104 protein-coding genes, 2 tRNA genes and 4 pseudogenes (2 of these 110 only partly in view) are annotated in these 115,343 nt (G+C 49.1%); 77 read left to right on the top strand and 33 right to left on the bottom strand.

Annotation, left to right across the window (positions count from 1 at the left end; genetic code table 11):
• The 5 genes from DSM2777_RS09390 to DSM2777_RS09410 form a co-directional block, all read left to right on the top strand.
• Positions 1-2,158 carry the 3' portion of a TcfC E-set like domain-containing protein gene (locus tag DSM2777_RS09390; RefSeq protein ID WP_061553802.1) on the top strand. 407 nt of this gene lie to the left of the window's left edge, so 2,158 of the gene's 2,565 nt are visible here — the last part of the coding sequence; the start codon falls outside the window, past its left edge; the stop codon is at positions 2,156-2,158.
• Positions 2,145-2,858, top strand: a complete 714-nt coding sequence (locus tag DSM2777_RS09395) for a hypothetical protein (RefSeq protein WP_061553803.1) — start codon at positions 2,145-2,147, stop codon at positions 2,856-2,858. The genes DSM2777_RS09390 and DSM2777_RS09395 overlap by 14 nt, the downstream gene beginning before the upstream one ends.
• A 3-nt stretch (positions 2,859-2,861) precedes the next feature.
• A complete protein-coding gene (locus tag DSM2777_RS09400; protein ID WP_061553804.1) occupies positions 2,862-3,755 on the top strand; it encodes a hypothetical protein in 894 nt (297 codons plus the stop codon).
• Between the two features lie 11 nt (positions 3,756-3,766).
• Positions 3,767-4,279, top strand: coding sequence for a hypothetical protein (locus DSM2777_RS09405; RefSeq protein WP_046457774.1), 513 nt, complete (start codon positions 3,767-3,769; stop codon positions 4,277-4,279).
• A gap of 144 nt (positions 4,280-4,423) precedes the next feature.
• A complete protein-coding gene (locus tag DSM2777_RS09410) occupies positions 4,424-5,059 on the top strand; it encodes a helix-turn-helix transcriptional regulator (RefSeq protein ID WP_046457773.1) in 636 nt (211 codons plus the stop codon).
• A gap of 66 nt (positions 5,060-5,125) precedes the next feature.
• On the opposite strand, the gene DSM2777_RS09415 is transcribed toward DSM2777_RS09410, so the two are convergent.
• Complete coding sequence (locus tag DSM2777_RS09415) at positions 5,126-6,460, bottom strand: AppA family phytase/histidine-type acid phosphatase (protein ID WP_061553805.1); 1,335 nt, start codon at positions 6,458-6,460, stop codon at positions 5,126-5,128.
• Positions 6,461-6,855: 395 nt separating this feature from the next.
• On the opposite strand from DSM2777_RS09415, the gene eutS reads away from it, so the two are divergent.
• The 19 genes from eutS (at position 6,856) to eutR (ending at position 23,919) form a co-directional block, all read left to right on the top strand.
• Positions 6,856-7,191 carry an ethanolamine utilization microcompartment protein EutS gene (gene eutS / locus DSM2777_RS09420; RefSeq protein ID WP_025801761.1) on the top strand — a complete coding sequence of 112 codons (336 nt, stop codon included), beginning with the start codon at positions 6,856-6,858 and terminating at the stop codon, positions 7,189-7,191.
• 2 nt (positions 7,192-7,193) lie between these two features.
• Positions 7,194-7,655 (top strand): EutP/PduV family microcompartment system protein, encoded by a 462-nt coding sequence (eutP, locus tag DSM2777_RS09425; RefSeq protein ID WP_046457771.1) that lies wholly within the window; start codon positions 7,194-7,196, stop codon positions 7,653-7,655.
• A complete protein-coding gene (gene eutQ / locus DSM2777_RS09430) occupies positions 7,655-8,392 on the top strand; it encodes an ethanolamine utilization acetate kinase EutQ (protein ID WP_061553806.1) in 738 nt (245 codons plus the stop codon). Before eutP ends, eutQ begins: the two co-directional genes overlap by 1 nt.
• Positions 8,393-8,430: 38 nt before the next feature.
• Positions 8,431-9,285 (top strand): ethanolamine utilization cob(I)yrinic acid a,c-diamide adenosyltransferase EutT, encoded by an 855-nt coding sequence (gene eutT / locus DSM2777_RS09435; protein ID WP_061553807.1) that lies wholly within the window; start codon positions 8,431-8,433, stop codon positions 9,283-9,285.
• Positions 9,275-10,330, top strand: coding sequence for a phosphate acetyltransferase (gene pta, locus DSM2777_RS09440; protein WP_061553808.1), 1,056 nt, complete (start codon positions 9,275-9,277; stop codon positions 10,328-10,330). The genes eutT and pta overlap by 11 nt, the downstream gene beginning before the upstream one ends.
• 74 nt (positions 10,331-10,404) lie before the next feature.
• Positions 10,405-10,698 (top strand): ethanolamine utilization microcompartment protein EutM, encoded by a 294-nt coding sequence (gene eutM / locus DSM2777_RS09445; RefSeq protein WP_061553809.1) that lies wholly within the window; start codon positions 10,405-10,407, stop codon positions 10,696-10,698.
• A gap of 141 nt (positions 10,699-10,839) precedes the next feature.
• Positions 10,840-11,127, top strand: a complete 288-nt coding sequence (gene eutN, locus DSM2777_RS09450; RefSeq protein WP_025801770.1) for an ethanolamine utilization microcompartment protein EutN — start codon at positions 10,840-10,842, stop codon at positions 11,125-11,127.
• A gap of 58 nt (positions 11,128-11,185) precedes the next feature.
• Positions 11,186-12,613, top strand: a complete 1,428-nt coding sequence (locus DSM2777_RS09455; RefSeq protein ID WP_061553810.1) for an aldehyde dehydrogenase family protein — start codon at positions 11,186-11,188, stop codon at positions 12,611-12,613.
• 11 nt (positions 12,614-12,624) lie between these two features.
• Positions 12,625-13,467, top strand: coding sequence for an ethanolamine utilization protein EutJ (gene eutJ / locus DSM2777_RS09460; RefSeq protein ID WP_046457766.1), 843 nt, complete (start codon positions 12,625-12,627; stop codon positions 13,465-13,467).
• Positions 13,460-14,674: an iron-containing alcohol dehydrogenase gene (locus DSM2777_RS09465; RefSeq protein WP_061553811.1), complete on the top strand. Its 1,215-nt coding sequence runs from the start codon at positions 13,460-13,462 to the stop codon at positions 14,672-14,674. Before eutJ ends, DSM2777_RS09465 begins: the two co-directional genes overlap by 8 nt.
• A gap of 34 nt (positions 14,675-14,708) precedes the next feature.
• A complete protein-coding gene (gene eutH, locus DSM2777_RS09470; protein WP_061553812.1) occupies positions 14,709-15,956 on the top strand; it encodes an ethanolamine utilization protein EutH in 1,248 nt (415 codons plus the stop codon).
• 1 nt (position 15,957) lies between these two features.
• On the top strand, positions 15,958-17,379 hold the full coding sequence (eutA, locus tag DSM2777_RS09475; RefSeq protein WP_061553813.1) for an ethanolamine ammonia-lyase reactivating factor EutA: 1,422 nt from the start codon (positions 15,958-15,960) through the stop codon (positions 17,377-17,379).
• Between the two features lie 12 nt (positions 17,380-17,391).
• Complete coding sequence (locus tag DSM2777_RS09480) at positions 17,392-18,753, top strand: ethanolamine ammonia-lyase subunit EutB (protein ID WP_025801782.1); 1,362 nt, start codon at positions 17,392-17,394, stop codon at positions 18,751-18,753.
• A gap of 18 nt (positions 18,754-18,771) precedes the next feature.
• Positions 18,772-19,653, top strand: coding sequence for an ethanolamine ammonia-lyase subunit EutC (gene eutC / locus DSM2777_RS09485; protein WP_061553814.1), 882 nt, complete (start codon positions 18,772-18,774; stop codon positions 19,651-19,653).
• 12 nt (positions 19,654-19,665) lie between these two features.
• Entirely contained in the window at positions 19,666-20,325 is a 660-nt protein-coding gene (gene eutL, locus DSM2777_RS09490; RefSeq protein WP_061553815.1) for an ethanolamine utilization microcompartment protein EutL, read from the top strand.
• Between the two features lie 12 nt (positions 20,326-20,337).
• Entirely contained in the window at positions 20,338-20,904 is a 567-nt protein-coding gene (locus DSM2777_RS09495; protein WP_061553816.1) for a BMC domain-containing protein, read from the top strand.
• Positions 20,897-22,249 (top strand): 4Fe-4S dicluster domain-containing protein, encoded by a 1,353-nt coding sequence (locus DSM2777_RS09500; RefSeq protein WP_061553817.1) that lies wholly within the window; start codon positions 20,897-20,899, stop codon positions 22,247-22,249. Before DSM2777_RS09495 ends, DSM2777_RS09500 begins: the two co-directional genes overlap by 8 nt.
• A 6-nt stretch (positions 22,250-22,255) precedes the next feature.
• Positions 22,256-22,843, top strand: a complete 588-nt coding sequence (locus tag DSM2777_RS09505; RefSeq protein WP_061553818.1) for a BMC domain-containing protein — start codon at positions 22,256-22,258, stop codon at positions 22,841-22,843.
• A gap of 26 nt (positions 22,844-22,869) precedes the next feature.
• A complete protein-coding gene (eutR, locus tag DSM2777_RS09510) occupies positions 22,870-23,919 on the top strand; it encodes an HTH-type transcriptional regulator EutR (protein WP_061553819.1) in 1,050 nt (349 codons plus the stop codon).
• A 186-nt stretch (positions 23,920-24,105) separates the two neighbouring features.
• On the opposite strand, the gene DSM2777_RS09515 is transcribed toward eutR, so the two are convergent.
• Positions 24,106-25,425 carry an HdeD family acid-resistance protein gene (locus tag DSM2777_RS09515; protein WP_061553820.1) on the bottom strand — a complete coding sequence of 440 codons (1,320 nt, stop codon included), beginning with the start codon at positions 25,423-25,425 and terminating at the stop codon, positions 24,106-24,108.
• A 24-nt stretch (positions 25,426-25,449) separates the two neighbouring features.
• Positions 25,450-26,733, bottom strand: a complete 1,284-nt coding sequence (locus tag DSM2777_RS09520; protein ID WP_061553821.1) for an MASE1 domain-containing protein — start codon at positions 26,731-26,733, stop codon at positions 25,450-25,452.
• Positions 26,734-26,967: 234 nt separating this feature from the next.
• Here DSM2777_RS09520 and DSM2777_RS09525 point away from each other — a divergent pair, with 234 nt between their 5' ends.
• The 9 genes and pseudogenes from DSM2777_RS09525 to DSM2777_RS09565 all read left to right on the top strand — a co-directional run bounded on the left by DSM2777_RS09525 (position 26,968) and on the right by DSM2777_RS09565 (position 40,794).
• On the top strand, positions 26,968-27,303 hold the full coding sequence (locus DSM2777_RS09525) for a DMT family transporter (RefSeq protein WP_046457755.1): 336 nt from the start codon (positions 26,968-26,970) through the stop codon (positions 27,301-27,303).
• A gap of 653 nt (positions 27,304-27,956) precedes the next feature.
• Positions 27,957-29,207, top strand: coding sequence for a formyl-CoA transferase (gene frc, locus DSM2777_RS09530; RefSeq protein WP_061553822.1), 1,251 nt, complete (start codon positions 27,957-27,959; stop codon positions 29,205-29,207).
• A 51-nt stretch (positions 29,208-29,258) separates the two neighbouring features.
• Complete coding sequence (gene oxc / locus DSM2777_RS09535; protein ID WP_061553823.1) at positions 29,259-30,953, top strand: oxalyl-CoA decarboxylase; 1,695 nt, start codon at positions 29,259-29,261, stop codon at positions 30,951-30,953.
• 66 nt (positions 30,954-31,019) lie between these two features.
• Positions 31,020-31,964, top strand: a complete 945-nt coding sequence (gene yfdV, locus DSM2777_RS09540; RefSeq protein ID WP_046457752.1) for a transporter YfdV — start codon at positions 31,020-31,022, stop codon at positions 31,962-31,964.
• A gap of 101 nt (positions 31,965-32,065) precedes the next feature.
• Positions 32,066-33,208 carry a CoA:oxalate CoA-transferase gene (yfdE, locus tag DSM2777_RS09545; protein WP_061553824.1) on the top strand — a complete coding sequence of 381 codons (1,143 nt, stop codon included), beginning with the start codon at positions 32,066-32,068 and terminating at the stop codon, positions 33,206-33,208.
• Positions 33,209-34,411: 1,203 nt separating this feature from the next.
• A pseudogene (locus DSM2777_RS09550) lies at positions 34,412-36,690 on the top strand (FdhF/YdeP family oxidoreductase).
• A gap of 419 nt (positions 36,691-37,109) precedes the next feature.
• On the top strand, positions 37,110-37,823 hold the full coding sequence (locus DSM2777_RS09555; protein WP_061553825.1) for a helix-turn-helix domain-containing protein: 714 nt from the start codon (positions 37,110-37,112) through the stop codon (positions 37,821-37,823).
• A gap of 273 nt (positions 37,824-38,096) precedes the next feature.
• Complete coding sequence (locus DSM2777_RS09560) at positions 38,097-39,275, top strand: HlyD/EmrA/EmrK family protein (RefSeq protein ID WP_082790872.1); 1,179 nt, start codon at positions 38,097-38,099, stop codon at positions 39,273-39,275.
• Positions 39,256-40,794 carry a DHA2 family efflux MFS transporter permease subunit gene (locus DSM2777_RS09565; RefSeq protein ID WP_061553826.1) on the top strand — a complete coding sequence of 513 codons (1,539 nt, stop codon included), beginning with the start codon at positions 39,256-39,258 and terminating at the stop codon, positions 40,792-40,794. Before DSM2777_RS09560 ends, DSM2777_RS09565 begins: the two co-directional genes overlap by 20 nt.
• Positions 40,795-40,987: 193 nt before the next feature.
• Here DSM2777_RS09565 and zinT read toward each other — a convergent pair whose 3' ends face one another.
• From zinT to pth, 3 genes are all read right to left on the bottom strand, one after another.
• Complete coding sequence (gene zinT, locus DSM2777_RS09570; RefSeq protein ID WP_061553827.1) at positions 40,988-41,638, bottom strand: metal-binding protein ZinT; 651 nt, start codon at positions 41,636-41,638, stop codon at positions 40,988-40,990.
• A gap of 379 nt (positions 41,639-42,017) precedes the next feature.
• Positions 42,018-43,109, bottom strand: coding sequence for a redox-regulated ATPase YchF (ychF, locus tag DSM2777_RS09575; protein ID WP_046457746.1), 1,092 nt, complete (start codon positions 43,107-43,109; stop codon positions 42,018-42,020).
• A gap of 135 nt (positions 43,110-43,244) precedes the next feature.
• A complete protein-coding gene (gene pth / locus DSM2777_RS09580; protein WP_025801839.1) occupies positions 43,245-43,835 on the bottom strand; it encodes an aminoacyl-tRNA hydrolase in 591 nt (196 codons plus the stop codon).
• Between the two features lie 314 nt (positions 43,836-44,149).
• Between pth and ychH the strand changes: the two genes are divergently transcribed.
• Positions 44,150-44,422: a stress-induced protein YchH gene (ychH, locus tag DSM2777_RS09585; RefSeq protein WP_025801841.1), complete on the top strand. Its 273-nt coding sequence runs from the start codon at positions 44,150-44,152 to the stop codon at positions 44,420-44,422.
• A 197-nt stretch (positions 44,423-44,619) separates the two neighbouring features.
• On the opposite strand, the gene prs is transcribed toward ychH, so the two are convergent.
• The 3 genes from prs to lolB all read right to left on the bottom strand — a co-directional run bounded on the left by prs (position 44,620) and on the right by lolB (position 47,349).
• Entirely contained in the window at positions 44,620-45,567 is a 948-nt protein-coding gene (prs, locus tag DSM2777_RS09590) for a ribose-phosphate diphosphokinase (protein WP_008813270.1), read from the bottom strand.
• Positions 45,568-45,859: 292 nt separating this feature from the next.
• A complete protein-coding gene (ispE, locus tag DSM2777_RS09595; RefSeq protein ID WP_061553828.1) occupies positions 45,860-46,732 on the bottom strand; it encodes a 4-(cytidine 5'-diphospho)-2-C-methyl-D-erythritol kinase in 873 nt (290 codons plus the stop codon).
• The gene (gene lolB, locus DSM2777_RS09600; protein ID WP_061553829.1) at positions 46,729-47,349 is read right to left on the bottom strand and encodes a lipoprotein insertase outer membrane protein LolB; all 621 of its coding nucleotides are present in this window, start codon (positions 47,347-47,349) and stop codon (positions 46,729-46,731) included. The genes ispE and lolB overlap by 4 nt, the downstream gene beginning before the upstream one ends.
• A gap of 370 nt (positions 47,350-47,719) precedes the next feature.
• On the opposite strand from lolB, the gene hemA reads away from it, so the two are divergent.
• The 6 genes and pseudogenes from hemA to kdsA all read left to right on the top strand — a co-directional run bounded on the left by hemA (position 47,720) and on the right by kdsA (position 53,228).
• Entirely contained in the window at positions 47,720-48,997 is a 1,278-nt protein-coding gene (gene hemA, locus DSM2777_RS09605) for a glutamyl-tRNA reductase (protein WP_025801847.1), read from the top strand.
• Positions 48,998-49,030: 33 nt separating this feature from the next.
• Positions 49,031-50,113: a peptide chain release factor 1 gene (gene prfA / locus DSM2777_RS09610; RefSeq protein WP_025801849.1), complete on the top strand. Its 1,083-nt coding sequence runs from the start codon at positions 49,031-49,033 to the stop codon at positions 50,111-50,113.
• Positions 50,113-50,949, top strand: a complete 837-nt coding sequence (prmC, locus tag DSM2777_RS09615; RefSeq protein WP_061553830.1) for a peptide chain release factor N(5)-glutamine methyltransferase — start codon at positions 50,113-50,115, stop codon at positions 50,947-50,949. The genes prfA and prmC overlap by 1 nt, the downstream gene beginning before the upstream one ends.
• Before the next feature lie 59 nt (positions 50,950-51,008).
• Positions 51,009-51,406 (top strand): annotated as a pseudogene (locus tag DSM2777_RS09620) (SirB2 family protein).
• A complete protein-coding gene (gene sirB1 / locus DSM2777_RS09625) occupies positions 51,403-52,212 on the top strand; it encodes an invasion regulator SirB1 (protein ID WP_046457742.1) in 810 nt (269 codons plus the stop codon). Before DSM2777_RS09620 ends, sirB1 begins: the two are co-directional and overlap by 4 nt.
• A 161-nt stretch (positions 52,213-52,373) precedes the next feature.
• Positions 52,374-53,228, top strand: coding sequence for a 3-deoxy-8-phosphooctulonate synthase (gene kdsA, locus DSM2777_RS09630; protein ID WP_004090343.1), 855 nt, complete (start codon positions 52,374-52,376; stop codon positions 53,226-53,228).
• Between the two features lie 77 nt (positions 53,229-53,305).
• Here the strand turns inward: kdsA and dauA are convergent, their stop codons facing one another.
• From dauA to DSM2777_RS09645, 3 genes are all read right to left on the bottom strand, one after another.
• Positions 53,306-55,012: a C4-dicarboxylic acid transporter DauA gene (dauA, locus tag DSM2777_RS09635; protein ID WP_061553831.1), complete on the bottom strand. Its 1,707-nt coding sequence runs from the start codon at positions 55,010-55,012 to the stop codon at positions 53,306-53,308.
• Between the two features lie 1,160 nt (positions 55,013-56,172).
• Positions 56,173-56,649, bottom strand: coding sequence for a heme-degrading domain-containing protein (locus tag DSM2777_RS09640; RefSeq protein WP_061553832.1), 477 nt, complete (start codon positions 56,647-56,649; stop codon positions 56,173-56,175).
• Positions 56,650-56,831: 182 nt separating this feature from the next.
• Entirely contained in the window at positions 56,832-57,197 is a 366-nt protein-coding gene (locus DSM2777_RS09645; RefSeq protein WP_046457739.1) for an HMA2 domain-containing protein, read from the bottom strand.
• A 249-nt stretch (positions 57,198-57,446) separates the two neighbouring features.
• Here DSM2777_RS09645 and DSM2777_RS09650 point away from each other — a divergent pair, with 249 nt between their 5' ends.
• From DSM2777_RS09650 to DSM2777_RS09670, 5 genes are read left to right on the top strand one after another with little or no spacing between them, the layout of a single operon-like run.
• Positions 57,447-57,779: an HMA2 domain-containing protein gene (locus tag DSM2777_RS09650; RefSeq protein WP_046457738.1), complete on the top strand. Its 333-nt coding sequence runs from the start codon at positions 57,447-57,449 to the stop codon at positions 57,777-57,779.
• Between the two features lie 11 nt (positions 57,780-57,790).
• A complete protein-coding gene (locus DSM2777_RS09655) occupies positions 57,791-58,513 on the top strand; it encodes a YtxH domain-containing protein (RefSeq protein ID WP_046457737.1) in 723 nt (240 codons plus the stop codon).
• Complete coding sequence (locus DSM2777_RS09660; protein ID WP_046457736.1) at positions 58,497-58,811, top strand: magnetosome protein MamC family protein; 315 nt, start codon at positions 58,497-58,499, stop codon at positions 58,809-58,811. Before DSM2777_RS09655 ends, DSM2777_RS09660 begins: the two co-directional genes overlap by 17 nt.
• On the top strand, positions 58,798-59,133 hold the full coding sequence (locus tag DSM2777_RS09665; protein ID WP_174521852.1) for a YtxH domain-containing protein: 336 nt from the start codon (positions 58,798-58,800) through the stop codon (positions 59,131-59,133). Before DSM2777_RS09660 ends, DSM2777_RS09665 begins: the two co-directional genes overlap by 14 nt.
• A complete protein-coding gene (locus DSM2777_RS09670) occupies positions 59,130-61,214 on the top strand; it encodes a heavy metal translocating P-type ATPase (RefSeq protein WP_234560050.1) in 2,085 nt (694 codons plus the stop codon). The genes DSM2777_RS09665 and DSM2777_RS09670 overlap by 4 nt, the downstream gene beginning before the upstream one ends.
• A 114-nt stretch (positions 61,215-61,328) precedes the next feature.
• On the opposite strand, the gene DSM2777_RS09675 is transcribed toward DSM2777_RS09670, so the two are convergent.
• A tRNA-Ser gene (locus DSM2777_RS09675) sits at positions 61,329-61,418 on the bottom strand.
• Between the two features lie 225 nt (positions 61,419-61,643).
• On the opposite strand from DSM2777_RS09675, the gene DSM2777_RS09680 reads away from it, so the two are divergent.
• Positions 61,644-62,069: an organic hydroperoxide resistance protein gene (locus tag DSM2777_RS09680; protein WP_025801873.1), complete on the top strand. Its 426-nt coding sequence runs from the start codon at positions 61,644-61,646 to the stop codon at positions 62,067-62,069.
• 82 nt (positions 62,070-62,151) lie between these two features.
• Here the strand turns inward: DSM2777_RS09680 and DSM2777_RS09685 are convergent.
• Together DSM2777_RS09685 and DSM2777_RS09690 are read right to left on the bottom strand one after the other, a co-directional pair.
• Positions 62,152-62,241 (bottom strand) — tRNA-Ser (locus DSM2777_RS09685).
• Between the two features lie 152 nt (positions 62,242-62,393).
• Positions 62,394-63,575 (bottom strand): ABC transporter substrate-binding protein, encoded by a 1,182-nt coding sequence (locus DSM2777_RS09690; protein WP_061555369.1) that lies wholly within the window; start codon positions 63,573-63,575, stop codon positions 62,394-62,396.
• 328 nt (positions 63,576-63,903) lie between these two features.
• Here DSM2777_RS09690 and DSM2777_RS09695 point away from each other — a divergent pair, with 328 nt between their 5' ends.
• From DSM2777_RS09695 to DSM2777_RS09710, 4 genes are all read left to right on the top strand, one after another.
• Positions 63,904-65,385, top strand: coding sequence for a peptide MFS transporter (locus tag DSM2777_RS09695; protein WP_061553834.1), 1,482 nt, complete (start codon positions 63,904-63,906; stop codon positions 65,383-65,385).
• Positions 65,386-65,435: 50 nt separating this feature from the next.
• Positions 65,436-66,377, top strand: coding sequence for a glyoxylate/hydroxypyruvate reductase GhrA (gene ghrA, locus DSM2777_RS09700; protein WP_061553835.1), 942 nt, complete (start codon positions 65,436-65,438; stop codon positions 66,375-66,377).
• Positions 66,378-66,604: 227 nt separating this feature from the next.
• Positions 66,605-67,342, top strand: coding sequence for a phosphatase (locus tag DSM2777_RS09705; RefSeq protein ID WP_025801880.1), 738 nt, complete (start codon positions 66,605-66,607; stop codon positions 67,340-67,342).
• Between the two features lie 75 nt (positions 67,343-67,417).
• The gene (locus DSM2777_RS09710; protein WP_061553836.1) at positions 67,418-67,990 is read left to right on the top strand and encodes a TorD/DmsD family molecular chaperone; all 573 of its coding nucleotides are present in this window, start codon (positions 67,418-67,420) and stop codon (positions 67,988-67,990) included.
• Positions 67,991-68,065: 75 nt separating this feature from the next.
• Here DSM2777_RS09710 and DSM2777_RS09715 read toward each other — a convergent pair.
• Positions 68,066-68,628: pseudogene (locus DSM2777_RS09715) on the bottom strand (lipoprotein).
• Positions 68,629-68,883: 255 nt separating this feature from the next.
• Positions 68,884-70,089 carry a multidrug efflux MFS transporter MdtH gene (mdtH, locus tag DSM2777_RS09720; protein WP_046457730.1) on the bottom strand — a complete coding sequence of 402 codons (1,206 nt, stop codon included), beginning with the start codon at positions 70,087-70,089 and terminating at the stop codon, positions 68,884-68,886.
• 294 nt (positions 70,090-70,383) lie between these two features.
• On the opposite strand from mdtH, the pseudogene rimJ reads away from it, so the two are divergent.
• From rimJ to murJ, 4 genes and pseudogenes are all read left to right on the top strand, one after another.
• A pseudogene (rimJ, locus tag DSM2777_RS09725) lies at positions 70,384-70,967 on the top strand (ribosomal protein S5-alanine N-acetyltransferase).
• Positions 70,968-70,996: 29 nt separating this feature from the next.
• Positions 70,997-71,653, top strand: coding sequence for a DUF480 domain-containing protein (locus tag DSM2777_RS09730; RefSeq protein ID WP_061553837.1), 657 nt, complete (start codon positions 70,997-70,999; stop codon positions 71,651-71,653).
• A gap of 10 nt (positions 71,654-71,663) precedes the next feature.
• Entirely contained in the window at positions 71,664-72,575 is a 912-nt protein-coding gene (locus DSM2777_RS09735; RefSeq protein ID WP_061553838.1) for a Gfo/Idh/MocA family protein, read from the top strand.
• 142 nt (positions 72,576-72,717) lie between these two features.
• Positions 72,718-74,256, top strand: a complete 1,539-nt coding sequence (gene murJ / locus DSM2777_RS09740; protein WP_046457727.1) for a murein biosynthesis integral membrane protein MurJ — start codon at positions 72,718-72,720, stop codon at positions 74,254-74,256.
• Positions 74,257-74,336: 80 nt separating this feature from the next.
• Here the strand turns inward: murJ and argS are convergent, their stop codons facing one another.
• Complete coding sequence (gene argS / locus DSM2777_RS09745; protein ID WP_061553839.1) at positions 74,337-76,067, bottom strand: arginine--tRNA ligase; 1,731 nt, start codon at positions 76,065-76,067, stop codon at positions 74,337-74,339.
• Positions 76,068-76,300: 233 nt separating this feature from the next.
• Here argS and DSM2777_RS09750 point away from each other — a divergent pair, with 233 nt between their 5' ends.
• Positions 76,301-76,864: a VOC family protein gene (locus DSM2777_RS09750; RefSeq protein ID WP_061553840.1), complete on the top strand. Its 564-nt coding sequence runs from the start codon at positions 76,301-76,303 to the stop codon at positions 76,862-76,864.
• 63 nt (positions 76,865-76,927) lie between these two features.
• Here DSM2777_RS09750 and DSM2777_RS09755 read toward each other — a convergent pair whose 3' ends face one another.
• Positions 76,928-78,070: a MalY/PatB family protein gene (locus DSM2777_RS09755; RefSeq protein ID WP_061553841.1), complete on the bottom strand. Its 1,143-nt coding sequence runs from the start codon at positions 78,068-78,070 to the stop codon at positions 76,928-76,930.
• A gap of 271 nt (positions 78,071-78,341) precedes the next feature.
• Here DSM2777_RS09755 and cutC point away from each other — a divergent pair, with 271 nt between their 5' ends.
• Positions 78,342-79,100, top strand: coding sequence for a copper homeostasis protein CutC (gene cutC, locus DSM2777_RS09760; RefSeq protein ID WP_061555370.1), 759 nt, complete (start codon positions 78,342-78,344; stop codon positions 79,098-79,100).
• A 109-nt stretch (positions 79,101-79,209) separates the two neighbouring features.
• On the opposite strand, the gene cmoB is transcribed toward cutC, so the two are convergent.
• Both cmoB and cmoA read right to left on the bottom strand, forming a co-directional pair.
• Complete coding sequence (cmoB, locus tag DSM2777_RS09765) at positions 79,210-80,181, bottom strand: tRNA 5-methoxyuridine(34)/uridine 5-oxyacetic acid(34) synthase CmoB (protein WP_061553842.1); 972 nt, start codon at positions 80,179-80,181, stop codon at positions 79,210-79,212.
• Positions 80,178-80,969: a carboxy-S-adenosyl-L-methionine synthase CmoA gene (cmoA, locus tag DSM2777_RS09770; protein WP_061555371.1), complete on the bottom strand. Its 792-nt coding sequence runs from the start codon at positions 80,967-80,969 to the stop codon at positions 80,178-80,180. Before cmoA ends, cmoB begins: the two co-directional genes overlap by 4 nt.
• Before the next feature lie 295 nt (positions 80,970-81,264).
• On the opposite strand from cmoA, the gene DSM2777_RS09775 reads away from it, so the two are divergent.
• On the top strand, positions 81,265-82,623 hold the full coding sequence (locus tag DSM2777_RS09775; RefSeq protein WP_025801910.1) for an amino acid permease: 1,359 nt from the start codon (positions 81,265-81,267) through the stop codon (positions 82,621-82,623).
• 395 nt (positions 82,624-83,018) lie between these two features.
• Here DSM2777_RS09775 and DSM2777_RS09780 read toward each other — a convergent pair whose 3' ends face one another.
• The 3 genes from DSM2777_RS09780 to DSM2777_RS09790 all read right to left on the bottom strand — a co-directional run bounded on the left by DSM2777_RS09780 (position 83,019) and on the right by DSM2777_RS09790 (position 85,611).
• Complete coding sequence (locus tag DSM2777_RS09780) at positions 83,019-83,414, bottom strand: MAPEG family protein (protein WP_025801912.1); 396 nt, start codon at positions 83,412-83,414, stop codon at positions 83,019-83,021.
• 156 nt (positions 83,415-83,570) lie between these two features.
• Positions 83,571-84,389: a DUF72 domain-containing protein gene (locus DSM2777_RS09785; RefSeq protein WP_046458147.1), complete on the bottom strand. Its 819-nt coding sequence runs from the start codon at positions 84,387-84,389 to the stop codon at positions 83,571-83,573.
• 115 nt (positions 84,390-84,504) lie between these two features.
• On the bottom strand, positions 84,505-85,611 hold the full coding sequence (locus tag DSM2777_RS09790) for an SDR family oxidoreductase (RefSeq protein WP_061553843.1): 1,107 nt from the start codon (positions 85,609-85,611) through the stop codon (positions 84,505-84,507).
• Positions 85,612-86,402: 791 nt separating this feature from the next.
• Between DSM2777_RS09790 and DSM2777_RS09795 the strand changes: the two genes are divergently transcribed.
• The 7 genes from DSM2777_RS09795 (at position 86,403) to ruvB (ending at position 92,063) form a co-directional block, all read left to right on the top strand.
• Positions 86,403-86,606, top strand: coding sequence for an FmdB family zinc ribbon protein (locus DSM2777_RS09795; protein ID WP_040045114.1), 204 nt, complete (start codon positions 86,403-86,405; stop codon positions 86,604-86,606).
• Between the two features lie 105 nt (positions 86,607-86,711).
• Positions 86,712-88,502 carry an aspartate--tRNA ligase gene (aspS, locus tag DSM2777_RS09800; protein ID WP_046457722.1) on the top strand — a complete coding sequence of 597 codons (1,791 nt, stop codon included), beginning with the start codon at positions 86,712-86,714 and terminating at the stop codon, positions 88,500-88,502.
• Complete coding sequence (gene nudB, locus DSM2777_RS09805; protein WP_025801922.1) at positions 88,502-88,936, top strand: dihydroneopterin triphosphate diphosphatase; 435 nt, start codon at positions 88,502-88,504, stop codon at positions 88,934-88,936. The genes aspS and nudB overlap by 1 nt, the downstream gene beginning before the upstream one ends.
• A gap of 119 nt (positions 88,937-89,055) precedes the next feature.
• The gene (locus DSM2777_RS09810) at positions 89,056-89,802 is read left to right on the top strand and encodes a YebC/PmpR family DNA-binding transcriptional regulator (protein WP_025801924.1); all 747 of its coding nucleotides are present in this window, start codon (positions 89,056-89,058) and stop codon (positions 89,800-89,802) included.
• Positions 89,799-90,320, top strand: coding sequence for a crossover junction endodeoxyribonuclease RuvC (ruvC, locus tag DSM2777_RS09815; RefSeq protein ID WP_025801926.1), 522 nt, complete (start codon positions 89,799-89,801; stop codon positions 90,318-90,320). The genes DSM2777_RS09810 and ruvC overlap by 4 nt, the downstream gene beginning before the upstream one ends.
• 101 nt (positions 90,321-90,421) lie before the next feature.
• Positions 90,422-91,036 (top strand): Holliday junction branch migration protein RuvA, encoded by a 615-nt coding sequence (gene ruvA / locus DSM2777_RS09820; protein ID WP_025801928.1) that lies wholly within the window; start codon positions 90,422-90,424, stop codon positions 91,034-91,036.
• Positions 91,037-91,058: 22 nt separating this feature from the next.
• A complete protein-coding gene (ruvB, locus tag DSM2777_RS09825) occupies positions 91,059-92,063 on the top strand; it encodes a Holliday junction branch migration DNA helicase RuvB (protein ID WP_061553844.1) in 1,005 nt (334 codons plus the stop codon).
• Between the two features lie 89 nt (positions 92,064-92,152).
• Here ruvB and znuB read toward each other — a convergent pair whose 3' ends face one another.
• Positions 92,153-92,938 carry a zinc ABC transporter permease subunit ZnuB gene (gene znuB, locus DSM2777_RS09830; RefSeq protein ID WP_046450198.1) on the bottom strand — a complete coding sequence of 262 codons (786 nt, stop codon included), beginning with the start codon at positions 92,936-92,938 and terminating at the stop codon, positions 92,153-92,155.
• Complete coding sequence (znuC, locus tag DSM2777_RS09835; RefSeq protein WP_061553845.1) at positions 92,935-93,720, bottom strand: zinc ABC transporter ATP-binding protein ZnuC; 786 nt, start codon at positions 93,718-93,720, stop codon at positions 92,935-92,937. The genes znuB and znuC overlap by 4 nt, the downstream gene beginning before the upstream one ends.
• Before the next feature lie 73 nt (positions 93,721-93,793).
• Between znuC and znuA the strand changes: the two genes are divergently transcribed.
• The 3 genes from znuA to lpxM all read left to right on the top strand — a co-directional run bounded on the left by znuA (position 93,794) and on the right by lpxM (position 97,271).
• Positions 93,794-94,804, top strand: coding sequence for a zinc ABC transporter substrate-binding protein ZnuA (gene znuA / locus DSM2777_RS09840; RefSeq protein ID WP_061555372.1), 1,011 nt, complete (start codon positions 93,794-93,796; stop codon positions 94,802-94,804).
• Between the two features lie 13 nt (positions 94,805-94,817).
• A complete protein-coding gene (mepM, locus tag DSM2777_RS09845; RefSeq protein WP_061553846.1) occupies positions 94,818-96,143 on the top strand; it encodes a murein DD-endopeptidase MepM in 1,326 nt (441 codons plus the stop codon).
• 165 nt (positions 96,144-96,308) lie between these two features.
• Positions 96,309-97,271 (top strand): lauroyl-Kdo(2)-lipid IV(A) myristoyltransferase, encoded by a 963-nt coding sequence (lpxM, locus tag DSM2777_RS09850; RefSeq protein WP_046457719.1) that lies wholly within the window; start codon positions 96,309-96,311, stop codon positions 97,269-97,271.
• An 83-nt stretch (positions 97,272-97,354) separates the two neighbouring features.
• On the opposite strand, the gene pyk is transcribed toward lpxM, so the two are convergent.
• The gene (gene pyk / locus DSM2777_RS09855) at positions 97,355-98,797 is read right to left on the bottom strand and encodes a pyruvate kinase (RefSeq protein WP_061553847.1); all 1,443 of its coding nucleotides are present in this window, start codon (positions 98,795-98,797) and stop codon (positions 97,355-97,357) included.
• Positions 98,798-99,109: 312 nt separating this feature from the next.
• Complete coding sequence (locus DSM2777_RS09860; RefSeq protein WP_025801944.1) at positions 99,110-99,979, bottom strand: MurR/RpiR family transcriptional regulator; 870 nt, start codon at positions 99,977-99,979, stop codon at positions 99,110-99,112.
• Positions 99,980-100,455: 476 nt separating this feature from the next.
• On the opposite strand from DSM2777_RS09860, the gene zwf reads away from it, so the two are divergent.
• From zwf to mdtI, 6 genes are all read left to right on the top strand, one after another.
• Positions 100,456-101,931: a glucose-6-phosphate dehydrogenase gene (gene zwf, locus DSM2777_RS09865; RefSeq protein ID WP_061553848.1), complete on the top strand. Its 1,476-nt coding sequence runs from the start codon at positions 100,456-100,458 to the stop codon at positions 101,929-101,931.
• Between the two features lie 210 nt (positions 101,932-102,141).
• Positions 102,142-102,837 carry a 6-phosphogluconolactonase gene (gene pgl, locus DSM2777_RS09870; RefSeq protein ID WP_061553849.1) on the top strand — a complete coding sequence of 232 codons (696 nt, stop codon included), beginning with the start codon at positions 102,142-102,144 and terminating at the stop codon, positions 102,835-102,837.
• Between the two features lie 7 nt (positions 102,838-102,844).
• Positions 102,845-104,659: a phosphogluconate dehydratase gene (edd, locus tag DSM2777_RS09875; RefSeq protein WP_061553850.1), complete on the top strand. Its 1,815-nt coding sequence runs from the start codon at positions 102,845-102,847 to the stop codon at positions 104,657-104,659.
• Between the two features lie 170 nt (positions 104,660-104,829).
• A complete protein-coding gene (locus DSM2777_RS09880; protein WP_025801952.1) occupies positions 104,830-105,471 on the top strand; it encodes a bifunctional 4-hydroxy-2-oxoglutarate aldolase/2-dehydro-3-deoxy-phosphogluconate aldolase in 642 nt (213 codons plus the stop codon).
• A 621-nt stretch (positions 105,472-106,092) separates the two neighbouring features.
• The gene (mdtJ, locus tag DSM2777_RS09885; RefSeq protein WP_046457714.1) at positions 106,093-106,521 is read left to right on the top strand and encodes a multidrug/spermidine efflux SMR transporter subunit MdtJ; all 429 of its coding nucleotides are present in this window, start codon (positions 106,093-106,095) and stop codon (positions 106,519-106,521) included.
• Entirely contained in the window at positions 106,508-106,837 is a 330-nt protein-coding gene (gene mdtI, locus DSM2777_RS09890) for a multidrug/spermidine efflux SMR transporter subunit MdtI (protein ID WP_025801956.1), read from the top strand. Before mdtJ ends, mdtI begins: the two co-directional genes overlap by 14 nt.
• 50 nt (positions 106,838-106,887) lie before the next feature.
• Here the strand turns inward: mdtI and DSM2777_RS09895 are convergent, their stop codons facing one another.
• The 4 genes from DSM2777_RS09895 to DSM2777_RS09910 form a co-directional block, all read right to left on the bottom strand.
• Positions 106,888-108,072, bottom strand: coding sequence for a MalY/PatB family protein (locus tag DSM2777_RS09895; RefSeq protein WP_061553851.1), 1,185 nt, complete (start codon positions 108,070-108,072; stop codon positions 106,888-106,890).
• Positions 108,073-108,092: 20 nt separating this feature from the next.
• The gene (nhaC, locus tag DSM2777_RS09900) at positions 108,093-109,529 is read right to left on the bottom strand and encodes a Na+/H+ antiporter NhaC (RefSeq protein WP_061553852.1); all 1,437 of its coding nucleotides are present in this window, start codon (positions 109,527-109,529) and stop codon (positions 108,093-108,095) included.
• A gap of 139 nt (positions 109,530-109,668) precedes the next feature.
• Positions 109,669-110,679, bottom strand: coding sequence for a LacI family DNA-binding transcriptional regulator (locus tag DSM2777_RS09905; RefSeq protein ID WP_061553853.1), 1,011 nt, complete (start codon positions 110,677-110,679; stop codon positions 109,669-109,671).
• 3 nt (positions 110,680-110,682) lie between these two features.
• Positions 110,683-111,027: a RidA family protein gene (locus DSM2777_RS09910; protein ID WP_025801958.1), complete on the bottom strand. Its 345-nt coding sequence runs from the start codon at positions 111,025-111,027 to the stop codon at positions 110,683-110,685.
• Positions 111,028-111,164: 137 nt separating this feature from the next.
• On the opposite strand from DSM2777_RS09910, the gene DSM2777_RS09915 reads away from it, so the two are divergent.
• The 4 genes from DSM2777_RS09915 to DSM2777_RS09930 all read left to right on the top strand — a co-directional run bounded on the left by DSM2777_RS09915 (position 111,165) and on the right by DSM2777_RS09930 (position 115,095).
• On the top strand, positions 111,165-111,482 hold the full coding sequence (locus DSM2777_RS09915) for a monooxygenase (protein ID WP_025801959.1): 318 nt from the start codon (positions 111,165-111,167) through the stop codon (positions 111,480-111,482).
• A gap of 136 nt (positions 111,483-111,618) precedes the next feature.
• The gene (locus DSM2777_RS09920) at positions 111,619-113,538 is read left to right on the top strand and encodes a DNA repair helicase YoaA (RefSeq protein WP_061553854.1); all 1,920 of its coding nucleotides are present in this window, start codon (positions 111,619-111,621) and stop codon (positions 113,536-113,538) included.
• A 177-nt stretch (positions 113,539-113,715) separates the two neighbouring features.
• Positions 113,716-114,417 carry a tRNA (adenosine(37)-N6)-threonylcarbamoyltransferase complex dimerization subunit type 1 TsaB gene (gene tsaB, locus DSM2777_RS09925; protein ID WP_046458145.1) on the top strand — a complete coding sequence of 234 codons (702 nt, stop codon included), beginning with the start codon at positions 113,716-113,718 and terminating at the stop codon, positions 114,415-114,417.
• 66 nt (positions 114,418-114,483) lie between these two features.
• Entirely contained in the window at positions 114,484-115,095 is a 612-nt protein-coding gene (locus tag DSM2777_RS09930) for a Slp family lipoprotein (RefSeq protein WP_061553855.1), read from the top strand.
• A gap of 79 nt (positions 115,096-115,174) precedes the next feature.
• On the opposite strand, the gene rluF is transcribed toward DSM2777_RS09930, so the two are convergent.
• Positions 115,175-115,343 carry the final stretch of a 23S rRNA pseudouridine(2604) synthase RluF gene (gene rluF / locus DSM2777_RS09935; RefSeq protein ID WP_061553856.1) on the bottom strand. It continues 710 nt past the right edge of the window, so only the last 169 of its 879 coding nucleotides appear in the window; its start codon lies beyond the right edge, outside the window; its stop codon occupies positions 115,175-115,177.

Genomic DNA, 115,343 nt, shown 5'->3' on the forward strand with positions numbered 1-115,343 from the left:
AGCAGGCGATAAAGCCTATGATAAGACCTATATTCCACACCGCAGTCTTGCCGGTTTTGTTCATAGCCATAATCTGAATTATCTCTCTGATACCTATGGCGATAGCCTAAGTTTATCTTCCAACGACACCTTAAACCTCACGGGGAACAGCTACGTGAAAGGTGCATGGAGTTATTCCAAAGAGATTGATTTTAATTTAGATGAATTGGCGCTGTATCTTGAACATGAAAATACCCGCTTTAAAGCTGGGCGTCAGCGGTTAAGCGATAATCTGGTGTCCAGTACGCCGTCGGTGACCTACAGTTTTTTTAATCCCGTCAGCTTCGACGGTATTTCGCTGGGGTACATGACGGATAACTACCTGAATCCCGGTGACGGTGCGGCCTCGCCGGTGACCGTTTATTTGCCACAGGCGGGTACGGTTGAGGTCTACCGCAATGGGCGTTTAATCGACCTACAGCAGTTTCCCGCCGGTTTGCAGCACTTAAAAACGGAAGGGTGGCCATCCGGCGGTTATGACGTTTTGCTGGTTTCTAAACTGGTGAACGGCAGCCGCGAAGAGAAGCTCCAGCCTTTTCTCAAACGTAATGGATCGTTTCGCTCGGGTGATTTGGAGTATGTGGTTCAGCTCGGGCGCTATGACGATCATCAGGGGCAGTTTTCGTCGAATCGCTATACCTGCCGTCGCTGTGATAAAGATGACACTGACCCTAATCAAAACGGCAGCCCGAGCCACTTTGCCGACATATCTCTGGGATATACCACCAATTCAGTGGTGTCTTTAGGCACTGGCTTTCTGCTCGATAATGAGGATGGCTATGCCAATGCCAGCCTAGATTTGCCTATTAATAGTTGGTTTGCCGAACGTCTTTACGCCGATGGTGTTATGGGGGGCGATGGCAGCACAGGCTATCAGGTTGGGTTGATGAAAAACCTGTATGCCTTAAGTATGAACTTGAGCTATCGCGATAACCGATTTAAAGGCGATGAGCAGGATTATCACCGTTATGGTTTGGTTCCCGCTTACGATTTTGAATATCTCCAATTCGGTGCTAACACGTTTCTCCCTTGGAATATCGGTCTAGGTGTTAACTTCGGCTTGAATACCCTCTATCAAGACTATGGGCGGCAAAATAAAACCGAATTTGAAAGCTGGGATGTGAATTTAAATCGCGACTTTACGCTGTCTGATTATCTTAACTTACGCGTCGATGTAGGTTATCACCGGGGTATGAATGAGCTGGTTAACCGTTACTCTCATAACAGCACTACGGAAGATAAGATTTTTGCTCAATTTACCTTAGGCATGCGCGAACGCAGCTATAACCATTACCAGTCGCTCTATTTACGCTCGCGGATGAGCGATGAGGGCGGCGACCAAAATATTTACAGCGCCGATTATTCACTTAATTTAGATAACCCAGAGTTTGACCGTGGGGGAAAATATGCAGTTAACGCCAGCGTCAATCATGGACCAAATAGTGAGAATAATAGCGGTGCAGGTATCGTTATGGATAACGATTATGGTTATACCTCGGTCGGCGTATCCAAATCATTTGGTAATAACAGCTATAGCCAACAATACCTTTCTCAACGTAGCGGATTCGCTATTGGTGACGGTGAGTTTGGATATGGCAAGGTCGACAATACCGCCGCGCTGATTGTTGATGCTAGCTCATTGCCTGAGGATCAATATTTTGAAGTGCGTAACCGCAGTAATGAACCGGTCGTGGTTGAGGGCGGTAAAAAAACGACGCTAACGATTCAGCCATACCAAAAAATATCACCAAAGGCGGAGCAGGTTTATACCACCGACACCAACGCATTTTATAACCTTTCGACCCAATCATCTTCAACCTGGGCCATGCCGGGGCAGGTTTATCACGTCAAAGTGAATGCCACGAAAAATCAGACGGTCACCGGGCGTTTATATCTCGACGGTGTGCCTTTAGACAATGCTCGCGTGGTGGGCGGTAATGCCATGACCGATGCCGAAGGTTTGTTTGTGGGTGACTTCACGTTAGATACCGATAGCCAGTTGGAGCAGTTGAAGGTGAGTAAAGAGGGGCAAAGCTACGTGTGCCCGCTAAATAGTTCAAACGTCAAAATGACTCAAGGCATTATGCAAATACGTGAGGTTAATTGTGAAACTGAGTAAATTGGCAATTCTGCCAGTGGGTATGGCTTTGCTCATGACTGCGGGAACATCGCAGGCCATTGAAGTTTTTCCTATCGTTAAAGAAATTAAACAAGAAACGCCGCGTGATAATTTTATTACCGTGAAATCAATGTATCGCGCGGTCGATAGCGTGGACGTTAATAAGTCAGAAAATAAAAGCTACGAATTTGTCACGCTGGAGCTATTCCATATAACTAACCCAGGCGACACCAAGGAAAATAAAGTGAAGGAACTCGGGGCTCAAGATCCGACGTTAGTTTTTTCACCCACCAAACTGATTATTCCCTTTGGCGAAGAGCGCAAAGTGAGAATTATGCCGCTGAAGCCGGTTGAGCGTGAAACCGTATATCGCCTGCGTATTCGACCAAGTTATCCAGAACAAGAAATGGATAAAGGTAAGGTGCGTTTCGCCATTGGCTATGACGTCTTGCTGCGCTATTTGCCGGAAGGCAAGCGGACTCAAGGATTGGCGGTGAGCTGCAACAGTAATGAGTGGTCGCTGACGGCTACGGGCAACGTGCGTAGCGAAATGCGTGACTTAATTATTGATGGGCGTAAGGACAAAGCCATATTCAATGTGTACCCAGAGCATTCGCGCACGCTGGCGGTACACAATGATTTGGCATTTAACATGGATGGCAAACTTTATACCTATGAAAAGTGCCAGCTTAAGGAGTAAATCATGAAATCTCCGGTGTTATTTGCTGCGTTGCTGCTACAGGCAAGTAGCGTGATGGCGGGCGCTTGGGTGATTCAGCCCCAGCCGAATGGCGCTATCCGTATGTTGCATGAGGGGATCAGCGATGCGAGTGGCGCTGATACGCTCACGATGCGTCAGCCCGCCAATAAATCTCTCACCTTGCTGGTGACTCCCGCGGGCGGTGGGCGCTGCGAGGGAGGCGATCTGGTGCTCGGTTCGCTCCGTTTTCCATTGCAGCTTTTTATGCAGGAGCGTCCCGTTGTGTGCGGCGATCTAGTGCAGTTTTCAGCGCAGCCAAATGAAACGCAGGTGGGGGTGCGGGCGGTAAATCGCAGCCTTAAAGGTGAACGTTCGTTCCGCGAGTTTGGTGCGTTTCCACGCGTGCAGGTGGGCAACGTCAGTTTTAACGTTGAGGGCGATAGCGGTAGCGAAAATTACCCTATCTATCTGGATCTCACCGCATTACAGACTGAGGCAGTCACGATTCAGGCCTCTTTTGATAAACCCGCACTGTCGATGGGCTTAGTGGGAGAACTCCACGACGCAACAGCTAACGCACGCTTAAAGATCTCGAAAACGTTGCAGTCTGGTGATGTGGCACTGCCTTACATTCTGACATTCGAATCTACGCAGCAGCGAGATAATCACTATCAGCTGAGGGCGTCGACAGGCGCTATGTCGATCCCGTATCGAATAAGCATTGACGGCAAGGAGATAGAGCCCGGCTTTCAATATCGAGGAACCATACCCAGCGGCACTGCAACGGTGGATTGGGTGGATATCCAATTTGCCCTGAGTGGTAAATCGACTCGTGGATTAGCCGCGGGAACACGGCTGATTGATACGTTGACGGCTGTTATTACGCCAAATAGTTAAAGGAGGGCAGCATGAAATATTATTTAGCGCTTAGCCTCGCGGCAATGTCATTGATGACGGTAAGCAGTTCACAAGCGGCGGTATCGGTGAGAACCAGCATCGATGTGCAGGCTGAAATTAGCACCAGCGTGCGGGTCTATGTTGCGGGCAATGACGTGACGAATGGCTCAATCAGCGTCAAACTCAATGACAAAAATGGTTATATGTATGGCACTACACCGGCATTTAACTTTGTGGGAAATGCCAGTGCGGTTTCTCTTTCGCTTAGTAAGCCAGCTGGAAATCTGCTTATTGGTGATAACGGAGAAACGATGTTGATTAATCCAGCTTGGGTCCGAGTAGACGGAGGAGAGGTTTCAGCGTCATATCCGCTGAATAATCAGGCTGTTTATCCTACGGTTCAGGATATTCCCGATCCTACTCAAGGCGTTAAAGTGCGCTTTGCATCGGCGAAGCGAAGTGAGACTTATCCATTAGGTACCTACAGCGGAACTTATGAAGTTATTGTAACGCCATCCGTGTAACCCTATTAGGGCATTTAACGATGATTAAATGCCCTAATAGCGGTAGTCAGATATTTATTATTGAATAGTAAAAACGATGATGCTCATTCGATGTAGGTGTTGATTGAGCGTGGATGTCGTTTTTATTTTATCGGGGCTTAATGAGTGATAAACGTATTTTTTGATGATAAGAATGAATATTATAAATTTGGGCTGTTAGGGCTATTGCATGAAATTATAGAACGCCATACCGATCAAAAAATACATCTCTTAGGCTCAGGGCAGAAATTATCGCGAGCTGATATTATTATTCGCGCCTATCCCGCAGGGGCAGAGACGCTATGTCACCCAGAGTTGATTGAACGTAAGTCTGGAAGCTTATTAGTGGGAATTTATGAAGGGGATATACAGACGTTAAACTCATCCTTAATGCCGCACTGTTTTGATAATGCGATTTTTATTCATCGAACAGAGCCAACAAAGCGTTTGGTGAATCGAATTCTGTTTGCATGGATGCGTGCTAAGGTGAAGATTGATGGAAAACTCGGCTGCCGGAAAGGGTGTCGTGATTGCAAATCGGTGGAGCTCTCGCTGCAAGAAATCAAGATTATTAGCTATATCTCTCAAGGCTTCACCATTGCGCGTATTGCGAATATTTTGGGCCTCAGCGTTAAAACGGTGAGTGCACATAAGCGTCGCGTGATGCGAAAATTTAATATTAAAAGCAACGTAGAATTAATTACGCTGTGCAAAGTAACGCTGCAAATAACTAATCAGTCTAAAGTGTGCTTTATTCCTTAGCATTCAGATAACGATATAAGATTCCCTTCCCCAAACAAACGGAGGAAGGGTTCCAGTTGATTATAACTACTGACACTCCGCCAGTTCGTTTTGTTTCGCCAAACGCGTGAAGGTATCTAGCGGGCAATATCCCTCCGCGGTTTGATCGTCACACCCCGGTATTTTTAACGCAACGCTGCCCGCAGGCTCATCCAGAGTGAGTGGGGTTTGATTGCGCAGCTGTGCCAGCGTTTGATACATCATCTGTGCGCTCACGTATTTTTTTCCCGTCTTATCGGACCAACGTTCAAAAACTAAGGCACCACCCGGAGGCGTGTTATCTGGCTGACCGGGTAGCGTCCACGACAGGCCGAGCATGCCTGCAATATTGGCGATATTGGTATCATGTCCCGCAAGAAACAGGATCTTGTTATCCGCTGATAACTCTGGCAATTCTCGTGGGCTAGTTTGTGAGTTGATGGCGCTAACGATGGTTTGTAATAGCGGGGTTCCATTATGTTTGGCGATGTAGGGCGTGCGTGACATCAAATCAAATTGCGCATTGTGTAGCGTTAGTAAAGTGTTCCAGTCTTGCTCCGAATGGATTTTTCCCCACGCAGCATTTGGCATGCCCTGAGCATGTTCAAGTAGGAAAATCTCGGCCAGCGTTGACGACAAACCGACGGCTCCGTCGAGCGCCACTTTATTGCCATCGTCTTTGATTGAGAGCTTGCTTGGCATTACCTCTGCAAAGTTGCAGGTTTGTTCTGCGCTGTGCTGCTGGCAATACGCTGACGTTGGGAAGTTAAGCACGTTGCTCATCAGCGCCAGTGCAGGGCGGTAGTGTTGGTTTAACTGAGCGATGGGCATACCGGCCTGCTGCTCGACGGCCTGCTGTACCTGCGCTTTTTCCATGGTGCAGACACCGGCTTTCACTGGATGAAATAGCGAATCGACCTGCTTGATGTCTTGCTGATGATGGATACTTAGATGGCATTCAGGTGCGAGACCCGCTAAAAACGCCTCGCCTGTTTTCCGGGTGCGCTGATCGACGTCTGCCCAAACATAGACATCATTTGCCGTTGGGCAGCGATCTTTAGACAGGATCCCCAACTGCTGAAATTTCTGTCGATAGAATCCCCCCATCAGGCTCACTAAATGTTCGCCTCTGGGTGTGATATACCCCAGCTTAACAGGCCATTCAGGCCAGGTATTAGGCGTAACATCACGCATGGTTTGCGTCATTTTGGTCGGCGCTCGAACGCCATGACGGCTGAGTATCACCACCTTTTCAAGCTGATAGCCTGAAGGCACGGTTTCACTGGCGTAGCTCGCCGTGGTTAGCATGCTGGCGGCGATCAGAGCCAGAGGCATGCGCTTTAGCAACCGAGCTGGGCTGTGTGTAAACAGATAAATTGTCATTTATCGCCTCTTGATTTTCGAATTGTCATATCCGTGATTGCGGCGTGAAAACACGTTTGTAGGGAGCCGATGCTGAGCATAGGCCGCATGCGAATCACTATACGCCAGAAGCGAAAACGGGCGGAGTATCTGCGCCCATTTTGCGTGTGTCGGTGAGGGAATATTTAACTCTGGCTCAAAACGCGCTGACTCAAAACCCTCCGGCTGTGACCCACTTCAACCTTTCTGTTTGTGTGCCGATTTTTGTTATTCCCTTTTCTTTATTGCTGCGAGGATGACCTCAGACGAGTGGGCGCTGCCGTTAGGTTAGTCGCCATAAGATGATATCAATCACTTTATGGGGCTGAACGTAACCGTTGTAGCAGCGGGGATTGAGCTGAAAAACAGGGGACACAATGGAAAAGGAACGGATTATTCAAGAGTTTGTTCCCGGTAAACAGGTGACTCTGGCTCATATCATTGCGCACCCCGGTGAAGATTTAGCCAAAAAGATAGGCGTCCCCGGTGCAGAAGCCATCGGCATTATGACGCTAACGCCGGGCGAAACCGCGATGATTGCCGGTGATTTGGCAACCAAAGCGGCGAACGTGCAAATCGGTTTTCTCGACCGCTTTACCGGTGCGTTAGTGGTTTATGGCTCGGTCGGTGCAGTGGAGGAGTCACTACAACAAACGGTCACGGGGCTGGGCAATTTGCTCAACTATGCCGTGTGTTCGTTAACGCGGAGCTAACGATGACGCGCGCTATTTTTGTGGGCGCGGTCGGCGCCGGGAAAACAACCTTATTTAATGCGCTACAGGGTGATTACTCGCTGGCCAGAAAAACGCAGGCCATTGAGTTTAATAACGAGGGCGATATTGATACCCCCGGAGAATATTTTAGTCACCCACGTCTCTATCACGCATTAATCAATACGTTAGTTGAGTGCGAATTGCTGATTTATGTTCACGCGGCCAACGATCCTGAATGTCGTATTCCAACAGGATTACTCGATATTTATCCGCGTTTACAGCGTGTTGCTGTGATCAGCAAAGCCGATTTACCCGACGCAGATGTGGCAGGCGTAAAACAGATGCTGGCAGAGGCCGGATTCAAGCCTCCGATGTTCGTGGTGAACAGCCACTCGAGCGACAGCCTAGACGAATTTAAGGCATTTTTGACCGCCCAATACGGTCAGGACAAAAGGGTTAAGTGATGAAAAAACTGATCACGGCGAATGACATTCGCACCGCACAGGTTCAAGGCCAAAAGAGCATCAATATCGTTTTAGCCGACTACATCGTAACGCCAGAGGCGCGCGTGGTTGCCGAGCAGCTTGGGGTTGAAATCATCGAGCAATTAACGGCGACACCTTCCACGCCTGCACCTTCTGCAAACACCGCCGCGCCGCAAGCGCAAGAGAGTAACTCAGCCGCGGAGCGCCAGCGTATTCGTGAACACATCTTAGCCCAGTTGCCGGAAGGCAGCGTGACCGAAACATTGCTCGCGCAGCTTATCGAAAAAGTGCAGCAAGAGCAGCGTGCCCAGAAGCAGCCGGCGGCTGCATCAGATAGCGCCCAGCCAAGCTTTCGTTCAGTGACGGGTAAAGGCGGGGTCAAGGTCGTGGATGGATCTTCCGTAACCTTTGGCCGTTTTGACGGGGCGAAAGAGCATCAGGTCGGGCTGACCGACCTGATCACGGCTCAGGACGGCAGCAGTATGGCGGCAGGTTTCATGCAGTGGGAAAACGGTTTTTTCCCATGGACACTGAACTACGACGAAGTTGACATGATTTTAGAAGGCGAATTGCATATCCGCCACCAAGGCGAAACGCTGGTGGGTAAAGCGGGCGACGTGATGTTTATCCCGCGCGGTTCGAGCATCGAATTTGGTACCACCAGCCATGTGCGTTTTCTTTACGTCGCTTGGCCCGCTAATTGGCAGGAATGCTAAGAGCCTACTGGGATAGGCCCTAAGCAGGGGGGACGATTATGACAACTTTTATCACTGAAGACTGGTTACGCGCCAATCATACCCTGAGCGAAGGGAGTGAGATTCGTTTGCCAGCAGATAGCCGCATGACGCCATCGGCACGTGAGCTGATAGAAGGGCGTCGTCTGTTGGTGAAATTTCAGGATGAGCAGGGACGGCTATTTGTTGCTGCGTCGCTGGATGAAGATAAAGCGCTGCCTGAGTTGCAGCCGGTGCATGGGCTGACCAGCCAAGATCGCGCTGCGGCGGCAAGCTGTGAGCTTTGCCATCAGGCCGTGGTGGATAAGCCCGATACGCTGACTCACCTTAATGCGCAGGTGATGGTCGCTAAAAACGATCCACGCTTGGCCTTTCGTGCCCGCTTGGATGCCAGCATCGCCACCGCCGTCTGGCTGCAAAGCGAACTGAGTGGGATGGCGTCGGCAGCACACTGGCTGGCTGATATCCGCTCGCTGCTAGGCAACATTATGCGGGCTGATGCCTTGGACATTCCGTTGGCGGCTCAGGAGATTGCAGGGCTGACGGCGGATGAGATCCATCGCTTATCGCATCAGCCGCTCAAATTCCTCGGACACGATCATATTGTTCCCGACGTGAATCAAGGACGCGACGTCGCGCTGCTGAATTTGCTGCGCGCTTCGGTGCGAGAAACAGAAATCACGGCGGCCAAGGTGTTTATCGGCGCGGATTATCATGTGCAGAAAGCCGATTTGCTACAGGCGCTTAATCGCTTATCCAGCGCCGTATATGTGCTGATGATTCTGTGCGTTCGGCAAAATAGGCACCAAGGCGAATGGCCAAGCGCAGAACAACTTAAACAATCGATCGCACGCGGAGGGGCTCATGCTCATTGATCGCTGCCGCCGCCTAGCGCAGAACCAGCCACGGCGGGTGGTGTTCCCCGATGCGTTGGATAAGCGTGTGCTTGAGGCCGCGCACTATTTATTGCACCACGGTTTGGCTCAGCCCATTTTGCTCGCCAATCCTTTTGCCCTGCGCCATTTCGCGCTGAGTCACCGTTTTACGCTGGACGGCATAACGGTGATTGATCCGCACAATGCCGACGATTGGCACCGCGAATTTTGCCAGCGTCTAACGCAGCGTTTGGGTGAGAAAACGCCCGCTGACTGCGATGAGAAAATGCGTCAGCCGCTGTGGTTTGCTGCGGCGATGGTGACCAGCGGCAAAGCTGATTTATGTATTGCCGGAAATCTCTCATCAACGGCTGCGGTATTACGTGCAGGACTACGGGTTATCGGACTTCAAGCGGGAACCCAAACGCTGTCCTCGCTCTTTTTAATGCTGTCGCCGCAGGGCGATCAAACGCTGGGATTTGCCGATTGCAGCGTGGTTCCTCAGCCTACGTCGGCGCAGTTGGCGGATATTGCCATCAGCAGCGCGGCCACCTATCACGCGATTACGGGCGATGAGCCTCGCGTGGCGATGCTGTCATTTTCGACCCGCGGCAGCGCCAAACATCCGGCGGTGGCTTCAGTGCAACAGGCGACGGAACTGGTTCGTCAGCGCGCACCGGCCTTAACGGTGGACGGTGAAATTCAGTTTGATGCGGCGTTTGTACCGGACGTTGCACGGCAAAAAGCGCCAGATAGCGTATTAGAAGGGCATGCCAATGTGATGGTGTTCCCTTCGCTTGAGGCGGGAAATATCGGCTACAAAATTGCCCAGCGTTTGGGCGGATATCGTGCTTTAGGGCCGTTGATTCAAGGGCTTAATGCACCTATGCATGACTTGTCTCGCGGGTGTAGCGCACGTGAAATTATTGAACTGGTGCTGGTGGCGCAAACGCAGTGCACGTCGCCAATCGCGCCAGTCACAGCGAATAAATCTGTAACGCAGCGCCAACCAGAAATGGCGGCATCTGCAAGTGAGTTGATGTAGCCCACGTTGCTGCATCAAATGAAAACGTGGTTAAAAAACCGGTCCCAACGGGATCTCATTGAGAGGTATATATCATGGAAGCATTAGGATTGATTGAAACCAAGGGTCTGGTCGCACTGATCGAAGCATCGGATGCCATGGTCAAGGCTGCTCGCGTTAAATTGGTAGGCGTGAAGCAAATTGGCGGCGGTTTAGTTACCGCGATGGTGCGTGGCGATGTGGCGGCGTGTAAAGCGGCCACAGATGCGGGCGCAGCCGCGGCGCAGTGTATCGGCGAGCTGGTTTCTGTGCACGTTATTCCACGCCCGCATGGCGATCTGGAAGAAATTTTCCCTATCAAAATGTCTGGCGACAACCCGCTGGATTAATCGATGTTCGCGTGACGTCGTTATCTGACGTCACGCTATTTTAGCAACACATCAACATCATTTTTTGCTGCCTGCGGGCGGTGCGGGACGCTTTTACCCTGCGTTTACCCAAAACGTTTTTAACAGAGTAAGGAGTTAAACGTGAAACTGGCCGTCGTGATAGGACAGATCGTATGTACCGTGCGGCATCCCGGGCTTGAGCACGACAAGCTGTTGTTGGTTGAAACCATCAACCGACAGGGTGAACCAAGCGGGGAGTGTAGCGTCGCCACTGACAGTATTGGTGCAGGCAACGGTGAATGGGTGCTGGTGGTGGGGGGAAGTTCCGCCCGTCGCGCGCAGCACAGCGAGGCGTCACCGGTCGATCTCAGCGTCATTGGCATCGTAGATGAAGCCGTGATGGAGAGTCAGGTGATTTTCCATAAGTAATTTCCCACAGCGAGCCGCTTAAATTCAAGCAGCTATCAATTCGGGGCGAACAGTGAACATGGATCAGAAAGAAATCGAACAAGTGGTGAAGGCGGTACTCGCTGGAATAGCGTCAGCTCCGGCGGTAACGGCTTCGGCACCTAACACAACCGATACGCACGTGTACGGCGCAGGCGTTTTCGCCTCGCTGGATGACGCGATTTCCGCTGCCAAAGCGGCCGTTGCGGGCCTTAAAACCGTGAGTATGCGCAAAATCGCGGTGGACGCTATTCGCCACGCGGCGGAAAAACACGCGCAGGTGTTGGCAGAAATGGCCGTGGCTGAAACAGGCATGGGACGCGTTGAAGATAAATTCGCTAAAAACGTGGCTCAGGCTCGCGGCACACCGGGCGTGGAATGCTTAGCGCCGCAGGTGCTGACCGGTGATAACGGTTTAACGCTGATTGAAAATGCGCCGTGGGGCGTGGTGGCCTCCGTTACGCCATCCACCAATCCGGCAGCAACGGTGATCAACAACGCGATCAGCATGATCTCTGCGGGCAACAGCGTGGTTTTCGCGCCGCATCCGGCGGCAAAAAAAGTCTCACAGAAAACCATCTCGCTATTAAATGAAGCGGTGGTGGCCGCAGGCGGTCCAGCCAACCTGATGGTGACCGTCGCCAATCCAGATATTGACACCGCGCAGCGCCTGTTTAAATACCCGGGCATCGGTTTGCTGGTGGTGACCGGCGGCGAAGCCGTGGTGGAGTCGGCGCGCAAACATACCAACAAACGTTTGATCGCCGCAGGTGCGGGTAATCCACCGGTCGTCGTAGACGAAACGGCTGATATTCCTCGTGCGGCACGCGCTATCGTGCACGGTGCTTCTTTTGATAACAACATCATCTGCGCCGATGAAAAAGTGCTGATCGTCGTCGACAGCGTGGCCGACCAACTGCTGGCCGAAATGAAGCTTCAACATGCGGTGTTACTCAGTTCGGCACAGGTGGAACAGCTAATGCCTCTGCTGCTGAAAAATATCGATGAGCATGGCAAAGGAACAGTTTGCCGTGACTGGGTTGGCCGCGACGCTGCCAAAATTGCCGCCGCGATTGGGCTGGAAGTGGATGCTAAAACGCGTCTGCTGCTTGCCGAAACCTCGTCTTCACATCCTTTTGCCGTCACAGAAATGATGATGCCGGTACTGCCTGTGATCCGCGTGGGCAACGTCGAACAGGCGATTGCGCTGGCGGTGAAATTGGAAGGCGGCTGTCACCACACGGCGGCGATGCATTCCCGTCACATTGAAAATCTCAACCAGATGGCCAATGCCATTGATACCAGCATTTTTGTCAAAAACGGGCCTTGCATCGCGGGGCTGGGGCTTGGCGGTGAAGGCTGGACGTCAATGACGATTACCACGCCAACCGGTGAGGGTGTGACTTCCGCCAGAACCTTTGTCCGTCTGCGCCGCTGCGTGCTGGTGGATACATTCCGCATCGTATAACGGAGGCGTCAATGACTCGAACCGCACAGGAATGGCTTCACCCGCGTTTGTTACGTGCCGCCGAATTGCAGCAAGGATCTGCCGCGCCCATTGAAACCCGCCAGCCGCTTTGGTTAGGGATTGATTTGGGCACCTGCGACGTGGTGTCGATGGTGGTTGATGCGGACGCTGTTCCCGTCGCGGTGTGTTTGGACTGGGCGGATGTGGTGAGAGATGGCGTGGTGTGGGACTTCTTTGGCGCCGTCAATATCGTGCGTCAGCACTTGAACACCTTAGAAGCGCAGTTTGGTCGGCGTTTTGAATGCGCGGCAACCTCATTTCCACCGGGCACCGATCCGCGTATTTCCATCAATGTGCTGGAGGCCGCAGGGCTCACCGTCACCCAAGTGCTGGATGAACCCACCGCCGTGGCGGACATGATGGGCTTAACCCGCGCGGCGGTGGTGGATATCGGTGGCGGAACCACCGGTATTGCCGTGGTGGCGCAGGGCAAGGTGGTTTACTCCGGTGATGAGGCTACCGGCGGCCATCACATTTCTCTCACGCTTGCGGGAAATCAACGGATTTCGTTAGAAGAGGCCGAGCAAATAAAACGTGAGCGCGGCGCTGAGATCTGGCCCGCGGTGCGTCCGGTTTACGAAAAAATGGCGGATATCGTCGAGCAACATCTGCAAGGGCACCGCGTGGATGAGCTCTGGCTCGCGGGTGGTTCTTGTATGCAGCCAGGGGTTAAGGCGCTATTTGAACAGCGTTTTCCTCAACACCAAATCCATCTGCCACCGCAGTCGATCTTTATGACGCCGCTGGCAATTGCCGCCTGTGGGATCAGCGAAGGGGAAGGGTGTCATGCATAACTCATCATCACATGAAGTGCCGCAGGGCGATTTAGTCCAGACCGCGCTTTATCAGGCCTTGGACATGATGAATGCGCGTCAGGTGCGTGAGTTTGCGGTGCCGCCTTCCACCCTGATGGGGCCGGGGGCGGTCAGCCGCTGCGGTCAATCTCTGGTGGATCGCGGCATTGAGCGCGTCTTTCTGATGGTTGATGGCGGTTTGCATCAGGCTGGCATGACGCAGGTTTTGCTGCGAAGCCTTGAGCAAAGCGGCGTGGCCTATGAGATCTGGGCGTGTCCTCCGGGTGAACCCATCGATACCGATGTTAACGCTGCGGTGACGCAGTTGCTACAGGTGCAGTGCGACGGTGTGATTGCGCTGGGCGGCGGTTCAGTGCTGGATGCGGCGAAGGCCACCGCGTTACAGGCGGCTAATCCAACGCTGAATTTTGCCGAGCTTACCCCGTCTTTACGCCTTAAGCGCCGCCTGCCACTGATTGCCATTCCAACCACCGCCGGAACGGGCTCAGAGGCGACTAACGTTTCGGTCATTATCGCGATGCCTCAGCACCGTAAGCAGGTTTTGGTTCACGCGCTGCTCATTCCTGATATGGCCATTATTGATGCCTGTTTAACGCTGGGCGTGCCGTCGCACGTGACGGCCGCAACCGGTATTGATGCGCTGACTCACGCCATCGAGGCCTATGTGGCCACCAATGTCACAGGGCTGACCCGAGCGCTGGCACATCGCGCCATTACGCTGATTGGTCAGGCATTACCGCAGGCGGTTGGGCAGGGGCAAGATTTGGCGGCGCGCGAGTCGCTGATGATGGCGTCTTACATGGCGGGAATGGCGTTCTCGAATGCGGGTTTGGGTCTGTGTCATGCCTGTGCGCATCAGATTGGCGCGGCGTATGGCATTCCGCACGGCGTGGCGAACGCCATCATGCTGCCACAGGTGATGGATTTTAATCGCTTGGTGTGCAAAAGAACGTTTGCCGAAATTGGTCATGCCCTGACGCGGGAAACCTGCGACGCGGCAGGCACCATTCGGGCAATTGCGCAGTTGATTGAAGATGTGGGATTGGGCGGCAATCTGGCGAGCTATGGCGGGCAGGAATCTGACTACGCCGAATTCGCCCGTGCAGCATTACAAGATGTGTGCATACAAAGTAATCCACGCACCGTCACTGAGGCTCAAATTGTGGCGCTGTATCGGGGCTCGTGAGCTGACTTAAACAGGCTTTGAAGGAGAACAGGCTATGGGCATTAACGAAATTATCATGTACATCATGATGATCTTCATGCTGATTGCGGCAGTGGATCGCATATTTACCCAGTTTGGCGGCTCGGAGCAGATTTTAGGCAAAATTGGCCTTGGCTCGGTGGGAAAGAGTATTTCTGGCTCGGGCGGTCAATTCGAAGAAGGCTTTATGGCGATGGGCGCCTTGGGCTTGGCGATGGTGGGGATGACCGCGCTGGCACCGGTGCTGGCGTATTTGCTCGGGCCAATCATTATTCCTCTGTATGAAATGTTGGGGGCGAACCCTTCCATGTTTGCAGGCACTTTGCTGGCCTGTGATATGGGCGGTTTCTTCCTCGCCAAAGAGCTGGCGGGTGGAGACATCGCCGCATGGCTTTACTCTGGCTTGATTCTCGGTTCCATGATGGGGCCAACCATCGTGTTCTCTATCCCTGTGGCATTGGGAATTATTGAAAAATCCGATCGTCGTTATTTGGCGCTAGGCGTATTGGCAGGCATTGTCACCATTCCGATTGGCTGTATTGCGGGCGGATTGGTGGCGATGTATTCCGGCGTGGAAGTGAACGGTCAGCCGGTGGTCTTCACGCTGAGCCTGATCTTGATGAACATGATCCCCGTTCTCATCGTGGCGGCGCTGGTTGCGTTGGGGCTGAAGCTGATCCCCGAAAAAATGATCAACGGCTTCCAGATTTTCGCCAAAATTTTGGTGGCAATCATCACCGTAGGTTTGGCCGCCGCGGTGGCTAAGTTTGCCGTGGGCTGGACGATCATTCCTGGCCTAGATCCTATTTTCATGACCGAAGGCGATAAGCCCGGTCAGGTAATGCGTGCGATTGAAGTTATCGGCTCAATCTCCTGTGTTCTGCTCGGTGCCTACCCGATGGTATTGCTGTTAACTCGCTGGTTTGAAAAGCCGTTAATGCGCGTTGGGGGTGTTTTGCGGATTAACAACATGGCCGCCGGTGGCATGGTTGCCACGCTGGCTAACAACATACCGATGTTTGGCATGATGAAACAAATGGATGCGCGCGGCAAAGTGATCAACTGTGCGTTTGCGGTGTCCGCCGCCTTTGCGCTGGGCGACCACCTCGGTTTTGCCGCAGCGAATATGCCGAGCATGATTTTCCCGATGATCGTCGGCAAGTTAGTCGGTGGGGTTACGGCCATCGGCGTTGCCATGATGCTGGTGCCGAAAGGGGAAGACATCGCCGTTAACGCTGAGCAACCTGTGTCTGAGGAGGCCTAGCGTGAAAACTCTCGAACTGCTTAGCGTCGGTATTGATATTGGCACCACCACCACACAGGTAATCTTCTCGTGCCTGTCGTTGGTGAACCGTGCGTCTATTTCTCAGGTGCCTCGCTATGAGTTCGTGAAGCGCGAGATTATCTGGCAAAGCCCGGTGTTGTTTACACCGGTCGATTTTGCCGGTTTTCTGCGGGAAGAAGAGCTGCTGGCTCTGGTGCTTGCCCAGTATCAGGCCGCAGGCATTGCGCCAGAAACCATAGACTCGGGCGCCATTATTATCACCGGTGAAACGGCCAAAACCCGTAATGCTCGTCCGGCGATTGTGTCGCTTTCTCAGCGGCTGGGTGATTTTGTGGTGGCCACCGCGGGGCCGCATTTAGAGTCGATTATTGCCGGTTTTGGCTCGGGGGCGCAGGCCTTATCCGAGCAAAAAATGGCGCGGGTTTTAAACATTGATATCGGCGGTGGCACGGCAAACTATGCGCTGTTCGAAGCGGGGCGGGTAGTCAGCTCCGCCTGCTTAAACGTGGGTGGGCGGTTGATTGAAACCAGCACCGACGGTCGCGTACTGCGTGCTCATCCCGCAGGGCAATGGATTGCGGATTCTGTGTTTGGCGAAGGGGTTAACGTAACGAGCCTGACGCGAGCACAGCTTGAACAGGTTGCCGCGCGCATGGCGCAACTGCTGTTAGAAGTCTTCAATGGCGCACCTTCTCCGTTAGCGCAACGCTTACTGATGACCGGTGCGCTCCCCGCCTGTGACTCGCTGTATGCCTTAACGCTGTCGGGCGGCGTGGGCGAGTGTTTTCGCACGAACGAAACCGACGACAATAGCAATCCATTCCGGTTTGGCGATATCGGCCCACTGCTGGCACAGGCTATTCATCTCGATCTGGGATTTGCCGCGCTGCCGGTGCAGGTACCGAATCAAACCGTGCGTGCCACCGTCATTGGCGCGGGCGCGCACACGCTTTCTCTTTCTGGCAGCACTATCTGGTTGGATGGCCTGTCTCTGCCTATTCGCAATATTCCGGTTGTTCATCCTGACGCCAGTCATGCGACCTCGCTGGTAGAAGCGTGGTTGCAGGCGCTAACCCAAATGGATTTGCAGCCGCAGCACGATCTCTATGCATTGGCGTTGCCTACCGAGCTGCCTGTGAACTACGCCTCGGTACAGCACTGTATCGACGCCTTGCAGGAATTCAGCACCCGCTTTTCGAATCCGCATCCGCTGCTGGTCGTTGCCTGTCAGGATTTTGGCAAGGCTTTGGGCATGCTGCTGCGGCCGATGATGGCACAACGTCAGCTGGCGGTGATCGATGAAGTGATCACTCGAACCGGCGATTACATCGATATCGGCACACCGCTTTTTGGCGGCGCAGTGGTGCCGGTCACCGTCAAGTCACTGGCTTTTCCTTCTTAAGGGAATTTGTTTATGAAACTAAAAACACAGCTATTCGGTAAGTCGTATCAGTTCAAGGATGTGAAGCAGGTCTTGGCGAAAGCCAACGAACTGCGTTCGGGGGATGTGTTAGCTGGCGTGGTGGCGGAGAGTTCGCAAGAGCGCGTCGCGGCTAAACAGGTGCTGTCAGAGATGACGATTGCGGATATTCGTATGAATCCGGTGATCCCGTATGAAGAAGACTGCGTCACGCGCATTATTCAAGATGACATCAATGAAACCGCCTATGCCCGCGTGAAAAACTGGAGCATTAGCGAGCTGCGCGAATACATTTTGGATGATGAAACCAGCGTGGATGACATCGCTTTTTTACGCAAAGGGATCAGCTCCGAAGTGGTTGCCGCCGTGGCTAAAATTTGCTCCAACGCCGATTTAATCTACGGTGCCAAAAAGATGCCGGTGATTAAGAAAGCCAATACCACCATCGGTATTCCCGGTACTTTTAGCGCGCGTTTACAACCGAACGATACGCGCGACGATGTGCAGAGCATTGTGGCGCAGATTTATGAAGGGCTCTCATTTGGGCTGGGCGATGCGGTGATCGGGGTGAACCCCGTGACCGACGACGTCGATAACCTGAGCCGCGTGCTAGACACCATTTACGGTGTCATCGATAAGTTTTCTATTCCAACCCAAGGCTGCGTGCTGGCGCATGTGACGACGCAAATCGAAGCGATCAAACGCGGTGCGCCGGGTGGGTTGATTTTCCAAAGTATCTGCGGCAGCGAAAAAGGGCTCAAAGAGTTTGGCGTTGAGCTGGCGATGCTCGATGAAGCGCGTGCGGTCGGCGCGGAATACAACCGGATTGCCGGTAGCAACTGTCTCTATTTTGAAACTGGACAAGGCTCAGCGCTGTCGGCGGGTGCTAACTTCGGTGCCGATCAGGTCACGATGGAAGCGCGTAACTACGGGTTAGCGCATCACTACGATCCGTTCATTGTGAATACCGTGGTGGGCTTTATCGGGCCTGAGTATTTGTACAACGATCGCCAGATTATCCGCGCCGGTTTGGAAGACCACTTTATGGGCAAACTGAGCGGAATTTCTATGGGCTGCGACTGCTGCTACACCAACCATGCGGATGCCGATCAGAACCTGAACGAAAACCTGATGATCCTGCTGGCGACCGCCGGATGTAACTACATCATGGGGATGCCGTTGGGTGATGACATCATGCTCAACTATCAAACCACGGCATTCCACGACACGGCGACGGTGCGTCAACTGTTGAACCTGCGTCCATCGCCGGAGTTTGAGCGTTGGCTCGAAACCATGGGGCTGATGGCGAATGGCCGTTTGACCGCCCGCGCCGGTGATCCGTCGCTCTTTTTCTGATTTCTGAGGTAAATCATCATGGATCAAAAGCAAATAGAAGAGATTGTGCGCAGCGTGATGTCGCGTATGGCGCAGCCAGAAGCCAGCGCGCAACCGGCTGCCACTGAGGTGATCACGGGCGCGGAGAGCGGCGAAAGTTGTTCTGTCGACCTCGGTTCTGACGAGGCCAAGCAGTGGATCGGGGTTAAAAACCCGCATCGCTTAGATGTGCTACAGGAGCTGCGGGCTAGCACCGCGGCGCGCGTATGCACCGGTCGTGCAGGCCCACGGCCACGTACTCAGGCGTTGTTACGTTTTTTGGCTGACCATTCGCGCTCCAAAGATACGGTACTCAAAGAGGTGCCGCCGGAGTGGGTACAAAAGCATGGTTTGCTGGAAGTGCAGTCTGAGATCAGCGACAAAAATCTGTATCTCACCCGTCCCGATATGGGGCGACGCCTTAGCGCTAATGCCATTGAAACATTGAAAACCCAGTGCAAAGCCAATCCAGATGTTCAGGTGGTGATTTCTGATGGTCTATCAACCGATGCGATTACCGCTAACTATGACGAGATCCTTCCGCCGTTGCTGAAAGGGCTGGAGCTGGCGGGGATGAACGTGGGTACGCCGTTCTTTGTGCGCTACGGGCGCGTGAAAATAGAAGATCAGATTGGCGAGCTATTGGGCGCAAAAGTGGTGATTTTGCTGGTGGGGGAACGTCCAGGTTTGGGGCAATCAGAAAGCCTGTCCTGCTATGCGGTCTATTCACCATGTATGGCCACCACGGTAGAAGCCGATCGTACCTGCATTTCAAATATCCATCGTGGCGGCACGCCTCCGGTTGAAGCGGCAGCGGTGATTGTGGATTTGGCCAAACGGATGCTGGAGCAGAAAGCCTCCGGTATTTCGATGACGCGTTAAGGAGTAAACACCATGCCAGCATTAGATTTGATTAAACCGAGCGTCAAAGCGATGAGGGTGATTGCTGCGTTGCAGGAAGATTTCCGCCGTGAGCTGAAGCTGCCGTCGCATATTCGCAGTCTTGGCCTGATTACCGTGGACTCTGACGATGTGGCCTATATTGCCGCCGATGAAGCCACCAAACAGGCTCAGGTTGAAGTTGTTTATGGCCGTTCTTTGTACGCGGGTGCCGCGAACTCGCCGTCACCGTCTTCGGGTGAGGTGATTATTATGCTCGGTGGGCCAAACCCCGCCGAAGTACGCGCTGGTTTAGATGCGATGTTTGCCATGATCGAACAAGGGCCTGCGTTTCAGTGGGCCAGCGATGCCGAAGATACGGCGTTTCTCGCGCACGTGGTTTCACGCACCGGCTCTTATCTGTCGGGTTCCTCCGGTATTCGGTTGGGCGATCCGTTGGCGTATCTGGTCGCACCGCCGCTAGAAGCCACCTTTGGTATCGATGCGGCGCTGAAAGCTGCCGATGTGCAACTGGTGACCTATGTTGCACCACCGTCAGAAACCAACTACTCCGCCGCGTTTTTAAGCGGCAGTCAGGCGGCGTGTAAAGCAGCGTGTAATGCGTTTAGCGAAGCGGTATTGGAGATAGCACGCTGTCCTATTCAGCGCGCTTAACGGAGGACGGCCATGATCAACGCGCTAGGGTTACTGGAAGTTTCAGGTTTGGTGGCGGGCATTGATGCCGCTGACGCCATGCTGAAAGCGGCTCAGGTTCGGGTTCTTAATCATGAAGTGGTTGATCCGGGGCTGGTGACGCTGGTTATTGAAGGCGATCTGGCGGCCTGCCGTGCGGCATTGGATGCTGGCGCGGCGGCAGCCAGCCGAACCGGTACGGTGATTAGTCGCAAAGAGATTGGCCGTCCCGATCCTGATACTGAATGGTTAATTTTAGGGCTAAGAGGCTTAGCGCCCACATCATCTCCGGCACCTGAAGCTGCGCCAGCAACGGAAATAGCGCCGCTAGCGCTGACTGAAACCGAGTCTTCTGACGATGAGAGTGTGGCTATAGAAGCATGGCTTGCGGAGATCGCCAGCCATGCCCAAGGCATGACGGCCGGTGAAATGGCCGCTCGCTTTCAACTGAGCTTGAAGCAGACAAGACATACGCTAGAAGCGCTACTGCGGGAAGGCAAACTGCGTAAGCGGGGCAGCCGCTATCGTATAAAAGTCGCGAAGGAGGAGGGGCATGAATAACCCGAGCCAAATACGCATGACGCTAACGCCCGAGGAGATCCGCGCTCGGGTGGCTGCGGCGGGTGTGGTGGGATCGGGCGGAGCTGGTTTTCCGACTCACGTTAAACTTCAGGCGCAGGCGGAGATTTATTTAGTTAACGCCGCGGAGTGTGAGCCGCTGTTACAGGTCGATCAGCAACTGGCCGCTCAGTCGGCGGCGCGTTTGCTGCGTGGTCTGCAATATGCCATGTGTGCCACGGGAGCCACCGAGGGCATCGTGGCGATTAAGCGTAAGTATCACGCTGCCATCGAGGCGTTAACGCCGCTGCTGCCAACCGGAATTCGTTTGCATATCTTGCCGGATGTCTACCCAGCGGGAGATGAAGTGATCTCCATTTGGCTGGCGACCGGACGGCGTGTTCCACCTGCGTCGCTGCCGCTGTCGGTTGGTGTGGTGGTGAATAATGTGCAAACGCTGCTGAACGTTGCCGCGGCGGTGGAAACACAAACGGCGGTGACTCAACGTACCTTAACCATCAACGGTGCGGTGGCCGAACCGATAACGCTCACGCTCCCGCTGGGAACCTCGCTGCGCGAGGCGCTGGCGTTGGCCGGTGGTGCAACCGTTGCCAATCCGGCCTTTATCAACGGCGGCCCGATGATGGGACGTTTGTTGGCATCGCTGGATGAGCCAATTACGAAAACCACCGGTGGGTTGCTGGTTCTACCGAGCGATCATCTGCTGATAGAACGCCGAATGCGCAGCGAGCGGACGGTGCTTAATCAAGCGAAAACGGTGCGTGAACAGTGTGGAATGTGCACCGAGCTGTGTCCTCGCCATCTGATTGGTCATGAACTGCCGCCGCATTTGATTGTGCGTTCGGTGAGCTATGGTCATATCGCTTCGCTGTCGTCCGTGACGGCGGCGTTAACCTGCTCGGAGTGTGGCGTTTGTGAGGCGTGGTCGTGTCCGGTAGAGATCTCCCCGATGCGAATTAATCAGCTGCTTAAGGCCGAGCTGCGCGCCAACGGCGTTCGCTACCAAGGCGAATTAGGTCCGGTTTCGCCGATGGCAGAATATCGACTGTTGCCGGTGAAGCGGCTGGTGGCGCGCTTAGGACTGTCGCCATTTATGCATAAAGCGCCGATGCAAGAGACGGCGTGGCAGCCTGAACAGGTCGAACTGATGCTTAATCAGCATATTGGCGCGCCAGCCTCGCCCTGTGTCGAGATCGGCCAGCGCGTTACGCAAGGTGAGTGTGTTGCGCAGATGCAGAACGGGGCGTTGGGCGCAGCGCTGCACGCCAGTATTTCCGGCGTGGTTAGCCAAGTGGGATCACGCAGTATCACGTTGGTGAGGGAGTAGCGAGAGATGGTGTCGCAGAGCAGGATTATCACAGGGATTAAAACCTATAACGCTATCGGAATGGTTGAGCTGTCGAGCATCGCAAAAGGGATGCAGGTGACGGACTTCATGCTGAAAAGTGCCAACGTCGGTTTGTTAATGGCGAAGACCGTTTGCCCAGGAAAATATGTGGTGATGGTGGGGGGCGATGTTGCCGCCGTGACGCAGGCGATCAACACCGGCGAGCAGCAGGGCGGAACGCTGTTGGTCGATAGTTTTTTGCTGGCCAACGTACATCCTGACGTGCTGCCTGCCATTAGCGGCGTGACCGATATGCCAGTCAAGCAGGCGGTGGGCGTGGTGGAAACCTTCAGCGTAGCGGCGTGCATTGAAGCCGCGGATTGTGCCGTTAAAACCGCAAGCGTCACACTAATTCGTTTGCATATGGCTTACGGTATTGGCGGGAAATGTTATGTGGTGATGAGTGGTGATGTGGCTGACGTTACCACGGCTACGCAGTCGGCAAGTGAATCAGCAGGAGAAAAAGGCGCGCTGGTATACAGCATGGTGGTGCCTAACCCTCATCCCGAATTCTGGCAGCAACTGATGAGTTAACGCGTGGTTGCCGTTGAGGAGCGCATATGAAAAAGAAGCCAGATCTTAATTTGCACCATCTTTTTTCTGGGGACATCGACCCTGTTAACTGTAAACCGCTGGTTGAGCATGACAATGTTCATCAGCGGGAGTCGCAAGATGTGTACGAACACGCCTGTACCATCACGGCATGGCAGCAACTTTATGATCAGCTCCGCCCCGGCAAGTTTAAAGGTGAACTCACCGAAATTCTGTTCGACGGCGTGCAGATTTTCCGTGAGTACACCAACCTGACGCTGCGTCAATCTTGCATGGTGTGGCCGAATGCGTTCTGGTTTGGCATTCCTGATGTGCGCGGTGAGCACGGTTTTATCGGCTCCCAACCGCTGGATTCGCAAGAGATTGCGGTTCGTCCCGGTGGCAAAGAGTTTGAACTCAGCACACCGGATGATTACACCATTCTCGGCGTAGTGGTTTCCTATGATGTGTTGTTTAGCCACGCGTCGTCGCTTATCGATCCCGACCGGCTATTGCAACTGCTCAACAACAATCCCGCACTTGAAGTGAACGCGTATCAAAAAGAAGCACTGTGGTATTTCATTCATCAGGCGCTCTCGCATGGCAGCGTTGATCCGCAATCGATGCAGCAGGCGAATGTGCGCAAAGTGCTATGCCATAACTTACTCACCGCGATGACCCATCTACTGGAAGGCGCGCAGCCTGTCTCAACCCGCCAAGTTTATAGCCGTATTAACTATCAGCACTTAGTGTCACAGGCGCGGGAATATTTACTGAGTCAAACGTCTGAACCCGTGACGGTGCTCGATTTATGCCGCGAGCTACACGTTAGCCGTAGAACGCTGCAAAATGGATTTCATCAGGTGTTGGGCATCGGGCCGAATGCGTGGCTAAAAGCACTGCGCCTGAATGCGGTACGTCGCGAACTGGTTAGCCCCTATTCCGAGTGCCATACCGTAAAGGATGCCGCCATGCAGTGGGGGTTTTGGCATTTAAGCCAGTTTGCCACCGACTATCAGCGCCTGTTTAACGAGAAGCCTTCGGCTTCGTTGGTGGCGCGTGGGGCGAGGTTTATTTAGACGTTACCTATACAGAGAGGCGTGATTGTATCGGCCTCTCTGTATCAACCGTACCGGTTAAACCTTAAAAAATTAGCACCGTGATAGGTAAAATAGAACCCATCATCAAGCCATGTGGCTAATTAAAAAACGAGAAATAGGAATGTGCGGTTCATCTGTCCTCAGAAATCGTGGGGGACTCCGCGGCTATTTTCTAATATTTGAACGTTCACGCCATCTAACTGAGAACCGTTGATACCAAGGTTCGGGAACAGGGTGAACTATACTACGCAGCGCGCGGGCGTAATCCATCACTAATCCCGGTGTCCAAGCCATTGAAAGTGCCCGTTTGCGCACCTGAGCCGCTATCCATAGTTCTGGCATGAACAGTGTTCGTAGCGTAGAACTCCAATTCTTGCTTTGCTCAGAAAGTACCCCTTCCAGCGACGCTTCTAATGCATATGCAACGCTGCTTGAGCAGTTTCGGTAAGTCAGGTTATAGGTTGTCGTCATCCGATAGCCTTTCCAATAACGTAACAACGCCATACCGTTGAACTGATTAAAGAGGATCTTACGGTCTGACTCGCACCAGTTTGCCGCCTCAGTAGCGTAATCGGGCTGGAAAACGCCGGGGACATTATTATCCTGAGTTGCTTTTAAAATATTCAGAAACTCAGACGGTGAGCGGTCAATATCCGATTCAGGGTAGAGGCTAATATAGACATCCGGTGAGAGTTCTAACGCAGCATGTCCGGTTGAAATTACGCCTTCTGTATCCACTGCCGCGATATAACGGTTAATAACAGGGCGCGGTATAGGAGATGTATTGGCTGTTCCTACCGGCGTCCAAATATGGACGGTGAGTGGCCCAATAAAATCGGCACTTGAACCGCCATTGAGCTGGGAAGTTGGGTGTTTCGTTAGGTCATTTTGTATGTTGGAGGGTGCCAGCAGATCAAAGATTGAAACGCCTTCACTTATCTGTCCAGCTCTACGGGCTAAACGCGCAGTATTGATACCGCTAATCAACATGAGTGTGCCAAGAAACACAGGAACGGTAGCTTTATAGTGCGTTGGGTAAGGGCTAAACATGAACAAGGCAAATATCATTTGCGCAATCCCGCTTAGCATCGCATTTTTCCAATGAGGATATCTCACCACCCAAGCTGAAGAAATAATGAACAGACCAATAACAAAAAAAGCAAACCCAAAAACGATGGCTAATAAGAGATTGCTATACGGCTTATTCGATAGGATAAGAATCGAAACTGAACAAAAAATAGCGCCTTTGAAATAAAGCACTGCTTTTTGTGTGCCTACGCCGCTGGATGCAATGCTCAATGTGACGAGGCTTTCGATAAGCAATAATGTGCCAAATACGCGTAACGGGAAATAGGTCACGCCATCGAGGCCATCGATGAAAATGCTAATTCCGATCACGCCCCACAATACACCGATTAACATCAGGTATTTTGCTTTCGTTCGCACGAACTCGACGCCGAACAATAAGAGAACAATTTGGATCACAGGTTTCAGACTCCTACATCTAGGTCATCGCACACGCGTGTAGAGAGCAAGGTGATAGCGGCTGGCCTGCCAGTTACCCACAATGATATCTTCACCATCCGACACCAAGCGCATGCTGCCTTTGTCGACTAAGGTAACCCATTGGCCATTCAAGGCCTGTATACGAAAAATCATTGAACCACGTTTATCTTGCGAGCAACTCAGCCAGTGAGTACGCAGTTTTTCTCTATCGCGAGGATGAACACGCTGTAACACATCGTCTACTAAGTCGAAAGCGCCAGGCTCCAAGTGGCCAAGCAATAGGGCAAGATCGTTTTCCCAAACAAACGCGCCGGAAGATGCATTAAGTCGATAAAACACGCCATTTCCCACAATACGTCCGGTTTCAGGGTCATGGTTTCTGGTTGAGCGCCTCACCACTCTGATGAATACCACTAATAACGTAGTCGCGGAGAGATAGCTCAAGGCTAAGAATAAAGATTCAGTATAGGTAAGGCTTTTCTGAAAGAAGGGGCCTTGGTGCTGATCGGTGAAGTAGATGACGATAGCGCCTAGCGTCAGAAGCGCAACAGAACCGCCAAGATTTCCCCAAAAAATACAAATCATCATCACGATGGCGATGGGAAGGCAGGCCAAACCAAAATAGAGCGCGGTGGCATGTTTGGCTACCCAAGGTAACTCGTGTCCGAAGACAACACCGGCGGTAGCGCAAAGTACCAGCCATAGGGTAAATCCAATCGTTTTAGATACACGATTGCTAGCAGAATAGGCCGCGTTTTTGTTGATAAACCCCATCACTATCGGTGTTGCAAAGAATATTCCCGTAATGTCTGCAACAAACCCTTGCCAGAAGAGTTCGATAAACGGCTCATCATGAACGAATGCAAATCCACCTCCTACCACAAAAGAATCCAATGCGCTAATGACAAGCGTTGCCATTATCCAGACAAGGATAATATGCAGATCGTCATTGAGTCGTGCAAAACGGCGAACGACCCAAGCGATTATCACCGTCGACGGAATCGACAAAAATGAATACAACACTGAGATTGCGAAAGTGAGCGGGCTTTTCCATTCCTCATCTAACAAGACATTCGCTAGGGTGAAAATGATAATTAGCGCGGGATAATCTCGCCAGCGCGCACTCAAGAAGGCGGCAACTGCAATCCCAGCGGGAAACCAAATAATAGCAATTGATGATTCAGGATCATCAAACCTGAGCGAGGTTAAACCAGCTAAATAGAAAATTAGCCCCCATAACAGGAGGATAAATGACTGCTGAAGCCACATGGGAAAATACGGTTTCATCGCGTCTCGATTTCTCCTGATTGTAGAATGCAACAAGCTATTTAAATATAGCGTCAACTGAGGTGAGATAATGATACTAATGCTAACAACCATCGAGTGAAAAACAAAGCAACAAGATCCCTAATATATAGGGAGTAGGTATCAGGTCTATGGCAAAGCTGTTGTATTTTGGTTGACACTTAGATTCTTAAGACTTGTATAATAGCCTACATATGTCAGCACCACGAGAAAACTATGCCAAACACCTATATCATCCTAATTATTTCCATTTGTGCCGAAACTCTTGCGACAACAATGATGAAAGCCACAGAGGGCTTTAGCCGTTTGATTCCGAGCGCTATTGTCATCATAGGCTACGCGATTTCATTTTATGGGCTTTCCCAGGTTGTGAAAACGATGAATATTGGCATCGCATATGCAATATGGGCGGGAATGGGGATCTTTTTGGTATCGATTATGTCGTTCCTTATTTATAAGCAAAAGCTCGATCTTCCGGCCATAGCTGGAATGGTGTTAATAGCGCTGGGCATTATGGTTATTCAGCTCTTTTCGAAGTCAGTAACGCATTAATTAAATTCATAAAAGAAGTAGGTAAAATAAAAAATATCGAATAATTAATCACTTACAGACCGCATGGCCAGTGGTTAAATTTTTAGTCTCTTTGCCTACATTCTTTTCACTATCCATTTTGAGCAAGACTGCGCTTTATTCTTTGTATTACTGCCCAGATTTAACGTGCTATTTTTGTCATTTAGGCGCGATTAGAATAAGTCTATGAATAATTTCACAAGGAAATTATTTAATATTTTAAATATTGACAGCCTTCCTATTTATCCCTCGATGTAAAAACTCCTGCTTTATATTTGTTGATGCGAATTCTTGCGCGCGAATTAATTTTATTAAACATAAACAATGCTAATCATTACTATTTGTACTTCGGGTTAATTTTTGAAAAATTCATCAAATCATTCTGAATTAAGTTTATTTTTATCGACCTTTTCCTACGTCTGTAGGAAATAAATTACAGCTATATGATTCTCATCTTATGTTTAAATTAAATATCTGTGAGTATAATTACTTCATTCTATAACGCTGTTCTCTATAAATTAATGAATTGATGTTTGGCTTATGGATGCATAATCCTGCCTCGCTGGTTGAGTATGAATACTGCACCAGCTGACAGTGAACGATAAAGCTTCTAATTAAATATAAGGTGATATTTTATGTCATATCCGCTTGCAGGAATAAAGGTTTTAGATTTTACTGGAGTCCAATCTGGACCAGCATGTACGCAAATGCTGGCATGGTTTGGTGCTGATGTTATTAAAATTGAACGTCCAGGTGTGGGCGATATTACGCGTAGCCAGCTGCGTGATATACCTGACATGGATGCGCTCTACTTTACAATGCTCAACAGTAATAAGCGCTCCATTGAATTAAATACTAAAACGCCGGAAGGCAAAGAAGTAATGGAAAAGCTGATCCGTGAAGCTGATATTTTGGTGGAAAACTTTCATCCTGGCGCGATGGACCATATGGGCTTCACTTGGGAATATATGCAAGAGATCAATCCTCGTTTGATTTTTGGCTCCATCAAGGGCTTTAACGATTGTTCACCTTATGTAAATGTTAAGGCCTACGAGAATGTTGCTCAAGCAGCTGGTGGCGCAGCTTCAACGACCGGCTTTTGGGACGGTCCACCATTGGTTAGCTCTGCAGCGCTGGGTGATAGTAACACCGGGATGCATCTGCTAATTGGCCTGCTTGCCGCACTGCTTCACCGTGAAAAGACAGGTCGTGGCCAGCGTGTCACTATGTCTATGCAGGATGCAGTGCTTAACTTGTGTCGAGTTAAACTGCGTGACCAGCAGCGCTTAGAAAAAGTGGGCTATTTGGAAGAATATCCACAGTATCCGAACGGTACTTTTGGTGATGCGGTTCCTCGCGGAGGTAATGCGGGTGGTGGTGGCCAGCCAGGTTGGATCTTAAAGTGCAAAGGTTGGGAAACCGATCCTAATGCTTATATTTACTTCACTATCCAAGAACAAAACTGGGAAAATACGTGTAAGGCAATTAACAAACCTGAGTGGATTGATGATTTAGCATTTAATACACCATCCGCTCGTCAGCCTCATATTTTTGATATTTTTGCTGAAATCGAAAAATTCTTATCAAATATGGATAAGCATGAGGCCGTCGCCTATTTAGGCAAGTACGGTGTACCTTGTGCCCCAGTATTAAGCATGAAGGAAATTGCGCGAGATAGCTCTTTACGTGAAAGCGGCAGTGTTGTTGAAGTAGAGCAACCGCTACGTGGTAAATATCTGACTGTTGGTTGCCCAATGAAGTTCTCTAGCTTCACACCAGATATTAAATCAGCGCCATTATTAGGCCAGCATACCAATGACATTCTGAAAGAGCTGGGTTATACCGAAGAACAAATTAACGATATGCGTACTCACCACGCTATTTGATTTTTAAGGAGCCGTAAGGCTCCTTCTACCTATTTTTAAATTGGGGCTCACATGTCTGAACAATCTCAGTTGACAGATGGTATGCATATCATCGTTGAAGCATTAAAGAAAAATAATATTGATACTATTTACGGAGTCGCAGGGATCCCGATAACCGATATGGCTCGCCACGCACAGGCCGAGGGAATTCGTTATATTGGTTTTCGCCATGAACAATCAGCGGGATATGCCGCAGCAATTAGTGGGTTTATCACCCAAAAGCCAGGTATTTGTCTTACCGTATCCGCGCCAGGTTTTCTAAACGGGTTAACGGCACTGGCGCATGCAACTGTAAACGGTTTTCCAATGATTCAAATTAGCGGTTCCAGCGACCGTGCCATTGTTGATCTTCAGCAAGGCGATTATGAAGAACTGGACCAGATGAATGCAGCAAAACCGTACGTTAAAGCCTCTTATCGTGTGAACCGGCCCGAGGATTTAGGCATTGCGTTGGCACGAGCGATACGTGCTGCAGTTTCTGGGCGCCCAGGAGGGGTATACCTTGATTTAACCGCGGAAGTTCTGGCTGCGACGATGGATAAAGACGCTGCTGCGGACACTATCTTTACTGTTCAAAATGCAGCACCGCACCAGCCGCCTTGTCCTACCGCGGTAAGTCAGGCCCTTACCTTATTAGAGGGGGCAAAGCGTCCCTTGATTATCCTCGGTAAAGGTGCTGCGTATTCGCAATCCGATGAATCCATTCGTGAATTTATTGAAGCAACCCAGATTCCCTATTTACCGATGTCAATGGCCAAAGGATTGCTGGAAGACACGCATCCACAGTCAGTTGCCACTGCGCGCTCATTCGCGCTCGCCAACGCAGATGTTGTGATGCTCGTTGGCGCTCGTCTGAATTGGCTATTAGCGCATGGTAAAAAAGGCTGGGCTAAGGATACTCAGTATATTCAGTTGGATATCGATCCACAGGAAATTGACAGCAATCGTCCGATTGTGGCACCGGTGATTGGTGATATCGCATCCAGCATGCAGGCAATGGCTAATGCCAACGGACAACATCATATTACTGCGCCTCGCGAATGGGTCGACGCGTTGAACCAGCATAAGCAGCAGAACGCGCTAAAAATGCACGATAAGCTCTATGCTGAAACCCCACAGTTGAATTATTTCAATGCATTGCGCGCTATACGAGATGTGGTCGATGAAAATCGAGATATATACGTAGTAAATGAAGGGGCGAATACTCTGGATAATGCACGCAATATCATCAATATGTATAAACCTCGTCAGCGTCTAGATTGTGGTACGTGGGGGGTAATGGGCATTGGAATGGGCTACGCGATTGGTGCTGCGGTGACATCAGGCAAACCCGTGCTCGCGATCGAAGGAGATAGCGCATTTGGCTTTAGTGGCATGGAAATAGAAACTATTTGTCGCTACAACCTACCTGTTACCGTGGTTATTTTTAATAATGGCGGAATCTATCGCGGCGATGGCGTCAATCTCAGTGGCAGTGCCGATCCTTCGCCGACGGATCTTTTGCATCATGCACGCTACGACAAATTAATCGAAGCCTTTGGCGGAATTGGTCACCATGTGACGACAACGGTTGAGCTGCAGGATGCCATCACAGCCAATCTAAAAGCGGGTACGCCTACAATTATTAATGTCGTTATCGATCCTGCCGCAGGTACGGAGAGTGGGCATATTACCCAGCTTAACCCGAAAAAAATCCAAGGAAATTAATTCCACTTCTTCATTAAACCGCATCATTTAACGCAGTTTAGGTGGTGCGATGTTATGGATACTGTCATGTTTAGTTTTTTTGTAAGTGATTTATTACCCATTATTGTGGTGATGCTATTAGGCTATGCCAGCGGCAAGCGCCATGCATTTTCAGAAGATCAAGCGCGTGCGCTGAATAAATTAGTACTGAATTTTGCTCTACCAGCTGCATTATTTGTCTCTATTGCGAGAGCTAATAGAGATATGATTTTTGCTGATACAAGATTGACAATTGTTTCCCTTATTGTTGTTCTTGGTTGTTTCTTTTTCTCTTGGTTTGGTTGTTATACTTTTTATAAACGTACTCGTGCAGAAGCCGCCGTATGTGCATTAATTGCGGGTTCCCCTACGATAGGTTTTTTAGGGTTCGCGGTATTGGATCCTATCTATGGAGACACTGTCAGTACGGGGCTCGTGGTCGCAATTATCTCAATTATTGTTAACGCGATTACTATTCCAATTGGACTCTATCTGCTGAACCCTTCCGCACGTGAAGGCGGCAAAGGTGTTGGACAAACTAATGCTCTTATTTCAGCATTTAAAGAACCTGTCGTCTGGGCACCAGTATTAGCCACATTGTTGGTGCTTATCGGGATCAAGATTCCTAATGAGTGGGATCCTTGCTTTAATTTAATCGCACAAACTAACTCCGGCGTCGCTGTTTTTGCAGCAGGTTTAACTTTAGCTGCACATAAATTTGAGTTTAGTCTTGAGATTATTTACAACACATTGTTGAAACTTATTTTGATGCCGCTGCTGATGCTGTTAGTTGGCATTCTGTTCCATGTTAACTCTGAGCAATTGCAGATGATGGTATTAGCAGGTGCATTACCGCCTGCATTCTCTGGAATTATCATTGCTAGCCGATTTAACATTTATACCCGAACAGGGACAGCTTCGCTAGCGGTCAGCGTATTAGGGTTTATCATTACGGCTCCAATGTGGATATATATCAGCCGTATGGTTGCTTAACACTTTTATTAAATATCAGATAACGCTGATATTGAGATAGGTTACCTCTAACTTTGCCGGAGCATGTGTTGCTCCGGGATTTCTCACAAGAATTGATTATTATGAATGAAATAACCCCAAAAGGCCCTTTTGATGGGCTATTAGTCATTGACCTAACACATGTTTTAAACGGACCTTTTGGCACGCAGATTTTGTGTGACTTAGGTTCTCGCGTTATAAAAGTCGAACAGCCTGGACACGGTGATGATACGCGTACCTATGGCCCGTATGTGAATGATCAATCGCTCTATTATAGTTTCGTGAATCGCGGTAAAGAGAGCGTGGTCTTAAATTTAAAAGAAGACAAAGACCGAGCCATTTTCATTAATATGCTTAAGCAGGCAGACGTGCTGGCGGAAAATTTCCGACCAGGAACGATGGAGAAGCTAGGCTTTTCTTGGGAATGCTTACAGCAAATCAATCCTCGACTGATCTATGCTTCTTCGTCAGGCTTTGGTCATACAGGGCCGATGAAGGATTCTCCTGCATATGACACCATTATTCAGGCGATGAGCGGAATTATGATGGAAACGGGTTTTCCTGATGGTCCACCAGTGCGAGTAGGAACCTCATTGTCCGATCTGTGCGCAGGTGTGTATATGTTTTGCGGTATCGCTAGCGCACTTTACGGGCGAGAAAAAAATGGTCGTGGCGCACACGTAGATATTGCGATGTTTGACTCCACGCTGTCATTTTTAGAGCATGGTCTTATGGCTTATATTGCGACAGGAAAATCACCAGATCGCATAGGTAATCGCCATCCTTATATGGCACCGTTTGACGTCTTTAATACGCAGGATAAACCTGTCACGATCTGTTGCGGTAATGATAATTTGTTTAATTCGTTATGTCGGGCGCTGAATCTGACAGAGGCTATGGCAGATCCACGCTACGCTAGCAATGTGCTGCGTGTGCAAAATCAGGCCAGTCTCAAAGCCGAGATCGAAAATGTGTTGAAAACCCAGACGGCCAAATTTTGGGTGGATCGGATCCATCAAGCAGGAGTGCCGGTTGCACCGCTATTGAGTGTATCTGAGGCAATGGAGTTGCCACAAACACAGGCTAGAAATATGTTGGTTGAAGCGGGTGGAATTCGAATGCCAGGAAACCCTATTAAAATAAGCGGCTATCCTGATCCGCATATTCGCCCTGGCGCAGCTACGCTTGATCAGCAGGGTGAGCAGCTACGGCTCGAGTTTAACTAGAACCTCAAGAACAATGCAGTGCCATCGGTATGGTATTGATAAAAGTGCCGCAGGAACTCACTATCTGAGCGCATCTACTGACAACACTCCCCGTATTCGCGCAGGTATGTGCTAGATATATTTAGCTGCGGTGCTTGCTCTTGTTTTCTGGTTAATCAGTAGGAGGGTTATGCTATTTACTCGGGTTTGATACTGGGGCAGCTTAAGCGCTATCTATGGGCACTATGATTTTAGGGCATACGACAGACAACTCAGATCTATCTGCTTAATGGTGGCCTGAAGCCAAATGGATCAGATTAATGGTTCTGGAAGCAGCTTAGTCATTGACTCTAAGGATAGGAGACAAACTGTTTTCTCATTCTATTAAGCTGTGAATATCTACTTGCAACAGGTGGTAAAAATACCTATCGCAAACGGATATTCAGAGGAGAGTAGGGCGTTTTGAAACGGAGGTAATCGTCACTACAAAATAGGGCCGGTCATCAAACAAAATAGATACCAACGCGGGCTTTTAAATCAGACTCTTGTCCATTTATATGATAATTGCCAGTATCTGATAAGCACACAAATTAAGATTCAATGCCCGTTATTTATTTTTTCTTGGCAAAATTTTATTGAATCTGCAGAATGAAATTAAAAACTTTATGCCCATGCCAAGCTTAACTGTATTTATACATAAAATTTTGAATAGTATACAAATCAGAATATTCGCAGCCTAAGAATATTTTCTCTTCATTTTTTATATCATCTGATTTCACTAATTCATTCTCATTTGTGTTTGACATTTCAACTAATTGATTAACTGTTAGTTTTATTTTATGGCTTAGTACAACCAATTCGTCATAAGGTGATGATTTTAAATATGAAATTTCTGTTTCACTATGTGCTGGGGATACCACTAATACAGATATAAATAACAAGTAAAATAGGTTAGTTGGCAATTTAATGATTTCCATGTTGTGTGTGAATAATATTATATAAGTTAAAGGTCATAACCTAAATAATGATTAAATAAAAATTTAAAAATTGCCAGTGAGATAGAACGTGCGGCTAGGTTGTTTTATATTATAACTAATAAAGCATGTTATTAAATTATTGGGAATATTAACTTCGTTTAGAATGCATTTAATCCTAGTAATATCAAAATAAACTGACTTATCTATTCTGAATAATAATTCATTTTCATCTTGAAGAGGACGCGTCATGACACCAAAGATCAAGCCATATACTGGGGCAGCTGCCGGTTGGGGAGCTGTTAGAGCAGTTGTAAATTCAATTCGGCATGAGATGAATGTTCAACATGGTCTGATTGCACTTTTTCATATGAATAAAGTCGATGGATTCGACTGTCCAGGGTGTGCATGGCCGGATCCTAAACATACATCATCCTTTGACGTATGTGAAAATGGCGCTAAGGCCGTTTCCTGGGAGGCGACAGAAAAGCGAGCGGACGCTGAGTTCTTTAAAACCCACACCGTAGATGAATTGCTTGGATGGGAACCTCGATTACTTGAGCAGTCTGGTAGGCTCACTACGCCTCTTAAATATGATCCTTCCGCTGATAAGTATTTACCCATTGAGTGGGAAATGGCATTTGCTGAAATTGCTCAAAAACTTCAGTCTTTCGACGATCCTAATGTTGTAGAGTTTTATACCTCAGGCAGGGCCTCCAATGAGGCTGCATTCCTGTATCAGCTCTTTGCAAGAGTGTATGGTACAAATAATTTTCCTGACTGCTCAAATATGTGTCATGAACCAACCAGTATTGGGCTAATGGAGAGTATTGGAGTGGGTAAGGGTACTGTAAAACTAGAGGATTTCGAGCACTGCGACCTCGTTATTTGTATTGGTCATAATCCTGGGACAAACCACCCGCGGATGCTTACTTCTCTACGAGAAGTCGCCTTGAGAGGCGCTAAGATTATTGCAATAAATCCGATGCAAGAGGTCGGTCTTACCAACTTTATCTCTCCCCAAAATCCTTATGAGATGCTAACCGACAAAGGTACTCCTTTAGTGAATGATTATTATCATGTCCGTGTTGGAGGAGATATTGCGCTGATGAAAGGGGTCATGAGATGTCTTATCGAGTTGCACGAAAAGACTTTATCTCAAGGTAGAGAGGGGATCTTAGACATTGAGTTTGTTCAAAATCATACCAATGGGTATAGGGAATTGCGTACTGATGTGCTTAATACCGATTGGCAGCATATTGTCGAGAGTTGTGGTCTTAGTGAAGAAGATATACAGCGCTTAGCCGCAAGCTATGCATCTTCCCAAAGCACCATAATCTGCTATGGCATGGGAATAACGCAGCACGAGCATGGAACTCGTAATGTACAGCAATTAGTCAACTTGCTGCTCTTAAAAGGAAATATAGGAAAGAAAGGTGCAGGCATTTGCCCTCTACGCGGCCATTCTAATGTCCAAGGCGATAGAACCGTTGGAATTACGGAAAAACCGAGCAGTGAATTACTTCATAATCTGAATAAGCGATTCGGATTTATACCACCCAGTCAATTTGGGCATTCGGCTATCGAAAGTATGAAAGCTATCTGCAATGGAAAATCCAAGGCGCTGATTTGCCTTGGAGGAAATTTTGCAGCAGCAATGCCAGATTATGCAGTTACATATCCTAAGCTTAAAGAGTTGGAGCTAACGGTACACTTAGCAACTAAACTGAATACCTCTCATTTATTAGTCTCTAAAATAGCTATGTTTTCCCCGTATTGGGAAGAACAGAAAAAGATTTGCAGAAGGGTACTTATCAGTTTGTTAGCGTTGAAGACTCAATGTCTGTTGTTCATTCCTCCTGTGGAGTCCTAACACCAGCGAGTGAGGATCTGAAATCGGAGTGTGAAATTATTGCTGGAATAGCTAAAGCAACGTTAGGGCAGGAAAAGGTGAACTGGGATGAACTAAAGAGTAACTACGATAAAATTCGAGATCATATAGAGGAAGTCTTCCCAGATTTTAGCAATTATAATGAACGTGTGAGAAAACCGGGAGGCTTCACATTAACAAACTCCGCTGCAGAAAGGCGCTGGTCTACAGCATCAGGACGAGCAAATTTTGTAGTTGCTTCTAACCTACTTGAAGATCCCATGATCGCAAATAAAAAAGGTATCGTATTGGCGACCGTACGTAGTCACGATCAATACAATACAACCATTTATGGGATGGATGACCGTTATCGAGGTGTATATGGGCAAAGAGATGTGTTGTTTCTTAGCAAAGAAACAGCTCGTAGCATGTCGATTAATGAAGGTGAACGAGTAAATATAATAGCCTTAGAATCTGATGGAACTCGTAGTGATAGAAGGATGAATAAGCTTAAAGTTGTCATTTATAAAATGGCAGATAAAACAGCTGCTACCTATTTCCCAGAGTCAAATCATATGCTTACTTTAGATCATTTTGATGAGAAAAGTGGTATTCCAGCTTATAAAAGCATTCCGGTAGAAATAGAAATTTTCGACTAATGGTTGTGTTTAGTTTATATTTATATATTCGTTAATATTAAAGTGTAGACTATTCCTGTTGAGTGATTTTTTTGAATTAAATTCAACTTTATCTAACCAAATGGATTACAAAAAACCTATTTTTCTGAGGCCGAAAGTACAGTCTTCTGGAGTGTTATTAATGTCAGATATCAAAAGTTTTTGTAAGTTTTGCAGCTTTGTTATTTAAATAAAAACCGCAAGACTTTCAGCATGGTTAATTCTTTAGCAAAAAGAATAATTATGTATCATGCTGTGTGAGTTGTAGATGACTTGATAGGGCTAATTTCAATTAAAAATCTAGGTGGAATATTGATGTTTTAATGGATTTTTATATTTCATTAAATAAAAATCTAACTTTTATAAAGTGTTTGGATTTATTTTAAATAGGTCAGATAGCGATGAATATACATAATTTAAAAGATACCAATACCTGTTATCTTCTTCTTAGTTGTGAAGAGAGTTTTTCATTTGAATCTGAAGATAAATATGAGTTGATTGGTTCTGATACTATAATCCTAACTAATAACGAGAATAGGAAATACTTCCCAAGTAGTAATATACATGAAATACCCATTAAGCAAAGTTTAATGCATGACTTGATTGGTTTTCTATCTGGTAGAAATTTAAAGTTAGTGAGCAGGAATAAAATAGCTGACTATCATAGCGCTGATTTTTGTGTACATGATATTTTTTTTAGAACGATTGATTTATCACATTCGCAAGATCAATCTGATCAAGAAGAATCTAAGTTCGTAACACATATATTGATGCTTTTGTCTTATTTTTTTGACCAGTCTCAATTATTAAGCTATCTGTTACGCGCAGTTAGACATATTACGTGTCTACAGGTGGAAGCTATTATTGAAAGTTGCCCATCCAAGAATTGGAAACTCACGGATATAGCTAATGAATTGTATATGAGTGCAAGTGGATTAAAAAGAAAACTACGAGAAGAAGGCACCTGCTATAAGCAGATTTTAATAAAGAGTCGCTTGGAGCTAGCAAAAAAACTACTTGAATCAAAAAATATTTCTATATTTGATGTGGCCTGTAAATGTGGTTTTTCTAATACATCTTATTTTATTTCTGTATTCAAAAATATTATTCAATAACACCGTCTTGTTATTCAAAGGGAATATATCATTGCATATAAATATTGCGATGGCTTGAGTATACCTTGAGGGGTTACTGCCTGTTCATTTAATGAGGCTTTTTGTGAGGCGGATGACTTTTATGCTAGCAATGTCTGCGAGTTTTATTATTGGGGCATACATGCTAACAGTCTTGATGATCAAGATGTGGAGCCATATCTTTATAATATAATGTTACTTATTTATATTTATTTGGCTGTTTTGTACTATTTAGTATCATGTTTGGAAAGTAAAATGAGTATAAATGAAGTGTCAAAAGATAAAAAAAATATCACTAAGAAAAAACTAATATTATTAGTTTTATTTGGTTTTTTGTTTTGTGCTACTATTTTTTCAGTCTATTGGTACATAGATATCAGAGACTCACAGACAACTGATGATGCTTATGTATCTGGAAACAAAATCTCAATATCATCACAGGTAGCATCAAGCGTTGTAAGTATAAATTATACTAATACAGACCTAGTGAAAAAGGGAGATATACTTGTTCAATTGGATAGCACTGATACTGCTTTAGCGTATAATAAAGCTAAAGGCAATTTATCAGAAACAGTTCGAAAAGTTAGACAGTTATATATAAATAACGCACTTGATAAGGATAATATTGAGAAGGCGAGAATAGCATATGAACAATCACTTTCTGATTTGAATAGATATTCAAGACTTACTGGAGTTGCGGCTGTTCCACACGAAACTCTCCAGCATGCCAAAAATCTAGTTGCCAGCAATAAAGTCGGCCTTAATATCGCGTTGCAAGAATACAAAAGCAACCAAGCTTTATTACTTAATACAAACTTTGCAAGTCAGCCATCTATACAAAATGCGGCCGATGCCGTACGCGAGGCATGGATAACACTGCAAAGAACCAGTATTAAAAGCCCAGTCACGGGCTATGTCGCACAACGTAATGTGAATGTTGGAGAAAATGTAAGTGTAGGGCAGAGTCTTATGGCCATAGTTCCAATGGATCAGTTTTGGATAGATGCTAACTTTAAAGAAACTCAGTTGGGACAAGTTAAAATTGGGCAACAAGTTGATTTTACAACTGATATTTATGGAGATAGCGTTGTTTATACTGGGCATGTTATGGGGATTAACATGGGCACAGGCTCAGCATTTTCATTGCTTCCTGCCCAGAATGCGTCAGGGAATTGGATAAAAGTTGTCCAACGTGTCCCGGTAAGAATTAAGATCAATATTGATCAACTAGAAAATAACCCATTGAGAATTGGTTTATCCGCGAATGTGAAAATTAAAACAATAGGTGGTGAGAACTCTTCGCTTCCGAAAACGCAACGTGCAACACCAGTTTATAGCAGCAAGACGCTAGTTTTAGATACTGCCGATGTAGATCGGGAAATTGTAAAATTATTAATGCTAATTAAGATATTTTATGGCTACTCAAATGAATAAGATTTCTCCTCTCACAGGCGTGAATCTCGTGTTAGTCACTATTGCATTGTCGTTAGCGACTTTTATGCAAATGCTTGATTCAACTATATCAAACGTAGCTATACCGACAATTTCTGGGTTTTTGGGTTCATCTACAAATGAAGGTACCTGGGTTATTACGTCATTTGGGGTAGCTAACGCAATCTCTATTCCAATTACAGGGCGCTTAGCCCTACGGTTTGGTGAGTTAAAACTATTTATTGTATCGGTTTCATTGTTTTCGTTGGCATCTCTTTGTTGTGGTTTATCTAATAGCTTGGATCTGCTGATTTTCTTTAGAGTGATTCAAGGTTTAGTTGCAGGCCCATTAATTCCATTGTCTCAAAGCTTGCTGTTACGGAATTATGCCCCCGAAAAAAGAAATATCGCACTTGCCTTGTGGTCTATGACAGTCATTATAGCACCTATATTTGGTCCAATTTTAGGTGGGTATATTTGTGATAATTTCAGTTGGGGTTGGATATTCTTAATAAATGTTCCATTCGGGATCATTGTGGTTTTAACGACTACGTTTGTTTTGAAGGGGAGAGAGACAGAGATTATTCCTGTCAAGCTAAACTTGATTGGGTTGAGTTTATTGGTTTTAGGGGTTGGTTGCCTGCAAATAATGCTAGATAAAGGCAACGATCTAGACTGGTTTAGTTCTAACTGGATAGTCCTGCTCTGTATCGTATCGGTGCTGTCTATTATTCTTTTGATTATTTGGGAAGCGACTTCATCTAACCCATTGCTTGATCTAAGTCTATTTAAGTCTCGAAACTTCTGCATTGGTGTTTTAGCTATAAGCTGTGCTTACTTGATATATTCTGGTGCAATAGTTTTAATGCCTCAGTTATTGCAAGAGGTTTTTGGGTATACTTCGGTCTGGGCTGGACTAGCCTATTCTCCGATTGGTATTATTCCTCTTCTCATGGCGCCCATTATTGGTCATTACGGCAATAAAATTGATATGAGAATATTAGTAACGTTCAGCTTTATCGTCTATGCAGGATGTTATTATTGGAGAGCAGTAACTTTTAGTACCAATATTGATTTTACAGCAATCATTGTACCTCAATTTTTCCAGGGTTTTGCCGTTGCTTGCTTTTTTTTGCCGCTTACAACAATCACGTTATCAGGTCTTGCCCCTGACAAATTTGCAGCAGCAACGAGTATGAGTAATTTTTTCCGTACCTTAGCGGGCTCTATAGGTACTTCAATTACAATCACGTTATGGAGCCGAGGAGGATCTTTTCATCATAGCAACTTATCTGAGTCTATTTCCTCTTTTAACCAAGAAAGTGTAGATTTAATTAAAAAGCTTGGCAGTGAAGGGTTAGATCTCGCCCAGTCGTTGCAATATATCAACACGCAGGTTACACAACAAAGCTTGTTAGTTTCTGCAAATGATATATTTTATTACTCATCTGGTATTTTTCTAATGCTTACATTAATCGTTTGGTTCGCACGACCTCCATTTAATACTAAACCTGTTACATGAAATTACTTCAGGAATACTAGGAGAGAAATCTCTTAGTATTTAAATTATTCTGGAGAACGTAAAGGTGGTCGTTTTACTGATTATTGAAATACCCTACGAGAGTACGTAGGGTAGGGCTGAAATGAGTAACAGATAACCGATGATTTTTAAGAACATCAGTTTGTATTTTTACACCAAAACTAAAGTGAATAATTTAGTGATGTAGCATATCGTCAATGACTTGCTGCGTTGTCAGTTGATACGGATAGTATGTAGGCCAATTATTCATTTCTGTCAGTAGTGCTTCTTGTGAGGTATTTCCCATGAAGATATGGAAATGAGACGATTTGCGCGGGGCAATAATATGATCGCTAAATTGCACGTATTTAGGTGCTTGACTGCCAGCATCTTTACACTCAAATAGATAGCGCACTCCTTTCTTCCCTGATGTGTAGTTCAGGATTTTGTATCCGCTATAGTCATACTTGCAGGAACTTTCCTTGTTCCCGCGCTGGAACGACATTACGCCATTTTCAATGCCGATAATATCCACATCGCTGGTGTATCCCTTACGGTAATAGGATTTAATCTGCTCAAATGTTTGACTGGAGTCTTTTTTTGCTTTCATCTTGAACACCGGATCGAGCTCACCGCTTTGCAAGTATGGATAAACTGACTGCCATACACCGTCCCAATCCGTCAGTTCTCTGTCTTTAACATTCTTATCGCTGAAAACACCGACAGTTGCCTGCTGCTCAACTTCGCTCATTGGCTTACCATGCGAATGATGTCCATGAGATTGTACATAGCCGCTAACTAAAAGCGCAATCAGAGCCAATGAAAGCTTACCAATATAATTTGCCAAGATACTCTCTCCCTATGAGTCAAGATGAGTAATGATATATTATAACATATCATTACTCAATCGTGTTTTTATCAGATGTTGCATTACCGGGCATAATCGCTTGGTGGTCGCAAACGGGTTTATGGCAGAGTGAATCAAAATCCTCCTGTGAGTACTACAAACTAGCCTAAAGATTGAGGGGGTAGATTAGATAGCAGATGAAATGAAGAGGGTTTTTCTATGAATTTCGAATATTTTTCAGACCAATATTGTACTCAGCGTTGCGCTCAATTTTAGATGCGCCTCTGTAATATTATCTGAGGTGGCATAAAATGAAAAAATCCACGCAATTGCGTGGATTTTTGTCAGGCATAAGGGGAATTTTACCCCAAAGCAGAAGTTAGACGTTGAACAAGAAGTTCATCACGTCGCCATCTTTAACGATGTAGTCTTTACCTTCTGAACGCATTTTACCGGCTTCTTTCGCGCCTTGTTCACCCTTGTAGGTGATGAAGTCGTCGAACGCGATGGTTTGAGCGCGGATAAAGCCTTTTTCGAAGTCGGTGTGGATTTTACCAGCAGCCTGTGGTGCGGTAGCGCCAACAGGAATGGTCCACGCACGTACTTCTTTCACGCCAGCGGTGAAGTAGGTTTGCAGATTCAGCAGTTCGTAACCTGCGCGAATAACGCGGTTCAGGCCAGGCTCTTCCAGACCAAGTTCAGCCATGAATTCGTCACGGTCTGCATCGTCCAGTTCAGCGATATCAGATTCAACGGCGGCACACACGGCAACCACAACAGAACCTTCTTTCGCCGCGATTTCACGCACGGTGTCTAAATACGGGTTATTTTCAAATCCGTCTTCGTTAACGTTAGCGATGTACATGGTTGGCTTCAGCGTCAGGAAGCTCAGGTAGCGGATGGCAGCCTTGTCTTCATCGCTTAAATCCAGCGCGCGCAGCATGCCTGCGTTTTCCAACTGTGGTAGACATTTTTCCAGCGCAGCCAATTCAGCTTTTGCGTCTTTATCGCCGCCTTTGGCTTTCTTCTGCACACGGTGCATTGCACGTTCGCAGGTGTCTAAGTCAGACAGTGCCAGTTCAGTGTTGATAACGTCGATATCGTCAGCAGGATCAACTTTGTTGTTCACGTGAATGATGTTGTCGTTTTCGAAGCAACGAACAACGTGGCCGATCGCTTCCGTTTCACGGATGTTGGTCAGGAACTGGTTGCCCAGACCTTCGCCCTTAGAGGCGCCTTTTACCAAACCAGCGATATCAACGAATTCCATGGTGGTTGGCAGGATGCGCTGTGGTTTTACGATCTCAGCCAGTTTGTCCAGACGCGGATCAGGCATAGGAACGACGCCGGTGTTCGGTTCAATGGTACAGAACGGGAAGTTCGCTGCTTCGATACCCGCTTTGGTCAGCGCATTGAACAGAGTGGATTTACCAACGTTTGGCAGGCCCACAATACCGCATTTGAATCCCATGTGTTATCACCTTAACTTATTGAATATCAACAACTAAATTTTAGTATGTCGAAGAAATTGGAAATTATCCGCCAATTATACACGCAAAGTACCTTTTTCTCGAATCATCCATCGGGAAAGGACGCGCATATATGATCAGCGTGGTGTAGATTTGAAGCCGTTCATACGCGCCATTGCGCGATCGATGCCTTCTTTCAGCAGCACTTCGGTACAGCGCAGCGCTTCATCAATAGCGTCGTCAATCAATGGCTGTTCGCTGGCGAGTGGCTTGCCCAGCACAAAACCGACAACTTTGCTTTTATCGCCTGGGTGGCCAATGCCGATGCGTAGACGGTAAAAGTTAGGGTTATTACCCAGTTTGCTCTGAATATCTTTGAGGCCGTTATGACCGCCGTTTCCGCCGCCTAACTTTAATTTGGCCACGCCTGGTGGTAGGTCTAGCTCATCGTGTGCAACCAGAATCTCATCGGGCTGAATACGGTAAAAGGTGGCGAGGGCGGCAACGGCCTTACCGCTCAAGTTCATAAACGTGGTTGGCACCAATAAGCGTACATCGTTGCCAGCCAAATTTAGGCGCGCGGTATAGCCATAAAATTTGCTTTCTTCCTTCAGTGACTGACCGTTACGTTCAGCCAGTGCATCGACGAACCATGCCCCTGCGTTATGACGTGTTTGTGCGTATTCCGCTCCTGGATTGGCAAGGCCGACAATTAGTTTGATAGTCACGTTTTGTTCCACGTATCAGAGAAGAAATTCAGCCGCGCATTTTACCCCTATGCGGCGGGAATGCAAAAGCTTGGCTTAAAGGAGGGCGTTAAGTTAAAAAATAGTCATTAATTGGACAAATTATGATCGCGCTATAGAATCAGTAGTGTTAAGGGTAATGTAAAAATAACGTAAAGAAAGATAAGCGAAAAAGCACAAATTGTGATGTATAGCGCAATAACCATACGCCATATGAGTCTATACTTTAAGCATAAGGAAAGATTGAACGCCGGAAGGCGTAACACATTAAGTGTTCTAACTTGAGGAGGTGATTTATGAAACGTAAAACTGCCATGAGGCTCGGTAACGTTTTTATGGGGTTAGGCCTGATCACCATGGTTGGCGGCGTAGGTTACTCCGTTCTTGCCCAGCTGCCTCAGCTCAATTTACCTCAGTTTCTGTCACACGGCGCTGTTATGAGTATCTTCGTTGGGGCGCTGTTATGGTTGGCCGGTGCGCGTATCGGTGGTCATGAACGTGTTGCCGACCGTTACTGGTGGGTTCGCCACTTTGATAAACGCTGTAATCGTAATACTCGTCATTCTTAACCTTTCACAAACGGTTGTTTTGAGTAATAAGATTGTGTTTAAGAAGTTGTTAGTGAATAAGATTAAATGAATATTAGCCTGATAAATTAAAACGCCGCACTGCTTTCGCAACGCGGCGTTTTTTTGTTTGCGTCCTACCCAGTGCAAACAAAAAACGGCGGATTTCTCCGCCGTTTTGCTGCATGTTGAACGAGATCTTAGTGTTCGAACATCGCAGAGATAGATTCTTCATTGCTGATACGGCGGATAGCTTCAGCCAACATGCCAGACAGAGTCAGGGTGCGAACTTTCTTCAGCGCCTTGATTTCGTCAGACAGAGGGATGGTATCGCAGACGATGATTTCATCAATCACAGAGTTTTTGATGTTGTCGATCGCGTTGCCAGAGAAGATAGGGTGGGTTGCGTAAGCAAATACACGTTTAGCACCACGTTCTTTCAGTGCTTCAGCGGCTTTACACAGCGTACCACCGGTGTCGATCATGTCATCAACCAGCACGCAGTCACGGCCTGCAACGTCACCGATGATGTGCATCACCTGAGAAACGTTAGCGCGAGGGCGACGTTTGTCGATGATAGCCATATCAGTATCGTTAAGCAGTTTAGCGATAGCACGGGCGCGAACCACACCACCGATATCTGGAGAAACCACAATTGGGTTTTCCAGATTCTGTTGCAGCATATCTTCCAGCAGGATCGGGCTACCGAATACGTTGTCTACCGGCACGTCGAAGAAGCCTTGAATCTGTTCAGCATGCAGGTCCACGGTAAGAACGCGGTCAACACCTACGCTTGACAAAAAGTCAGCCACGACTTTCGCCGTGATTGGCACACGCGCAGAACGCACGCGGCGGTCCTGACGAGCATAGCCAAAGTAAGGGATAACTGCGGTAATGCGGCCGGCAGAAGCGCGGCGCAGCGCGTCAACCATAACAACCAGTTCCATTAGGTTATCGTTGGTTGGTGCACAGGTGGACTGGATGATGAAAATATCACCACCGCGTACATTTTCGTTGATTTGTACGCTCACTTCGCCGTCGCTAAAACGACCTACAGCGGCGTCACCAAGGCTGGTGTACAAACGGTTGGCAATACGTTGTGCTAGTTCCGGGGTAGCGTTACCAGCAAAAAGCTTCATATCAGGCACGAGAAGAACCTCAGGCTTGCGTCCAGAGAAGTTGGCAGTACAGACACGTTAAACAGGGGGTGGTGATAGCGTGCTGCAATACCCTACGGGTGTTTCAGAACTCAAATATTCAAAGCAGTGGCAGCGGATGCACATCACGTTGAATATGTCTAAGTTCTCTTCATTTGCCAAACAAGACAAATGGCCGAGTCAAAACGTGGCTACTTGCGCTAAATTGTGCTCATAGTTCGCGCTATTGATGCGTTGCTGATACTTAAAACGCGTATCAAGCAGGGCGCATCAAACGTAAAAATCATTTTACGGACTCAATAAGCTCTGAGCGGACAAGGTGTAACGGTGAGGTATTAACGCCACGCGCAACAAAACCCTTGATCCACTCGGGGGCTCTGCTAAGCACCTGACGGGCAGAAGACTCGGTGTCAAATTCAGCAAACACACAAGCACCTGTGCCAGTCAGACGCGACGGCGCGTATTGTAACAGCCATGAAATGACCTGTTCAACCTCACGGAAACGTTTTCTTGCGGTAAGTTCGCAATCATTTGCATACGGAATACGGAGAAGTTCCTGCAAAGACCGTACAGGAGTATCTCTTTTCAGCTCCGGATCGCCGAAGATCGCAGGGGTAGGAATATTTACACCGGGGTGTGCAACAAGGTACCATTTTTCTTCAGGATGTGCGGGATGTAACAATTCGCCAACACCTTCTGCAAAAGATGCAAAGCCATTAACAAAAATAGGTACATCCGCGCCGAGCGTTAAACCTAACTTTGCCAGCTCGCTGTCGCTGAGATTGGCTTGCCATAATGTATTGAGTGCCACGAGTACGGTTGCCGCATCGGACGAACCGCCACCAAGACCTCCTCCCATCGGAATGATCTTTTCTAGCGCAATATCCGCACCACAGTGCGAGAAGCGTTCAGGCAAATGATCACGCAGAAGCTTTGCTGCCCGAATAATCAGGTTTTGCTCATTTGGCACGCCGTCGATGGGCGTGAGCAAATTGATCTGACCGTCATTACGCGGTGTGATGGTGAGGCGATCGCCATAATCCAAAAACTGAAACAGCGTTTGTAGATTATGGTAGCCGTCTGGACGACGGCCCGTAATGTATAAAAATAAGTTTAGCTTGGCTGGCGCGGGCCAAACGCGGGTGGTAGACATCATTTTTGCAGCGTCCAATTATCCATTTTGAGCTTGATACGCTGTTCACCCTGCGTAATTTCTAACTGAGCAGGCAGAGAGGGCTTACTGTCAGGATCATATTTCAGGTAGTTCACTTTCCAGGTGAGGCCATCTTTGCTGTAAGTCAGATCTTGCAAACGATACTGGCTATCGAGGGTGAAATCTGTTGCGTCACCCGGCAGGCCCAGCATCCATAGACGCAGGCTTTGCAGTGGAATTTGCATGCCGGTCAGTTTTTGGATCATTTCATCAGCGTTATCGCTGACATAGCGCTTGCCTTTATTGTCTGTCAGTTGCACCACGCCCGGAATGACGTTTAATTCCATTTCAGTGCTGCCCAGCGGATTCGTCAGCAGCAGTCGATAACGCTCGGGTGCCGTCTGTTGCCAGAAGAAGCGGGCATATACTTTTTGCTTATCGGAAAGATAGGCAAAAGCACCGCGAGTTTGGTACTCGGCGATTTTCTGAACCTGAGACTCATGTTCGCGCCACTGTGGTGCGGTAGGGCTACCGGCAGGGCCTTTGTGTTGCGTGGTGCTACAGGCGGCCAATAAAACACAGCTAAGCGGCAGTAATTTAAGTAATTTTAGTTTTTGCATCGGGTTGTCCGTTCAGATTCTCGAGGGTGGAGCGGAGAATGATCATTGCGGTTAACGCTAGCGGTCTTATCTAGCAGCGTCAATGCTTTCTGCGTGTCGTGTAGCAAATATTAAGGGTAAAAGTCAGGGAAATTGATTCAATAAGATACATCCCTATTTCGTGTGGCTTTTATTGATCTCGCGCATCAAGTAGAATGCCCACATAAATAAACGAATATACCCGTCATACTTCAAGCTGCACGTGCGTTGGCTGCGTTCAATCACCCGAATCACTTACTTGATGTAAGCCCATCGGGATTCGTTCTCTCGCCGCCTGCCTGCAACGCGAATTATCTAGGGTATCTGAAGCGATACTATTCGACGATTTGTCATGAGCCTGCTTGCACTTGGAATCAATCACAAAACTGCACCGGTAGCACTCCGTGAGCGGGTGACGTTTTCACCTGAAACACTGAACCATGCTATTGAAAGCTTACGCCAGCAACCTCTGGTGCAGGCTGGCGTTGTGCTGTCTACGTGTAACCGCACCGAGCTGTATCTCAGCATGGAGCAACCGGAAGATGTGCCGCCGCAGGATCTGCATAAACAGATCGTTGATTGGCTGTGCGCTTACCACAAACTGTCCCCTGACGAAGTCAATAAGAGCCTCTATTGGTATCAAGATAACGATGCCGTGAACCATTTGATGCGTGTAGCAAGTGGATTGGACTCTTTGGTATTGGGCGAGCCGCAAATTTTAGGGCAGGTCAAAAAGGCCTATACGGAATCTCAACGTGAGCAGTCGATGTCTGCTGACCTTGAGCGTCTGTTCCAAAAAACGTTCTCGGTCGCCAAGCGTGTACGTACTGAAACAGATATCGGCGCGAGCGCCGTCTCAGTGGCTTTTGCCGCCTGTACGCTGGCGCGCCAGATCTTTGAATCGCTTTCTGAAGTCAATGTGCTGTTGGTTGGCGCGGGTGAAACCATCGAGCTGGTGGCGCGTCATCTGCGTGAACATAAAGTGCGGCATATGATGATTGCTAACCGCACCCGTGAGCGCGCTCAGGCGTTGGCGGATGAGGTTAACGCGGAAGTGATTACGTTACCCGAAATCGATGAGCGTTTGGCGCAGGCCGATATCATCATTAGTTCTACCGCAAGCCCGTTGCCGATCATCGGCAAAGGCATGGTTGAACGCGCGCTTAAAGCTCGCCGTAACCAGCCGATGCTGTTCGTTGATATCGCGGTTCCCCGTGATATTGAGCCGGAAGTCGGTAAATTAGCCAGCGCCTATTTGTATAGCGTCGATGATTTGCATTCGATCATTCAAAGCAATCTTGCCCAGCGCAAAGCCGCAGCCGTTCAGGCTGAGCATATTGTGCAGCAGGAAAGTGCCAATTTTATGGCCTGGCTACGAGCCCAAGGTGCGGTGGAAACTATCCGAGATTATCGTTCACAGGCCGATCAAATGCGCGCCGAAGCGGAAGCAGAAGCGCTGGCCGCGATTGCACAGGGTGCCGATGTTGAAACCGTCATCCATAAATTGGCGCATCGGCTAACCAATCGACTGATTCACGCACCAACCAAATCCCTCCAGCAGGCCGCGAGTAACGGCGACATCGAAAAATTACAGGTGTTGCGCGACAGTCTCGGGCTGGACCAAAATTAGTTCCTCTTATTACATACGGGTAAATAGCCACGCATGAAGCCTTCTATCGTTGCCAAACTAGAAGCATTACAAGAGCGTCACGAAGAGGTGCAGGCGCACCTCGGAGATGCCGGAGTGATTGCCGACCAAGACCGTTTCCGCGCGCTGTCACGCGAGTACGCGCAGTTGACCGACGTCACTCGTTGTTTCCAGACCTGGCAACAGGTACAGGAGGATCTCGCCACGGCTGAGCTGATGCTAGACGATCCTGAAATGCGTGAAATGGCGCAGGAAGAGATTTCCGAAGCAAAAAATCAGATCGCCGACTTAGAGCAACAGCTGCAAATTCTGCTGTTACCGAAAGACCCTGACGATGAGCGTAGCTGCTATTTAGAAATTCGCGCCGGAACCGGCGGGGATGAAGCCGCATTGTTTGCGGGCGATATGTTCCGCATGTACAGCCGCTATGCCGAGGCACGCCGCTGGAAAGTTGAAGTGATGAGCGCCAACGAAGGTGAACACGGCGGCTTCAAAGAAGTGATTGCCAAAGTCATTGGCGAAGGTGCTTATGGTCGCTTGAAGTTTGAATCTGGCGGCCACCGTGTACAGCGCGTACCGGCAACGGAATCGCAAGGCCGTATCCATACTTCTGCCTGTACCGTTGCGGTAATGCCAGAAATTCCAGAAGCTGAATTGCCGGATATTAACCCAGGCGATTTGCGTATTGATACCTTCCGCTCATCGGGCGCGGGTGGACAGCACGTTAACACCACGGACTCAGCGATTCGTATTACCCACTTACCAACCGGCATCGTGGTTGAGTGTCAGGACGAACGTTCTCAGCATAAGAACAAAGCGAAAGCGTTGTCGGTGTTAGGTGCGCGTATTCGTGCGGCTGAAATGGCTAAGCGCCAACAGGAAGAAGCGTCTACGCGTCGCAACCTGTTAGGCAGCGGCGATCGTTCTGACCGTAACCGCACCTACAACTTCCCGCAGGGGCGTGTGACCGACCACCGTATCAACCTGACAATTTATCGTCTGGATGAAGTGATGGAAGGAAAACTGGATTCGCTGATTGAACCAATTGTTCAAGAATACCAAGCGGATCAGCTGGCATCACTTTCTGAGCAAGACTGATGCGATTTGACCAGTGGCTAAAACAGGCGATTGACAGGCTGTCTACCGGTGAAAGCCCTAAGCGTGACGCTGAGATCCTGCTGGGTTTTGTCACTGGCAAAACACGTAGCTATATTTTAGCGTTCGGCGAAACCGCACTTTCGCCAGAGCAGGCACAACAGCTAGAGCAGCTACTGGCACGCCGCGAACGGGGTGAACCGGTGGCTTATCTGGTTGGCGAACGCGAGTTTTGGTCGCTTCCGCTAGAAGTGTCACCGGCGACGCTGATCCCGCGTCCAGATACCGAATGCTTGGTGGAAAAAGCGCTCTCGCTATTGCCCGCAACGGCCTGTCGAGTGCTGGATTTAGGGACGGGCACGGGCGCTATTGCCTTGGCACTCGCCAGTGAAAGACCCGATAGCCAGTTCATCGGCGTTGATTACTCAGCGGATGCCGCGGCACTTGCATTGCGTAACGCAACACGTCTAAACCTCACTAATGCTTCATTTGTCACAGGAAGCTGGTTTGAGCCGGTGGCAGGGCAGCAGTTTGCGCTCATTGCGAGTAATCCGCCCTATATTGATGAAGCCGATCCGCATCTTTCGCAGGGCGATGTTCGCTTTGAGCCTGCCAGCGCATTAGTGGCTCCTGAGCAGGGGCTGGCAGATTTACGCCATATTGTTGAATATGCTCCCGATCATCTTATCCATGAAGGGTGGCTGATTATGGAACATGGCTGGCAACAGGGCGAAGCCGTTCGTTACCTGCTTAGCGCGCGCGGATTTGTGCAGGTCGCCACGCAGAAAGATTATGGCAACAATGACCGGATTTCTTTCGGTCAGTGGATAGCCAAATAGCGGGAACTCACGTTTTTATCGTGCCCAATGTCGTTGACTATAGAAAGAGGAAATAACGTATGGAAGCTTATATTGGGATAAAACATCTGCATTTGCTGACGGTGGCAATAAGCGTTGTGCTATTCATTCTGCGTTTCTTCTGGAAATGGCGTAATTCAGCTATGATAGAGCGTCGTTGGGTGAAGATTGCGCCACATGTGAACGATACCTTGCTATTTGTAACCGGTATTGCCTTGGTCTTTATCACCCGATTTTATCCATTTACCCCTCAGGGGACTTGGCTGACGGAAAAACTGGTCGGTGTTATTATTTACGTTGTGCTTGGCTATGTTGCTTTAGGCAAACGACCACGTAGCCAAAAGTCAGATGTTTTGCTTTCGTGGCCGCACTCGTATGTTTGTACTTAATTATTAAACTGGCAATGACGAAAATGCCGTTGCTGATGGGGTATGTATGAGTTCCATAGCTGATTTTGAGTTTAACCGCTTCCCTCTGAGCGAAGGGGTTATTCTAGTTTCGCAAGCTATACGTCGTGATTTCCCTGCCGATACAGTGCGCGAAACATTGCAGCAGCTGTCTGAGCAGGCGTTGGCGCATATCGATGCGGAATTAGATCAGGATCAGAAACTTGAGCAGTTAATCGATCTGTTCTTCAATGAATGGGGATTTGGCGGCGTGGGCGGCGTATATCGTCTTTCTGACGCGCTCTGGCTGGATAAGGTTCTTAGCTCTCGTCAGGGAACGCCGGTTTCTTTAGGCATTGTTTTCCTGCATATTGCACACCAGCTTGATTTGCCTTTGCAGCCTGTCATTTTTCCCACTCAGCTGATTATGCGTGCAGATTGGCTCGATGAAGAAATGTGGCTGGTTAACCCACTCAATGGCGAGACGCTAAACGAGCATACGTTAGAAGTTTGGTTGAAGGGCAACCTTGGTTTAATGGCCAGCCTTGAAGATACCGACTTTGACGAAGCGGAAAACAGCATGGTGGTGCGCAAAATGTTGAGCACCCTGAAAGCCGCGCTGATGGAAGAAAAGCAGATTGAATCTGCACTGCGCGCCTGTGAAGCCTTGCTGGAGTTCGACCCCGAAGATCCGTATGAAATCCGCGACCGCGGCTTGATTTATGCGCAGCTGGATTGTAATCATATTGCGGTTTCTGACCTTAGCTACTTCGTTGAACAATGCCCAGAAGACCCGGTGTCCGAGGTCATTAAGGTGCAGATACACTCCATTGAGCAGAAAAATATTGTTCTGCACTGATTTATTTTCCCCCATGAGTGCCAGCCGCGCTGATGGGGTTTAAATTCGTTATTTTTGCCTCCATTTATTGATTCTTATGCCGGACGTTTTGTTATCGCTGTTGCAACAGCGACTTCAGAGCCACAAGGTATACACGGTTACTTGAACATTAAGGCGCAAGCATGAAACAGAAAGTTGTCAGCATTGGTGATATCAAAGTCGCGAACGATTTGCCGTTCGTTCTTTTCGGTGGCATGAACGTGCTGGAATCGCGTGATTTGGCGATGCGTATCTGTGAGCATTACGTTACCGTTACTCAAAAGCTGGGTATCCCTTACGTCTTCAAAGCTTCTTTTGATAAAGCCAACCGTTCTTCTATTCACTCTTACCGTGGCCCAGGTCTGGAAGAGGGTATGCGTATTTTCCAAGATATCAAACAGGCTTTCGGCGTTAAGATTATCACTGACGTTCATACGCCAGAACAGGCACAGCCTGTTGCCGACGTAGTTGACGTGATCCAATTGCCTGCATTCTTGGCCCGTCAAACTGACCTGGTTGAAGCTATGGCGAAAACCGGCGCGGTTATCAACGTGAAAAAACCACAGTTCCTGAGCCCTGGCCAGATGGGTAACATCGTTGATAAGTTTGAAGAAGGCGGCAACGATAAAATCATTCTGTGCGATCGTGGTGCAAACTTCGGCTACGACAATCTGGTTGTTGATATGCTGGGCTTCGGCGTGATGAAGAATGCCTCTAAAGGCAGCCCAGTGATCTTTGACGTGACACACTCACTGCAGTGCCGCGACCCGTTTGGCGCAGCATCTGGCGGACGTCGTGCGCAGGTAACCGAACTGGCTCGTTCAGGCATGGCGATTGGTTTGGCTGGCCTGTTTATCGAAGCTCATCCAGATCCAGCCAATGCACGTTGCGATGGTCCATCTGCATTGCCGCTTGATAAACTTGAGCCATTCTTGGTTCAGATGAAAGCAATTGACGATCTGGTGAAAAGCTTCCCAGAGCTAGATACATCTAACTAATTTTATTGAAATTTTAGTTAGGGTATAAAAAAGGCACGCATGAAAGCGTGCCTTTTTTGTCTCTAACGAACTCAATCCTAAGAGGCTACGCTCTCATTCAGATGCTTAACTGCGTCTGGCAGGGTAGAGAAGAAGGCGAGTTTGCCTGAGATTGGCGCAATTCGAGCGCGAGCAAAGGTTTTCAGCGGTTGGAAAGGAATATCGGTGATAATCAACTGTTTCCCTTCAGGCAACGCTTCAACGAAACGCTGGAATGCGTTCAACCCACCCGCATCAAGCACCGGAACCGCGTCCCACTGCATGACGATGGTATTGTAATCTTCGCTTTGTACCAACAGTTCAGAGAATATACGCTCGGCGGCAGCGAAGAACAGCGGCCCACTAACGCGAAGCATCAGCGTTGATGTTTCGGCTGATTCGCTCAGCACGCTTAAGCGCGTCATTCGTGCAATACGGCGCATAAACAGCAGCGATGCCAGCACAATCCCCACGGTGATAGCAATCGCCATGTCGAATAGCACCGTCAATGACATACACATCAGCATAACGATGATGTCGTCTTTGGGGGCGCGACGCAGCAGATAAACCACTTTATGCGCTTCGCTCATATTCCACGCCACCATCAACAGCAGTGAAGCCATTGCGGCCAGTGGCAGGAAGGAGAGCCACGGCGCGAGCACCAGCAGGGCGAGGATCACCAGCAGCGAGTGAATAACGGCTGAGATTGGCGAAGTTGCTCCCGCGCGCACGTTAGCCGCTGAACGCGCAATCGCCGCGGTCGCGGTGATACCGCCAAAGAAAGGCGCCGCAATATTACCTAACCCTTGACCGATAAGTTCGCCGTTAGAATTGTGTTTTTTCCCGGTCATACCATCGAGAACCACGGCGCACAGCAGGGATTCTATGGCACCCAACATTGCCATAGAGAAGGCCGCTGGCATCAACGCTGTTAGCGTATTCCAGCTTAAATCAATGGGCTGACCATTTCCCGATGGCAAATTCCACGGCAGCACAAACTGCGGCAGAATCGGCGGTATGCCTTGGCCTTGGGTGCCGTCGGCTAACAGGTAGCTAAAGCGAGAACCGATAGTGGCGACATGGGTGTCAAATAGCGCAAAAATCCCCATGACGGCAGCACCGGCTAGCAGAGCCGGTAAATGCCCCGGTAAACGCAGCCCTAATCGAGGCCAGAAAATTAATACTGCCAGCGTGGTTGCGCCAATCAGCGTGTCTGCCCAGCTAATCGTAGGCAGAGCCTGCGCCAAGGCGGCGACTTTCATGAGATAGCTTTCAGGCACGTGTTCGAGGTGCAAACCGAAGAAATCCTTGATTTGCATGGTACCAATGGTAATCGCAATACCAGAAGTAAAACCGAGAGTGACGGAAAGGGGAATATATTCAATCAGGCGGCCAAAACGAGCCAACCCCATCAGCAGTAAAAATACCCCAGACATCAACGTCGCCAGCAAAAGGCCGGATAGACCAAACTGCTGTGACACCGGATAGAGGATAACGACAAAAGCAGCCGTCGGGCCTGAAACGCTAAAACGTGAACCACCGCTTAATGCAATCACAATACCCGCAACGGCCGAGGTATATAAACCGTATTGAGGCGGTACGCCACTGCCGATGGCGAGGGCCATCGCCAAAGGAATAGCAATAATACCGACCGTAATGCCGGCAATAATATCTTTAACAAAGCGCTGTGCGTTATAAGGCTCACGCCAGCAGGCTTCTATTAGCGCGCTAAACGGCATGATGCCGCTAATTTTATGCGTTTTCATTATACGAATTGTTAGCTAGTGACCTAGCTCCCTAAGAGAGGTTCAAAGACTACACCATTGGCATCTTGCCAAATGGACTCCCGCTGGTGACAAAATGGGCACAATTTTGGTACACCCCAAGCTTGCTTCAACGCGATAACTCCTATGATTCACACAAAAGAATCACTCAAGCGACGAATCGCTTTTTAGCCGGAATACAACGGATGAAACAGAATCTCAAAGAAGGGCACAATTTCTAACCACTGTTTTCATCAGACCTAGAACTAGGTTACTGAATCAACCACCATCCATGACAGTTTACACCAAGTTGGCTGAGATTGCCTTGACTAAAGTCTATAACTCTTGCTCAAAGTCGAAAAAAATCAGGTTTATCAATCCTAAAGAGTCAATTAAACCTGACGCCAAGACGCCGCGCGATCTTTCTTAAAAGAGGCCGGGAAAGAATGAAATATGTTAGTGGTAATTAAAAGTGGAATAAAAATCCCATAATGCTTCTTATGATAATATTTATTTTTATCAGAAGATAAGTTCGCATGAATTCGACGATGGCTAAATGATTTGAATACTTTTAATCATGAGATATCTATCCGGTAATCTATTTCTCGTTGATGGCTATCGTGATTTTACTGTCGGCTATTTACCTTCAATCCAGTAAATATTAAGTGCCATTCATGATGTGCTATCCGATCTAGCAGCGGATTTATCAATTGTTTTAACTGTTTTTTGAAGGAAAGGAGTGTGTGGGTGAACTATACGTTATCGGCTAAGTTGTTTATTTTAATGATTTTTATTTTTATTTTACTAAGTGCCTCCGGGTTAACCTATCTGATGAGCCACTAATACGTGATTTGCGGACGTCGGTATTTGATTTTTCTTGCAATAAATATCAGGCCGAGACTGTTCGGTAAAATGGCGTATGCATATATCAACGGACAAAAGTTAATATATATCAGTGTGAATGGTTGACCGATACTATGGATATTAACGGCTAACCCGCTGAGAATTTGGTATCGACCGTGATGCTGCTGGTGAATAGCGTTATTTTTAGCGATGGCTATCGTTGTTTATTGCTACGCCATTGCTCAATATCGATAGACTATTACGCTATAGCAATGGCGAAGCTGAATGAGGCTAATCTCTGCTTTTAGTGAGCATGCTGGTTAACGAGCGGTTAACTTGAGAAAACGAGATATTACGGTTGTTACTATCTGGTGATCGTCGAGTTGCGGAGCACCGGAAACCGTGATTGTTCCTACACATCCAGTGTCCTTAATGATCAGCGGAAAACAGCCACCGTGCGCAGCATAGTCATTTAAACTTAAGCCGTAGCGCTCTTCTAACGTGGAGTTGCGTTGCTGTAGACGCAGGCCGATGGCATAAGAGCTTTTATGAAAGCGATTAACCACGTTGCGTTTTCTGCGGATCCATTCGGCGTTATCCGGTGATGTGCCACGCATGGCGTAATGAAACAGCGTGTGGCCAGCTAACTGAATATCAATACTCACGGCAACGCCACGTTGCTCTGCCTCGGCTTTCAGCGCGGAGCCAATTTTCCATGCGGTATCGGTATTAAATGAGGAAAACTGTAAGTTGGCTTCTTCTGCGGCAAGCAGGGCTAATTCGTCTTCAGTATTCATTAGGGTTTTCCTTCATCTAAAAATAGCAGCATAACGGTTGGTATAGCGTAGAGCTAGACCGGTTAGTTATAACTCAGCACGTTCAACGTTAATCCAGCAGCGGTGAGCATCGAAAATCTACTTCGCCAGATAGCAAAACGCCGTCTCTGCGGGCAGAAACGGCGTTTAAGAAAGAGTCTGAATTAGCGGGCGAGGGCGGTAACGGCACTCACCAGTGGGCCACCCACGGTACGCTTTAAGGTCAGAATGGCTATGCCTTTCACTAAAGAGACAGCGCTACGGCGGATGGTGCTATCAATGTAGTCTTTGTCTTTTTGCACAGACAACCACCCCATGGACTCAATCTGAGCGAGCAGAGCGGCTGCTTTTACTTGCTTGGAGTCAAAGCGGATCGCCACTGAGCCCGCATAAAGACGGTGAGTGATCTCTTCAATTCCATCTGTCGCTTGCAGCTGTTTGATCGCTTCTTTGACGAGCTTTGGATTGCGCTGAATAAAATCCGAACGCACACGGATGCGATTTTGAGTTTGGTGCAGGTAAGGTGACATGTGGACCTCATACATGATAACCGTAATGAGAATAATTTATATTAATGAAATCACTCTGTCTATCCCTTGCCGACTTTTTCCGCACTTTCCGAACGTATCAATTCTCACTTTCGATCATTAATTGATGGACCGCAAACATACCGCTAAAACCTTATTTTTAGTGTGAATACCTATGGCTTTATACGATAGATTAACCCTAGACATCCAGAGTGCTTTGCACTTGAACGCCAATGACGAACGGGATTTTTCATGCAGTTAGAAGATTTAAGCGGGCTCATGACGCTGCGTCGCTTTGTTGAGGTGGCTCATCATATTCCAGGGCGCATCCGTTTGCGCTTCACCAACCGCCTGATTTCAGGTTTGAGTAAGCACAAACTGTCTGCACTTGAAGAAATATGCCACCCAGAGGGCTATCTGCGTAGCTATTCACTGAATACCGCCACCGGAAGTCTGGTGCTGGAGTACAGCGCTGCGCACATCTCACCGGCAATGCTCAATCAGCTTTTCGGCGATGACGATGCGCTCGCTCATCAGGCTCTTGAGCAGATTTATTCCACTCTTTCACATTCAGAAAGCAAATAAGGGATCACACTATGAGTAACGACAACAATAACCCAATGAATCAGGGTGCACCTTATTATCCACCGTTTGGCTATCCGTATTACCCGCCAATGCCTGAAATGCCACAACAGCCTGCTCAGCAGATGCCTCCGCAGCCGCAACAGCCGCCGATGGGCTGGCCACAGCAGCCTGTTTGGTATCCGCACATGATGCCGGGATTCCCACCAATGGGTTACCCAATGCCGCAGCAGCCAATGATGCCACCGCAACAGGCGATGCCACACCCACATCATCCGCATCACCATCACCACGCTGCCGCCCCAGGATTTGACTGGAGCTCACAGGCGCAGGGTATGGTTGAAGGCATGATGGGCGAACAGGCTGGTTTGCTGAAAAACATCATCAGCACCATTGGTGCCGATGATAAAGAATTCTGGAAAGGCGCGATGATCGGCGCAGCTGCCACGCTGCTGTTGACCAACGAAAGTGTACGCAACATGTTGATGCAGACCGTCGCTAACGCAGGCGATTTGCTGAAAACCGGCGGCGCGAAAGTGAAAGATGGTGTGATGAGCGGAGCAGAAACGATTAAAGAAACCGCAACCACCAGCAGCACGATTTTCCGTGACACGCTGAAAGCCGGTAAAGAAGGTTTCACTGAGTCAGTAGAACGTCATCGCCAGCCTGCACCTGCTGCCGCAGCGATGGTAGAAGGGCAAGAGTCTGAAGGAACTTTGGATGAGCAACAATCGTGATGAATTAAGTTCCGTCAGCCGCGCATTGATTGCTGGCGCCTTGGTAGGAACGACGACGTCCTGTATTGAACAGTGGCGTAGCTATCAGAACGGCGAGAAAAGCCTGAATCAAACGGCGGCGAAAGTGGTGAGTGATGCCACCAAAGCGGGTTTGGTCAGCGGTGCCGTAATGGCGGTGGCTAGTGCAACGGCAGGCCGCCCACTCTTAACGATGTTGACCGTGATCAGTGCCGGTGCCGCCGGTCTTTATCTGATGGACGCAATGAAAAATAAGGAAAATGACGATGAATCAGCCTAACTATCCTTATGGTTATCCGTATTACTACTACAACAATACGCAAGGCTACGTTAATCCACAGCAGATGCCTGCGCAGCCCGCAGCGACTCAGCCTGCGAACTATCGTCAGGCGAACGGACGCACTCACTTGCTAACCGGCATGGTGGCAGGTGCAGCCATTGCGTATTTACTGACGAATCGTCAGGTTCAGCAGGGCATTACCACCACGGCGAGCAAAGCATGGGGAACCGTGCGGGGCGAAGTTGAGGAACTCAAAGAGCGTCTGGCAGATTTGCAGGCCGAGCTAGATTACTACCACAGCAAGGAACAGGACGCCGAGTGAAAGCTATCTCTCCTGACATGATTGTTGTTGTACACCGTCTGCCAGGGCGTATGCGCGTGCGCGTTCCTCAGCTCCGCACCATGCCAGATTGCGCGGCATGGCTGAAGCGTCAGCTGCTTTCATTCCCCGGTGTCACGGGGACACGCCTGCGGCCTGAGGCACGTTCGGCAGTCATCACCTATGACGTGGCGGCGACCAGCGATGAACAGCTGTTAGCCAAACTGCGCAGCCTCGACTGGACGCAGACAACCGAAGGCGAATACGAAACCGAATACTGTGGTGGGGATAACCTGCTTAATATCGGTGGGTTAGCGCTGTCTCAGCTGTTGCCAAAAAAATGGGCGGCGCTGCCAACCTTATTGCTGACGTCATCGACGTTGAGCGAAGGGGCACATCAGCTTGCCCAGCGTAAGCTGAAAGTCGAAGTGTTAGACGCGCTGGCGCTCGGCTTGTCGATGGCGCGCGGCGATTATCGTACCGCTATGCTGACCCAATCACTGCTGACGCTTGGCGAATATATGGAGCAGCAAACCAGCCGTCATTCTGACGCGTTGCTGGCGAGCCTCATGCAGCCGCGTGAGCATCCGGTGTGGGTGGAACGTGATGGGCAGAGCGTTGAAATTCAGTCTGAAGCCTTAGTGAACGGTGATGTGATGCTATTGGGGCCGGGCGATAATATCCCCGCCGATGGCACCGTTATTCGCGGCGTCGGTTTGATTAACCAAGCATCGATGACCGGTGAGGGCGTTCCCGTTCGCCGCGAGGTCGGTGCATGGATTTACGCCGGTACGCAGGTTCAAGATGGCAATATCGCCGTGCGAGCGGAGCGCGTTGGTGATGATTCTTCCACGGCCAATATTCGTCGCTTTATCACTGATTCGCTAAGTCAGCGTAGCGAGACGCAGAAGGTCACGCAGGAAATGGCCGATCGCCGCGTGGCGATCACCATGGGCGTGGGCGCGGCGGTATTTGCGATGACTCGCGACTGGCAGCGTTTGGCCTCGGTATTCTTGGTCGATTACTCGTGCGCGCTGAAGCTCAGTACGCCAATTGCGTTCAAGTCGATCATGTATCGTGCGGCGCGCAATGGCCTGCTGCTGAAAGGGGGTCGTGCAATCGAGCAATTGGCCGCGGTTGATACCGTCGTCTTTGACAAAACAGGTACGCTCACGCATGGCGACATGCTGGTGACCGATGTGGTGAGCTTCGATCCTGAGCGCACGTGGGCTGAGCGTTTGCTGGCCATTGCTGCTTCGGTTGAAGAGCACAGCAATCACCCATTGGCACGAGCGGTGGTAGCGGCGGCAGAACATCACGAATTGCCGCACATTAACCACGGCGAAGTGGAATACGTGATTGCCCATGGCTTGTTGAGCGAGTTGGACGATCACCAAATGGTCATTGGTAGCCGTCACTTCCTCAGTTGTCACTATGATATCGATTTCGCTCCGTATGCGGATGAAATCGCCGAGCTGGAACAACAAGGTCGTCATCTTCTGTTTATTGGTTTAGATAATCAGCTCGTCGGCATGATTGGTCTACAGGACAACGTGCGTGAAGAGGCTGCTCAGGTGATTGCACAGCTGCGCGAACATGGCATCAACAACGTTGTGTTGTTAACCGGTGATAAAGCGGAGAAAGCGGAGCAATTAGCCGCAGAATTGGGCATTGACAGCTTCTATGCGCAGGCAACGCCAGAAAGCAAAGTTGACGTTGTGCGTCAATTACAGGAGCAGGGACACCGAGTCTTGTTCGTCGGCGACGGTATCAACGATGCTCCGGTGCTAACGCAGGCAAACGTAGGCTTAGCCATGAACCAGAGCACGGAACTGGCTCAGCAGGCGGCAGACGCCGTGCTGTTGCAGGATCACCTGCACGGTATTGTGGCTGCGCGTGAGCTCTCTTTAGAAGCGATGAAGCTGGTCAACAGCAATATTCGTCTGACGGAGTGGGTGAACAGCTCCATTATGCTGGCTGCGGCACTGGGCTGGTTAACGCCAACCGCTAGTGCGTTGCTGCATAACGGTACTACGTTGGGAGTGCTATTGCGCTCTTTGGCAGCTAAAAACGCTGGAAAGTAGGTGGCTAACGATTCTCGGCCTGACACAATAGTGTGAGGCCGAGAGTAATACGCCGACTTAAATTTTGGATACAAAAAAGCCCCGAATTTTCATTCGGGGCTTTTTTATTGAATATGGCGGTGAGAGAGGGGTTCGAACCCTCGATACGCTTTCGCGTATACACACTTTCCAGGCGTGCTCCTTCAGCCACTCAGACACCTCACCGTTTTGTTGCCGTGCTATGCACTGCAACGGGGCGCTACTATAGGGATTCACCCTCACAGGGTCAAGAATAATTTCAGTAAAACCGTGCGTATGGCGAGGGAATAGCCAATCAGAGTGCTCTGACATCATCCTTGGTCGAGATGTACTACAGTTACCAAATGCAAGTGAGTGACCAAATGAAAGTTACCAAGCCACAATTCTCTAATCAGCCAAAAGGAAAACGTTATGTCGATTGAAAAAGTTGTCTATCGTGCAAAAGCGAAAGCCACCGGCGGCCGAGATGGTCGTGCTACCTCATCTGACGGCGTGTTAGATGTGAAGTTGGGCGTACCAAAGGAAATGGGCGGCGCAGGCGGGGCGGTGACCAATCCAGAGCAGCTCTTTGCCGCAGGGTATTCGGCCTGTTTCCTCGGTGCGCTGAAATTTGTAGCCTCAAAAGAGAAGGTCAAAGTTCCCGCCGATGCACAGATTGAAGGCACCGTGGGAATAGGTGAAATTCCAGGAGGTTTTGGGATTGAGGTTCAATTGGATATCAGTTTGCCAGGTGTTGAACGCAGCGTGGCCGAAGATCTGGTGAAAAAAGCCCATCAGGTCTGCCCATATTCCAACGCTACCCGCGGCAATATTGATGTGAAGCTGAACGTCATCTAACTATTCAGTACGTTAGTACGAGCGTCTAAATGACAAAAAGCAAAAAGCCCTGAATTTTCATTCAGGGCTTTTTGTTAGAAAATGGCGGTGAGAGAGGGGTTCGAACCCTCGATACGCTTTCGCGTATACACACTTTCCAGGCGTGCTCCTTCAGCCACTCAGACACCTCACCGTTTATCGCGACGTCGCCGTTGCGATGGGCGCTAATGTAGGGAAAACAGCGTGATGCGTCAACTTTATTTTTATCAAAACCAACTGTTTAGCTAAACAATCAGCAGATTGTTGTTTTCCTCAACGATAGCTGGCGTCTTTTACAACACCCTACTAGTGTCCGTAGCGTTTTTGCCATTCAGCGTCTAATGCCACCTGCCATGAAGGATGGGGCTCCGCGACGGCGTTAAACAGCGGTTTTTGCTCGGCAAAGAACGCACGCTGAGCCTGTGGTAAACGCTCAACGTCTAAAACGCTAGGATCTCCCCACTGTTTGCTATCGGCCTTGCGCGCCTGAGCTTCCGGCGACATCAGGAAGTTAATCACAACCTCGGCAGCGGGTTTAGCGCGTGCGTTGAAGGGGATCGCTAAAAAATGCACGTTGGTAAGCGCGCCCTGATTTAATGCATAAGTTTGCGTATCGGGCGGCAGGCTACCGGCGGCAATGGCCGCTGGCGCAATGCCAGGGTTAAACGTAATCGCCATATCAAGCTCATTATCGTTAAACATCTGGATCATCTGGGCATCGCTGGTCGGGAAGATTTTCCCTTGTCGCCACAGGAACGGATGCAGGGCGTCGAGATACGCCCACAGCGGTGCGGTATCTCGGGCAAATGTCTCTGGATTGACAGGTTTGTCTAGCGCAACGCCAGACGTTAATCCGATCAGCGCTGTTTTCAAGAAACTGGAACCGTGGAATTGAGGAGGGCGCGGATAGGTGATGCGTCCTGGGTGAACTTTCGCATAATTAAGCAATGCGGAAAGATCGGCAGGAGGATTCGGTGTGGCTTTTACATCATGGATAAAGACCAGTTGCCCGACGCCCCAGGGTGCTTCAAATCCGTCGGTAGGTACGGTGAAATCCTGCGTTACCGGTAGTTTTTTATCCACCCATTGCCAGTTGGGTAAACCCTGTGCGAACGGGCCATACAGTAAGCCATTTTGTTTTAAGGCATTGAAATTTTCGCCGTTAATCCACACTAAATCAGCGCTGCCATTTGCGGTATTACCCGCGGCTTTCTCTGCGCGAATGCGGTTGACCGTTTCGGCAATATCAGCCACTTTTACCTGTTTTAACGTAATGCCGTAGCGGGTTTGCAGCTCGGCTGTAGCCCAGTCGAGATAGCTATTCACCTGCGTGCTGCCTCCCCAAGCGTTGAAATAAACCGTTTGGCCTTTTGCCTGTTGCTGAGTTTGCGCCCATGCCGCGCTGGACTCTGTTGTATTGGCGTGTGCCGCAGGCGCGAGCAAACACAAACCGGTCAAAAGGGTAGGGAGTAGATTTCGCAGACGCATAATCAGCCTTATCAATAATGAAAACCAGATTGTAATGGCCTTTGTATATAAAAACATTAGCTTCACGCCATATACAAGCCATATAGATGAAGGTGTCGTAAGTTTTTAAAACCAGTAAACGTGAATAGTTACGCCAATAAACTGGATAAATAATGACTAAACAGACGAAATAACAACATTAATTCTGGTGTTTTGGATATTTATCCCGCTAAATGAGAACGAGGCTTGAACAAAAGATAACGGAATAATAGCCAACAAGCCCGCCGAGCCTAGGCTCTGGTAACTCTCAGGAAGAGTGTGTACAACATCATTTAGCAAGGGGAAAGCGGTGAGCTCGACGACACCCATTCAACCATCTTCACACCGCAGCGCCATTCCGGCTGGCTCTGGTGCTCTGTTCTTTATCCAAACCTTTTCAACGCTTGGCTTTGCCGTGCTTTATTCCACCTTGGTGCTGTATGCGACCAAGCGCTTAGGATTCAGTGAAAGCGACGCCAATGCCATGATGGGCGTATTTGGCGCCTTCAACTATGGTCTACACCTGTTTGGCGGCTATCTCGGCGGCCGTTGCCTGAGCAACCGTAACCTCTTTATTTTAGGTATGGTATTGCAGGTCATCGGTTGTTATATGATTGCTGAGATGGGCGTATCAGGCCTGTATTGGGGATTGGCGATGTTCCTCACCGGCAGCGGATTAAACGTCACCTGCCTGAATATGATGCTAACCCAACGCTTTGCGCCGGACGACGATCGCCGTGAGGGCGCATTCCTGTGGAACTATGCGGGCATGAACCTAGGCTTTTTTGCCGGTTTTGCCGTCGCGGGTTACTTCCAACTCAGTGAAAACTATCGCGCACTATTCTTATTTGCCACCATCGGTAACGCGGTAGCCATTCTGGTTACGCTGTCGCGCTGGCAAATTTTGGCGGACATCAACACGCCGCTCAAGCAGGCCTCGCGCAAATCGTTCTATTTGCGCATGTTGGCAGGCTTGGTTGTGCTGGTGGCATTGGTGCCGATTATCCGAGTTCTGCTGACCCACGCCGATTTCAGCAGCTATTTTGTGGTGGTGCTCGGCATTCTGATTTTCATCATGCTGTGCATTATGACGCTACGTCATCGTGAAGCCGACGAACGTCGTCGCATGGTCGCCTATCTGATTTTAGCCGCGGGTTCTCTGGTGTTCTGGTCGCTATACCAGCTGGCTCCAATGGGGCTGATGCTGTTCTCTGAGCATAATATCGATCTGAATGTGTATGGCCTGCGTGTAGCGCCTCAGTGGATTCAGAACATCAATACCGTCGTGATTGTGGTCGGCGGACCGCTGATGGCTTTACTGTTTAAACGCCTGCGTGAACGTGGCTTAAACATTGATATACCTTTGCAATTTTGTGCCTCACTGTTTTGCATGGGATTAGGTATGCTGGTTCTGCCGCTGGGGATCCAACTTGCAGGCGGTGATGGTTTAGTCGCATTCAAATGGATTGCGTTGAGCTATGTGCTGCAAAGCTTTGGTGAGCTGATGATTTCGCCGATTGGTTACGCGATGATCGGCAAACTGGCACCGGCACGCCATCAAGGTTTGATGATGGGCTGTTGGATGATGGTAACCGGCGTGGCCTCCGTGCTGGCCGGATATGTTTCGGGGCTGATGCCACAAAATAGCGGTAGCACGCCGTTGGAGACTAACCCAGGCTATAGCAGCGTATTCAACGCGTTGGGCTGGGGTTCTGTTGCCACGGGCGTGGTGTTGGTGTTGTTAATTCCGCTGCTGCGTCGATTAATTGCCCAACAACGTCAGACCTGCTAAGACCGCGACGAGCGAACAATACGACTAAAACAGAAAACTGGAGGCACGAAGTGGATATCATTTACTACCATCCGTTTTTTAATGCGCAGATTTGGCTGGATGGTATGCGCAAGCGTTTACCGGAAGCCAATATTCGCCAGTGGCAGTCTGGGGATGATAAGCCCGCAGACTACGCGCTGGTTTGGCAACCACCGTTTGAGATGCTGGCTAAGCGCCAAGATCTACGCGGCGTATTTGCGCTGGGCGCGGGCGTTGACGCGATTTTGGCTCAGGAAAGGGCGAATCCCGGTACGTTGCCGAAAGGTGTTCCGCTGGTGCGCTTAGAAGACACCGGAATGGCGTTGCAGATGGAAGAATATGCGGCGGCGACCGCGTTGCGCTATTTCCGTCGCTTCGATGAGTACGAACAGCAACAGCGTCAGGGCATATGGCAGTATCTGGCACCGCACGATGCCTCTCAGTTTGTGGTGGGTGTGTTGGGCGCGGGTGTTCTAGGCGGAAAAGTAGCAGAGCGTTTGGCTTCGTTTGGCCTACAGGTTCGCTGCTGGAGCCGCACGGAAAAACACTATAGCGGCGTTCAGAGCTACTTTGGACAAGAGCAGTTTGCGTCGTTCCTGCAAGGGACTCAGTTGCTGATAAACCTGTTGCCGAATACGCCAGAAACCGTGGGTATTCTCGACAAGTCTCTGTTTGCGCAGCTTAACGCCGGAGCCTATATCATCAACTTGGCGCGTGGTGCGCACATGAAAGAGGATGATTTGCTGGCGGCGCTGGAATCTGGACAGGTTGCGGCGGTAACGCTCGACGTGTTTGCCAAAGAGCCTTTGGCGATTGAGCATCCTTTCTGGAAACACCCGCGAGTGACGATTACGCCACATATTGCCGCTATCACGTTGCCCGAAGTCGCGATGGATTATGTCGCGCAGAACATCTTGGCGATTGAAGCTGGGAAAACGCCGGAAGGCGTAGTAAACATGGATTTAGGTTATTGATGATATCCCCGTCGTCCTTCAAGATGCAGGGGTGTTGGCTGCGTTTGCTTACCCTAGTCACATAGTTATCTATGCTCCTAGGGCTTCACAAACTTGCCGCCTACCTGCATCTCGAAGTAACTTGGGGATAGAAAATATTCATTGCTGTATGAATACGTTCTATTTGCTAACCTTATAGGGACACGCCTGCTGGTGCCAAAACCAGCGGGCCTTAGACAGGAGAAGCCATGTATCCCGTAGATTTACATATGCACACCGTGGCAAGTACCCACGCCTACAGCACCCTTCATGACTATATTGCCCAAGCAAAAAAGTGTGGTATCAAACTTTTCGCCATCACCGATCACGGTCCTGATATGGCCGATGCGCCGCATTATTGGCATTTCATGAATATGCGCGTATGGCCGCGAATTGTTGATGGCGTGGCTATTTTGCGTGGTATCGAATCTAATATTAAGAATACGCAGGGCGAAATTGACTGCACGGGTCGCATGTTAGACGAGATGGATCTGATTATTGCGGGATTCCACGAGCCGGTTTTTGCACCGCGCGACCGCGATAGCCATACTGAGGCCATGATCGCCACGATGGCCAACGGCGATGCTGATATTATTAGCCATCCAGGCAACCCGAAGTTTCCAATCGATATTCGCGCGGTTGCTGAGGCCGCAGCGCGTTATAACGTGGCGCTAGAGCTGAATAACTCCTCGTTTACACATTCTCGAATTGGCAGTGAAGCAAACTGCCGAGCCATTGCCGAAGCGGTGCGCGATGCCGGTGGCTATCTGTCGCTCGGGTCAGATTCGCATGTCGCATTTTCGCTGGGAAGTTTTGATCACTGTATCCGAATCATGAATGAGGTAAACTTCCCGCAGGATAGGGTGCTTAACGTAACGCCGCGCCGTCTGCTCGATTTTCTGGTTGAACGAGGGAAGGGCGCAATCCCCGAACTGGCCGATTGGTAATTAATTAGCAATTTGCGCGAAGTGACAATGTCACATTTTAGGCCGCTTTTACAGGCCATATTTTCAGGATTAGAAATGAACGATTTTTCTATCATCTGCCGTTTGTTGGGAAGCCTGTTTTCCCGCCAGCCGCAGGATGCTGTACTGACCCCCGTATTTGATTTGATGACGCAGGGTAAACTGCAACAGTTTTGGCCTATTGAGCAAGACGCGCTGCTGACCCGTTTGCAAACCGCCGCGAAAGATCGTGCCGCGTTAAGCGTTGATTATGACGCCATGTTTAGCGGTGCCGATGCGTCAGTCGATGTTCATCGTAGTGATTATCAAGAGAATGCTACCGAGCAGGAAGTTCGTGATTTTTTAACCCAGCGTGGAATGCCTTTAGGCGACCAGCCTGCTGATGCCTTTGGGCAGTTGTTGCTTGCCGCATCGTGGCTGGAAGATCAGTCTGCCGAAGACGAAGTTCAGGCACAAATCGCGCTGTTTGATGAGTATTTACTGCCATGGTGTGGGAAGTTCTTGGGCAAAGTCGAAGCGCATGCAACCACGGCGTTTTATCGCACGCTGGCTGAATTGACGCGTGAAGCGCTTCAGGCGATGTGGGATGAACTTTCTGAAGGCGAGAGCTCAGACGAAGACGCAGAATAAACGTTTGCGAACTGTTAAATAAAAAGCCGGTGTTCAATCGTAAACACCGGCTTTTTTATTATGAGATACCGAGTATTAGTCAGTGAAAGGAATAATAATTTCGCCCGGTTTAACTTCGATACCTTTAGCCAGTTTTTTCGCCAAGGCTTCTTTTTCGCTCTTATTCGGATCTAACGTATAAACGGCTTTTTCGTTGAAATAGGTTTTTAAGGATTGGTTCAAATACGGCACCACCGCTTTCATCACGCCAGACATTTTTCAGGCTTAACCGTGTAATCGGTTAATTCCATATCACGCAGGAAAATAGCACCTTGCTCGCTGTTATAAACCGGCTGAGCCTGTAGCGTGATCTGCATGTCGCTGGTCTGTGGGCCGAGAATAGAGCTGATATTGACTTTTGCATGGCCCGTGAGGGTAATTTTATTAGGGTCAGTACGCCCAATTTGGCTGTTAAGCTGGTCGACGGTAATGTCGGCGTCAACTAACCCAGAGATGCCAATTTGTTTCTGGAAATTATTATACTTTTGCAGATATTGGTTCATATCCTGCTCAGTAATTGTGTATTGGGTCAGTTTATTACAGGCCGCTAATACCAGCCCCGCAGCAACGATCCCTGCTATATAAATCGCCTTCTTCATATTATCTGACCTCTAAATACAGAATAAATAAGTGTGCTAATTAACATGTTAACGCTGTCGACCTGATTGTGTCATAGATCTACCAGAGAGAAAAATAACGTATGTTTCATCCTGTTAATACACATTGATCGTGGGATGAAAGGTGTCTTCTTTCACGATGATAGGCAACATGCTGGCATGAATTTAGAGAGAACGTACTGCGTTCTGAATCAGATAATGACGAAAATTCAGAACGCAGTACTTTAGAGGGGGGCTTTAGCTTCCGCCTAGCACGGCAGGAGCGATGCTGCGTTGATTGAATTGCCAGTACAGCAGAATCAGCGTAAGCACGCCGACCACGCCGAGTAAAAACCACGGCAGTTCAGGCGTTCCAAGCGCTTGGCCGGTGTCATACATCCAACCACCGCCGGTATACCCGATAGCCCCACCCAGCGCTAAGCCTAAACGGCTAAAGCCCATATAGCTGCCACGGGCACGCGGATCGGCTAACGAGGCGCTTAACGTCTCACGTGCTGGCTCGGCGATAATTGAACCGAAATAGAAACAGCAAATTAAAATAAATAGCGTGCGAAGCTCAGTCGCTAGACCGACAGGGAACATGCTAATCGTCATAATCAACAACCCAAACATCAGCCGTGTTTCGAGGCGGAAATGTTTTTCGCTCCAGCGCGCAATAGGATAGAGCAGCGTCAGAGACAGCGTGGCCTCGATGGCATACATCCATTTAACCGCCGTTGGGGTACCGGCAATTTCGTTGACCATAATGGGCAACATCAGCATCACCTGCACGGCCAGCATGTAGTAACCTGTCAGCGTCAGCACATAGAGCAGAAAACGGCGATCGCGAATAACGCGCATCATGCCTTCTTTGATTGGCGCCCGAACCGTCGAAATTCGATAGGCAGGCAGTAGCCACGCATTACAGGCTGCTGCCAGCACAAAAATGGCCGCACCGACCCAGCAGACATAGTGAAAATCGTATTGTAGCAGCCAGCTACCGATCAGCGCGCCCACCACGGCGCCCGCGCTATCTTGCATCATCAATAGTGAATAAAAGCGGCTGCGTTCATGCGGGCGGGTCAGCTTAATCACCAGTGCGGTACGCGGCGGATCAAACAGCGTCCCGCCTAGCGCAGACAGCGCGCACGAAAGCCACAGGATCCAAGGCTCGCTGGCAACGGCCATCGAGGCGAAACCCGCTGCGCGCAGCAACATGCCAATGACGATCATCGGTTTCGCACCAAAGCGGTCGGCGATGGCTCCGCCAAAGATCCCTAATCCTTGCTGGACTAATTGTCGCAATCCCAGTGCCGCCCCCACGACCACCGCCGCCCAACCAAGTTGGTCAACGAAGCGAATCGAAATAAGAGGGAAAACGACAAAGAAACCGAGTACAACCAGTAAATTGTCTAACAATAAAAAATACTTACCCAAGCTCCTAGCTTGCGACACCAGCGACATGTTTCACCATCAGCGAGAAAATAAAAAAGGAGGGATTGACTCGTTCATTTTCTACCCATTTTCAGCGTGGGTATAGGTCTGATTAATAATATTTTTCTGCAAATAGTCGGCCTCATAATACTTTTCATTATGAGCAGTGAGAAATTAACCGTTAACTAGGCAGCAGAAATAGAAGAAAAAGGCCTTAACCGCTGCTAAGTGCGCAATATTGCTACAGCTAAGGTATTACCCGCCATACAAAGAGCGGTTATAGTGATAAGTAATAAAATGTTTGCATGTGGTGCTGGAGGATTGATGTTTGGCTATCACAATAGCGGGCCAAAAGTCCGTTTAACCACCGACCGTTTGGTGGTGCGTTTGGTTCATGACCGCGATGCCTATCGTTTGGCTGACTATTACGCAGAAAACCGCGAATTCCTAAAACCATGGGAACCTGTACGCGATGAAAGCCATTGTTATCCTTCGGGCTGGCAGGCGCGATTAGGGCTTATCAATGAGCTACAGAAACAGGGCAGCGCCTACTATTTTCTGTTGCTCGATCCCGATGAGAATGAAGTTCGAGGCGTGGCTAATTTTAGTAACGTGCTGCGGGGTTCTTTCCATGCCTGCTATCTCGGTTATTCGCTCGGCGAGAAATGGCAGGGCAGGGGTTAATGTATGAAGGCGCGCAGGCGGCGATTCGTTATATGTTCCGTCAGCAGCGGCTGCATCGAATTATGGCTAACTATATGCCGCATAACCAACGCAGTGGGGATTTGCTCAAGCGTATGGGCTTTGAGAAAGAGGGTTATGCCAAAGATTATCTGCTGATAAACGGTAAATGGCAGGATCACGTTTTGACTGCGCTGGTTAATCGAGAATGGACTGCGCCGCGCTAACTGTTTGCGTTCACAAGGATCTAAGACCAATGAAAAACCCATTATCTCCACTTGAAGCTCGCGTGATTGGTTGTTTTCTGGAAAAACAGGTCACCACGCCCGATCAATATCCGCTTTCGCTCAATGGCTTAACCACCGCCTGCAATCAGAAAACCAATCGTGAACCGGTGATGGATCTCAGCGAGTCCGACGTGCAATCAACGTTGGATATGCTGATGAAAAAGCATCAGGTGCGCTCGTTAAGCATTCCTGGTAGCCGCGTGATGAAATACGAACATCGGTTCTGTAACTCAGAGTTCGGAAACCTGAAATTCTCTGATGCCGAAGTTGCGGTAGTGTGCTGCCTATTACTTCGTGGGCCGCAAACCCCCGGCGAGTTGCGCACGCGAACCAACCGCATGCATGAGTTTAGCGATGTGACGCAGGTTGAACAGGTGCTCAATGAGCTAGCTACGCGCGAGGATGGTCCTTTTGTCGTTCGTTTAGAACGTGAGGCGGGTAAACGTGAAAGTCGCTATGCGCATCTCTTTAGCGGCGAGGTTGAAAACGTTGCGACCTCTGCCATTGAAAGCACCTACAGCGCGCCGGTTGATAGTGGCTTAGCCGAGCGTGTCGAAGCGCTTGAAGCCGAAGTGGCAGAGTTAAAAGAGCGCGTACAAAGCCTGTTGGATCACCTTGCTGACTAAGAGAACAAGAATGACGAAATTACGTATTGGCGTTGTTGGGTTAGGTGGTATCGCGCAAAAAGCCTATTTGCCTATTTTGAGTCAGGCAGAGCGCTGGCAGTTAGTCGGTGGTTTTTCTCCCACGCTGGCTAAGGCGCAAGGCGTATGTGATAGCTATCGAATGACGGCCTTTTCTCGTTTAGATGAACTGGCCGAACAGTGCGATGCGCTGTTTGTGCACAGCAGCACCAATACGCATTTCGATGTCGTGCGTGAGCTTTTGCAGCGCGGCAAACATGTTTACGTCGATAAACCGTTGGCGGAAACACTCGATCAGGCCGAGCAGTTAATTGCGCTGGCTGAACAGAAAAACTGTCGTTTAATGGTCGGGTTCAATCGCCGGTTTGCGCCACGCTACGTGCAGATTAAACAGCAGGCCAGCGACGTGGCCGCTATTCGTATGGATAAGCATCGACATCAAAACATTGGCCCGAAAGATGCGCGTTTCACCTTGCTGGATGACTACCTGCACGTGGTGGATACTGCGCTATGGATGAGCGGCAAAAATTTAAAGCTAAAGTCGGGGACTTTGCATACCAACGACGTGGGGCAAATGATTTACGCCGAGCATCATTTTAGCGCGGGGCAGATTCAGGTCACTACGTCGATGCACCGCGCAGCGGGATCGCAACGTGAAGTGATGCAGGTTGTTAGCGGTGGGGCGATTTATGATGCGCAGGATCTCAGGAGTCTGCATATCGAACGTGATACCGTTTTGAGTGAATTGCCGATAGCTGGCTGGCAATCAACCCTTGAACAACGAGGGTTTGTTGGCGCGGTAAATCATTTCATCGACTGCGTTGAGAACCAAACGGCACCAATAACCTCGGGCGAGCAGGCGATAGCCGCTCAACGAATTATTGAAGGCTTGCTGTCCCAGTAGGCGTATTGGCACACATTTTGTCCCTATCATCTTGGTTTGTAACATCTCTAACTAGATCTTCCGCGCGAGATAAGTAGACTAGTGCTCCTAAATTGCCCTTGCTGTATTCAGCAAGGGTCGCAACCGTTGAAAAAACTAACTCATGAATTTATTAAAATCACTGGCGGCGGTCAGTTCGATGACCATGTTTTCGCGCGTGTTGGGATTTGCGCGAGATGCGCTTGTGGCACGTATTTTTGGTGCGGGAATGGCGACGGATGCCTTTTTTGTCGCATTTAAACTGCCGAATCTGTTAAGGCGTATCTTTGCCGAAGGCGCATTTTCTCAGGCATTTGTGCCTATTTTAGCAGAATACAAAAGTCAGCAAGGCGAAGAGGCAACGCGGACTTTTGTTGCCTACGTCAGCGGTATGCTTACGCTGGTGCTGGCGGTAGTGACCGTGCTGGGCATGCTCGCTGCGCCGTGGGTGATTTATGTGACTGCGCCGGGCTTTGTCGATTCGCCGGATAAATTTACGCTGACCTCGTCGCTTTTGCGCGTCACGTTCCCCTATATTTTACTGATTTCTCTGGCCTCGTTAGCGGGCGCAATACTGAATACGTGGAATAGGTTCTCGGTGCCGGCTTTTGCTCCGACATTTTTAAACGTTAGTATGATCGGTTTTTCTCTGTTTGCGGCTCCGTATTTCCATCCACCGGTGATGGCATTGGCATGGGCGGTCACCGTGGGTGGTGTCTTGCAGTTGGCTTACCAACTGCCGCATTTGAAAAAGATCGGAATGTTAGTTCTGCCGCGCTTGAACCTGCGCGATGCTGGCGTTTGGCGCGTAATGAAGCTGATGGGACCCGCCATTATTGGTGTTTCCGTGAGCCAAATTTCATTGATTATAAACACCATTTTCGCGTCATTCTTGGTGTCTGGCTCGGTTTCTTGGATGTACTACGCTGACCGTTTGATGGAGTTCCCATCCGGCGTGTTGGGCGTGGCATTGGGCACTATTTTGCTGCCGTCATTGGCGAAAAGCGTATCTAGCGGACGTCATGAAGAGTATTCCCGCTTAATGGATTGGGGGTTGCGTCTGTGCTTTGTATTGGCACTGCCGAGCTCAATTGCGCTAGGTATTTTATCTAAGCCGCTGATTGCGTCTCTATTCCAGTATGGTCAGTTCACCGCGTTTGATACCGAAATGACGCAGCGTGCTTTGATTGCCTATTCAGTCGGCTTGATGGGGCTCATTCTGGTGAAAGTGTTGGCGCCCGGCTTTTACTCCCGCCAGAACATCAAAACACCGGTGAAAATTGCCATTGCCACGCTGATTTTGACCCAGTTGATGAACTTGGCTTTCATTGGGCCGTTTAAACACGCTGGCCTTTCTCTCTCTATTGGACTTGCGGCCTGCCTTAACGCCAGCCTGCTGTATTGGCAGTTGCGTAAGCAAAAAATGTATATTCCGCAGCCGGGCTGGGCTCTCTTCTTGGTTAAGCTGGTGGTTGCGGTTGTTATCATGGCCGCGGTGCTCATCGGTATGATGTGGTTTATGCCAGCGTGGGACTCAGGCAACATGCTGATGCGTTTATTACGCTTGATGGCGGTGGTTGTGGTTGGCGCGGGCTCTTACTTTGCTGCGTTGGCGCTGCTTGGATTCCGCGTGCGAGACTTTACGCGCAACGTTGTCGTGTGATGATGTTTGTTAGGCAATAAAAAACCGGCCATCAAGGCCGGTTTTTTTATGTCAGAACAATATGACGAATAATAAACGAATTACATACGTTCTACGGTTTCGATACCCAGCGTATCTAGGCCAGTTTTCAGCGTTCTTGCCGTCAGCGCAGCCAATTTCAGGCGGCTGTTACGTTGCTCTTCGCTCTCGGCCGTCAGGATAGGGCACGCTTCGTAGAAGCTTGAGAACAGACCCGCTAAGTCATACAGGTAGGTACACATGACGTGCGGAGTGCCTTCACGAGCCACCTGAGTAATGGTTTCTTCAAACTGAATCAGGCGAGCCGCCAACGCTTTTTCGCGATCTTCCGCCAGGACGATATCACCGGTCAGCGATTTTTCATCAATACCGGCGCGTTTGAATACGGAAGACACACGCGTATAGGCGTATTGCATATATGGCGCGGTGTTGCCTTCGAACGCCAGCATGTTGTCCCAGTCGAAGATGTAATCCGTGGTACGGCTTTTTGACAGATCCGCGTATTTCACGGCGCCAATGCCAACAACGTCAACCAACTTGGCCAACTCTTCGCTGCTTAAATCTGGGTTTTTCTCTGCGATCAGTTTGCCTGCGCGTTCAACCGCTTCGTCCAACAGGTCAGACAGTTTAATGGTGCCGCCTGAACGGGTTTTGAATGGCTTGCCGTCTTTGCCTAACATCATGCCGAACATGTGATGCTCAAGGCTAACAGAGTCTGGTACGTAGCCCGCTTTACGAACGATAGTCCATGCCTGCATCAAGTGCTGGTGCTGACGGGAATCGATGTAGTACAGCACGCGATCGGCACCCAGCGTTTCGTAACGGTATTTGGCACAGGCGATATCGGTAGTGGTGTACAGGTAGCCGCCATCCTTTTTCTGGATGATGACGCCCATAGGTTCGCCGTCTTTGTTTTTGTATTCGTCGAGGAATACAACGGTAGCGCCTTCGCTTTCTACTGCTAAACCTTTGGCTTTCAAATCTGCAACGATGCCAGGCAGCATGCTGTTGTACAGGCTTTCACCCATGACGTCGTCTTTGGTTAAGGTGACGTTCAGACGCTGATAGTTTTTCTGGTTTTGCGACATGGTGATGTCGACCAGTTTGCGCCACATTTCGCGGCAGTATTCGTCGCCGCCTTGCAGTTTAACCACATAGGCACGTGCACGCTCAGCAAACGCAGCATCTTCGTCGTAATGCTTTTTCGCTTCGCGATAGAAGGCTTCCAGATCGGAAAGATCCATTTCATTCGCGTGCTCGTTCTGCATTTTTTCCAGATAGGCGATCAGCATACCGAACTGGGTACCCCAGTCGCCGACGTGGTTAGCACGAATGACGTTGTGACCGAGGAATTCCAAGGTACGGACGGATGCATCACCGATGATGGTGGAGCGCAAATGACCGACGTGCATCTCTTTGGCGACGTTTGGCGCAGAATAGTCAACCACGATAGTTTGTGGTTTCACCGGAGCAACACCTAAACGTTCGTCTGCCAACGCGGCTTCAACCTGTTTTGCCAGCCATGCAGGATCTAAGAAGATATTAATAAAACCCGGACCCGCGATTTCAACTTTGTTCGCGATACCGTCTAGCTCAAGATGGGTCAGCACCTGCTCTGCCAGTTGTCGTGGAGCAATACCCAGTTTCTTGGCCGCGCCCATGACGCCATTGGCCTGATAGTCGCCGAATTGCGCTTTCGCGGATTGACGGACAAGAGCTTCGCTGTCAGCAGGAGCGCCTGCAGCCACCAGAGCTTGGGTGACTTTATCTGAAAGAAGTGCCTGAATATTCACCGGGTTACCTTAAGTTTGTAACGCCAGACGTGCGTGACGACGGCGTTTTATATGTGAGATCGTTAATCGAGGTGCATTCACACCAAAACAGCCGATAATTATATGTCAATTCGCTGCGTGAGTCAGCAAGCATGCGCTTATACAGCGAAGATAGCCGCCATAAATAGGACGTGGAAGTCTGTGAAAAGAGCAGGTAAAGTACGCAGCCTTGCGGATAGCGGAGAACCGAGAAAATGACATTTTTGGCAGAGATTGAAACACTGCGCGATTTAGATGCAGATCTGGATCGTTTTACCACGCTGCTACAGGGATTTGCTGACAAGCTTGAGCTCGATTTATCGGCATTCAGCGCGGACCATATCTCTTTGCGTTGTCACCAGAATGCCACGGCCGATCGTTGGCGAGCGGGGTTTGAAATCTGTGGTTCTTTGCTGTCGGAAAATATGATTAACGGGCGGCCTATTTGTTTATTCGATCTCAGCGAACCGCTTCGAGTCGGCCCGTGGCTGATTGACTGCGTGGAACTGCCTTATCCGGGTGAGAAACGTTATCCGCACGAAGGTTGGGAGCACGTTGAGTTGGTGATTGGCGGCGACCCGGCAACGTTGCATCCACGCGCCCTAGAGTTACTGTCAGACTCGGCACTGCTGGCACCGGGCATCAAGTTGAAATTCAGCAGTCCCAAAGGGGAGCAAGAACGTTTGCCAAACCCGACGTTGGCGGTCACCGACGGTGAGGTGACGATAAAATTCCATCCTCACTCTATTCGTGAAATTGTGGCGAGCGAACAGCAGTAAGCTGACGTTTCAATGTAAAAAAGCGCCATTCCGTTGCGGGATATGGCGCTTTTTTATGGAAAATTACAGCGCGTTGATGGCATTTTCCATGCGGTCGAGCGCTTTGTTCAGCAGGTCACGATGGCAGCCAAAATTGATGCGTACAAATTTAGCATCACCGAAATCCGCACCCGGTGACAGACCGACACCGGCCTGCTCGAAGAAGGCATGTGGATTATCAACAGGCAGTTCGGATGCATCCACCCACGCCAAATAGGTGGCAGCGAGATTAACCGTAGACAGACCTTTCATCGCATTGATACGTTTTACCAGCAGGTCGCGGTTGCCTCGAAGATAATCAAGCTGTGCGTCAAGCCACGCCTGCCCATCACGGTAGGCTGCTTCAGCGGCAACGTAAGCCAGAATATCCACATTAGGAACTAGCCCTGCGCGTTCTGTGTTGAAACGGTCGCGTAGGTTTTTATTCGGGATAATGGCAATCGTCGCGCCGAGTCCGGCAATATTATAGGTTTTTGATGGTGCCATCAGCGTGATGCTGCGCTGGGCGGCATCGTCGCTCAGAGAGGCGATAGGAATATGTTTTACGCCGGGCTCTAGCAGCAGATCGCAATGAATTTCATCAGAACAAATAACGAGATCGTGGCGCTGGGCAAAGGCGAGCTGTGCTTCAAGTTCTTCACGTGTATAAACCGTGCCGCCTGGGTTATGCGGGTTGCACAGCATCATCAATTTTTCATTGCCGGTGAGCTGTTGCTCAGCGCTGTCTAAATCCATGACCCAGCGTTGATCGCGTAGCTTCACCGGAATTGACAGCTGTTGACGATGGGCAAAGCAGGATGATTTAACAAACGGTGGATAGATTGGGAAGGGGGCCAGCGTGTGCTGCTGAGGATCGGTAAAGGCGCGAACGCTGAGATTCAAGCCACAAACCATACCCGGCAAAAAGACTAACCATTCAGGTTTTACATCCCACTGATATAAATTGCGCATGCGCTCAATAAATATACTCACCAATTCTTGTGATGGATCGCCGTAGCCAAATACACCCTCAGCAACACGCTTTTGCAGGGCATCAATAACGGCTGAAGGGGAACGGAAATCGGTATCAGCGACCCACATCGGAATGATGTCTTTGTTCGCATATTTGTTCCATTTCTGGCTATCACTGTGACTTCTGTCGACCCATTCATCAAAATTGAATGTCATAGTATTCATCCTTTAGTAGGCTTAGTTCCTGCCCCAGTAGGCAATAGTAAAACAGACGGTAAAAACGTCATGGCGATGATTAATGTGCGTTTTTCTGCCGGTTTGCATGAGTGTTCTTAAGCGTATCAAGAGTTCGTTACTGGGAACGATACTTATCACGTTTTTTGTCAGCCTACGCGAGAAGGTTCCACTTTCTCAAGTGTCATTACGTTGGAATGAAAAGTTTTCACGTAACGTAGTCTGTTTTGGCGGTTTTTTTGGAGGTTTTTTCATTATGAAATTGGAAATTTGTTGCTTCGGGGTGGAATGTGCCCTGACGGCGGAGCGCGCAGGTGCAGATCGTATCGAGCTTTGCGCAAGCCAGTTAGACGGTGGTTTAACGCCAAGCTACGGGACCTTGAAACTGGCTCGTGATAAGGTTTCTATCCCCGTACATCCGATTATTCGCCCGCGCGGCGGAGATTTTTGCTACAGCTATACTGAATTTGAAGTGATGAAAAACGACATAGCGATGATCCGCGATATGGGATTCCCCGGCGCTGTCATTGGTATGTTAGATGCTGAAGGTCATATCGATTTGCCAAGAATGCGTGAGCTGATGCAGCTAAGCGGTAATATGGCGATCACGTTCCATCGTGCTTTTGATATGTGCGTGAGCCCACTCGTTGCGTTGAGCCAGTTGACCGATTTAGGGATTGCGCGCATTCTGACATCGGGTCAGCAGCAAAGCGCAGAAGTTGGCTTACCGTTGCTCAAAGAGTTACTTAATGAGACTCAAGGCCCGGTGATTATGGCGGGTGCAGGAGTGCGTTTAACTAACCTGCATAAATTCCAAGAGATTGGTTTGACTGAAGTACATAGCTCTGCGGGCCATATGGTGCCGTCAGAAATGCGCTACCGTAAAGCGGGAGTGACGATGTGCTCAGACAGTGAGTTTGATGAATTTACGCATTATTGCGTCGATGGCGAAGTGGTCGAAGCAATGAAAACCGCGCTAAGTCTCGGTGAACCGTATCCACGTTCTGCATAACGCAGAGGTGTGTTGAGCAGTTCCAGTAGAAGTAGTACGAATTTTAGTGGATGTCTCACTAAACAGTATGGCCCCAACAATTGTTGTTGGGGCTTTTTTCGCTTAACGCTTAGGGTTTACGCGCCACAATGACCGCACGAATAGGGGCAGGGTAGCCTTCTACGGTTTTTGTTTGGTCGTTAGGAGCGAGGAACTCCGCCAATGACTCGCTAATCATCCAGTCGGTGCGGCGCTGTTCATCCAGCGTAGTCACACAAGAATCAACGATGCGGACATCCACAAAACCGCATTTTTCGAGCCATTTTACCAAGGCCTTAGCCGAAGGAATAAAATAGACGTTGCGCATTTGCGCGTAGCGATCACCGGGCACCAAGACCTGATTTTCATCGCCTTCAATGACCAACGTTTCAAGCACCAGTTCGCCGTCTTTAACCAGTTGGTTTTTTAACTGATATAGATGATCAAGCGGTGAGCGGCGGTGGTAGAGCACGCCCATCGAGAAAACGGTGTCAAAGGCAGCCAACTCCGGCAGTTGTTCAATGCCGAGCGGGAGTAAATGTGCCCGCTGATCGCCGCCTAACAGCTTGCGCACGGCTTCAAACTGACACAGGAAAAGCTGCATTGGATCGATGCCCACGGCAAAATGGGCACCGGCGCCAATCATTCGCCACAGGTGATAACCACTGCCGCAGCCCACATCAAGAATGGTGCGACCTTCCAAAGGGGAAATATGTGGTAAAACACGTTCCCACTTCCAATCAGAGCGCCATTCCGTGTTGATATGAATGCCGTACAAATCGAAAGGGCCTTTACGCCACGGCATTAACGCACGCAGCATTTTTTCGATACCTTCTTTTTGCCCCGGCCCAAGCTCAGGTTCCGCTTGCGCACTGACGCCGTGAAGTAAATCTAAAGTATGGGGCGTGATTTCAGGAAGACGATCGACGGCGTTAAACCAGTCTTTAAATTTGCCGTGCAGCGACTCGCGTTGCCATGCGGCCAGCTGTGCTGGTAACACTTCCAGCCAGTGGCTGAGCGGGCTATTAGCAATACGCTGATAAAAATTACCAAACTCGATCATGCGACGACGTCTCCCTTCACGGCTAACAAGGAGCCGAAATTAAAGCATTGGAACCAGATTTCTGCGTGTTCAAATCCGGCCTGATTCAGGCGTTTTTTATGGGTTTCTACCGAGTCGGTCAGCATCACGTTTTCCAGCATGCTGCGCTTCTGGCTGATTTCCAGTTCGCTATAGCCGTTGGCACGCTTGAAGTCGTGGTGCATGTTAAATAGCAGCTCGCCCAGCGTTTTATCTTCAAAATTAAATTTCTCAGAAAGTACCAAAATGCCACCCGGCAATAGCCCCTGATAGATTTTGTTCAGCAGCGATTGACGCTCTTCGGGGGCCAAAAATTGCAGCGTGAAATTGAGAACCACCATCGAGGCGTTCTCAATGTGAATATTTTGAATATCGGCTTCGATGACGTCGACCGGCGTCTGGGCGCGGAAAGCGTCGATATGACGGCGGCAGCGCTCTACCATCGCAGGGGAATTATCCACGGCGATAATTTGGCATCCTTCGGCGCGAATATTGCGGCGCATGGACAACGTTGCAGCACCTAGCGAGCAGCCCAAGTCATATACGTTGGTATTTGGCTGTGCAAAGCGCTCTGCCAACATCCCGATCATTGAGATGATGTTGGAATAACCCGGCACCGAGCGTTGGATCATATCGGGGAAAACTTCAGCGACGCGCTCGTCAAAAGTCCAATCGCCGAGCTTAGCAATCGGGGCCGAGAAAAGCGTATCGCGGTCAACGCCTTTCTTATCATCAAAAGTGTTATCAGAATGAGTATCGCGGTTTGACATAAACAGGTGCATGCGGTTTCAACAAAGGGCGCACATTTTAGCAGATAAACCCCAGCTTGGGCTATTCCCTTGCGAGGAAGAGGGTTGTGACGACGGTAATAGGGTGTAGATAGCGTTAATGAGGGCGTTGACGAATGGATAAACTGGCAACAACCAGCTCGCCTAGCATGAAGTTTGGCTTGATTGCAATAGGTCGGAAGTGATACAAAGCAGCCCGCAATGTAAATAAAATAATACGATGCGCCACGATTCAGCGTTCACACAGCGCGAATGACGCTATCGCACAGAGGATAAAATGGGCGATCTGCAACAAGAAGAAACCCTACAGAGGGGATTGAAAAATAGGCATATCCAGCTGATTGCACTTGGTGGTGCAGTGGGTACGGGGCTATTTTTGGGTATTGCGCAAACCATTAAAATGGCAGGCCCGTCGGTGCTGCTGGGTTACGCTATTGGTGGCTTTATTGCATTTTTGATCATGCGCCAACTGGGTGAAATGGTGGTTGAAGAGCCGGTAGCCGGTTCATTTAGCCATTTTGCCTATAAGTATTGGGGAAGTTTTGCCGGTTTCTTAGCAGGCTGGAATTACTGGGTTATGTTCGTGCTGGTAGGGATGGCGGAACTGACTGCGGTGGGCATCTACATCCAATATTGGTGGCCGGATATTCCAACGTGGATGTCGGCGGCTGGCTTCTTTGTGATCATCAATATCGTCAATTTGGTCAACGTTCGCGTATACGGTGAAACTGAGTTTTGGTTTGCGATCATCAAAGTCGGCGCGATTATCGGCATGATTGTCTTTGGTGCGTGGATGTTAGCTTCCGGTTCCGGCGGCCCGCAGGCAAGCATCACTAACCTATGGACCCAAGGCGGCTTTTTACCGAATGGTTGGCATGGCTTAATCATGGCTATGGCGGTAATTATGTTCTCCTTTGGTGGTCTTGAACTGGTAGGGATCACCGCTGCGGAAGCCAGCGAACCGCGCAAAAGTATTCCGAAAGCGACCAATCAGGTGGTTTATCGCATTCTGATTTTCTATATCGGCTCATTAACCGTCTTGCTGTCTCTGTATCCATGGCAAAACGTTGTGCAGGGCGGAAGCCCATTCGTGATGATTTTCCATGCGCTGGATAGCAACTGGGTGGCTACCGCACTGAATATCGTGGTGCTCACGGCTGCGCTGTCCGTTTATAACAGCTGTGTGTATTCCAACAGCCGTATGCTGTTTGGCTTAGCAAAGCAGGGCAATGCGCCAGCGGCATTGACGAAAGTGAACCGCCGTGGCGTGCCTATTCTGTCTATTGGCCTTTCTGCATTAACAACGTCGGCGGTAGTTTTAATTAACTATATTATGCCGGGTGAGGCTTTTGAACTGTTGATGGCGCTGGTGGTGTCTACACTGGTTATTAACTGGGTGATGATCTGTATGGCTCATCTCAAGTTCAAAGCGGTAAAAAACCAGCAGGGTGTGGCGACAGCTTTCAAAGCGCTTTGGTATCCGTATGGTAATTACTTATGTTTGGCTTTCTTGGGGCTAATTCTGGTGATCATGTATATGACACCGGGGATTCGGATTTCAGTGATCCTGCTTCCAATTTGGGTAGCTGTTCTGTGGATCGGATTCATGCTTTCTCGTAAGAAAAACAAAGCGTAACCTGCGAATCTCTAAGCAAAAGGCAATCTTCGGATTGCCTTTTTTGCTAAGTCATTTGGCTAAAAATAAAAAACCTCGCGGGTATGCGAGGTTTTTTATTTTGTGACTACGGCTGGTGACCGCTGTGCACGTTAGTATTCTTCAACTACACAAATGTAAGGCGGCAGGGCGGCCAAGTCAATTTAATGCCGCTTAAAACAAACTTAATAAATTTTACTATAAATACTGGTTTTATATACAGCATCTGGGCATGTAATCATTTCTGTTTGGCAAAGTTCATGGTTGCTGCGTTGCAACTGCTTGAAACAGCATTGAGGTTTATTAGCTGATTTGGGTCGCATCTAAGGAGGAGAGGGAACTCTCCTCCTTTAACAAAAACAGGCTACTGAGACGCCTTAATCTAAGGTAAACATCTGATCCCACGGCAGATAAAATAGATTGGCAATCACCATCAGTACCAGAGAGATATAGGTCGCACTCATACCCGAGCGACGCCAACGAATTTCACGGTGACGTAAACCGTAGGAGTGCATTAGTCGACCTGCGATAAGCAAAATTCCGCATACGTGGATCATCCAAATCAGCGAGCCGTTCATCTCCATCATCACCAGCAATATCGCTGCAATAGGAATGTATTCAACGGCATTGCCATGTACGCGGATTGCGGTTTGTAGCTCATAAAAACCGCCGTCACCGTAGGCAACACGATACTGCATACGCAGTTTAACAACGTTCAAAGATAGCTTGATCAACAACAGTGCGCCGAGCACGACATAAAGCGCGCTTACCATTTTTAGCTCCATTGCCCAATAATTTACCTACGAATGAATAATAGCGGGCCCAAAGAGCATTGTCCTCAGGAAATATCGTTGTAAGTAAAATAGTTAGCTCGTTAAAGCATCAGTCAGTTTGGGGTTGTGATGCAGGTATTGAAAATTCGCGGCCGATCAAAACATATCTGCTTGCAAAGGCCAATCGGGTTGAGGCGGTAAATTTCGGATGTATTTGGCAAGAAGTGGCCAAAGCGCCCGTGCCTGCTGTGGTGCATCGGTGCAGTCAGGTGTGTGAATGAAAAGGTAGGGCGTATTGGTACTACTCCATTCCGCTAATTTATTTCCCCATTGATCCAACCAGCGACGATTGTCATCTAGCACATCGCCTCCGACAAAACGGATAAGCGGGTTTTCAGCCGTTAAAACAGCATGTACGGGAAGTTTTGGTTTCTTTTGCTGTGCATCACGAACTGCCGAAGTATGCGGAACGGCATGATGAACGGGTCTGCTATCTAACATCACTCGGTTTATTTTCCGCTCATAAAGTCCACGGTTAAGCGCACGTTCAGCGTCGCCTTTAGCAAAGAAGTCGGTGTGGCGAACTTCAACGCCGTAAGTGAACTCGGTTGGCAGCGAGTCTAAAAATTGCCATAGGCGGGGTAAATGCTGTGGCGAAAATGCAGCAGGAAGCTGTAACCAAATCTGCCCAATACGCGAATGAACAGGAGATAGGCTGCTAAAGAAATCCTGCAAATGGTCGTCACAGTGGGTTAGCGCAGCTTGATGGCTGATTGCCGATGGAAATTTGAAGCAAAATCGAAAATTATCATCAGTCATATCGCGCCAGCGTCGTGACAGTTCCTGCTTAGGCAGCGCGTAAAACGTGGTGTTGCCTTCAACACAGTTGAAATACTGGCTGTAATCTGCAAGATCCGTGAGCCCGATTTTATGCCAAGCTGCATGTTGCCATTGTGGCAGACCGATATACATCATGATGTTGATCATTCTCTAGAACAAGAACTGAAAAATATAACATAAAATGAATATTAGCGAGCTAGGCAAATACGTAGATAGGCTTAATTATATAAACCTATCTACTGTGTGTGTATTATTTAAAATCTACGACCATTTGCTCAGGTATTGATTGATTTGCCGTGGTGGCGACGCACTTCGCGACATAATCGGTAAATCGTGGCGGTGCAGATATTCCAAGCTGGAGTAATTTTTCATTAGAAAAACGAACGTTAAGAATAGAAAACTCACCATAGAGACGCATTGCACGCAGCATAAGTCGCTCATTACACTGCCCAAAAATGCCCTTGAAACTTTTTCTAGATTTAACTAATTCAATATATTCCACTTGCTCATAAGAGAGTTTTACGGGTTTTGTTTCTGTTGCTTGAGCAATTGCACGGTCTATTTCACCGAAGGACACACTGCCTGCTTCTCCCGCGGAAATATGGAATATTCTTTCATTCATATTCTCTTTTTGTAAGAGCAGAAGAAGGGCGTCGGCGCAATAATCAACGGGTATAACATCAATTTTGTCATCCATTGAGCACATGAACTTGCCCAACATTAACGCCATGCGGAATACCCAGAATATGCTGGTGGACGGTTTACACCCTTGTTCGCTGTGGCCAACAATAATGGAAGGCCTTGCAATTACCAGAGGTAAATCAGGGCACTCTGTCAGCATACGGTTCTCGATAACAGATTTTGAATAGGTGTACTGAACCAGATGTTCGTTTTCATCTTTTAACGTCAGGCTTTCGGTGACGACAGAGTCCGCCTCTGGCACACATGACATCGCTGTTCCGACATGCACGAATCGCTGAAGTTTCGCGTGTTTAGACATGTGAGTGGCAAACTTTAATGTGCCTTCAACGTTCACTTTCCAAATGAGAGGATTTTCGCCAAACGAAGCAATAGCAGCGCTATTAATAACATGGGTGATATTATGTAATCTTTTATCGTGAATAAAACCATCGGGGTCAGAAAGATCGCCGATGAGAATACTATCACTCGTAAGTTTTTCTAATGTTTTTTCAGAACAACCAAAATTAACCAGATTCTTTTTTATCCTAGCTAAAGCATTTTGTGAATTATCTGAGCGCACTAAAAGAAGAATAGATACGGGGTTGTCATCAAGCAATACCTTTGCAAGTACGGCGCCGCCTAAAAAACCCGTTGCCCCAGTAATAAGTAGATTCATTTTTTCATTTCCAATGCTAGATAAGATATTCGAGAGTATTTTATTCCTGAATGGTTAAACGATTAGTAAATAAAAAAGGGAGTCATTGCTATTTATGCTGGGTTTTATTTATTCGAATTAATTTTTTATACGTTTTTCAGGCTATAAAAATAGAAATAGTTTATTTGTATTTGTTACTTACAAAATAACTTCGTGTTTTTTGGTTTTTAACATGTCTATTTAATCTTGGTTGAACTCTCTGTCGGATTGAATCGGCAGGCACACTCAGCGTCTATCGATAAATTCACTATTTTGATTTTGAGATCTACCGATGATGTATGTGGTGATGGGATCTGCGAATGCTATTCTATCTCAATGACGCCATGTGGCTGGTCTTGCTGCGAGTTTGCTTAGCGAATGAAAGTTTATTGTACTTATTTGATTCTTATCAAATCGTAGACATCCATCATGGCGCAAAAATGGGAACTCGTTCACTAGCAGTATGTAGAAATAGCCAGTAAAACGATGGTGGTGCAACAGGGTTTTAGCTCAAAGATAACGCGAACTAAGCCCATTAAACGTAACGGGATGTGGCAACGACTCGGTAGCGATGTTCTGTAATTCGTTAATTTAAAAAGAAAATGCATTGTATCAATAAGTTAACAAATAGTACTGCATTGAGCGCAGAGAATATAAACTGTTTTGATAAGGTGGTGAGAATCCGCGCAAAGTGCGCGTCTGCTCTTATCGCAGCGGCGAATTTCCTTTATAATAGCCGCCTTTTTTCATCGAACATGTAATCTATCACTGCTATGCCGATCTACGAATACGCTTGTAGCGAATGCAATCATCAGTTAGAGAAATTGCAAAAAATGGCCGATGCGCCGTTGGTTGATTGTCCGGCGTGCGGCAGACCGACGCTGAAAAAACGCGTTTCTGCTGCGGGTTTCCAGCTAAAGGGAACCGGATGGTATGCCACTGACTTCAAACCGAAGTCAGGAAAATCAGAGAATTAGCACGACTCGAGTTTAAAATTATAGGGCTGCACAGGCAGCACCCATCTGGGCTCATGCTCGGATGTGGCATCGGTGAAGTACATAAGAAAGCCAAAGGATATCGTTATGCGTACTAATTATTGCGGGCAGTTGAATTTGTCCCATGAGGGTCAGGAAGTCACGCTTTGCGGTTGGGTACATCGCCGCCGCGATCTGGGTGGTTTAATCTTCATCGATCTGCGTGACCGTGAAGGCGTGGTACAGGTATTCTTCGATCCTGATCATAAAGAAGCGTTCCAGCAAGCTTCAGAGCTGCGTAACGAGTTCTGCGTGCAAATCACGGGTACCGTTCGTGCGCGTCCAGATAGCCAAAAAAATAAAGACATGTCCACCGGTGAAGTGGAAGTGTTTGGTCATGCTCTGACAATCATTAACCGTTCAGAACCACTGCCGTTAGACTTCAACCAGACTAACAGCGAAGAAAACCGCCTGAAGTATCGTTATCTTGACCTGCGTCGCCCTGAGATGGCACAGCGTCTGAAAACGCGTGCGCGCATTACTGCGTTTGTGCGTCGTTTCATGGATAACCACGGTTTCCTTGATATCGAAACGCCGATGCTGACCAAGGCAACGCCTGAAGGTGCTCGCGATTATCTGGTACCAAGCCGCGTGCATAAAGGCAAATTCTATGCGCTGCCGCAGTCTCCACAGCTGTTCAAACAGTTGCTGATGATGTCTGGCTTTGACCGTTATTATCAGATTGTTAAGTGCTTCCGCGATGAAGACCTGCGCGCTGACCGCCAGCCTGAATTCACCCAGATCGATGTGGAAACTTCTTTCATGAGCGCAGAACAAGTGCGTGAAGTGATGGAAGAACTCGCACGTTCTCTGTGGCAGGAAATCAAAGGCGTCGATCTGGGCAAATTCCCTGTTATGACGTTTGCTGAAGCGATGCGTCGCTATGGCTCCGACAAACCAGACCTGCGTAACCCGCTGGAGCTGGTTGACGTTGCTGATTTGGTTAAGGACGTTGATTTTAAAGTCTTCTCCGGCCCAGCTAACGATCCTAAAGGTCGCGTCATTGCATTACGTGTACCGGGTGGCGCACACCTGACGCGTAAAATCATTGATGAATACGGCCAGTTTGTCGGCATCTATGGCGCTAAAGGTTTGGCATGGATGAAGGTCAATGACCGTGCCGCAGGAATGGAAGGGGTTCAAAGCCCAATTGCTAAATTCCTGAATGCTGAAGTTTTAGAATCTATTCTGGAACGTACCGGTGCACAAAACGAAGACATTCTGTTCTTCGGCGCAGATACCAGCAAGATCGCCACCGATGCCATGGGCGCGCTGCGTCTGAAAGTGGGTCGTGAGCTGAAAATCACCAATGAAAACAGCTGGGCACCGCTGTGGGTTGTTGATTTCCCAATGTTTGAAGACGATGGAGAAGGCGGTTTGGCTGCGATGCACCATCCGTTTACCGCGCCTCGCGATATCTCTCCAGCAGAGCTGAAAGCACATCCAGTTGGCGCTATTGCTAACGCATATGACATGGTCATGAACGGCTATGAAGTGGGCGGTGGTTCTGTGCGTATTCATAACGGTGAAATGCAGGAAACCGTATTCGGTATTCTGGGTATTACCGAACAGGAACAACGCGACAAGTTTGGCTTCCTGCTGGACGCGCTGAAATATGGTACGCCTCCACATGCAGGTCTGGCATTTGGTCTGGATCGTCTGGTGATGTTGTTAACCGGTACCGATAATATCCGTGATGTTATCGCATTCCCTAAAACAACGGCTGCGGCTGACCCGCTGACCGATGCGCCAAGCTTTGCAAACCCTGCATCGCTGCAGGAACTCTCTATCTCTGTGGTTGCCAAAAAAGGCAGCGCAGACGACGCAGAGAAAGCCTAATGGCATATAAGCGTCCTGAGTCGATTCTGGTGGTCATTTATGCCCGCCAGAGTGGTCGGGTGCTGATGTTACAGCGGCGCGACGATCCTGATTTCTGGCAGTCGGTTACCGGCAGTTTAGAAGAGGGTGAATCTGCGCCGCACGCCGCACAGCGTGAAGTAAAGGAAGAAGTCGGTATTGATATTTCAGGTGAAAGCCTGTCATTGATGGACTGTCAGCACTGTGTGGAGTTTGAGTTATTTGCGCATTTGCGCCATCGCTATGCACCCGGTGTAACTCGCAATTTGGAGCACTGGTTCTGTTTGGCGCTGCCGTCAGAGAGAGAGATCCCACTAACGGAACATCTGGCTTATCAATGGCTAGACGTTGAGCAGGCTGCCCAGCTCACCAAATCGTGGAGCAACCGGCAGGCGATTGAAGAACTCGTTCATTGATTAAGTGCCTGTGTGGCAAACCGCGTTAAGCCAATAAGCTTGGCGGTTTGTCACTATTCATCCTAACAGGCGTAAAGTTTGTCATTTTTAAAGCCCTACGGCTTTTACCGGAGAAACATATGGCAGGTCATAGTAAGTGGGCCAACACGAAACACCGTAAAGCTGCGCAGGATTCTAAGCGCGGTAAAATCTTCACCAAAATTATTCGCGAGCTGGTTACCGCTGCGAAATTAGGTGGTGGTGATCCGGGTGCGAACCCACGTCTGCGCGCAGCAATTGATAAAGCGCTGTCTAACAACATGACCCGCGATACGTTGAACCGTGCAATCGCGCGTGGTGTTGGCGGTGATGATGATACCAATATGGAAACCATCATCTATGAAGGTTACGGTCCTGGCGGTTCTGCGATTATGGTGGAATGTCTGAGTGACAACCGTAACCGTACCGTGGCTGAAGTGCGTCATGCCTTCACTAAAACCGGCGGTAACTTAGGCACTGACGGTTCTGTTTCTTATCTGTTCGCCAAAAAAGGCGTGATTTCTTACGCACCGGGCTTAGATGAAGATACCGTGATGGATGCCGCGCTGGAAGCTGGTGCTGATGACGTTGTCACCTATGACGATGGCGCTATCGACGTGTTCACTCCGTGGGAAACCTTCGGTGAAGTGAAAGATGCGTTAGATGCTGCCGGTCTGGTTGCCGAGTCTGCTGAAGTTTCTATGATCCCTTCTACTAAGGCAGAAATGGACGAAGAAACCGCACCGAAACTGATGCGCCTGATCGACATGCTGGAAGACTGTGATGACGTGCAGGAAGTTTATCACAACGGTGAAGTTTCCGACGAGGTTGCGGCTACTCTGGAATGAGTATCATCCTCGGGATTGACCCCGGCTCGCGGATCACAGGCTATGGCGTGATCCGCCAAGTGGGGCGAAAGCTCGAATATCTCGGCAGCGGGTGCATCCGCACCTCTGTCGATGATTTACCTACACGTCTCAAGCTGGTGTATGCCGGCGTCAGCGAAATCATTGCTCAGTTCCAGCCCGATATTTTTGCCATTGAACAGGTCTTTATGGCTAAAAATGCCGATTCAGCCTTAAAGCTGGGTCAGGCTCGCGGCGCTGCTATTGTGGCCGCGGTGAACGTCGATTTGCCAGTGTTTGAATATGCGGCACGACAAATCAAGCAAACCGTAGTGGGAACGGGGGCGGCCGAGAAATCGCAGGTTCAGCATATGGTGCGTTCTCTGCTGAAGTTGTCGGCGAGCCCGCAGGCTGATGCCGCCGATGCGCTGGCAGTGGCAATCACGCATTGTCATGTAAGCCAAAATGCGTTGAGAGCCAGCCCAACGCGCTTGAACTTAGCGCGCGGGCGTTTAAAGTAAATTAGGTATCGAACTCAATGGGCTGGATATTCATCCAGCCTTTTTTATGGTATAAGCTGTAAGCCATAATGAAAGAGTTAACATTTTAAGAGGAATTGCGCGTGATAGGTCGTCTCAGAGGTATTGTTCTGGAAAAACAGCCGCCGGAAGTGCTGCTGGAAGCCAACGGTGTAGGTTATGAAGTCCATATGCCGATGACCTGTTTTTATGAACTGCCTGATGTTGGTCAGGAAGCCATTATTTTCACCCATTTTGTGGTGCGTGAAGATGCGCAGTTGCTGTACGGATTTAATAACAAACAAGAGCGCGCATTGTTCCGCGAGCTGATTAAAGTCAATGGCGTTGGGCCAAAACTGGCGTTGGCCATTTTATCCGGCATGTCAGCTCAGCAGTTTGTTACCGCTATCGAACGTGAAGAAGTTAGCACGCTGGTGAAATTACCCGGCGTAGGTAAGAAAACGGCGGAGCGTCTAGTGGTTGAAATGAAGGATCGCTTTAAAGGCTTAACCGGCGACCTGTTTAATAACCACAGTGAGCTGCCAATGCCGGAAGCGAAGAAACCGGCCGCTGAAATTGATGCTGAAGGTGAAGCCGTTGCAGCGCTGATTGCGCTGGGCTATAAACCGCAAGAAGCGAGCCGGATGATCAGCAAAATTGCCAAACCAGATGCTGATAGCGAAACATTAATTCGTGATGCACTGCGCGCGGCGCTGTGATCGCCAGTGAGGTAAATGAAGGATGATTGAAGCTGACCGTCTGATTACTGCGGAAGTGCAAAGCGAAGAAGAAATTATCGATCGCGCTATCCGCCCCAAAAGCCTATCAGAATACGTTGGGCAACCACAGGTGCGTGGTCAGATGGAGATTTTCATCAAAGCGGCCAAACTGCGCGGCGATGCGCTCGATCACCTGTTGATCTTCGGCCCTCCAGGGTTGGGGAAAACTACCTTGGCCAATATTGTCGCCAATGAGATGGGCGTGAATTTGCGCACAACCTCTGGCCCCGTGTTAGAAAAAGCGGGCGATTTAGCCGCTATGCTAACGAACCTCGAGCCTCATGATGTTTTGTTTATCGATGAGATCCACCGTTTGTCTCCGGTGGTTGAGGAGATTTTGTATCCAGCGATGGAGGATTATCAGCTTGATATCATGATCGGCGAAGGGCCCGCGGCACGTTCCATTAAGATTGATCTACCTCCTTTCACGCTGGTGGGGGCAACGACGCGAGCCGGTTCGTTAACCCCTCCGTTACGCGACCGATTTGGTATTGTGCAGCGCTTGGAGTTTTATCAGGTTGCTGATTTGCAACACATCGTTGGCCGCAGCGCACAATGCCTTGGTTTATCTTTGACGGAAGAGGGCGCGCATGAAGTGGCGCGCCGCTCCCGCGGTACGCCGCGTATTGCTAACCGTTTATTACGCCGTGTAAGGGATTACGCCGAAGTTTGCGCCGATGGCAATATTAATGGTGACGTGGCAACGCAGGCGCTAAATATGCTGGACGTTGATGCCGAAGGCTTCGACTACATGGATAGAAAGCTGCTGCTGGCGGTCATTGATAAGTTCATGGGCGGGCCAGTAGGGCTCGATAACCTTGCCGCGGCTATTGGTGAAGAGCGTGAAACTATTGAGGACGTGTTGGAACCCTACCTCATTCAGCAGGGCTTCTTGCAGCGCACGCCGCGTGGTCGTATGGCGACCAATCATGCCTATAAACATTTTGGTCTGACCCGAGAAGAATAGCCCCTTTTAAAGCACAGTTTCTTGCGTCGAAAAAAAAGCCCGAGCACATTAAATGTCTCGGGCTTTTTTATACCTGCAACGTTAACGTTCTACACGCTCTGTTTTTTACTCAGGCTGAGAATGAACATTGCGGTTGCGCACAGCACCACCGACGGCCCGGCAGGCGTATCGTAGAAAGCAGAAAACGTGAGGCCACCGGTTACGGCTAAAATACCGATGATGACGGCGATACCGGCCATTTGTTCCGGCGTGCGTGAGAAGCGGCGCGCCGTGGCGGCAGGGATAATCAGCAGTGAGGTGATGATTAGTGCACCTACGAATTTCATGGCTAAACCGATGGTTAGCGCGGTGACTAGCATCAATATCATGCGCACACGTTCGAGGTTAACGCCGTCTACGTGGGCAAGCTCAGGGCTAATCGTTACCGAAAGCAGTGGCCGCCATTGCCACCATAAAATACCCAGTACGACGGCAACACCGATGGCAATCATAATAATGTCGTCATAGGTGACTGATAGCAGGTCGCCGAACAAATACGCCATCAAATCCACACGCACGTTTGACATTAAAGCGACCACCACTAGCCCCAACGACAGCGCACTGTGGGCCATGATACCGAGCAGGGTGTCTACGCCGAGCGTCGGGCGTCGTTCCAGCCATACAAGGCCAATGGCCAGCAGTAATGTAACGACGATAACGGCAAAGAAAGGATTCACGTTCAACAGTAGGCCAAAAGCAACGCCTAGCAGGGATGCGTGTGCCAACGTATCGCCAAAATATGACATACGGCGCCATACGACAAATGATCCCAGTGGGCCAGCGGTTAGCGCCAGCAATGCGCCTGCGATCCAGCCGGGGAGAAGTAACTCAATCATTGCGGCTGGCTCCCATTACTTTTCAACACAATTTTTCCCTGTAGATCGTGACGATGATTATGGTGATGGCGATAAATCGCGAGCTGTTCTGCACCACGGTTACCAAACATCGCGATAAATTCAGGATGCATCGAAACCACCTCTGGCGTGCCTGAACAGCAGATATGTTGGTTTAGGCACAACACTTCGTCCGTTTTTGCCATCACTAAATGTAAATCGTGCGACACCATCAGCACTGAGCAATTGAGCTCTTGTCTGAGCTGGTTGATTAAATCGTACAGCGCCAACTGCCCGTTAACGTCAACGCCAGCGGTAGGTTCATCCAGTACCAACAAATCAGGCTTATTGAGCAACGCGCGCGCTAGCAGGACTCGCTGATTTTCACCGCCAGAGAGTTTTTGCATCGGCTGATTGAGCAGATGAGCCGCATGAACACGCTTCAATGCTGGCAATACATCCTCTTTTCTTACGCCGGGACGCAAGCGCATGAATCGGCTGACAGTTAACGGCAGCGTTGCATCGAGGTGCAGTTTTTGCGGTACATAGCCAATGGTGAGCTTTTCTGCGGTGGTGATTGTGCCCGACGTGGGTTTAATCAATCCAAGTACTACGCGAACCAGCGTAGACTTTCCGGCACCATTAGGCCCCAGCAGCGTCAGAATGCGTCCGGGTTTGAGATCGAGAGATATGTGAGAAAGCACATTGCGAGCACCAAAGCTCACCATGATGTCTTTCAGCGATACCAAACTATTATTGTTTTGAACTGTATTTTGACTCGACATGTTTTTGCATATTGCAGAATGGATGAAATGCTATAATATAACGATCACCCAAATTGAAGAAGAGAATTTTGACATGATACACAAAAAAGCCTGGTTTAAGCGCACTATTATTGCTGCTGCACTAGTAACAAGCGCCGGGATCAGCTGCGCACAGGCTGCGGTATTAACCTCAATCCGACCTTTAGGATTCATCGCTTCGGCAATTGCTGATGGTGTTACGACAACGGAAGTTTTGCTTCCAGATGGCGCATCACCGCATGATTATGCACTTAAGCCATCCGACATCAAACGTTTGCGTGAAGCCGACCTCGTTGTGTGGGTAGGGCCAGAAATGGAGGCTTTCCTGACAAAACCGGTTCAACAGCTCGAAAATAACAAGAATCTGATGCTGACAGGGCTGCCAGCCATTCACAGCCTACTTATGGCCGGTGATGATGATGACGATCATGACCATAAAGCGCATGCGTCAGAAAGCAATGTAGAAAAATCCGAAAAATCAGATACACATAATGTTACAAATGGCGCTGAGACTGGTTCAGAAGAGCATCATGACCATGACCACGGGCAATATAATCTGCATATTTGGCTCTCTCCAGCCATCGCAAAACAGATAGCGATAGCGATACACGACAAATTATTGTTACAAAGCCCACAAAACAAAGACAAACTGGATGTCAACCTACGTAAATTCGAGGAACAACTAGAGCAGACAGAAAAAAATGTTGGTATGATGCTGCGGCCTGTGCAAGGTAAAGGGTATTTTGTTTTTCATGATGCCTATGGTTACTTCGAGAAAACCTTTGGTCTGACTCCTTTAGGTCACTTCACGGTCAATCCCGAGATTCAGCCTGGCGCACAGCGTTTACATCAAATTCGAACACAGTTGGTTGAGCAGAAAGCCGTTTGCGTTTTCGCTGAGCCACAGTTCAGGCCAGCAGTAATCTCAGCGGTTGCGCAGGGGACAAAAGTCCGCCAGGGTACCTTAGATCCCTTGGGTAGCGCGATCGCACTGGGTGCTGATAGTTACATGAGGTTCTTAACTCAGCTATCGCAACAGTATTCAAGCTGCCTGAACGGAGATTAAGAGGAATATCCGAGTGCAGCAGATAGCGCGATCTATCGCCCTAGCGTATAACAACTTGCCCCGACCACATCGGGTTATGCTAGGGTCACTGACCGTCATCACGTTGGCCGTCTCTATTTGGCGGCCATTCGTTTACCAACCGAATATCGATAGCGACAGCGCTTCTGCCAAAATTATCCCATTGGATAATAAACAGTTGCGAACGCTTGTTCCTGAGGCCAGTGAGCCACTGGATCAACCCGCCCCGGAAGATGAAGTTCCTACCGACGAATTAGACGACAAAGCCGATAACGATTCGGGTACCCATGATTACGTGGTTTCTACCGGTGATACGCTTGGCAGCATTTTGACCCAGTTTGGCATTGATATGTCAGAGGTGTCCGCACTCGCTAAGCAAAATCCCGCCCTGCGTAACCTCAAAATTGGCCAAACGCTGTCATGGGTCGTCAATGATGCAGGCGAACTGCAACAGCTGACTTGGGAAGTGAATCGTCGCGAAACTCGCACTTATAATCTGGTGAACGGTAACTTTAAAGAAGCCGTTGAGTCTCAGCAGGGCGAGTGGAAAAATAAAGTTGTTACTGGAACACTGAACGGAAGCTTTGTGAACAGCGCACGTGCTGCCGGCCTGAGCCGTTCAGAAGTGAATGCGGTGATCAAAGCGTTACAGTGGCAGATGGATTTCCGTAAATTGCAGAAGGGCGATCAATTTTCCGTTCTGATGTCGCGTGAAGAGCTCAATGGCCGCAGTGAGCAAAGCCAACTACTGGGCGTAAGAATGCGCTCTGGTGGTAAAGATTATTACGCCGTGCGCGCAGATGATGGCAAATTCTACGATCGTCAGGGCAGCGGTTTGGCGAAAGGCTTTATGCGTTTCCCAACCACCAAACAATTCCGCGTATCGTCTAACTTTAATCCGCGCCGCGTGAATCCGGTCACGGGTCGAGTGGCTCCGCACAAAGGCGTAGATTTCGCGATGCCGGTGGGAACACCTGTATTAGCCGTTGGTGATGGCGAAGTGGTTATCGCTAAACGCAGCGGTGCCGCAGGCAACTACGTGGTTATTCGCCATGGGCGTCAATATACGACACGCTTTATGCACCTGAAAAAAATTCTGGTTAAGCCGGGGCAAAAAGTAAAACGTGGCGACCGCATCGCGCTGTCGGGCAATACTGGACGCTCTACAGGGCCGCATCTGCATTATGAATTCTGGTTGAACAATCAGGCAGTGAATCCACTGACGGCTCAGCTTCCTCGCTCGGATGGATTGTCTGGTAAAGATCGCCGCGAGTATTTAGCTCAGGTGCGTCAGGTTGTTCCGCAACTCCAGCTAGATTAAGATTAGGTATCGTTTATAACAGCCGGCTATAACCGGCTGTTTTTCTTTGTGCTATTTATTAATGCGCAAATTTTTATCGGTTGTTCTATGTCCAAGACTTATATCAAGCTGTATTGAAGCCACTTGGGTATATAATTAACTGATATTTTAATAAAGAGCTTTTGTATGGAAAAAGAACAACGGTCAAACGTGGAGTTTATCCCGCGGTTTGAAAAAAGCTTCCTACTGCCTAAATACTGGGGGGCGTGGGTAGGCGTTGGGACTATGGTCGCGATGGCCTATTTGCCGGTGCGTCTGAGAGATCCTATTCTTGCGGCCGTTGGGCGCTGGGCAGGGAAACTCGCCGGCGGGGCACGACGTCGTGCAAGAATTAATTTGTTGTACTGCTTTCCAGAATTAACCGACGCTCAGCGTGAAGACATTATTGACCGAATGTTTGAGCGCGCTGGGCAGTCTATGTTTTTAATGGCCGAACTGACGCTGCGCGATCCGCAACGCGTGCTAAAGCGCACTCGCTGGCATGGCATGGAGCATATCGAAGCCCTGCGTGAAAGTGGTAAGAATGCCATCTTTTTAGTGCCACACGGTTGGGCCGTTGATATCCCAGCAATGTTGCTGGCTGCACAAGGTCAGCCTATGGCCGCAATGTTCCATAATCAAAAGAATAAGATGGTGGACTGGCTGTGGAATACCTGCCGTCGGCGTTTTGGCGGGCGTATGCACGCTCGCGACGACGGCATTAAGCCTTTCATCAGCTCGGTGCGTCATGGCTACTGGGGCTATTATCTGCCAGACCAAGATCATGGTGCGGAACACAGCGAGTTTGTCGATTTCTTCGCGACGTATAAAGCTACGCTGCCTGCGATTGGTCGTTTGATGAAGCTTTGCCGTGCTCAGGTTATTCCGCTTTTCCCGGTATATGACGGCAAAACAAGCATGTTGGATATCTATATCCGTCCACCGATGGATGATATCGCTGATATGAATGAGCACGATATGGCTCGCCGCATGAACGAAGAAGTTGAGTTACTGATGGGACCACACCCAGAGCAATATACGTGGATCCTGAAGCTGCTTAAAACCCGCAAGCCGGGCGAGCTTGAGCCTTATAAGCGAAAAGACCTATAGGTTTCGCTTAAGCTTTCAGAGCTGATGCCAAAGAAAAGGGGCGCAATTGAATTGCGCCCCTTTGTTATTTCTATTATTTCACTTTATTCAACGCGTAGGATTCGGCTGGTATTGGTGCTGCCGATGGTTCCCATCACGTCACCTTGGGTCACGATAACGAGATCGCCAGAAACCAAGAAGCCTTTATCACGCAGCAGATTTGCAGCATGCTGAGCCGCAGCCACACCGTCGCTGGTGCTATCGAAGTAAACCGGCGTTACGCCGCGATACAGCGCTGTCAGGTTCAAGGTGCGCTCGCGATGAGACATGGCAAAGATTGGCAAGCCAGAACTGATACGAGACATCATCAGCGCCGTGCGGCCTGATTCGGTCATGGCGATGATTGCGGTAACGCCTTTCAGATGGTTAGCCGCGTACATGCTAGACATCGCAATGGCTTCTTCGATATTGTCGAACTGCACATCTAAACGGTGCTTAGAAACGTTAATGCTTGGGATTTTTTCAGCACCCAAGCATACGCGAGCCATGGCAGCCACCGTTTCCGCAGGATATTGCCCAGCCGCTGTTTCAGCTGACAGCATCACGGCATCGGTGCCATCCAGCACGGCGTTCGCCACGTCCATGACCTCAGCGCGTGTCGGCATTGGGTTAGTGATCATCGACTCCATCATTTGAGTTGCGGTAATCACGGAGCGGTTTAACTTGCGTGCGCGGCGGATCAGCTGTTTCTGAATACCGACAAGCTCAGGATCGCCAATTTCGACGCCGAGGTCGCCACGAGCAACCATCACGACGTCGGAGGCTAAGATGATGTCATCCATCGCTTCTTCGCTGCATACCGCTTCGGCACGTTCAACTTTAGCCACGATCTTGGCATCACAACCGGCATCGCGTGCAAGGCGGCGCGCGTAGTTAATGTCTTCGCCGGTGCGAGGGAAAGAAACCGCCAAATAATCGACAGAAATTTTCGCCGCAGTCGCGATATCTGCAATATCTTTTTCAGTTAAAGCTTCGGCAGACAAGCCGCCGCCTAATTTGTTGATCCCTTTATTATTGGAAAGAGGGCCACCGACAGTTACTTCGGTAAACACTTTGCTGCCTTTAACTTCCAGGACTTTGAGCTGCACGCGACCATCGTCGAGCAGCAGAATGTCGCCCGGCACCACGTCTTCTGGCAGGCGCTTGTAGTCGATGCCGACTTTCTCTTTATCGCCTTCATCGGTGGTGAGATCGGCGTCGAGTAGGAATTTGTCACCGATGTTAAGGAATACTTTGCCTTCTTTGAAGGTTGATACGCGGATTTTCGGGCCTTGCAGGTCTCCGAGGATGGCAACATGTCGTCCTAGTTTTGCTGCAATTTCACGGACTTTATTGGCACGAGCAAGATGATCTTCAGCTGTACCATGAGAGAAATTGAGACGCACGACGTTAGCACCAGCAGAAATAATCTTCTCTAGATTATTATCGCGGTCGGTTGCTGGGCCTAAGGTGGTAACGATCTTGGTTCTTCTGAGCCGTCTGGACATGTGTAACTCCGTTGACATGTGAAGCATTGGTGTTGGTGCCAATACAACGAACAGGCAGTTGATTACGCATCCACGTAACCCGATTATTTCTTAAGCTGGCGTGGTTGCTCACCTGCAGCAGCGACGTTCTTACGCTTAAAAAGCACTGGGTAGATCAACTCATCAAGCCTGCTCGCATGAAACCGCAAAAGAAAGCATGCGGTTGATAAATACCCGTCTCTTCATTATCTAGCAGAAAATGACAGGTTGTTTTTATGTTTTGGTGCCTGATCGACGTTAAACGTGTACTTTATATCTTAGCCTTTCACCGATTTAATCAAAATGGTGGGGCAGTGCCAGTCCCTTATCAAAGCGCGATTCCTTCAACGCTTCTTTGACTCGCTTCAAGTTATCTCTGAATTTTGCGCCTCTACGCAGGGTAAAGCCAGTTGCCAGCGCATCAATCAGCGTCAATTGAGCAATTCTCGATACCATTGGCATGTAAACATCGGTGTCTTCTGGCACATCCAGAATTAAAGGTAGCGTCGCTTCCAGCGCAAGCGGTGTGTCGCGGGAGGTAATGGCAATCACCGTAGCGTCGTTTTCGCGCGCCAAATGTGCCATTTCGACCAAGCTTTTGGTTCGCCCTGTGTGAGAGATGAGAACCACAACATCGCCTTCGTTCGAATTCATGCAGCTCATTCTTTGCATTACGATGTCATCAAAATAAACCACAGGAATGTTAAACCGGAAGAATTTGTTCATGGCATCATGAGCCACAGCTGCGGATGCACCTAGACCAAAGAAAGAAATTTTCTTGGCCTGAGTGAGTAGATCAACGGCGCGATTAACCGCAGCCATATCAAGGTTATTCTTGGCCATTTCAAGGCTGGCCATCGCAGATTCGAATATTTTGCTGGTATAAGCATCAACGCTGTCAGTCTCTTCGACGTTTCGATTGACATACGGCGTCCCATTAGCAAGGCTCTGTGCTAGATGAAGTTTAAAATCGGGGAAGCCTTTGGTTTCTAAACGACGACAAAAACGGTTTACCGTGGGCTCACTGACATCAGCCATTTTCGCCAGCGTCGCAATGCTAGAGTGAATTGCGGTCTGCGGTGCAGCCAAGATAACCTCGGCAACTTTGCGCTCGGATTTACTGAGTTGGTCCAGGTTGGCCTGAATTTTGTCCAGCGTATTCATATACACATTCACTCATGGATTGTATGCCCGTCATCTTTCAAACTGCAGGTGTGTTGGCTACTTTGTGCGCCCGAACCCCTTACTCCGGTAAGCTCATTGGGTGTTTTTCACTCGCCGCTTTCCTGCATTTTGACATCTATTGAGCAAAACGATTTCAAAGAAAGGAGAAATCTATGATTGTTTGATGAAAATATACTACGAGCCACAACTGCTTTGCAGCGAGATGATGCCGCTTCGTGGGCTTTTTTTACCAGAGTATGACGTGTGTCTAACTTTCGATATGGTAATATTAGTTCAGTTTTGACAGAAAATTACATAATGTATCTGTCATTACGCGGTCTGCGGCGGGGTCAACGAAAATTTCACACCATTTATGTTTAAATTTTCGGCAAAAAAGCATGTTTACTGGCTATAGTCAAAAATAGTACATTAATTATGTAATAAAATTACAAGCATCCTGCAACGAGGAGATGAACATGGCGGTTACGTCAACAGCACAGGCCTGTGACCTGGTCATTTTCGGCGCCAAGGGCGATTTAGCCCGCCGTAAACTGCTGCCTTCCCTGTACCAATTAGAAAAAGCCGGTCATATCCATCCGGACACTCGTATCATCGGCGTAGGTCGCGCTGATTGGGATAAAGACGCCTACACTAAGGTCGTTCGTGAAGCACTGGACACCTTCTTGAAGGAAAAGGTTGATGAAGAACTGTGGGCGACGCTCAGTGCGCGTCTCGATTTCTGTAACCTTGACGTCAATGACACTCAGCATTTCAAAAATCTGGCAAAAATGCTGGATCAGAAGAAACGCGTCACCATCAACTACTTTGCTATGCCACCAAGCACTTTCGGCGCAATCTGCCAAGGTTTGGGTGCATCCGGTCTGAATAAAGATCCAAGCCGCATCGTGATGGAAAAACCTCTCGGTACCGATTTGGAATCCTCACGCGCCATCAATAATCAGGTGGCTGAATTCTTCGATGAGTCACAGGTTTACCGTATTGACCACTATTTGGGCAAAGAAACGGTGCTTAATCTGCTGGCGCTGCGCTTTGCTAACTCCCTGTTTGCGAATAACTGGGACAACAGCATGATCGACAGCGTGCAAATCACCGTCGCTGAAGAAGTGGGCATTGAAGGTCGCTGGGGCTACTTTGATAAAGCTGGCCAGATGCGCGACATGATTCAAAACCATCTGTTGCAAATTTTGACCATGATTGCCATGTCACCGCCGGCGGATCTTTCTACCGACCGCATCCGTGATGAAAAAGTCAAAGTGTTGCGTTCACTACGTCGTATTAACCATTCCAACGTGCGTGATACCACGGTGCGTGGCCAATACACCGCAGGCTTTGTGCAAGGCAAAAAAGTACCAGGATATCTGGAGGAGGAAGGGGCGAACAAAACCAGTAACACGGAAACCTTCGTCTCGATTCGCGTTGATATCGATAACTGGCGCTGGACTGGCGTTCCGTTCTATCTACGTACCGGTAAACGTCTGCCATCAAAATGTTCTGAAGTAGTTATTTACTTTAAGAACCCGCCGCTCAACCTGTTCAGCGACTCTTACCAAGAGCTGCCGCAGAACAAACTGACGATCCGCTTACAGCCTGATGAAGGCGTACAGATTGACATCCTGAACAAGGTGCCAGGTCTGGAACATAAGCATCGTTTGCAAACCACTAAACTGGATCTGAGCTTCTCCGATACTTTCCATCAAGAGCATTTGGCGGATGCCTATGAGCGTTTGCTGTTGGAAACCATGCGTGGGATCCAAGCACTGTTCGTGCGTCGCGATGAAGTAGAAGAAGCATGGAAGTGGGTCGACTCCATTATGGAAGCGTGGGCCGCTGATAATGAATCTCCTAAACCATACCAAGCCGGTACATGGGGCCCTGTCGCCTCAGTTGCGATGATCAGTCGCGACGGCCGTGCATGGAATGAATTCGAATAACGTCACCGCGTTATTTGATCGCAAAGCATCACGGAGGGCATTCCCTCCGTGTGTTGAGATTCATACCCGGCATACTTGAAGTTGCATCGGTGTTGGCTGCACTCGTTCACCCGAATCACTTACTTGAGTAAGCTCATCGGGATTCGCTCGTTTGCCGCCTTGATGCAACACCAATTATTTTGGGTATAGGACAGTTTAGGAGAGGTTGAAATGGCACAGTTTAAGGAATTTCCGAGCGCACAGGCGCTCAACGAACAGTTTGCTGAGGAAATAGCCGCAGCTCTGAGCCACAGCATTAGCGCTCAGGGAGAAGCCAGTCTAGTCGTGTCGGGTGGTCGTACACCGCTAGGACTGTTCGAGGCGTTAACTCAGCAAGCCATTGAGTGGAGCAAGGTCACCATCACCTTAGCGGATGAGCGTTGGGTCGATGCAAATGATGATTCCAGTAACGAAAAGCTGGTTCGAGAACATTTGCTGAAGGGTCACGCCGCAACCGCGAAGTTTGTTGGTTTGAAGAATAGTCATGCCACCCCGTTTGCCGGAGCCGCAGACACCGAACGTGCGTTGCAATCTATTGCTCGTCCGTTTGATGTTGTGATCCTCGGCATGGGTGATGATGGCCATACCGCTTCACTCTTCCCTGGGGCAGAGAATCTGTTCCCAGCTCTCGCGATGGATTCTGGCCGAGTCTGCATGGGGATGACCCCGCTGACCGCGCCACTCGATCGTATCACCCTAACACTTCCGGCTCTGCTCAATAGCCGCCATATCTACCTGCATGTGGTAGGTGGCGGCAAGCGTGATGTTTATCAGCGCGCAATTCAGGGTACGGATGTGAATGAGATGCCGATCCGCGCAGTGTTACATCAAACACAAACGCCGGTCGACATCTACTGGACGGCATGAGGCAGCAATGAACCCAACAGTATCCCGAGTTACTCAACGCATTATTGAACGCTCTCGCGACAGTCGTGCGGCCTATTTGGCCAAAATCGAAAAAGCGCGCAGCAAGAAGGTACATCGTTCTCAGTTAGCCTGCGGCAACTTGGCACACGGTTTCGCCGCTTGTGGTCAGGATGATAAAGCGTCTCTGACCAGCATGATCAAGAGCAATATCGGCATCGTGACTTCTTATAACGATATGCTTTCGGCGCACCAACCCTATGAAACCTATCCTGAGCAGATCAAAGCCGCGCTGCATTCGGTTGGTGCAGTAGGGCAAGTCGCCGCTGGTGTACCCGCGATGTGCGATGGTGTAACTCAGGGACAGGACGGCATGGAGCTCTCATTAATGAGTCGCGAAGTGATTGCCATGTCCGCCGCTGTGGGGCTTTCGCACAATATGTTTGACGGCGCGCTGTATCTTGGCGTGTGCGACAAAATTGTGCCGGGTCTGTTTATGGCCGCGATGTCTTTCGGCCATTTACCGACCCTGTTCGTGCCAGCCGGTCCAATGCCGAGCGGTTTGCCTAATAAAGAAAAAGTCCGTGTTCGCCAACTGTACGCGGAAGGCAAACTGGGCCGTGATGCACTGCTTGAAGCTGAAGCCGCGTCTTACCATGCGCCGGGCACCTGTACTTTCTATGGTACGGCGAACTCCAATCAGATGGTGATTGAAGTGATGGGCCTGCATTTACCGGGTTCATCTTTCGTTCAGCCAGATATGCCATTACGTGCAGCATTAACCGATGCGGCAGCGCGTCAGGTGACTCGCATGACGGAGACGAGCGGCAATTATGTGCCGGTGGGCCGCATGGTTGACGAGAAAGTCATCGTGAACGGTATTATCGCTCTGCTGGCAACCGGTGGTTCTACCAACCACACCATGCATTTGGTGGCGATGGCACGTGCTGCGGGCATTCATATTAATTGGGATGATTTCTCTGACCTGTCTGACGTGGTGCCATTGATGTGCCGCATCTATCCAAACGGTCCAGCAGATATCAACCATTTCCAAGCGGCAGGCGGTGTGCCTGTGCTGGTCAAAGAGCTGTTGAAAGGCGGCTTGCTGCATGAAGATGTTGAAACCGTTGCTGGCAACGGTTTGAGCCGTTATACCCAAGAGCCTTTCTTGGAAGAGGGCAAGCTGGTATATCGCCCAGGTCCTGAAAAATCCCATGACAGCAATGTCATTGCTAGCTTTGCAGCACCGTTTGAATCTCACGGTGGTACAAAAGTGCTGACGGGCAACTTAGGCCGCGCCGTGATGAAAACCTCTGCGGTGCCTGCTGATAACCAAATTATTGAAGCTCCTGCGGTGGTATTCCACAGCCAGCACGACGTGGTTCCTGCGTTTGAAGCCGGTAAACTGGACAAAGACTGTGTGGTCGTTGTGCGTTATCAAGGCCCACGCGCTATCGGTATGCCTGAACTGCACAAACTGATGCCACCATTAGGCGTTCTGATGGATCGCGGACTGAAAGTGGCATTGGTCACCGATGGCCGTCTGTCTGGCGCTTCTGGCAAAGTCCCATCAGCAATCCATGTTACCCCTGAGGCTTATTCAGGTGGTCTGCTGGCGAAAGTCCGTGACGGCGATATGGTTCGTGTTAACGGTAAAACCGGCGAGCTTACTTTGCTGGTGGATGAGGCTGAATTGGCGAGCCGTGAACTGGTTCACCCGGATTTGTCTGAACTGCACGATGGTTCAGGCCGTGAGATGTTTGCCGCGCTGCGTGAACAGCTCTCCGGTGCCGAAGAAGGCGCTAGCTGCATTAAATTCTATTAATTCTATGACGCGGGCTTAATGCGAGCTCGCGTTAATGATTCTTTTTGGCGTTGTGTACCCCAATTATGCGTTTCGTATTAAGAAAGAGGGGTATGGCAAGGTTTTCCTGTTTGAAAACAACAACGCCAGCCATAAACCATGCCGCAAGGCACCATGGAGATAATAAGCAGATGAAAAACTGGAAAGTAAGCGCCGAGTCAATCATGACAGCCGGCCCGGTTGTACCTGTAATCGTTATTAAAAAAATTGAGCAGGCCGTGCCTTTGGCAAAGGCGCTGGTTGCCGGTGGCGTTCGTGTGCTGGAAGTGACCCTGCGTACCGAGTGTGCGGTTGAGGCTATTCGCCTGATCGCCAAAGAAGTTCCAGAAGCTATCGTGGGCGCGGGTACCGTTACCAACGCTAAACAGCTGGCTGACGTCACCGAAGCCGGTGCTCAGTTTGCTATCAGCCCAGGCCTAACTGCTGATTTGCTGAAAGCAGCGACTGCGGGTTCAATCCCACTGATCCCTGGTATTAGCACCGTTTCAGAATTGATGCTGGGTATGGATCACGGCTTGAAAGAATTCAAATTCTTCCCAGCTGAAGCTAACGGCGGCGTTAAAGCATTACAGGCTATCGCTGGCCCATTCTCTCACGTTCGTTTCTGCCCAACTGGCGGTATCAACCCACAAAACTATCGTGACTATCTGGCACTGAAAAGCGTGCTGTGCATCGGTGGTTCTTGGTTGATCCCTAACGATGCGTTGGACAACGGCGACTACGCACGTATCACTGAACTGGCTAAAGAAGCGGTTGCAGGCGCAAAAGCGTAAAATATTTTGACCATTTTTTGTGAGCACAAAAAGCGTTGTTTTATGCACGCTGCATAATAGTTAAGCAACGCTAACTCGTTGAGGCTCCACAGAAATCAAGCCATCCTTTTTGGGTGGCTTTCTTTTTTAATTATCTAACTTGCTTATTTATATTCATTTTTCTGTGAAAACTTGCAAAAAGGCGGTTTGCTTAATAAAATTGCCTATGATACAAATAATGCAGTTAATTAAACCTGATGAGGACACTGAACAAACCGTATGGTAGGGAGTAGGTACGGGGGGAAGATGTAAACTATTATGAAAACTCACAATCGCTTGATGATTAAAACTTCTACATATCTCTTATTCATTTCTACAACGCTTTCTAGTGAGCATCACTGGTGTAGCGAGCTTTAGCTTCTTTCTCCACTTACGGTAGCTGATAAAACCAGCAACTCAGCCAGATGTTGTCTGCGTTTTTCCTAACCGAATAATTCTTACCGATCCGTATTTAACATCGGAACGCCAATGATGGTTTTCTGCAATGTTATTTAGCCTTACTGCGCCTATTTACGAGCCTGATAGGGTTAAACATTAAAAAATAACGGGTCGAATAAAAAATAAAACTCTGTGGAGAGAAAAATGATTTATTGGATCTTTTTGGCATGTGCCATCGCGGCCGAAATTATCGGTACGCTATCAATGAAGTGGGCGAGTCTGAGCGGCGGCATGACGGGTAATATCGTTATGCTAGTTATGATCACCATCTCTTATATCTTACTTTCTTTTGCGGTGAAGCGTGTTGCCTTAGGCGTTGCTTATGCACTGTGGGAAGGTATCGGTATTCTGTTTATTACCTTGTTCAGCGTACTGTGGTTTGACGAAAGTATGTCCATGATGAAATTGATGGGCTTGGTTACGCTGATTGCGGGTATCGCGCTGGTTAAATCGGGTACGGTCAAAACTAAAAAACCATCTGCCAAAACAGGTGAACAGAAAAGCGCCGTAGCGATGAAAAACAAACCTGCGCAAACAAAAACTAACGTAGGAGGCAATCATGCAACAGCTTGAGTGGTTCCATATCGCGTGGTTAGCATTTGCAGTCGTATTAGAAATTTTAGCTAATATCTTCCTAAAATGGTCAGACGGTTTCCGCCGTATCTGGATGGGGTTGCTGTCGTTGGCCGCGGTGTTAGGTGCATTTAGCTCCTTGTCACAGGCGGTAAAAGGTATCGAACTGTCTGTCGCGTATGCGCTGTGGGGCGGTTTTGGTATCGCGGCCACGGTGGCTGCCGGTTGGATACTGTTCGGCCAGCGTTTGAATAAAAAAGGTTGGGCGGGGCTAACCCTGCTGCTGGCTGGCATGATTATGATTAAGCTGGCGTAATAATTTTCAAGTAAAACAAAAGGCTGCCATTGTGCAGCCTTTTTTGTCTCTTAAAGCTGAGGTTTGATGCGCATTAAACCTTCAATCGCCAGTTCAAGGTAGCGACGAGGGCAACCCAGATTTAGGCGAATAAAGCCCGAGCCGTGAGGGCCGAATCCAGCGCCCATGGAGGGTGCAATGCCCGCGCAATCAGTCATGATCGCCTTTAACTCGTCATCGTTAACGTTTAGCGAGCGGCAGTCCATCCAAATAAGATAGGTTCCCTGCGCCGGTGATATATTCGCCCACGGTAAATGAGTCTTAACCTGTTCGACAAACCACTCTCTGTTAGCCGCCAGATAGGCCAACATCTCGTCCAGCCACTGGGCTGAGCTGCGGTAAGCTGCGCTGGCTGCCTCCATGGAAAGTGCATTGAATACGTCTAAGCCGTGCGCGTTTAAACGCTCAATGAAGCGAGACTTTATGTCTTTATTGGGGATCAGGAAGTTAGAGATCCGTAATGAAGATAGGCCAAAAGTTTTACTGGCGGAGGTGGCCGCAACTACGCGCGAGTGCCAACGCTCGCCCAGATGCAGTACCGAAGTAAACGTCGAACCAGGTAATAGTAGGTCAGCCCAAATTTCGTCAGACAGCACGGTGACATCATATTTTTCACATAGCGTTAGCAGTTGGGTAAGCTCATCTCTTGACCAGCAACGCCCCGTTGGATTGTGTGGATTACATAGGAGGAATAGCGCTGGCTTTTGCTCACGGAATAGCGTTTCTAAGTGCGCATAGTCCATGATGTAACCCTGCTCTGAATCTTCAATGAGGGGATTTTCGAGGAGTTTTCGCTGATTGAGCTGGATGATTTTTGCAAAGGAACCATAGTAGGGCCCTTGAACGACGACGCTGTCGCCTGATTGACTCAGCATTTGAATTAATAGCGACAGTCCAGGAACCACGCCTTCAATACTGCAAATCCAGTCGGGATGAATCGCTAACTGATGGCGACGGGTAAACCAGTTTATCAGTGCGGAGTAATAGCCCTCGTCGCGCTCGCTGTAGCCGAAAACGCCGTGGTCGACACGCTGATGCAGCGCTTCAAGTACCTTGGGTGGGCAGGCAAAGTCGAAGTCAGAAACCCACATCGGTAACAAATTATGCGTATGCATATTCTGATAGCGATCCATGAAATCCCATTTCACCGAGCCGGTCGCGTGGCGATTGATAACAACATCAAAATTAGTTTTCATTACAAAATCTCCTAACGGTTCTATTTTGCCATCTGCGGGGCAGGTTGAGTCTTGGCAATACCAAAACCGGTGAAGCCGTAAATTAGGGCAAAGAAAATGGCCGAGTAGCATTGAACCGCCCAAGGCAATAAATCGAGCGTGCTCACGCCGAGCGTGGTTGCCATATAGACACCGGCAGCGGTCCATGGGATCAGCGGCTCCATGACCGTACCGGCATCTTCGATGGTGCGTGAAAGGTTTTTGGTATCAAGCCCCATGCGACGATAAGCATCTTGATAAAGTTCGGCAGGAACCAGCAGCGCCAGCTTGCCGTCGCTGGTCGCGCCGGTTACCAGAATGGTGGTGCCAATAGTGGCTGCAATCAGCTGGCCAACAGAGTGGATCACAGTCAGTAAGCGATTGATGATTATCGTCAGAGAACCCGTGAGCGTTAGGGCTCCAGCGAATGAGAATGCGCAGAAGACCAGTAGAATGGTGCTCATCATGGAGAACAAGCCACCACGATTTAGTAGGCGAGGTACGTCAGCGATAATGCCTTCAGAGCCTTGCGGGAACATAGAAAGATTAAAGCCATCCATGAAGGCGTCTAGACCTTGCTTAACACTTAAGCCTTGAAGCCAAACCCCAAGAATAATGGCTAAAACACAGGCAGAGAGCATCAATGGTATGACGGGTTTTTTACCGAACGCGCCCCACAACACAATGACCGGAGGAAGAATTAGCACAATATTGAAATGGTAGAGGCCGTCCAGCGCAGTAATAATATCGGTGACGCGCTGAGGTGTGGCCACTTCTCCCAGCATACTGCTGTGTCCTGCAATCAAATAAACAATGGCGGCTAGGATGAAGCTAGGGATGGTGGTGTACATCAAATGCTGGATATGCTCAAACAGCGTGGTATCGGCGACGATAGCCGCGAAGTTAGTCGAGTCAGACAGCGGAGAGATTTTGTCACCAAAATACGCGCCTGATACTACCGCGCCAGCCGCAGCGGGCAAGGAAACATCCAACCCTGAAGCCACGCCCATCAAGGCGACACCCACGGTGCCAGCTGAGCCCCACGAGGTTCCCGTGCACACAGACACTATGCTGGTTAAGAAGAAAGCGGCAATTAAAATATACTGTGGACTGATGAGTTTTAATCCCCAATACACCATATATGGAATGGTGCCGCTGAACATCCATGTGCCGATTAGCCCACCGACGCAGATAAGGATCATTACAACGGGCATCGCTTTAGCCAATTTGCTAACGATGGAGTTAATCACATCATCCCAACAATAGCCTTGCCAATAGGCTAAACCCGCTGCGATGGCGGCAGAGCATAAAAGCAGAGGTTCGATACGCAACCCCATCACACCATAGCCTACGATGAGCAGCGTCAGCATGGAAATTATGGGGATTAAAGCCAGCCCGAGAGAGAGCGTTTTTTTGTTGTTGTTTTCTTTCGCATTCATGATGGTGCTCCAGATTTGTAGGATTGGCTTAGCGTAAAGGTAATGGGGGTATTCAAATGTGATCGAAAGAAAACTGCCATGTAATCGCTTACATGGTGATTTGAAATGAGAGGTATATCACGATTGTTACCGTTGACGGCTAAATTGACTGACTTAAACCAATAACCGAGTCGCGCTCGACTAACCCAGCTTCGAAACGTAGGGAGCGGGGCGGTGGGGTTTGTTGTTGAGAAAGTTGAATGGCGAGCATCGCGGCACGACGGGCCATGCGTTCGATAGGATAGTGCATGGTTGTCAAAGCCGGATAGAGATACCGCGCTAAGACCACATCGTCAAACCCAATGAGCGAGAGTTGTTCCGGCAAGCGAATATCACGCTGATGCAATGCGCGCATCATGCCTGCCGCCATCACATCGTTAAAGGTAAAGGCCGCAGTGAAAGGAACGCCGCTATCTAACAGCTTTTGCGCCGCGATCTCACCGCCTTCTTCATTAAATGGGACGCTGATAATCCAGTTTTTTTCCGGCGTGATACCGTACTCTGCCAGCGCTATGCGATAGCCTTCGAGCCGTTGTTGTCGATCGTCAATCGGTAAGTCTGAGGTGACGCATGCAATACAGCGATGGCCTTTTTGCAGCAGATGGCGGGTAGCTTCTTGCGCCGCCGACTGATTGTCTAACCAGACACAGCGATTTGCCGAGGAGGCGATATAGCGATTAACGATCACCATAGCCGGAGAATGCGCACTGTAGCGAATCAGCTCCTGATCGGACATGCGAGTTGCGTGAACGACAATGGCCTCGCAGCCTTGATTAATCAGGAAATCTAATCCTGTTTTTTCAAGTTCGGCTTGATGACCTCCACTGCATACCATAAGACGGAAGCCTTGTTGGCGAGCAACTTCCTCAACCCCTCGAGCCAAGCGGGCAAAAAACGGGTCGGCTAAATTCCCTGTTAATAGCCCTAACATGTCACCGCTACGTTTCGCTAATGCCAGCGCCGCGGCGTTACGCCGGTAATTCAGGTCGCGCATGGCTTTCTCCACCCGCTCTCTGGTTACCGGCTCAACGTAAGATGTCTGATTAATAACCCGCGATACGGTTGCCGTAGAGACACCTGCATGTAGGGCTACATCTTTCATCGTCGCCATAGATTAACGTGCCGCGATAATCTTGATTTCAACTTTGTATTTAGGGTTCATCAATTTGGCCTGAACGGTACAGCGTACTGGCGCTTTACCTGCGGGCACCCAAGCATCCCATGCGGCGTTCATTGCCTGAAAATCGTCGCCGTCAGCCAAGAAAATGGTGGCATCAAGAATGCGGGTTTTATCCGTGCCCAGCTGATTCAGGATCATATCAATAGCGGCCAATGCGTTGGCGGTCTGTGACGTTGCATCGTCGTCCAGATTTTCAGGAACGCTGGTGTAATAGATAGTGTCGTTGAAGACAGTGGCGTCAGACCAGCGCTTTTCTGGATTGATACGTTCAATAGACATTAGTAACTCCTTGTAGGTTCTACAACATGACAATCCGTTGAGTATATAGAAAACGGATGAAAAACACTGCTTTCAGTGGCAAGTATGTGGCATTCTCAAAGAGAGAGACAGGAACTGAAAAACATAAGGAGTCACAGATGACCGTATTATTGCAAATCGATTTTAAAATGCCGGGAGAAATGCTAGGTGATCGCTTGGCCGAAATGGCAACGCCGTTGGCGCAGAGCATCACGCAAGAGCCGGGTTTTATCTCAAAAATCTGGACTGAAAATGTCGATGCCGGTGAAGCCGGTGGTATTTACCTGTTCAGCGATAAAACGAGCGCGGAGCAATACGCCGCTATGCACATCAAACGTGTGGCACAGATGGGCGCGACCGATATTCGCAGCCGCATTTTTGATATTAACGTTCCTCTAACGCATATTACGCGTGGGAATCTTAAACCGGCAAGCTAAGTGATATTTGTATTGATGTTTCTATCAAGGCCGCCTTCGGGCGGCCTTAGTCATATATAGGCTTGCATCAAAGTAGGTGGTTGTTACTGTCAACACTTGGCATAATCACGCCTTCACAAAAAGAAAGAGAGGCTGTGTGACAGACGATTTCGCGCCCGATGGCATCCTAACTAAAGCGATACGGGGTTTTAAACCGCGTGAAGCACAACAACATATGGCCGAAGCTGTCACCAAAGCGATTCAATTCAAAGAAGAGTTAGTGGTTGAAGCGGGAACCGGAACGGGGAAAACCTATGCTTATTTGGTTCCTGCCCTGCGTTCTGGCGCAAAAGTGATTATCTCTACCGGTTCTAAAGCGCTACAGGATCAGCTGTATGCCCGCGATTTGCCCACCGTTCGCGATGCGTTGAAGTTCGCAGGAAAGCTTGCCTTACTGAAAGGGCGCTCGAACTATTTATGTCTCGAGCGTTTAGAACAACAATCTATGGTTGGCGGCGAGTTGGCTTCTGATGCGCTATCCGATCTTATGCACCTGCGCGGTTGGTCAATCCAAACGGAAGACGGTGACGTCAGTAACTGCCATGGCGTATCGGAAGACAGTACGATCTGGCCACTCGTCACCGGCACCAATGACAACTGTTTGGGCAGCGACTGCCCACAATACAAAGATTGTTTCGTCGTCAAAGCGCGTCGTCGGGCGATGGATGCTGACATCATCGTGGTGAACCACCATCTGTTTTTAGCCGATCTGGTGGTGAAAGAAACCGGATTTGGTGAGCTTATCCCCGATGCTGATGTCATGATCTTCGATGAAGCCCATCAGCTACCTGATATCGCCAGCCAGTATTTCGGCCAGCAATTGACCAGCCGCCAACTGATGGATTTGGCTAAAGACATTACGATTGCCTACCGCACGGAAGTTCGTGACACCGCACAGCTGCAAAAATGCGCCGACAGACTAAGCCAGAGCGCGCAAGATTTTCGTCTGGCGCTCGGCGATCCCGGCTATCGCGGAAATTTACGTGAGGCTTTAGCATTACCGGAAGTGCAGCGTGCCTTGGTGCTGCTCGATGATGCTTTAGAGCTTTGCTATGACGTGGTGAAAATGTCCCTCGGACGTTCAGCGTTACTCGACGCCGCGTTTGAGCGAGCCACGCTATACCGTAACCGCTTGAAGCGCCTGCGTGATGTGTCGATTCCCGGCTATAGCTACTGGTATGAATGCAACTCACGCCATTTTGTGATGGCGCTGACGCCGCTCACCGTGGCGGAAAAATTCAGTGAAGTCATGAAAGAGAAGCCGGGCTCATGGATCTTCACCTCGGCAACGCTGGCGGTGAACGACGATGTTTCTCATTTCACGGCGCGGTTAGGTTTAAATAAAGCCAAAAGCTTATTACTGCCGAGCCCGTTCGATTACGCCAACCAAGCGATGCTGTGCGTGCCTCGCTTTTTACCCACGCCGAATCAGCGTGGCGCGGCGCGTCAACTGGCGAGAATGTTAAGGCCGGTGATTGAGGCTAACGAAGGGCGCTGTTTCTTCCTGTGTACGTCACACGCCATGATGCGTGATTTAGCGGAAGAGTTTCGAGCCACGATGACGCTGCCGGTGCTATTACAAGGCGAAACCAGTAAACCTCGCTTACTGGCCGAGTTCGTGGCTGCCGGTAACGCATTGTTAGTCGCCACCAGTAGTTTCTGGGAGGGGGTAGACGTGCGCGGTGATACGTTATCCTGCGTCATTATCGATAAGCTCCCGTTTACCTCACCGGACGATCCGTTGCTGAAAGCGCGAATCGAAGACTGCCGAATTCGCGGCGGCGATCCTTTTGCCGAAGTGCAACTGCCTGATGCGGTGATTACGCTCAAACAGGGCGTGGGGCGTTTAATTCGTGATACCAGCGATCGCGGCGTGGTGATTATTTGTGATAATCGCTTAGTCATGCGCCCTTACGGTGAAGTTTTCCTAAATAGCCTACCGCCTGCGCCGCGAACGCGGGATCTGAATAAGGTGATTACGTTCCTTAAAGCCGGTAGCCAACCCGAGGCCGATTAACATTTTTCAGTGAGATGGAGCACCACCAGGTGTTTCATCTCTGTTTCGTCGCGAACTTTCTCACTCATATCGATTTATTCAGCGCATCAAACCCTTCAGAAGCATCAAAACACAGGCTGTGCTATGATCCGCATCCTGATTTTTCTTTATTCATTCACTGTCCCGCCCGAGGTTGGCATGTCCACGCGAATTTTAGCGATCGATACGGCAACAGAAGCCTGTTCTGTTGCACTCTGGAATAATGGCGAAAAACATGCGCTGTTTGAAATCTGTCCACGCGAGCATACGCAGCGTATTTTGCCCATGGTGCAGCAGGTGTTGGCTGAATCAGGCGTTACGCTGAATCAACTGGACGCATTGGCTTTTGGCCGTGGTCCGGGCAGTTTTACCGGCGTGCGTATTGGTATCGGTATTGCTCAAGGGTTAGCGATGGGGGCTGAACTGCCGATGATTGGCGTTTCCACGCTGGCCACCATGGCGCAGGGAGCGTTTCGCGTAACCGGCGCCACTCAGGTATTAGCCGCAATTGATGCCCGCATGGGTGAAGTCTATTGGGGACAATACCAGCGACAAGATAATGGCGTGTGGGTAGGAGAGAGCACCGAAGCCGTGCTGACGCCCGATCGCGCACAGCAGAACATCATGGCGTTAAGCGGTGACTGGGCACACGTTGGAACCGGTTGGGGAACTTATCCTGATATGGCGTCTGATACTGCTATTCACTTGATTGACGGCCAAATGTTGCTTCCTCAGGCTGAAGATATGCTGCCTCTTGCGCTGGCCGATTTTGCCTTAGGCAACGTTACCGCGGTAGAAAATGCACAGCCAACCTATTTACGTAATGAAGTGACATGGAAAAAACTACCGGGGCGTGAATAATTCAGGCAACTTCTGTCTAAACTAATAGTCATAAGAACAAGATAGTTAGTTTTTGGAGAATAAAATATGCCTGCAATGCAATGGGTTCGTCGGTTAGTCAGCGTGGCGATCGTTTGTAGCCCGCTGTTGTTGTCTGGGTGTGTGACGATCCCAGACTCAATCAAAGGCACGTCGGCAACGCCGCAGCAGAATTTCGTTGCGGTTCATAACGCGCCGGATCTGTATGTTGGGCAAGAATCTCGCTTTGGCGGTACCGTGGTTAACGTGATTAACCAGAAAGATGCCACCATGCTAGAGATTGCGGTGATGCCATTGGACGATACCGCAAGACCTATCCTGAATCAGCCTTCGGTTGGGCGTTTGATTGCCAAAAGCGCAACATTCTTGGATCCGGTTGATTTCAAAGGTCAGCTCGTGACGGTCGTCGGGCCGCTTACCGGTAGCGTGGAAGGTAAAATAGGTAAAACGCCGTATACCTTTGTCACAATGAACGTGCAGGGCTATCAGCGCTGGCGCATAATTCAGGAAATTGTGATGCCGCCACAGCCGTTTGGCCCGTGGGATTATGGTTATGGTGCCTACGGTCGCGGTGGTTTCTGGGGGCCAGGCTTTGGTCCCGGTTGGGGTTGGTATAACCCAGGCCCAGCCAGAGTGCAAAGCGTGGTAACAGAGAATTAATTTGCTAACGCCTTTAACTATCGATGATTAAAACAAAGCCCCAATTTCGGGGCTTTGTCATTTTGGGGCGCTAGGGCGATTAACGGCCTTTTTTCTTACGACCAGGCTGAGTAAAGCGCTTGCGTGAAGCGGCATCTCCTGCGCCTTTAGCGGCGGTTTTTGGTCCTTTTGCCGGAGCACTTTTAGCCGCCGCGGGTTTTGCCTTCGGCTTGGCTTTTTTGGTCGGTTTGGCTTCAGAAGAAGAGTCT

Origin of the sequence: Obesumbacterium proteus (assembly GCF_001586165.1) — a bacterium.
In the GTDB taxonomy this organism is placed as follows: Bacteria; Pseudomonadota; Gammaproteobacteria; order Enterobacterales; family Enterobacteriaceae; genus Hafnia; species Hafnia protea.

Coding starts and splice junctions, on each gene's coding strand:
- DSM2777_RS09785 (WP_046458147.1), bottom strand. CDS start 84,389: ATGATGTATATCGGTCTGCCACAATGGCAACATGCAGCTTGGCATAAA.
- eutM (WP_061553809.1), top strand. CDS start 10,405: ATGGAAGCATTAGGATTGATTGAAACCAAGGGTCTGGTCGCACTGATC.
- yfdV (WP_046457752.1), top strand. CDS start 31,020: ATGTTTAGTTTTTTTGTAAGTGATTTATTACCCATTATTGTGGTGATG.
- DSM2777_RS09680 (WP_025801873.1), top strand. CDS start 61,644: ATGTCGATTGAAAAAGTTGTCTATCGTGCAAAAGCGAAAGCCACCGGC.
- tsaB (WP_046458145.1), top strand. CDS start 113,716: ATGTCCACGCGAATTTTAGCGATCGATACGGCAACAGAAGCCTGTTCT.
- pta (WP_061553808.1), top strand. CDS start 9,275: ATGCTCATTGATCGCTGCCGCCGCCTAGCGCAGAACCAGCCACGGCGG.
- kdsA (WP_004090343.1), top strand. CDS start 52,374: ATGAAACAGAAAGTTGTCAGCATTGGTGATATCAAAGTCGCGAACGAT.
- eutC (WP_061553814.1), top strand. CDS start 18,772: ATGGATCAAAAGCAAATAGAAGAGATTGTGCGCAGCGTGATGTCGCGT.
- znuC (WP_061553845.1), bottom strand. CDS start 93,720: ATGTCGAGTCAAAATACAGTTCAAAACAATAATAGTTTGGTATCGCTG.
- DSM2777_RS09560 (WP_082790872.1), top strand. CDS start 38,097: ATGAGTATAAATGAAGTGTCAAAAGATAAAAAAAATATCACTAAGAAA.
- mdtJ (WP_046457714.1), top strand. CDS start 106,093: ATGATTTATTGGATCTTTTTGGCATGTGCCATCGCGGCCGAAATTATC.
- DSM2777_RS09895 (WP_061553851.1), bottom strand. CDS start 108,072: ATGAAAACTAATTTTGATGTTGTTATCAATCGCCACGCGACCGGCTCG.
- DSM2777_RS09520 (WP_061553821.1), bottom strand. CDS start 26,733: ATGAAACCGTATTTTCCCATGTGGCTTCAGCAGTCATTTATCCTCCTG.
- DSM2777_RS09665 (WP_174521852.1), top strand. CDS start 58,798: ATGAATCAGCCTAACTATCCTTATGGTTATCCGTATTACTACTACAAC.
- DSM2777_RS09810 (WP_025801924.1), top strand. CDS start 89,056: ATGGCAGGTCATAGTAAGTGGGCCAACACGAAACACCGTAAAGCTGCG.
- aspS (WP_046457722.1), top strand. CDS start 86,712: ATGCGTACTAATTATTGCGGGCAGTTGAATTTGTCCCATGAGGGTCAG.
- ychH (WP_025801841.1), top strand. CDS start 44,150: ATGAAACGTAAAACTGCCATGAGGCTCGGTAACGTTTTTATGGGGTTA.
- dauA (WP_061553831.1), bottom strand. CDS start 55,012: ATGAAAACGCATAAAATTAGCGGCATCATGCCGTTTAGCGCGCTAATA.
- eutT (WP_061553807.1), top strand. CDS start 8,431: ATGACAACTTTTATCACTGAAGACTGGTTACGCGCCAATCATACCCTG.
- DSM2777_RS09790 (WP_061553843.1), bottom strand. CDS start 85,611: ATGAATCTACTTATTACTGGGGCAACGGGTTTTTTAGGCGGCGCCGTA.
- lolB (WP_061553829.1), bottom strand. CDS start 47,349: ATGCAAAAACTAAAATTACTTAAATTACTGCCGCTTAGCTGTGTTTTA.
- DSM2777_RS09500 (WP_061553817.1), top strand. CDS start 20,897: ATGAATAACCCGAGCCAAATACGCATGACGCTAACGCCCGAGGAGATC.
- pgl (WP_061553849.1), top strand. CDS start 102,142: ATGGCACAGTTTAAGGAATTTCCGAGCGCACAGGCGCTCAACGAACAG.
- ruvC (WP_025801926.1), top strand. CDS start 89,799: ATGAGTATCATCCTCGGGATTGACCCCGGCTCGCGGATCACAGGCTAT.
- frc (WP_061553822.1), top strand. CDS start 27,957: ATGTCATATCCGCTTGCAGGAATAAAGGTTTTAGATTTTACTGGAGTC.
- mdtI (WP_025801956.1), top strand. CDS start 106,508: ATGCAACAGCTTGAGTGGTTCCATATCGCGTGGTTAGCATTTGCAGTC.
- edd (WP_061553850.1), top strand. CDS start 102,845: ATGAACCCAACAGTATCCCGAGTTACTCAACGCATTATTGAACGCTCT.
- DSM2777_RS09465 (WP_061553811.1), top strand. CDS start 13,460: ATGCATAACTCATCATCACATGAAGTGCCGCAGGGCGATTTAGTCCAG.
- eutR (WP_061553819.1), top strand. CDS start 22,870: ATGAAAAAGAAGCCAGATCTTAATTTGCACCATCTTTTTTCTGGGGAC.
- eutQ (WP_061553806.1), top strand. CDS start 7,655: ATGAAAAAACTGATCACGGCGAATGACATTCGCACCGCACAGGTTCAA.
- ispE (WP_061553828.1), bottom strand. CDS start 46,732: ATGATGTCTACCACCCGCGTTTGGCCCGCGCCAGCCAAGCTAAACTTA.
- DSM2777_RS09775 (WP_025801910.1), top strand. CDS start 81,265: ATGGGCGATCTGCAACAAGAAGAAACCCTACAGAGGGGATTGAAAAAT.
- DSM2777_RS09655 (WP_046457737.1), top strand. CDS start 57,791: ATGAGTAACGACAACAATAACCCAATGAATCAGGGTGCACCTTATTAT.
- eutS (WP_025801761.1), top strand. CDS start 6,856: ATGGAAAAGGAACGGATTATTCAAGAGTTTGTTCCCGGTAAACAGGTG.
- DSM2777_RS09710 (WP_061553836.1), top strand. CDS start 67,418: ATGAACGATTTTTCTATCATCTGCCGTTTGTTGGGAAGCCTGTTTTCC.
- DSM2777_RS09660 (WP_046457736.1), top strand. CDS start 58,497: ATGAGCAACAATCGTGATGAATTAAGTTCCGTCAGCCGCGCATTGATT.
- nhaC (WP_061553852.1), bottom strand. CDS start 109,529: ATGAATGCGAAAGAAAACAACAACAAAAAAACGCTCTCTCTCGGGCTG.
- DSM2777_RS09880 (WP_025801952.1), top strand. CDS start 104,830: ATGAAAAACTGGAAAGTAAGCGCCGAGTCAATCATGACAGCCGGCCCG.
- DSM2777_RS09565 (WP_061553826.1), top strand. CDS start 39,256: ATGGCTACTCAAATGAATAAGATTTCTCCTCTCACAGGCGTGAATCTC.
- DSM2777_RS09905 (WP_061553853.1), bottom strand. CDS start 110,679: ATGGCGACGATGAAAGATGTAGCCCTACATGCAGGTGTCTCTACGGCA.
- DSM2777_RS09555 (WP_061553825.1), top strand. CDS start 37,110: ATGAATATACATAATTTAAAAGATACCAATACCTGTTATCTTCTTCTT.
- znuA (WP_061555372.1), top strand. CDS start 93,794: ATGATACACAAAAAAGCCTGGTTTAAGCGCACTATTATTGCTGCTGCA.
- DSM2777_RS09795 (WP_040045114.1), top strand. CDS start 86,403: ATGCCGATCTACGAATACGCTTGTAGCGAATGCAATCATCAGTTAGAG.
- DSM2777_RS09915 (WP_025801959.1), top strand. CDS start 111,165: ATGACCGTATTATTGCAAATCGATTTTAAAATGCCGGGAGAAATGCTA.
- DSM2777_RS09455 (WP_061553810.1), top strand. CDS start 11,186: ATGGATCAGAAAGAAATCGAACAAGTGGTGAAGGCGGTACTCGCTGGA.
- DSM2777_RS09525 (WP_046457755.1), top strand. CDS start 26,968: ATGCCAAACACCTATATCATCCTAATTATTTCCATTTGTGCCGAAACT.
- DSM2777_RS09910 (WP_025801958.1), bottom strand. CDS start 111,027: ATGTCTATTGAACGTATCAATCCAGAAAAGCGCTGGTCTGACGCCACT.
- ychF (WP_046457746.1), bottom strand. CDS start 43,109: ATGGGATTCAAATGCGGTATTGTGGGCCTGCCAAACGTTGGTAAATCC.
- oxc (WP_061553823.1), top strand. CDS start 29,259: ATGTCTGAACAATCTCAGTTGACAGATGGTATGCATATCATCGTTGAA.
- prfA (WP_025801849.1), top strand. CDS start 49,031: ATGAAGCCTTCTATCGTTGCCAAACTAGAAGCATTACAAGAGCGTCAC.
- DSM2777_RS09495 (WP_061553816.1), top strand. CDS start 20,338: ATGATCAACGCGCTAGGGTTACTGGAAGTTTCAGGTTTGGTGGCGGGC.
- eutP (WP_046457771.1), top strand. CDS start 7,194: ATGACGCGCGCTATTTTTGTGGGCGCGGTCGGCGCCGGGAAAACAACC.
- eutJ (WP_046457766.1), top strand. CDS start 12,625: ATGACTCGAACCGCACAGGAATGGCTTCACCCGCGTTTGTTACGTGCC.
- DSM2777_RS09705 (WP_025801880.1), top strand. CDS start 66,605: ATGTATCCCGTAGATTTACATATGCACACCGTGGCAAGTACCCACGCC.
- nudB (WP_025801922.1), top strand. CDS start 88,502: ATGGCATATAAGCGTCCTGAGTCGATTCTGGTGGTCATTTATGCCCGC.
- DSM2777_RS09640 (WP_061553832.1), bottom strand. CDS start 56,649: ATGAATACTGAAGACGAATTAGCCCTGCTTGCCGCAGAAGAAGCCAAC.
- mdtH (WP_046457730.1), bottom strand. CDS start 70,089: ATGTCGCTGGTGTCGCAAGCTAGGAGCTTGGGTAAGTATTTTTTATTG.
- yfdE (WP_061553824.1), top strand. CDS start 32,066: ATGAATGAAATAACCCCAAAAGGCCCTTTTGATGGGCTATTAGTCATT.
- sirB1 (WP_046457742.1), top strand. CDS start 51,403: ATGAGTTCCATAGCTGATTTTGAGTTTAACCGCTTCCCTCTGAGCGAA.
- DSM2777_RS09690 (WP_061555369.1), bottom strand. CDS start 63,575: ATGCGTCTGCGAAATCTACTCCCTACCCTTTTGACCGGTTTGTGTTTG.
- DSM2777_RS09930 (WP_061553855.1), top strand. CDS start 114,484: ATGCCTGCAATGCAATGGGTTCGTCGGTTAGTCAGCGTGGCGATCGTT.
- znuB (WP_046450198.1), bottom strand. CDS start 92,938: ATGATTGAGTTACTTCTCCCCGGCTGGATCGCAGGCGCATTGCTGGCG.
- murJ (WP_046457727.1), top strand. CDS start 72,718: ATGAATTTATTAAAATCACTGGCGGCGGTCAGTTCGATGACCATGTTT.
- DSM2777_RS09730 (WP_061553837.1), top strand. CDS start 70,997: ATGAAAAACCCATTATCTCCACTTGAAGCTCGCGTGATTGGTTGTTTT.
- DSM2777_RS09735 (WP_061553838.1), top strand. CDS start 71,664: ATGACGAAATTACGTATTGGCGTTGTTGGGTTAGGTGGTATCGCGCAA.
- DSM2777_RS09650 (WP_046457738.1), top strand. CDS start 57,447: ATGCAGTTAGAAGATTTAAGCGGGCTCATGACGCTGCGTCGCTTTGTT.
- cmoA (WP_061555371.1), bottom strand. CDS start 80,969: ATGTCAAACCGCGATACTCATTCTGATAACACTTTTGATGATAAGAAA.
- DSM2777_RS09405 (WP_046457774.1), top strand. CDS start 3,767: ATGAAATATTATTTAGCGCTTAGCCTCGCGGCAATGTCATTGATGACG.
- DSM2777_RS09780 (WP_025801912.1), bottom strand. CDS start 83,414: ATGGTAAGCGCGCTTTATGTCGTGCTCGGCGCACTGTTGTTGATCAAG.
- DSM2777_RS09750 (WP_061553840.1), top strand. CDS start 76,301: ATGACATTTTTGGCAGAGATTGAAACACTGCGCGATTTAGATGCAGAT.
- lpxM (WP_046457719.1), top strand. CDS start 96,309: ATGGAAAAAGAACAACGGTCAAACGTGGAGTTTATCCCGCGGTTTGAA.
- DSM2777_RS09400 (WP_061553804.1), top strand. CDS start 2,862: ATGAAATCTCCGGTGTTATTTGCTGCGTTGCTGCTACAGGCAAGTAGC.
- DSM2777_RS09415 (WP_061553805.1), bottom strand. CDS start 6,460: ATGACAATTTATCTGTTTACACACAGCCCAGCTCGGTTGCTAAAGCGC.
- DSM2777_RS09505 (WP_061553818.1), top strand. CDS start 22,256: ATGGTGTCGCAGAGCAGGATTATCACAGGGATTAAAACCTATAACGCT.
- eutL (WP_061553815.1), top strand. CDS start 19,666: ATGCCAGCATTAGATTTGATTAAACCGAGCGTCAAAGCGATGAGGGTG.
- pyk (WP_061553847.1), bottom strand. CDS start 98,797: ATGTCCAGACGGCTCAGAAGAACCAAGATCGTTACCACCTTAGGCCCA.
- DSM2777_RS09755 (WP_061553841.1), bottom strand. CDS start 78,070: ATGACATTCAATTTTGATGAATGGGTCGACAGAAGTCACAGTGATAGC.
- zwf (WP_061553848.1), top strand. CDS start 100,456: ATGGCGGTTACGTCAACAGCACAGGCCTGTGACCTGGTCATTTTCGGC.
- DSM2777_RS09480 (WP_025801782.1), top strand. CDS start 17,392: ATGAAACTAAAAACACAGCTATTCGGTAAGTCGTATCAGTTCAAGGAT.
- ruvB (WP_061553844.1), top strand. CDS start 91,059: ATGATTGAAGCTGACCGTCTGATTACTGCGGAAGTGCAAAGCGAAGAA.
- hemA (WP_025801847.1), top strand. CDS start 47,720: ATGAGCCTGCTTGCACTTGGAATCAATCACAAAACTGCACCGGTAGCA.
- DSM2777_RS09645 (WP_046457739.1), bottom strand. CDS start 57,197: ATGTCACCTTACCTGCACCAAACTCAAAATCGCATCCGTGTGCGTTCG.
- eutH (WP_061553812.1), top strand. CDS start 14,709: ATGGGCATTAACGAAATTATCATGTACATCATGATGATCTTCATGCTG.
- prmC (WP_061553830.1), top strand. CDS start 50,113: ATGCGATTTGACCAGTGGCTAAAACAGGCGATTGACAGGCTGTCTACC.
- DSM2777_RS09860 (WP_025801944.1), bottom strand. CDS start 99,979: ATGAATACGCTGGACAAAATTCAGGCCAACCTGGACCAACTCAGTAAA.
- cmoB (WP_061553842.1), bottom strand. CDS start 80,181: ATGATCGAGTTTGGTAATTTTTATCAGCGTATTGCTAATAGCCCGCTC.